The sequence below is a fragment of the Gillisia hiemivivida genome, assembly GCF_007997295.1.
Classification (GTDB): Bacteria; Bacteroidota; Bacteroidia; order Flavobacteriales; family Flavobacteriaceae; genus Gillisia; species Gillisia hiemivivida.
Genome location: NZ_VORY01000010.1, coordinates 1 through 106,017, shown reverse-complemented (window position 1 = coordinate 106,017; position 106,017 = coordinate 1). Strand labels below are relative to the sequence as shown.

The following is a 106,017-nucleotide window of genomic DNA, read 5'->3' as shown; positions in this document are numbered from 1 at the left end:
TAAAAAGTCTGGAAGGTAAAACAGAGAAACAAAAAAACCACTATAAGAAAAAAGAGCTAAAAAGATATGTTTGGGCGATAGCTAGACTTGGTGGTTGGAAAGGGTATGAAAGCAAAAGACATCCAGGGATAACAACCCTATGGATAGGATTGAAATATTTTAAAGCCGCAATGGAAGGGTGGACCATTCATAAAGATATGTCCACACGATAGGACGCTTCGGGAGATTCAGGATCTATTCTTTTATAAAGCTGAAATATGTTTAGGTTGAAGATTTTAGCGTTTCAAATCTTTGCTCATAAAAATAAGTTCCGAAAAATGCCAGAGTTGCAGGAATCACCCAACCCAATCCATATTCAGATAAAGGAATATAAAGCTGAATGTTTGAGAACAAATCTTCAGAAACCACATATTTCAACGCATCTGGAAGGCTAAAAAGTGCTGTTGCGATTACGGTCACCATCATAACCGATCTAGTTCTAAAATCCGCAGGCATTACATTCAGCAAGATTAAAACTATAGTTAGTGGATAAACCAACAACAATACTGGGAGCGCAATTTCAATGATTGCATTTACAGATAATGCCCCAATTACAATACCTAAAAAGCAGGCCAAAAATACAGTGATCGAATAAACGTGTGGTTTCTTAATTCGCTCTGTCATAAAATCGGCTGTTCCAGTTACAATTCCCACAGCAGTAGTAAAACAAGCCAAGGCAACCAATATTGCGAGACAAATTTGGGCAAAGCTACCCAAGTTAAGAAGACTGATACCCGATAATAGTTCCGTACGTGTTACATCCTGAGGGAATTCTGAATTCACCATTGCTCCGTTAAAAATAAGTCCGCCGTACACCAAAAATAAACCCAATCCAGACAAAATTGCTGCAGTGGTAATTAGTTGATGGATCTCTACAGGAGAATCATAACCCTTCAGTTTTACTGAAATAATTATCACACCACCCACTACTAAAGATGCAATTGCATCGAAGGTTTGATAGCCTTCAAAAAAGCCTAAAAGGATTGGGAGCTCAGTTAAATTAGTTGCCATAGGCTTATATTCAGTAAAGAATCCCGAAAATATAATAGCCAATAACAACATTAAAATAGCAGGCGTTAAGAATTTTCCAATGTTATTTATAACGGTGGATCGTTTTATTACAAACACAAAAACCAGCAAGAAATAGATGATGCTTGTAGTAAGCGGGGAAATATCAAAAAATGGTGCGATAGCAATTTCATGAGTAACCGCTGCAGTTCTAGGGCCAGGCAAAGCCACACTAATTATATAGATAAACATACAGAAGATCAAACTAAAAATGGGAGAGATCTTTTCAGCAAAACTGAACATACTTCCTTGTAGTCTGGCATGGGCAAATATTCCCATTAAAGGCAATCCTACCGCTGAGATCACAAATCCTAAGGCAACTAAATACCATTGAGAACCTGCTAAAAAACCTAAAAAAGGAGGTAAAATTAAATTTCCGGCTCCAAAGAATAATGCAAATAGGGCAAAGCCAACTATTAAACCTTCTTTATTGAATTTCATCTATTTAGACTATTTGTATTTGGCTCGTCGATTGCGATTCACCTGCATTCTTTCCAATTGAAAGTTATAATTAGTTACGGCTCATTTAATATTGCCAATTAAATTATTATAATATATTGTGGAAATGATACAAATGTATAAAAATACCCCACTCTTTTACAGTTCTAAGGGAACAGGAAATCCCTTAGTTCTTTTACATGGCTTTTTAGAGAGCAGCTCTATTTGGGATCCCTTTATTGACAAGCTCTCAGAAAAAAGACAAGTGATCACCATAGACCTTCCCGGACATGGAAAATCAGGGAATTTTGGAGAGACACACAGCATGGATTTGATGGCAGAGGCGGTATTAAATATATTACAAAAACTTGAAGTTAAGGAAGTTACCTTAGTTGGACATTCTATGGGTGGTTATGTGAGTTTGGCTTTCTGTAAAAAATTCCTTATAATGACCAAAGGACTTGTGCTTCTGAATTCTACACCAGAATCAGATAATGAAGAACGCAGAAAGAATAGAGATCGTGCTATTAAGATTTTGAGAAAGAGCAAAAACTCTTATATAAATATGGCAATCTCCAATTTAGTAAGTGTAAAAAACAGGGAATTATTCCCAGAAGAGTTGGAAAAATTAAAGAAAGAGGCTTTAAGCTTTTCAGAAGAAGGAATTATAGCAGCTTTGAAAGGTATGAAAATTCGTACAGACGAAACTTCAACATTAACTCTCTATAACGGCCCAAAATACATCGTTGCCGGAGTTAATGATTCTATACTTAACTTTTCTGATGTTGAAATAGTTGCAGATAAAACAAACTGTATCTTCCTACCCCTTTCTGGTGGGCACTTATCCTTTATAGAAAACAAAAGTGAATTAGAAAAATTTATGTATTTCATCGATTAAAAGACACTTTGTATCGATTAATTAACTTTTTTTTAATACTTTTAAATTTGCAAACAAGAAAAATAGCTTATATGAAATCAAAATCCCCGAAATTATTTTCGTTCGCAGAAGCATATTGCAGCATCTTCGGACATAAATTAAAAGTGTCTAAAAATGTTACAGATCATATTCACGAATATCAATGCGCTAAGTGTAGAGTGGAAATGACAGATACCGCAAATGGCTTACTGGCAAAATTAACCCCGAAATTTAAAGAGACCAATAAGTTTTTAGCTAATTTTTATAAAAGAAGAAGTAGGAGAAGACAGCGTCAGTTTGCAAAAGCCTCTTAATCTTCCGCATCCTTTTCCATCGCATTCCAACCTTTAGCTATTAAAGGAATCTTGGTATTGTCTCTGGTTATTAAATGCATTCCTTCATTTTCTTCTGTCATATGACCTATTATTGAAAAATTAGGATTCGCCTTGATCTTTTCAAAATCGGTTTGAGAGACTGTGAAAAGCAATTCATAATCTTCACCACCGCTTAATGCAATTGTGGTGCTATCTATTTCAAATTCCTCACAAACTGAAATTACAGTTGGATCCAATGGAATTTTATCTTCAAACAGGTTAACTCCCGTTTTAGAATTTTTACATAAATGCATGATTTCAGAAGATAAGCCATCACTTATATCGATCATAGAAGTAGGTTTTACTTCTAAAGATTTAAGTAAGCCTGAAATATCTTTACGAGCCTCCGGCTTCAATTGTCTTTCAATTAAATAGGTGTAGGCATCAAGATCTGGTTGTGAATTTGGATTCACCTTGAAAACCTCTTTCTCACGTTCTAAGATCTGCAAGCCCATATAGGCCGCCCCTAGATCTCCAGTTACTACTAAAAGATCATTTGGTTTTGCGCCGTTTCTATAAACTACATCCTCTTTATCTGCAACCCCTATTGCGGTAATACTAATTAAAAGCCCTTTTGTAGATGATGTGGTATCACCCCCAACAACATCTATATCATATAATTTAGCAGCTAGTTCTATTCCAGAATACAACTCTTCTAAAGCTTCTACAGGGAAACGATTTGAGCAAGCAATTCCAACAGTAATTTGAGTTGCCACGCCGTTCATGGCATAAACATCAGACAAATTTACCATCACTGCTTTATATCCTAAATGTCTCAAAGGCATATAAGCTAGATCAAAATGCACACCTTCTACCAACAAATCTGTAGTAAGGATAGTTTGCTTTCCTTCAAAATTTAAAACAGCAGCGTCGTCTCCAATTCCCTTGATAGTTGATGGTAATTTACTATCAAGATTTTTTGTTAAAAGGTCTATCAAACCAAATTCCCCTAATTCTGAAAGTTTTGTTCTACTTTGTTGACTATCTTCTATCATGATCGTTTAAATTTTAGAATGTGCAAAATAACTGAATATTCTCTCAAAAATCGTTGTTTTAATAGCATTTGTGATTTTAAGATAGTGTAAAGAAAGCTAGTTCCTCATGGATTTACTGAGCTAAAAATAACGAAAAAGCTCATTAGACTTGCCTATATCTCTATTCTTAAAACATATCCCGCAGCTATGGTAAACCGCTTGTTTTGTAGTATATTTGCAGTCAAATTATGACTAATCTTTTAAGTATGATAAAGGTAAGCGAAGACGCAAAAAAAAGGATATCAATGCTTATGACCGATGAAGGTTATAATGCTACAATTGACTTTGTACGCGTAGGTGTGAAAAGTGGAGGTTGTTCAGGTTTATCTTATGAATTGAAGTTTGATAAATCTCAACTAGACGACGATAAACTTTTTACAGATAATGATGTGAAAATTGTTGTCGACAAAAAAAGTGTTTTATATCTGGCAGGAACAATTCTTGAATATTCTGGCGGACTAAATGGCAAGGGTTTTGTATTTAACAATCCGAACGCAGAAAGAACTTGTGGATGTGGTGAAAGTTTTTCACTGTAAAAGAGTTAAGAGGCAAAGAGAAAAGAAGTGAATGGAGCGGTTTAAAACTTTTGAGGACTTGGAGGTATATAAGAAATCCATTTCGTTTACTGTGCAGATTTATGAATTATTAAAAACCAGCAAATTAAGCAAAGAGTTTGCTCTAAACGATCAGCTAAAAAGAGCCACTCTTTCTATAACAAATAATATTGCTGAAGGATTTGAAAGAGATTTTGATAAAGAATATATCAGATTTCTATATTTTTCCAAAGCTTCAGCTGGAGAAGTAAGGAATATATTAAATGTGATGATGGAGGTTAAACTAATTGATGAAAAGAGCTATTTCGAATTGAAAAGTTTAATAATTGAAATTTCAAAACAATTATCCAATTACATTAATTTTATTAGAAAGAGAGCTAGTTTAATTTAACTTTTTCGCTTTTTAACTTATTAACTGAAAATAAAAATATGGCATATACTGAAGATGATTTAAAGAAGGAGCTTGAAACCAAAGAGTATGAGTATGGCTTTTATACCGATCTAAAATCGGAAACTTTTCCTATTGGTTTAAATGAAGATATTGTTCGAGCTATTTCAAAGAAAAAAGACGAGCCAGAATGGATGACCAATTGGAGATTGGAAGCATTTAGAATTTGGCAAGAAATGACCGAGCCAGAATGGGCAAATGTCCATTATACGAAACCAGATTTTCAGGCTATCTCCTATTACTCGGCACCACAAACGGTAGACCCAAATAAAACATTAGACGATGTAGATCCAGATCTATTGGCGATGTACAAAAAATTAGGGATTTCTGTAGATGAGCAAAAGAAAATGAATAATGTTGCAATGGATATTGTAGTAGATTCAGTTTCGGTTGCTACAACTTTCAAAAAAACCTTGGGAGAAAAGGGAATTATTTTTATGAGTATTTCTGATGCGATTAAAGAACATCCAGAACTCGTTAGAAAATACCTTGGGACTGTGGTTCCACAGAAAGATAATTTTTATGCAGCTTTAAATTCAGCTGTATTTAGTGATGGTTCTTTCTGTTATATTCCAAAAGGTGTAAAATGCCCAATGGAACTTTCTACTTATTTCAGAATAAATCAAGCTAATACCGGGCAATTTGAAAGAACTCTTTTAGTTGCAGATGAAGGTAGTTATGTAAGTTACCTAGAAGGCTGTACTGCTCCTTCCAGAGATGAAAATCAATTACACGCTGCGGTTGTGGAGCTTATTGCTTTGGACGATGCAGAGATAAAATATTCTACAGTTCAAAACTGGTTTCCTGGTAATAAAGAAGGAAAAGGTGGAGTTTATAATTTTGTAACCAAACGTGGAATTTGCGAGAAAAACGCAAAGATCTCATGGACACAGGTTGAAACTGGATCTGCGGTTACTTGGAAATACCCATCATGTATTCTAAAAGGAGATAATTCTATAGGTGAGTTTTATTCTATTGCTGTAACCAACAATTATCAGCAAGCAGATACTGGAACTAAAATGATCCATTTAGGGAAGAATACTAAAAGCACCATTATCTCGAAAGGTATTTCTGCTGGGAAATCCCAAAATTCTTATCGAGGATTAGTTCAGATAAATAGTAGGGCAGACAATGCTCGAAATTTCTCCCAATGTGATTCCCTGTTAATGGGGAATGATTGTGGAGCGCATACCTTCCCATATATTGAAGTGAAAAACAAAACTGCTCAAGTAGAGCATGAAGCAACTACCAGTAAAATTGGAGAAGATCAAATTTTCTATTGCAATCAAAGAGGTATAGATACAGAGAAAGCAATCGCACTTATCGTGAATGGTTTCAGTAAAGAAGTATTGAACAACTTACCAATGGAATTTGCAGTAGAGGCACAAAAATTATTGGAAATATCCCTTGAGGGATCTGTTGGATAAATCGAAGAATGAAGAAGTTTCTACTTTTAATAAGCGTTATTTTAATTGCTGTTGCATGTGATAATGAGCCTGAAAAGCAGCCTGAAATGGAGATTACTGAAAAAGTAATGGACAGTATTCAGGTATATCAAGGTGATTTTATCTCTGTTGGAAAAATGGCAGTCTTAAAAGGCGATAAATTCGTTTTTCAAGTGAAAATGGATTCTGTTGCTTTCAAACTAACAGACAGCCTAAATGCTTTCAAAAAAGGTGAAAACAGCATTATTCCAATAAAAGTTAAAGGGCAAGTTAAAGATAATGTACAAGCTACCGGTTATTCAAAATTAATTGAGATAACCGAAGTGGTGGATATAATGGCGAAACCCATTATAGAAAATGAATAAATAATTTATCCGATTTTTTCGGTAAAATATAATAAACACATGCTTAAAATAAAGAATTTAAAGGCCAGCATAGAGGATAAAGAAATCCTTAAAGGAATTAATCTAGAAATTAATCCAGGAGAAGTACATGCTATCATGGGACCTAATGGCTCTGGGAAGAGTACGCTAGCTTCTGTAATTGCTGGAAAAGAAGAATATACAATGACAGGTGGTGAGATCTTGTTTGAAGGAGAAGATCTTGCAGAATTAGATCCTGAAGAAAGAGCTCATAAAGGTGTTTTCTTGTCTTTTCAGTATCCAGTAGAGATCCCAGGAGTTTCAGTAACAAATTTCATGAAAGCATCTCTCAATGCACATAGAAAAGCTCAAGGATTGGGAGATATGCCTGCTAAAGATCTTTTGAAGATGATTCGGGATAAATCTGAAGCATTAGAAATAGATCGTAAATTCTTATCTCGCTCTCTAAATCAAGGATTTTCTGGTGGGGAGAAAAAGAGAAATGAGATCTTCCAGATGGCAATGTTAAATCCTAAGTTAGCGATCTTGGATGAAACAGATTCTGGATTGGATATCGATGCTCTTAAAGTTGTTGCTAATGGTGTAAATAATTTGAGAAGCGAGAATAATGCAGTTTTATTGATCACGCATTACCAACGATTATTAGATTATATAGTTCCAGATTTTGTTCATGTAATAGTAGATGGAAAAATAGTGAAATCTGGTAATAAAGAGTTGGCTTACGAATTGGAAGAAAGAGGTTACGACTGGGTGAAACCAGAGAAAACAGTTTAATAGAGTTTCATTTTGCAGGTTTGAGGTTTGAGGTTATTGAAGCTTAAATCGGCATAAATTTATTAAATCATGGCTTCCATTAAAAATTTTGAATTTGTAGAGATTTGGAATGAGATAATTATAATTTCCAAGTCAACCGATTTAAAATTAGATTTAATAGATCAAATAAAAGTGCTTCGGGTTCTGTAATGGACAATATTGCTGAAGGTTTTGAAAGAGATGGAAACTTGGAGTTTAGACAATTTCTATCTATAGCAAAGTTCCGCTGGAGAAGTTAGATCACAGCTATACAGAGTCTATGATTCTGAATATATTGATGAAGAACATTTAATGAGATTAAAAAATGATTATGAAAGGCTGAGTAAAAAAATTGCCAATTTCATATCATATTTAAATAAAAAAGATTTTCAAGGTGTAAAGTTTAAAACTTGAAACTTGAAACCTGCCTTTGGGCAGAAAACTAGATACGCGCACAATGGAATTAAAAGATAAATTAATATCCTCCTTTATGGCTTTTGAAGAAGCTTTTGATGTGGATACAGATATACATCAATTAAGAAGCGATGCCATTAAGGAATTTGAAACTTTGGGTTTTCCATCTAAAAAGGATGAAGCCTGGAAATACACTTCTCTAAATTCGGTATTGAAATATGATTATAGCGTATTCCCTAAAAAGGAAGATGCTATAGACTATAAGGATATTAAAAAATATCTTATTCACGATATCGATTCTTACAAATTGATCTTTATAGACGGGATTTACTCATCTCATTTATCGCAAACTACACACGATAAAATAGATGTTTGCTTAATGTCTTCGGCTTTAAGCAAGTCTAAGTATAAACCGGTCATAGAGAACTATTTCAATAAAATAGTTCCGAAAAATAGTGGGTTAAACGCATTGAACACTGCTTTTTCTAAAGAGGGTGCATTTATCCATATTCACGATAATAAGTCGGCAGACAAACCAATTCAAATAATCAATTTTTCTACAGGTAATGAATCGGCATTATTGGTTCAACCTAGAAATCTTATTGTAGTTGGAGAAAATTCTCAGGTTCAAATTATAGAAAGACACCAGAGTTTAACAGATCATCCTGTTTTTACCAATTCTGTTACCGAAGTTTTTGCTGAAAAGAGAGCTATTGTAGATTACTATAAAATTCAAAATGACAGAGATTTTGCTTCGTTAATTGATAATACTTTTATTGAACAAAAAGAAGAAAGTTATTGCTATATGCATACATTTTCTTTCGGTGGAAAATTAACCAGAAACAATTTGAATTTTTATCAAAAAGGAGAACGTTCTGAATCTACTTTAAAGGGTATTACGATAATTGAAGGTAAGCAACATGTAGATCATAATACTCTTGTGCACCATACTGCACCTAATTGTGAAAGCCACCAAGACTACAAAGGCATCTTCGCAAATAATTCTGTAGGTGTTTTCAATGGTAGGGTTTTAGTAGATAAAGACGCACAAAAGATCAACGCATTCCAGTCCAACAATAATATTTTATTGGATGATAAAGCTACCATCAACTCGAAGCCTCAATTAGAGATCTTTGCAGATGATGTTAAATGTAGTCATGGTTGTACAATTGGACAATTGGATGATGATTCTTTATTCTATATGCGTTCCAGAGGAATTCCGTTAAAAGAAGCTCGTGCCCTTTTAATGTACGCTTTTGCTAATAATGTATTGGAAAGCGTGAAAATTCCAGAGATTAAAAAGAGAATTACGCATCAAATTGCGCTTAAATTAGGAGTTAAATTAGGTTACGATCTTTAATCCCTCAATGAGGGTTTAATCCCACGTCCAGATAGGTACCGGGATGCCTCGAATTTTTTAAAGTGTTTTCCTCCCGAACCATCGGGAAATACCTTGAAGGCTTGTCCTGAACTTATTGATTTAGGAATGGACTTTATATTATTATTTCTTAAGACTAAAATTTAATCCTTATGAAAGCTGTTGCCAATAAATTGCCCTTAGATATCGAAACTATCCGTTTAGATTTTCCAATCTTGAAAAGGAAAGTAAATGGGTATCCTTTGGTATATTTAGATAATGCAGCGACTTCACAAACACCCCAGCAAGTTATAGATGTAATTGTAGATTATTATTCCAATTACAATGCTAATATTCACAGAGGGGTACACAGTCTTTCTCAGGAAGCGACAGATAAATATGAATCTGCAAGAAAAAAGATTCAGCAGCATTTTAATGTGGCCAATTCTCATGAGATCATCTTTACTTCTGGAACCACGCATAGTATTAACTTAGTGGCGAATGGATTTGCTCAAGAATTAGAAAAAGGGGACGAAGTAATAGTTTCTGCATTAGAACATCATTCTAATATTGTGCCTTGGCAAATGCTATGTGAAAAAACAGGCGCCATTTTAAAAGTAATTCCAATGACCCAAGAAGGGGAACTGGATATGGAGGCTTTTCACAAATTGCTTTCAGCCAAAACTAAAATGGTTTTTGTAAACCATGTCTCCAATGCTTTGGGAACCGTTAACCCTATTGAAGAGATCATTGAAGCTACCCATAAAGTCGGAGCTGCTATTCTAGTAGATGGCGCACAAGCTGCACCACATATTAAAGCAGATCTGCAAGCTTTAGATGTTGACTTTTATGTGGTTTCTGCTCATAAAATATGTGGCCCAACAGGAGTTGGAATGTTATACGGAAAAGAAAAATGGCTAAATAAATTACCTCCTTATCAAGGTGGTGGTGAAATGATTGCTACAGTAAGTTTCGAAAAAACTACCTATGCAGAGCTTCCTCACAAATTTGAAGCCGGAACTCCCAATATCTGTGGAGGAATTGCTTTTGGCGCAGCGATAGATTACATGAATGCTATAGGTTTTAAAAACATTGCTGCATACGAGCATCAATTACTAGAATACGCGACCAAAGAACTTCTTGAAATTGAAGGAGTAAAGATCTATGGCACTTCAAAAGAGAAGACTGCCGTAATTTCTTTTAATATTGAAGGGCTTCATCCTTATGACATTGGTACCATAGTAGATAAATTAGGTATCGCCCTTCGTACAGGTCATCATTGTGCTCAACCGATTATGGATTTCTATAAAATTCCAGGTACTGTGCGCGCTAGTTTCTCTTTCTACAACACTTTTGAAGAAGTAGATCTTTTTATTGGCGCTATTAAAAAAGCGAAAATGATGCTTCAGTAGCGTAGCTATAAATCATAAAAAAAACATTGCATTTAAACATCTTTTTTTATTAGGTGCTTGAAAGGCCCTTTCAAAATGTTCAATGGAGTTCTCTAATTAGCTGATAGTTTTTGTATTTTAACTCTTCAATTAAAATAATTTCATTTAAAACCTCCCATTATGAAACTTATACTCCTACTTCTATTCCCCATACTAATGGCTGAAACCTGTTCTCAAAATAATGAACAGAACAATGAAATAAGCTTTATATATGAAACGATGACTCGTGGTTCTCGAGCTAATTACACTTTGACGCAAGAAGATATTAAAGTAGTTAGAAACATGGGTGGCGAAACTAAGGCTTCAGAAAAAATGACGTCTAAAGACTGGGATAACTTAATAGAGAAAATGAAAGAAATAGATGTCCCTAATATCAGTAAGTTAAAGCCGCCAAGTGATAAAAGAACTTTTGATGGTGCCGCGCATGCCGTTCTAACTATTAAGAAGGGGGACCAGGTTTATAGGTCAAATTCTTTCGATCATGGCAATCCGCCTTCAGAGTTAAAATCATTGGTTAAAGCTATACTAAGATTGGGAGAAACAGTTGAATAGCAAATCTCGTTATTGTACTTTTGCATAAAATATCAGGTATGACAATACAAGAAATACAGGAAGAAATTGTTGATGAGTTTTCTATGTTCGACGACTGGATGCAACGATATGAATATATGATCGAGTTAGGGAAATCCTTGCCTTTGATCGAAGAGAAATATAAAGTTGAAGAGAATTTAATTAAAGGCTGCCAAAGTAAAGTTTGGGTACATGCCGATTTAAATGGTGATAAACTGGCTTTTAGTGCAGATAGCGATGCTATAATTACTAAAGGAATTGTAGCTATTCTTATTCGTGCCTATTCCAATCAGCATCCCACAGCTATTTTAGAAGCAGATAATAAGTTTATAGATGAAATAGGTTTAAAAGAGCACCTTTCTCCTACCAGAGCTAATGGCTTAGTTAGTATGATCAAGCAATTAAAAATGTATGCAATCGCATATCAAACGCAATTAGATTAAAATGGAAACAGAAATAAACACTCAGGAATTGGGCGAAAAAATAGTAAGAGTTCTAAAATCTATTTACGATCCAGAGATACCTGTAGATATTTACGAACTTGGGCTTATCTACGACGTAATGGTAAATACAGATTACGATGTAAAGATCTTGATGACCCTAACTACGCCTAATTGTCCCGTTGCCGAAAGCTTACCGAAAGAAGTAGAAGATAAAGTGAAGACTTTAGATGATGTAAAGGACTGTGAGGTAGAGATCACTTTCGATCCACCTTGGACTCAGGACCTAATGAGTGAAGAAGCAAAACTGGAACTTGGAATGCTTTAATAATTTTCAGCGATAATTGAAATTTTTAAAATAACCTATGTCTACAGAAATAATTAATAGAGTTGCCAATAGTAAACTAGTCACTTTTGATCTGGAAGATTTCTATCCTAAAGGGGAGCGGGTGCTTTTCGATATTAAAGACTGGCTTCTTGAAGGATTAGTGCTGCGCGAAACTGTATTTAGAGAAAAAGCATTGGCCCATGATTGGAGCAAATACCAAGACAGCTATGTTGCTTTGCTATGTTCTACAGATGCGATAATACCAGCTTGGGCATATATGCTACTAGCTACACATTTACATCCTTTCGCTAAAAAGGTGGTTACAGGTGATCTTGAATTACTAGAAACCGTAATCTATACCGAAATCATCAAGGATTTGGATGTTTTTGCTTTAGAAGGAAAACCGATCATAGTAAAAGGTTGTTCCCACAAACCAGTACCAAAAAATGCATATTTATTATTAATAGAAAAATTACAACCTGTTGCTAAAAGCATATTGTACGGGGAGGCATGTTCTTCTGTTCCATTATTTAAACAAAAAAAAGCTTAGATAAAATGAAGAAATTATTACTTGCCTTAGCGGTATTTGTTACTGCTTCGTCTGTAAATGCACAAGACAAAAAAACACAAGATGTACCACCTAATGGATGGTCTACAAATGGAAATGTGCAATTGTTATTTAATCAGTCTGCTTTCAATAAAGAATGGACAGGGGGAGGAACCTCTAGCATCGCAGGAAACCTTACCCTAAATTACGATTTCAACTATAGAATGAATGATTTTACTTGGGATAACCGAATTCTTGCAAATTATGGTTTAACCAAATTGAAGGATGATGAGTTTGTACGAAAGACTAGTGACAGAATAGAATTTAATTCTATTGCGGGGAAACAGATCCAAGAAACAAAATGGTATTATTCTTATTTCTTGAATTTTAGATCGCAAATTGCTAAGGGCTATGAATTTAGTGAAGACACAGAAACAGAAGAAACCATTAGAACAGAAACCACCCATTTCCTATCTCCGGGATACCTCCAAACAGGCCCAGGACTCTTATGGAAATATAATGAGAATTTAAGTGTAAATATAGCACCAGCTACTGCCAGACTAATTTTTGTAGATGACGAATTTACAAGTGTTCCTGGATATGTAGATGGAGATTACTTTGGAGTTGACCAAGGAAAGGCTACCAGATTTGAATTTGGTGCTTCTATTGGTGTTTATGCTGAAATGTTCTTGTTAGAAAATGTAACTGCAGAGCATACCTTAAATCTATATTCTAATTATTTAGACAAACCGGGGAATATAGATATAGATTATTTATTGAATGTGAATTTGAGCATTAACAAAAACCTATCTGCTAACGTAATATTCCAAGCAATTTATGATGATAATACCGTGGGTGCATTTCAAATTAGAGAAGTGTTCGGACTTGGGATTAATCACAAATTCTAATAAGCCGCATTCAAATTAAATTTTTCACATTGAGCCTGTCGAGATGTGAAGTTATATTATAAAGATCCGGAGCATTAAATGTTCCGGATCTTTTAGTTTAATATGGTTTTAGAATCCAATTAAATTATATAATCAATGTCTTCACGACACTAGAAGGGATCTCTAGTTAATTGATTCTGCTTTATTGAGATTCTTCAATCCACTACATTACCTTCAGAATGAACTCTGTTTAAAGGCGCTAGACTTGTCACATTTCCCGAGGGATCGGGATGTCGAAATGTGGTTTTCATTAAAAAAGCGTTTCTCGACTTCGACCAAAACATTAAACAAATGTCATCCCGAATGCAATGAGGGATCTCACAAAATTAAACTCCACTTCATTTAGATCCTAAAGCAGGCTCAGGATGAAATCGATTTCAAAATAAATTTTCATATAGTTAAATTTTTGTTGAATAATCTACTCTAAGATTCCGGTTACAATCTATTGTGTAACTTTGTGATTATGATAGAAAAGAATGATTTAACATACGAGAAAACTGTGCTTATTGGAGTTGTTACCCAGCAGCAGAGTGAAGAAAAACTAAATGAATATTTAGATGAACTTGAATTTCTAACATATACTGCTGGTGGCGAGGTTTTAAAGCGTTTTACCCAGAAAATGGAAAAGCCGAATCCAAAGACATTTATTGGAACTGGAAAGATTGAAGATGTTAGAGTTTTTATTGAAGCTAACAATGTGGGAACTGCCATTTTTGATGATGAACTATCACCTGCACAACAAAAAAACATAGAAAAGATCCTTGATTGTAAGATTCTGGATAGAACGAATCTAATATTAGACATCTTTGCACAAAGAGCTCAAACCAGTAATTCACGAACTCAGGTAGAATTAGCACAATATCAATATCTATTGCCAAGACTTGCCGGAATGTGGACTCACTTGGAACGTCAGCGTGGGGGTATTGGAATGCGCGGTCCTGGGGAAAGAGAGATCGAGACAGATAGACGGATTGTAAGAGATAAAATCACCTTGCTTAAAAAGAAATTGGAAACGATAGATAAGCAAATGGGCGTGCAGCGTGGAAACCGTGGAGCAATGGTTCGCGTAGCGCTTGTAGGTTATACGAATGTGGGGAAATCTACCTTGATGAATGTGATAAGCAAGAGCGAGGTCTTTGCTGAAAACAAATTATTTGCAACCTTAGATACCACTGTAAGAAAAGTAGTAATCAGAAATTTGCCTTTTCTTCTAACCGATACGGTAGGTTTTATTAGAAAATTGCCTACACAGTTAGTAGAATCCTTCAAATCTACTCTGGATGAAGTTCGGGAAGCCGATCTTTTATTGCACGTGGTGGATATTTCACATCCAAATTTTGAAGATCATATTGAATCTGTGAACCAAACCTTGGCGGATATAAAGATTACCAACAAGCCGACTATTATGGTTTTCAATAAGATCGATGCTTTTGTGGAAGAAAAAATAGAAGAAGATGATCTTGTTACAGAACATACTCAAGACCACTATTCTTTAGAAGATTGGAAACGCACCTGGATGAATAGGATGGGTGATAACGTATTGTTCATTTCAGCACTGAACAAAGACAATATGGAAGAATTCAGGAAGAAAGTTTACGATACTGTAAGAGAGATTCATATTACCAGATTTCCATATAACAACTTGCTTTATCCAGAATACGAATCCATTACTGAGGACCAAGAAGAGGAATAAGTTTTCCCAGAAATTATATTTATAAACCTGCTATCTATAGTGTAGCAGGTTTTTTTAGTTTCTTACGCCACTCACCGGGTGGGTACAAGGTTGTATTTTGGCTTGGGGTTAAGGTGAGAAAATGGTGTTATAAAGGTAAAAGTTCTAAAACGGATCCTGTTTACTAGGTTTGGTCTCCAAATTACGCTATCATATACAAATTGCTGTTAGCGCTGTAAAATCGCCTCCACCGGTATAAGAAATGGTTCCTCCGGCACCGTAGTGAGGCTAAATATAATTCTATCTTCCAAGGGCAGGTACTGGATTTGGATATCGCGCATCTCCCTTTCTTTTCCTGTTCCGCTAAGAAGACTTCCCTTAAAAATGTTTTCGGTAATTTTTACTAAAGTAACCGTATATTCTTCCTCCGGTGTAAAACATTCTATAATTTTTCTTTTGAAATTCTGAATACAATGTACACCTGTTACCCTGTCTTTTGAAATATGGTTTAGAGTAAGAGAATAAACCACCTGCCCATTATTTGAATTCCACCGCCATTTTCCGGAAAGATCCTGAGCCTGAGTGGAAGTAATAAATACAAATAACAGTACCGCTATCAATAGTAATTTTTTTACCATATAGTATAAAATAAATAATTAAAAAAGAGGGGATATTTGCCTGTCTTAAATATAGTCAAAAACAATTAAAACAAATCTTAATTTCCTGTTACTCTTATGTTATCAATATCGTAAGTCGTCGTTTTGTCTGGCGCCGCACCAAGATATTTGAAGGCCATATTTATGGTTCCTTCTAAACAAGAAATATCGATCTTGGAGTTTTTAAAGTTTGTTCCAAATTGGCTGGTGGGTCCAATGGGAATAGTAGCATCTAATAATTGCCACTCTGTGGTAAGTGGATTCCCTGTAAAACTGTTTGTTATTAATACGGAAAGAAAGATTCCATTATCATAGGAAGCTTTAATATCAAAACTTAAAACTTCATTAATTGAATTGTTTAGATAAATTCCCGGGGTTATTAGCCACGCTTCCAATGGGTTTTCATTAGTTTTAAAAGCAGATATTCTAATATATCTATCGCTATTTAAGATCCCATCTTCAAATCGTTCGTTTCCTCCGTTTACATTAATATTTGTCCACCCTCTGCCGTCAAGCATGTTTTCATTGCTTATTCCAACAAAATTCTCTTCAAACAAAACTTTTGAGCCTACGCTTAAGTTCTCTCCACATTTCAAATAATTTGGATCACATCTGGAGTCTTCTTCAAATTGTAAATTTTCTGGAGAATTAAGGATCACAACAAAATGATCATCATAAAAGTTACGAGTTAAAACTCCTTCAATAGTTCCAGAAAACTGAGGCAACAACAACGACTTAAAATCTGAAAAGGTGCTAGTGCTTAAGAAACTTGAGCTGCCCGTCTCACAGCTCTCTATTTGGCGTTCTCCGTCAAATCTATCAGTCACCTCAGCCGCAAATGTAAAGCGTTGGCCTTCCCTAATTAAGTTTTTGTTGAATTGAATATTTTCTAAACGAATATAAAGGTTCGTATAAGCTTCAGAAAAATCTAAAATATCAAGACTTGCAGGTTCAATTTCTGAAGTGATAGAAGATCTAATAAGATGTTCATCTATCAATGATTGAGGAATCGCAACTACATCTCCTCTATTTTGGATCCCTAGTTGAAAAACCCCATTATTAAACCACAAACTAAGGCCTTCTAATTTTATATAGATTTTCCTACCAAATTCATAAGATTCAAATAAAGAAGTCTCATCTAATAAAATTTGAATCCCAGATGTAGGATTTGAAGACTTGTCCTGGAGTACTAGTTTTTTATAAAAATTCCCGGCTTCATCACTAGAGATAACAAAACCTTCGATAAAAGTTTCCGTATTTTGAAAGTTATAAATTTGAGCTGTAGTAGGATTATAGTTCCCTTTAATTGCAGAAATGCTTGTTAGATTTCCATTAAATGCATCTACAGCTTCGTTAGTCTGCGGTATCTCAAAATCATCTGTTTTCACACAAGATGCCAATGCTAGAATTGTAATAAATAATACAGTCCGCTTTAAATATTTAAATCTCTTCATCTTCTTATTTTTTAAAATCTCACATATATATTAGCATAATAGCTAGACCCCGTTCCATACCAATATTTGGAGCCAAAAACAGGTTGCTCCCTATCTCTATCTTCTTTTAGAGTTCTAAAATTCGCATTTCGAGATTGCTCGAAGCCTCCTGTCTTGTAAACTACATCCAAGATATTATTGATACTTATAAAAAATCCGATGTAATTATTCTTAATTCTCCAGGATTTTCCTCCAACGGCATTCAATAATAGATAATCATCAAATTGCTCCTGCTTTAAGAGGTCTTGAGCAATATTTTCGTCATAGTTTAGAAGTGGAAGTCCGTCTGAATCGGTTGCAAAATTGCTGGTTCTAGCTAGCGGACTAACATCTGCAAAAGCATGAGAAAAATAATTGAGCGTTGTGCCAAACCACCAGAAATCAGGATCGCGATATTCAAAACCTAATTGTGCAGCTCTTTGCGGTCCACCTGCAATTCTATAGTTTTTTAATTTAGACTCTCCATAATTCTGAGCTTCAGTAAAATCATCGGAAGTGAGCGTTAAATTTGGATTGCTATTATAAACAAACTGACCTAGAGCAAGGGCACTTTTTAGTTTTAAAGTAGAAGTAACTTGGGCTTCAAAACCCATTTCTAGTCCTATATGTTGTTTATCTATTCCAAAAAGTATTTCCTGAACAAATGCCGTAGTACTATTTCTTCCCAATCCAGAAAGCCCATCGGCATAGTAAAATGAGATTTCTGTAGCATCATTAATTTGAGTAAAATAACCAGTAATTCTAATCTTTATCATCGAACTTCTAAAAATATAACTAGCATCTGCAGAATAAATTTGTTCGCTTTTTAGGCCGGGAATAGTGTTATTGTTTTGTCTGGAATTAGAGAATGAATTTCTTAAAGTTGGAGGTTTTGTGAAATACCCTGTGTTAACTTCAAATAAATGTTTCCCAGATAGTTTAAACACAGAACCAGCTTTGATGCCATAATCTGTAAAATTCAATTTCTCGCTTTTTCCTAAAGAATTATCCGGAAAGTTCCCATTTTGAAACAGACCTTCCCTTTGATAAAAGGTTTGAGATACTTGGGCCGCTAAATAAGAATCTAGTTTTTTAGATTTGAATCCTGCATTTACAAAGGCCTCAGCAGAACTTGCTTGCCATTCAAAATTATATTTAAATCTTTCTCCTTCTTCGGCAATCCTGTTTAGGTTCAATAAATCACTTTGCGCCCTATTTCCTTCAGAAAAGAAATCTACATCCAAATATCCGGTTCCTCCTAGAAGATCTTTTACCTCCGAGTAGTTTTCACTGATTAAGTAAGAAAATTTCAGTTTTCCATTAATTAATATCGATGGGTTTATAGATGAAGTTAAAATAGTGTTTACATTTATCAACTTATCCTTTGTAACATCTTCTGCAACAACATAAACAGAATTTCCACCACTATCAAATGCCGTTTCATTGGCATTGTATAGTGAATTCCAATCTATTTGTCCATCCTTTTGAAATTCCTGTTGCGCCAAATAGGCCGCTTCATAATTCTGATTATCTTCAAACCTTAGAAAGTAGCTTGGTAGTTTTTGATAATATGATGGGTCTGGATTACTTCCACCTCCCACAAAACTTTCTTGCCCATCTGGCTGAATTACCAGTCTAGTGCCTCCAAAATCTAAACGAGAATTTCTTGTAGTCCCGAATTGGTATCCAATATTTGTATTGAGTCGAGTTCTTTCTGAAACTTTCCAGAAATGATTCAGCATCAAAATTGGCTCTTGGATCTCTTTTAATCTGCTATTTCTTATTTCACCATTCTGAAAACCCCAAAAGGAATTGTACTTTCTTCCCTTTAGATCGAATACTTCCTGAGTATTAGCTGAAGATTTTCCGCGAGTATTTGGAGTATAAAATGCAGTGAAATTTAAAAAATGGTTCGAATTCAACCTTTTTTCAACTGAAGCAAAAAATGAATTGGCATCGTATAGGGTGCCGTCAATGTAGGCTTCATTTGCAAACCTCCTTGCCAAACCAACAGAATACCACCAGCCACCTTGTTTTTCTCCAGAGTTATAATTGCCCATAATTCGCCCGGTATAGCTTCTGTTCGCTCCGGCATAAGAAACTTTCGCGCCTTTAGCATATTTTGAGGCTCGCATATTAATATTAGTGTTCCCCGCCACTTGTCCAAAAGTGGTTTCTCCGGGAACTAAGCCATTAGCAAAAACCTGATTTCGTTGCAAATCATTTAGCCCTCCCCAATTACTCCATTGTGGTCTTCCATCAAAAAATTTATTCATCTCGATGCCATTAATAGAGACCGTACTATATTCGCTTCCAAGTCCTCGTGGTTTAAAGAAAGTTTGACTAAAATCGAATGCTGCGGCATTTAAAAACACATCTCTGCTAGCATGCAGCAAACCGGCAATATTATCGGCTCCACTCTGGTCTTCGCTTAACTCAGATTCACTTAAACTTATGGTGGCTAACTGAATTTGTTCTTTCATAAGATCTGGTTGAAGCGGGATGAAATCTAGCTGTTTATTCCCGTTAGTATTTAAATTAACCGGGAAGCGAAGCGTGTTGTATCCAGATCTTGAAATTTCAAGAATATAATTGCCCGTATCTAAAGTGATCTCAGAAAAAATAAAAATTCCTTCAGTATTTGTTTTTGAAACATAGGCAGTCCCTTCCAGTTTCAGAATTACTCCTGAGATTGGATTATCGGACAAGGCGTCCACTACGGAACCTGTAAGGGAGGTGTTTTGAGCAGAAATCTTGAGAATGCCCAGAAGCATCATAAATAATAAAAGCTTTCTGCTTTTCATTATAAATCACTCAATTTCAGCAATTAAGGTAACCTTTTTATTAAATTAATTTGAAATTAAATGTACTTTCACTAATAATTTAACTTTTAATAGAACATGAGGAACATTTCTTCTATTATTATAAATTTGAGAAGACTTGTAATTACAATGATTACAGTTCTTATAGTTACATCTAGTTCCTTGGGTCAAGAGAGAAAGAATTATAATATTTACACCGTAGCTTTTTACAATGTTGAAAATCTTTTTGATACCGAAGATGATCCCTTAATTTTCGATGATGATAGAACTCCGCTAGGGAAAGATGTTTGGACTCCTGAAAAATATCTGGATAAAATAAAAAATATTGCCCGTGTGATCTCTGAAATTGGAGTGGAAACTTCTAAAACTGCGCCTGCTATTATAGGTTTATGTGAGGTCGAAAATTTGCAAGTGCTAGAAGATCTGGTAAGTCATCCCCTCTTAGAAAAATTTAATTATCAAATAGTACATTATGATTCTCCAGATATGCGTGGCATAGATGTGGCTCTTTTATATCAAAAATCTTTATTTACGTCCGATGATTCCCAGTCCAGAAGGTTAATGCTTTATGATCTGGATGACCCTACAAAGAGAATCTTTACCAGAGATCAGTTAGTGGTTTCTGGAAAGTTAAATGGAGAAGCAATAAATATAATTGTGAACCATTGGCCATCCCGAAGCGGTGGGGAAGCAAAATCCAATTATAAAAGGGAAAAAGCAGCTTATTTAAACAAGCAGATCATAGATTCTATTTATCAAAAAGATCCTTATTCTAAGATCATCACAATGGGTGATTTTAATGACGATCCTACTAATAAAAGCTTTAAAAAGGTTTTAAAAACAAGCAATAATCGTAAAACCATCGCGGCTCAAGAGATGTTCAATCCTATGGAAAATTTAGCCAAGCAAGGAAAAGGTTCTTTAGCCTATAGGGATAGTTGGAATTTATTCGACCAGATCTTGATTTCTGAATCTTTATTAGGCAGCCGCAGCGGACTTCAATTTTACCAGGCCGGAATTTTTAACTCACAATATCTGATTACCCTAAACGGGCAATTCCGTGGATATCCTTTTAGAAGTTATGATTATAGCGGTTATACCGGAGGATTTTCAGATCATTTCCCTGTCTTTATATATCTGGTAAGCGAAGAATAAATTCAACATTATTTCCTTCATTCCAATTTAAATAATTAATTGCGAGTCTACCTTGCCTGTGCATCGCTTATTAAACCCTCAATGAGGGATTAAAACAACTTCATCTGTCCATCTTTGTATTGTTCATGAAGTTCACAATTGAGCTTTGGCATTTCTCTTCCCGATAAATACTTCTTTCGGGCGATCTTAAATTGTTGAGAAACCTGTTCTGCTAAGTTTCCTGAGCCTTTCATCCGCCTTCCAAATTCACTATCGTTCAAATTTCCACCATGACATTCTGCAATTTGATGCAATACCTTATCTGCTCTATCTGGCATTGCTTTCTGGATCCAATCAGTAAATATCCCACCGATAGCTCCATTCAGCCTTACCATGGTATAACCAACTCCTAAAGCGCCATTATCAGCAACGGATTTTACAAGTGACAGGATCTCATGACTATTGATTCCCGGAATAATGGTCATCATAACACTTACCGAGATATTATTTGAAGCTAAATGGTTTAGAGTTTCCAATCTCTTTTTAATTGTGGCGGTTCTTGGCTCCAGGAGCCTAAGAGTTTCTTCATTTAAAGAGGTGATAGAAAGATGTACTTGCACCAATAGATGTAGACACTCCAGTGGCGTGGAATTTTGGATGAAGGTTTTTTAGCTTAACGATTTTTTTTATAGGAACAAATTTAATTTTTTTCTGTTAAATCCGCTATTTCCATTTTACGTTGTTATTTGCCGTATTTTTATTCGATTTCACTTTATGAAATATTCGATAAAACTTTGATTCCGCTATTTTTCATTAGCTCACTTGCATTAAAATCATTACATATACCCGGATCAAGTTCATAGCTAAAAATCATTGAATTATCTTTAATCTCACTATTAAAACTATAATTTGTAACCAACATTTTATTCCCAGCTAATTTTGCAAGTTCAATATCGTGTGTTGCAATAATTCCCGAGGTATTTAGCTCACTAATTTGATTAATTAATGAAAACCCTCCTCTATGTCTATCTTCCGAGTTGGTACCTTTAAACATCTCATCCAAAAGAAAAAATACATTGTGATTACTTTCTATCAGTTTCAGCATCTTTTCAATTCTATTTAATTCTGCATAAAAAGATGAAATTCCTTTCAGTAAATTATCTTGGGTTCGCATACTGGTATATAATTTCAGATTGGTAATCTGCCCACATTTTGCACAACAAGGTGCACCAGCTAATGCCAATACAAGGTTTACGCCAACGGTTCTTAAAAATGTGCTTTTTCCTCCCATATTAGATCCGGTAATCATAACAACATTACCTTGTCCTTCGGAATGAAAATTATTGCAAACACGATTATTTGAATTTATTAAAGGATGTCCCAACGACTCAAAATGTACGTAGTTGTTCTTTTCTGTTATCTCTGGAAATGTAAATGATGGATTTGAATAGCAAAAACCTGCAAGACTATTAATTACCTCAAACTCGCTCACTATATCCGCCCACGATTTTAAAACCTCTCTATTTTTTAATTTCCAATTTTCTGTATCAATAATCAGGTGAATATCCAAGAGCAGAAAAAAGTTTAATATAGAATACACGTAATTCCCACTTATTGGTATCTTCGCTATAGGTCTTTGTTGTGAGTAATCCAATATTCTGCATAGCCTGCTAATTTCATAGTATGCCGAATATTTGCCATGTTTTAATATTGATTGTAAATCGTATAATTTTTTTGAATGAAAACTTTCACTTTCAATTTTATTTATAAGGGTCTGGTAACCCCTTAACGTTTGAAGATTCTTAGTTGAGGTTTCAACGATCTCCTCCGCCATGGGTTTTATCTTTCTTAAAATCATATAGTTGATTAGCAGAACTAAGATTATAAGAGAAAAATAAATAATCACCTTTTGTGAACCCAGGTTGGCATAAAAAAAGTATGAGACAAGCAATAATAGAACAGGAAGGATTATTGCAACTGCCATATATATTCTTCGATATTTTAATAAAACAACAGGTTCATTCACCCAATCTAACAGTTTAAAATAATCACTTTTTTTATTTTGGAAGTGCATGCCTGACGCCTGAAAGTCTTGCCTCCAATCCAATTTCTGAGATAATTCTTTTATGGCATCTTGTCTTTTATCTATTTCATTATTAGATGCAGGTTCCGAAAGCCATTTTGATAAAAGGATCATTCCTGATTCTGTAGTTGCCCTGTTAACCAACTGAAAAATAGAATGTTGCCCGAAAATATCTAAATCAGATGTGTACGGATGATTTTGATCAATAAACTTATGTCCAGTATCAAATTCTTCCAGGTCACATTTTTCTCTTAGAATCTCGGATTCATTTATGTTTATCAGGAATAATATATGGTTCTTTAAGTAAGATATTTTTGTGTGGTGCTTTAAAACTAAAGCAAAACATATTATTGAAACAGGAAACACGATATAGAAAGGAGTAAATAATTTGGCACTAAACAAGTATATAATAATGATACTTGAAATGACAAATATAAGTAGCCTGAGTAATGACATTCTACTTAGTATTTTATTTAAACTTAATATTTTGGAATTATACTTTTTTATATTTTCTTGATAGATTCTCATTAATTATTATTCAATTATCTATTATTTGATAGCGATTTTCAATAACCCCGAATATATAAATAATTCCCAGTAGTTACTCTTAGTTAAAACAGCTTCATCTGTCCATCTTTGTATTCTTCATGAAGTTCACAATTGAGCTTTGGCATTTCTCTTCCCGATAAATACTTCTTTCGGGCGATCTTAAATTGTTGAGAAACCTGTTCTGCTATGTTTCCTGAGCCTTTCATCCGCCTTTCAAATACACTATCGTTCAAATTTCCACCATGACATTCTGCAATTTGATGCAGTACTTTATCTGCTCTATCTGGCATTGCTTTCTGGATCCAATCAGAAAATATCCCACCGATTGCTCCATTCAGCCTTACCATAGTATAACCAACTCCTAAAGCGCCATTATCAGCAATGGATTTTACAAGCGGTAGGATCTCATGACTATTGATTCCCGGAATAATGGGAGCCATCATAACACTTACCGGGATATTATTTGAGGCTAATTGGCTTAGAGTTTCCAATCTTTTTTTGACCGTTGCTGTTCTTGGCTCTAGGAGCCTACGAGTTTCTTCATTTAAAGAGGTGATAGAAAGATGTACTTGCACCAAATTATCCTTTGCCAATTCTTTTAAAATATCAAGATCTCGAAGCACCAAGGAATTTTTAGTGATTATTCCCACTGGGTGTTTAAACTTCAAGAATGTTTTAAGTAGTTGCCGTGTGATTTCCAGTTTTTTCTCTGTTGGCTGATAGCAGTCTGTATTTCCTGAGAGAATAATAGGAACTGCTTTCCATCTTGAACTTTGCAGTTTCTTTTCCAGAAGTTCTACTGAATTCCGCTTAACTAAGATTTTCTGTTCAAAATCTAATCCTGCACTAAAACCCCAATATTCGTGAGAATTTCGTGCATAACAATAGATACAACCATGCTCACATCCTTGGTATGGATTTAAGGAATATCCCATTCCAACATCTGGACTTACCACTTTATTTACAATGGTTTTTGGGAACGTATCTATAAGAACCGTTTTAGAATTGGTAACCTCATCACCTTCTATCGCGCAATAATTCAAAAAATCTGATCGCAACTCATTACTATGGGTATCAAATTTATTGGATACATTCAATTGAGCTCCTCTTCCTTTTATATATTCTCTCTCTACAGGCATTAAATAAAAATATGGAATATTTCCATTAAAAAGGAAATATTCCATATTTTTGTTTTTTAAAAGTAACTTCTGCCTTCATTTAAAAACTTAGAGCTACTTGACGTATTTTCTAAGTTGCTCCGAATTAGAGACCCTGAAACTCCCGAAGTATCGGGACAGGGTGACGATACCAATTTTAACTTCCGTCAATGTTGGACCCGTGACAAAAAAAATATCTAGCGTAGGTTTTTGACGTATGATTGTTTCTAGCTGATTTATCTTCTTAAGAACTTCTTTTTTGCAAGTGTAGTGCTTCCACGGCGTAAAATTTTCGAAGCCTTGGAGAAAATTTAGTCGTGGAAGTACGGTTCTTATTATGCGGTAGCATAATAAGAAACACCTACAAAAAAGTGTCCTTTTTTTGGTTCGTTTTTTTGGACACGCAAAAAAATGAACAATCTTAAAAATTGAACAAATCTTTATCGACTAAAGGGAGCGTTTTACAAATTCTTGAAATCACCTCAATATAACAAAAAGCGTATTAAAAAACTTGCATAGAATTAGGCGTGTCAATTATCTATAAATCAGCAATTTATACAACACGTCAATGGTAACTAGTTTCAGCATCTAGAGATTCTTTACCCCATTGCATTTCGTTCAGAATAACAATTTTGTCGTTGGAAATAAAAGTTTATTAAAACCTCAACGAGTAATTAATTCCCAGGGAAATCTGCTTTACGCTTGTTTAAAAATGCTGAAGTTCCCTCTTCAAAATCGGCGGTACCAAAGCAGCTTCCAAATTCGTTAATTTCAGTTTCAAAACCATTAACTCCTGTTTCATAATTTGCATTTACTGCTTTAATAGCAGAGCTAATTGCCACCAAAGAATTACGCATGATCTTGCCAGCTAGTTTTTCCGCAAAATCAAGTAATTCTTCCTGAGAAACAACGTGATTTACCAGATTATACTGCAACGCTTGGTTGGCATCTATCATTCCGGCGGTCATAATCATTTCCATGGCACGTCCTTTTCCAACTAATTGCGGTAATCTTTGTGTTCCTCCATATCCAGGTATTACCCCAAGAGAAACTTCAGGAAGTCCCATTTTTGCATTATCACTGGCAATTCTAAAGTGTGCTGCCATTGCTAGTTCAAGTCCGCCACCTAAAGCAAATCCGTTTACTGCTGCAATTACTGGTTTTGAAAAATTAGCTACAAAATCGAATAATTTTGCCTGACCTTGAGCTGCCAAAACCTTTCCTTCTTCCGGAGAAAAATCTGAAAATTCACTGATGTCTGCTCCTGCAACGAAAGCCTTTTCTCCGCTTCCTGTTAGAATAATCACTTTTACATCTTCATCTTCTTTTGCATCATCAAAAGCAACATGTAATTCTTCTATAGTAGCCTTGTTTAATGCATTTAATTTAGTGGGTCTGTCTATTGTAATTTGAAGGATTCCTTCATTATTTTCAACTAAAATATTTTCAAAATTCATTTTATATATGTTTTTTAGATTTTTAAATACTCTTATCAGAAAAAGGATCCAAGATCGCTTCGCTTTAAGAAACTAGAGACAAGACTCAATTATAACTAACCGAAACCTTGCGTTCAATAAGATACTCCATTCGGGTATAACCTATCTTCTGAATGTTGTAAAACCTCTGAATAATAAAGTTATAACTATTTGAATATTTTTACCGGAAACCGATGATTTTATAATATTAATGATTTTAAATGTCACATCGATCGCAAACGGAATGTTCCTTAAATCTTTTAACTTCGTTAACTTTGAATTCTTTTCCAGAATGCTCGGTATAAGAGACCCTGAAACTCCCGAAGTATCGGGACAGGGTGAAGATACTGGTTATAACTTCCGTCATGCTTAACTTGTTTCAGCATCTTTCATACGTCAATTTCCCACGCTAGATAAATCTTTTTATTAATGACCCAGGGGACAAAAAAATTGTATCCTCAGAACTTTAAATAAAAACGAAACTTGAACATTTTAAGAAGCCTGCTTTGGAAACTTTACGGTAAAGATAGTGCCTTTATCTTTCTCTGAAATAAAGGTGATCTCACCTTGATAAGTTTCTACTATATTTTTAACCATTGCCAGTCCTAGACCCATTCCGCTAGATTTAGTGGTGAATTTTGGCTCAAAGACTTTTTCTTTATCTTCTTTTGAAACCCCAATCCCATTATCTGATACCCGAATAATAACCATTGTATCATCTTCAGAAACCTCCACCAAAACTTTTGGGTTTTCTTCTTCCTGTAAGGCCTGAGTGGCATTTTTAACCAGATTAGTTACCACCCTAATCAACTGAGTCCGATCAAATTTCGCTAGAATCTCTTCTTTTTCTGAATGAAAAACGATGTAATTTTCATTGAAAATATCCAGCGCCAATTTAACGATTTTTGATACATTCAGGATCTCGTTTTGTTGTGCGGGCATCTTTGCGAAATTGGAAAAAGCAGAAGCTATCGCGCTCATGGTGTCTATTTGATGGATAAGGGTATTGGTATATTCATCTACTTTTTGATGCACATTTGGATCTTCAGGATCAAATTTTCTTTGAAAACTTTGCACGGTTAAGCGCATTGGTGTTAAGGGGTTTTTAATTTCATGTGCCACCTGTTTTGCCATTTCCCGCCAAGCTTGTTCCCTCTCTCCTGTAGCAAGTTTAACGGCACTCTCCTCCAACTCATCTATCATACTATTATAAGCCGAGACCAGCGCATAAATCTCTTCAGAAGCATTTTCTATTTGTATTTTCTGAAGGCGTTTGTCTAAACGTGTCTCAATGATCTTTTGTGACACTATTTTAAGTGATTTAGTGATGTATTTAGATAGAAAATAAGACATCAAGATAGCAATAAGGAACATAAAGAGGTAAACCTCACCTAATTTCATTAAAAAATCGTTCAGATCTTTCTGAAGAAGATCGTCATCTTGTAAATATGGAAGAAATAAGATTGCCAACGGCTTAAATTTATTGTCTGTGATATACGTATAAGAAGACTGAAATTTCTGCTCATTCACCTGAGACCGATTTAGATATCTTTTATTTTGGGAATTTTCCAATTCCTTAATAATATGCTTCGGGATTTGCACATTGGTAGTATCCCTAAAGAATGATTCGTTAGATTTTATAAGTAGTTTCCCGTTAAGATCATACACATTAAGCTGCATATCGTGCACTTGTGAGATCTCATAAATTTTGTTGTTCTGCTGAAGGATCACAGGCATATTCTCTGTATTTACCAGATGAGTAGTTCCTTCTAATACAAATTTTATATTCTCCCGAATTGCCTGTTCTTTTCGCTCAAGACGTTCCCGGTGATAAGCTTCAGATTCCTGTTTATATTGAAAAACAGTTACCCCGGCAATAAGTATGGAAGCTCCTAAAACCAATAACATCATAGAGATGAAAATTCGGTTTCTTAAAGATAATTTTAAAAGCTTCATAAAGTATTTTGCGTAGTTATTCTCAAATAATCAATTATCACACCATGTTAAGCATCTGGGCTCTTAGAACGAATTCGCTTGTATATTTTTATACCAAGCATCAACATAGCTGCCAACAGAAATATACCAAGAACTCCATAGATCCAATTAATCGCATCTCGAACGATCACCAAAAAGATCACCGAAAATAAGATCAAAGTAGCCCCCTCATTCCATAAGCGCATCTGGTTGGAAGTCCATTTTATAACATCGTGCTGCATCTCTTTAAATATTAGATGAGATTTGAAGTGATAGGCATATAACAGCACGACAAATCCCAGTTTTACTTGCATCCAATCCTGCTCTACCCAGGCTGGCATCAAATAAAGCATCCAAAAAGCGAAGATACTAGCTAAAATTGCTGAAGGCCAAGTAATAATATACCAAAGCCGTTTGGTCATAAGTTTTAACTGGGTTGTTAAGATGGAACGTTCGGGTTCCTGCCTGGCTGCGGCCTCAATATGATACACAAAAAGTCGCGGAATATAGAACAAACCCGCAAACCAGGTAATTATAAATATTAAATGAAGAGATTTAATGTAATTGTAATATTCCATTGATCTTATTGAGCGTCCAAAAATAAATAATTAAGATTCTTCGTATTGAATTGCCTGTTGAAATCTTCCATTTCTTTGTCTATCAACGAATTGAAAGCACTTAACTCGTTTTTTATTTCTGAAGTTAATTCGTTTTTAACGGCGATATCTTGATCTGTTGGTGGAAAATCTCCCATTCCAACTAACGAATTTAAATGTGCCAATTTGTTAGTTAACTTAATCGGGAAATTTAAAGGGTCTTGACCACTTTTATTTTGAGTCTGATATAAAGCTTTCTCGATCTCACTAAAGCGATCTTCCATTTCTTTAGCTTTTCCAACCAAATCCTTTACCTCAGCCTTGCCCTTGTATTGTGTTTGAAATGAATTTAATTGCGCATTTATCTTTCTTATCTTTTTGATAGATTTATGTGCTTCATCTACAGTAGCATTTACATCACTAATGAAATCGTATTGATCCTGAAGTCCTGCAGCATCTGTTTCAGAATTTGGGTTTGCCAGTACAGTAAAAGTCTTGCGTTGTTTCTCGCCGTTCACATTCAATTCTACCGAATATTCTCCAGGAAGAATTCTTGGCCCTTCAAGATCTGCCCACCAAAGGATCATTCCTTCTAGTTTTTCTGCTCCTTTTTGATACATGTCCCAAACAAACATATTTCCACCTTTATCTACTTTTAATTTATCCTCTTTAGATTGGTTTCCGAAGGATTTTAAAGTGTCATTAGCCTGATTGAAATAGGTAAGATAAATAGTGTCCTTCTTTTCATCCAGTTCTTCAATATTGAAATAAGTTACTACACCATTTGAATGATTGGTTCCCTCGGTCTTAGAATTGCTTCCGCTCCCCCCACCAATTCTATAGGTTGGCTTAGGCTGATATAAAAACTGTCCTTTTTTATTAGTTGAAGCGTCTTTATATTGGTGCAATACACTAAGATCATCCAAGATCCAAATACTTCTACCCTGAGTTGCTACAATTAGATTGTCCTCTTTTATTGCTAGATCTGTAATAGGAACGATCGGCAAATTCAACTGAAACGCTTTCCAGTTAGTACCTTGATCAAAAGATATATATATTCCCTCTTCAGTTCCTGCATATAATATATTCTTGTTGGTTGGATCCTCACGAATCACTCTTGTAAAATGTTCGACATTAATACCATTAGTTATTTTGGTCCAACTTTTACCAAAATCAGTAGTTTTATAAAGGTAAGGTGCAAAATCTCCAGATTTATAACTGGTTGCTGCTATATAAGCTGTTCCCACTTCATGATCACTGGTTTCTAAAGAATTTACTTGTGCCCACTTAGGAAGATCTTTAGGAGTTACATTGTCCCAGTTTTTACCGCCATCTCTTGTTACATGAACCAATCCATCATCACTTCCTACCCAGATCAAACCTTCTTGTATGGAAGATTCTTCTGCAGCAAAAATAGTAGCATAATATTCTACTCCAGTATTATCTTGTGTAATTGGACCACCACTAGAACCAAGTTTAGATAGATCATTTCTAGTTAGATCTTCACTTATGGTTTCCCAGGATTGACCTTCATTTGTAGTTACATGAACATGATTAGAGAAGGTATATAATTTATTAGGATCATGCTTAGAGAAGATAATTGGAAAATTCCACTGAAATCTATATTTCATATCCTCGGCTCCATGTCCCATCGGGTTATCAGGCCAAACATTAATTGCACGTTGTGTATTCTTTTCGTGATTTACTCGAGTTAAAAATCCACCATAGCTTCCTCCATAAACAATTTCATCGTTCTCTGGATCTACCGCAATATGTGCAGATTCTCCTCCCGCTGTAGATTCCCAATTCTCTTCAGAAATAGAATATTCGGTACTTCTATGATCTATTCTAATAGTTGAATTATCCTGTTGTGCCGCGTAAATCCTATAAGGAAAATGATTGTCTGTAGTAAGTCTGTAGAATTGTCCTGTTGGCTGATTGTGATAGGTACTCCAGGTCTCTCCACCATCGTAGGTTACCTGCGCACCTCCATCGTCACCCATAATTATTCTATCTGGATTTTCTGGCGCTATCCACATATCATGATGATCTCCATGTGGCGCTCTTGCTGAAGTGAAATTCTCTCCACCATCTTTAGATTTATGATAAGATACATTTACAACATACACCACATCCTCATCTTTCGGGTCAGCATAAATTCTCGTATAGTACCAGGCACGTTGTCTTAATTCGCGATTGCTATTTATATTTTTCCAGGTTTCACCAGCATCTTCACTTCTATAAACTCCTCCTTTATCTTTATTTTCTACAATTGCCCAGACTCTGTTAGAATTTACTGGAGAAACTGTAATTCCCATAATTCCCAAAGTGTCCTGAGGGAAGCCCTTATTTTTAGAAATTTCTTTCCACGTCTCTCCGCTATCGGTACTTTTCCAGAGGGCTGACCCTTCACCTCCACTACTCAAACTATAAGGAGTTCGTTGCACTCTCCAGGTTGAAGCATATAAAATTCTGGGGTTATTAGGATCCATAATAAGATCTACTGCTCCCGCCTGATCATTTACGAAAAGTGTCTTTTTCCAAGTGGCTCCGCCATCTATACTCTTATAAACTCCTCGTTCTTCAGTTGGTTTATATATATTCCCCAATACCGCTGCGTAAACGATCTCTGGATTGGTAGGATGAATAGAGATCCTTGGGATATGTCTGCTTTTTTCTAAACCTTTAGATTCCCAGGTTTTTCCTGCATCTACAGATTTCCAAACTCCCGAACCAGAGGATACGTTTCCTCTCAAAGTTTTTTCACCACCTCCTGCAAAGATTATATTATGATCACTATTTGCAACACTTATTGCTCCTATACTTCCTCCAAAAAAACCATCTGAAATATTCTCCCATGTTCTTCCGCCATCTTTAGAACGCCAAATTCCACCTCCGGTAGATCCAAAATAGAATAAATTCGGTTCCCCGGGAACTCCCGTAACTGCTGCAGATCTTCCACCTCTGAACGGGCCGATCAATCTATATTTTAAAGCAGCATAGGCTTCTTGATCTATTTCTGTGTCAGCCGATTTTTTATTTCGCTGGGCATTGGTTTCAGTATAAATTCCGAAGAAAAAAAAGAGAAGAAAAAGTTTAAGTATCGTTGCTTTCATTTAAAAAATTTTTGAATAAGATGGCTGATGTATTAGAAAAATCAAGAACCTCGGGGCAAGCCCACGAGTTTGTCCCGATGGTTCGGGAGGATCATACTTTTAAAAATTCGAGGCAAGCCCGCCTGAATGAAATTCTTTTCGGGCAGGCCTCGGGAAATTAAACCCTCAATGAGGGATTAAATATACCAATTTCTAGGTAACCTTTTCAGAAAGCGAGGGCTTTAAACGCAACCTGATCTCTCTGTTCAAAAAATAGGCGGTAACAATTGTGGAAAGGACATCGGCCAATGGAAATGAGATCCAAACTCCGATTTCTCCATAATATATTGGCAAGATCAAAACCAACGGAATAAAGAAAAAGCCTTGTCTAGAAAGAGTGAGTAATAAGGCCGGAATAGCTTTTCCTATAGCCTGAAAATATGCCGAGCCAATAAGCTGTAAAGCAATAATTGGAGTAGCCGCAAATACCCAACGCATGGCATTCGGAGTATCCCGAACCACATTTGGATTGTCTGTAAATATGCGAACAATATCTTCTGAAAAGGTCATGATCCCTGCAAACACCAATAAACCTAATACTGAAGAATATAGAATAGCGGTATTGATGCTTTCTCTAACTCGACCCCAATTTCCCGCTCCAAAGTTGTAACCCGCAATTGGCAGAAATCCCTGAGTGACTCCTAAAACTGGGAAAAGTGCGAACATGAGCATTCTTCCAATAATTGCATAAACGGTAACCGAATCTTCTCCTCCTAATTCGAAGAGGATATTGTTCATTAAAAGATAGGTAATGCTCACTACGGCTTGTCTTGCTAAGGTTACAAATCCTAAAGAGGAGATTTCTGAAAGTACAGGTAGATCAAAACCAAAATGTGACCAGTTTATTTTTAATTCTGAATTCTTAGATAGAAAGAACCAGACCACATAAGAAAAGCAGAAAAAATAAGAAACACTGGTAGCAACGGCTGCTCCCAACATACCCATATCTAATAGGTTTATTAGAATATAATCTAGTATAAGGTTTGTAACGGAAGGAATGATCATAGCGATCATTGCAAATTTTGGTTTCCCTTCAGCTCTTATCACGTTGTTCCCCATCATACAAAGCGCTAAAAAAGGCACTCCATAAAGAACAACGGTATAATAGATCTTGGCAGGTTCAAAAATATCTCCTTTCCCCCCAAAAGCTGGGATAATAGAATCTATAAAAGTTAGCCCAACTAGGACTAAAGCAACACTCAAAATTAAAGTAAGGCTTATCTGATTCCCAAAGGTCTTCAAAGCTTTAGAACTGTTGCCTGCTCCCAAAGCTCGGGAGATAATAGAAGAACCTCCAATCCCGATTGCCATCCCTAGCGCGGCAATAAAGAAAGAAACGGGTAAAACAACATTTATGGCAGCAATAGCTATAGACCCGATCCAGTTTCCAACAAAAATGGTATCGACTAGAATATTCAAAGACATTACCAAGATCCCGATGGATGCAGGTAATGCCTGTTTTATTAGAAGTCTCCAAATAGGATCCTTACCTAAAGCCGCTGAATTTATATGGGCCATTATGCTTCCACAGGATTGGAAAATGCCCATTCATCTACCCATCTGGAAAGTACTTTTACCCAATCTTCTCGAGTATTCAAACAAGGAACAACGGTAAATTTTTCGCCTCCAACTTCGTGAAAGATCTCCTCTCCTTCCATAGCAATCTCTTCCAATGTTTCTAAACAGTCACTTACAAAAGCTGGCGTAACAATGGCTAAATTTTTCATGCCTTGTTTTCCAAATCTTTCTATAGTTCTATCCGTATACGGTTGCAACCATGGATCGAAACCTAATCTAGATTGGAAAGAAACACTATAAGTATTTTCTTTTAGCTGAAGATATTCTGCAACCAATCTTGTGGTTTCAAAACATTGATGTCTATAACAAAATTGGTGTGCCGGAGAGGCTGTTTTGCAACAGCTACCATCTATCTGGCAATGAGATTTTGTGATATCGCTTTTACGGATATGTCTTTCTGGAACTCCGTGGTAAGAAAATAAGATATGTTGATATTTTACATCTTTCAATTTTTCTTGAACGCTATTTGCAAGTACTCGTATGTAATCTGGATGATTGTAAAATGATGGAACAGATGTAAACTGCATATTCGGGAAAAACTCTTTCCTTAATTCTTCAGCCAACACCAAAATTGTTTCGGTGGTAGCCATTGCGAATTGAGGATATAATGGGAAAATCAAAACCTCATCTACGCCTTGATCATGTAATTCCTGAAGTCCGGATTTAATGTTTGGCGTACCGTAACGCATTGCCAGAACAATAGGAACAGAGGTGTTTTCATCTATCTTATCTTTTAATCTTTCAGATAGTACAATTAGCGGTGAACCTTCGTCCCACCAGATTTTTTGATACGCAGCAGCAGATTGTTTAGGACGGGTGTTTAAAACAATTCCTTTTACAAGCAAGGTTCTTGCCCATAAAGGAACGTCTATTACACGTTCGTCCATCAAAAATTCCCCTAAATATTTTTTTACGTCTTTTGGATCGGTGCTATCTGGAGATCCCAAATTTACTAGAAGTACGCCTTTACTCATGTTTCTTCGTTTTCAGCAATTTTTTGAAAAAAATAAAATTACGATTATATAATATTATGCAACCAATTGTTTGGTTGTTTTGACAAATGTGATCATTAGAAAAATCAATACATTAAGAATTGTTTGGGAGCACTAAAGACATCACATACTTTTTAGGAGTGGTTCCAAATTTCTTTTTAAAGGCCGCAATAAAATGACTTGATGTGCTATAGCCAACTTTTAAACCAACTTCATTCACATTGAATTCTCCAGAATCCAATAATTTTCTGGCATATTCCATCTTATAATCGAATAGGAAACTATAAACAGAATCTCCATAGATTTGTTTGAAGCCTTCTTTCAGTTTTTTTAAACTTAATCCGATCTCTGTAGAAAGCTCCTGAAGCGAAGGTGGTTCTGCCATATGAGCTATTACAATATCCTTTGCTCTTCTAATCTTCATCACATTCTCCTCGTCTACCAAGAAAGGACATTGCTCTACGCTTTTATCCCCTGTTCTATTAAAATAAAGACTTAACAACTCATAGGCCTTGGCTTTAAAATATAGCGATTTTATAGATGGCATTAAATTGAAGTTCATCAACTGATTGAGAACAATAGCCATAGAGGGAGTAATATCACCATCTTTATAGTATTTCTTGTCGCTGTTCTCTTCACTCAAAAAAGGAATATAACTGGCTTCCTGAGAAAACATAGAGTGAAATTTCTTAATAGAGATCACCAAAGAGATTACCCAAGACTTTGGATGTAGATCTAAATTTAAAGGCAAGTCCCGTTGCGGATTATATAATAGCAGCGAATATTCTTCTTTTAATGGCAGCTCGTAGCTGCTATTATTGAAAAGAAATTTACCATCTCCCTTTACACAAAAATGAAATTGAATGTAGGTACTGTCTATTTCTCTACTAATTCTTTGTGGCTGATTTTCTTCATTTTGGAACTTTAAAATATAGAAACCATCTTCAATTTTGGTTTCATCTACGAACCCTTCAGCGATATTTTTTTCTTCTGAAATCATAAGAAATTTCGGTTTTTATTTAGAATCAGTCTAAACTAAATATTCTATAGTATTTGAAATCACTACAAATTTAGCGTATTTGTGTCAATTAGCTATACATCTAACTATAAATCCCATCAAGCGACATATTTAGTACTTTGAGCGTTACTTTTTAAATAAGCTATCATTTACCTTTGCCATCGAATACCTAATTAGGTTCATGGAAAATTATCATATCTCTCGCGGGAAACACTTTTATACAATTGGATTAAGCTATAAAAAAGCCGATGCCGATATTAGAGGACATTTCAGCCTTACGGAAGAAGGAAAATCAAACTTACTGCAACAAGCCAAGATAGAAGGAATAGATGGTCTCATCGTTACTTCTACCTGTAACCGTACTGAATTGTATGGATTTGCACAGCACCCATATCAATTAATCAAATTGCTTTGCCAACATACTCACGGCACTGTGGAGGAGTTCGAAAAAGTGGCTTTTGTTTATAAAAACAGAGACGCCATTTCTCATATGTTTAAAGTGGGAACCGGTTTAGATAGCCAGATACTAGGGGATTTCGAAATTATAAGTCAGTTAAAACTCGCTTTTATAGCTTCAAAAAAGATTGGTGTTGCTAATCCTTTTATGGAGCGTCTAATAAATTCTGTTATTCAAGCAAGCAAGCGAATAAAGAACGAAACACAATTGTCTAGCGGTGCTACTTCAGTGAGTTTTGCTTCGGTTCAATATATTTTAAATGAAGTTGAAAATGTTACCAATAAAAATATTCTTTTATTCGGAACAGGAAAAATAGGTAGGGATACCTGTGAAAATTTGGTAAAACATTCCAAAAACAGTCACATCACCTTAATCAACAGAACCAAGAATAAGGCCGAAAAAATTGCCGGAAAGTTTAATTTACAAGTAAAAGATTACGCCGATCTTCAATCTGAGATTCGCCAAACAGATATTTTAATTGTGGCTACCGGAGCTCAAAACCCTACCATCTCTAAGGAATTGATCTACGCGAAAAAGAAATTATTGATCTTAGATCTTTCAATTCCTAAAAATGTAGCAGAAGATGTTATTGGGATGGAAAATGTAAGCGTGGTTCATTTAGATCAACTTTCACAGATGACGGATGCTACTCTGGAAAGAAGAAAAGAATTTATTCCGCAGGCACAAGAGATCATTAAGGAAGTTGAAGGGGACTTCAATAAATGGTTAGAAATGCGAAAATTCGCACCTACCATTAAAGCCTTAAAGAAGAAGTTGAAAACGATGAAAGATGCAGAACTGGATTTCCAGAGCAAGAAATTAGTAGACTTCAATAGTGAGCAAGCAGAAATAGTAAGCAATAGAATTATTCAAAAAATAATGAATCATTTTGCCAATCACCTTAAAGATGATACTAACACCTCAGATGAAAGTTTGGAACTTATCCAAAAAGTCTTTCAGCTAGAAGATTCCATATAATGAGTAAAGTTATTAGAATTGGCACCCGCGATAGTGAATTAGCACTTTGGCAGGCAAAGAACGTACAGGCCGCACTTGAGAAACTAGGACACAAAACAGAATTACTTCCTGTAAAATCTACCGGCGATCTAAACCTTGATCAGCCTTTATATGAAATGGGCATTTCAGGTATTTTCACAAAAACTCTGGACGTTGCCATGTTAACCGGGAAAATTGATATTGCTGTTCACTCTATGAAAGATGTGCCGACTGCATTACCAAAAGGAATTGTGGAAGCCGCTGTTTTAATAAGAGCAAATTCAAAAGACATACTTATCCATAAAGGCCTAGATTTTTTGAATTCTGAAGGAACTATTGCCACCGGAAGTTTGAGAAGGAAAGCACAATGGTTAAACAAATATCCAAGCCATAGCTCTGTAGATCTTCGCGGAAATGTAAATACCAGATTAAAAAAATTGGAAGACAACAACTGGGACGGCGCCATATTTGCCGCTGCCGGACTAGAACGCATCAATTTAACTCCAGAAAACTCTTTAGATCTGGACTGGATGATTCCAGCGCCAGCTCAAGGCGCCATGCTTGTAGTTGCTATGGAAAACGACACAGAAACACGTGATATACTAAAATCCCTGAATCATAGAGAATCTGAAATTTGTGTTCATATGGAACGTGAATTCTTGAAAATTTTGGAAGGTGGCTGTACGGCTCCAATTGGCGCTTTAGCAACTATTGAAGGAAATGAGATCTCATTTAAAGCAGCCTTATTCAGTTTAGATGGAAAAAAACAAGTTTCTATAGAAAGAAGGATCGCTATTGAAGACGCACCTAATTTCGGAAAAGAATGCGCCTTAAAAGTGCTGAATAATGGAGGAAGAGTGTTGATGGAAGGAATTAAAGAAGCCTTAAACTAACGAATATGGCTACCTTACTTTCCACAAAGATCCTTGCTGAAAATCAGAAACAATTGATTCTGAATTCCGGAATTGGCCTTGTGGAATATGATGCGATTAACATTGGTTTTGATAACTCTTCATTAGATGCACCAATTCCCAGAAACCTCATTTTTACGAGTCAAAATGGAGTAAAAGGTTTCTTTACTCAATATCCAGAGTTTCAAACCCGGGAACTTAATATTTATTGTGTTGGTGATAAGACCAAGCTTGAGATAGAAAAAAATGGATATTCTGTAGTCGCTTCAGCAAATTCTGCTGAAGAATTAGCTCATATGATAGTGAATGAATTCAATGAAAAACAATTTCTTTATCTCTGCGGATCTAAGCGGAGAGAGGAATTACCCGACCTTCTAAAAAAACAGAATATCTCTATTCAGGAATTAGAAGTATATACCACTACTTTGAATCCTAAAAAATTCAATAGAAATTTTGAAGGCATACTGTTTTTCAGCCCAAGTGGCGTTCAAAGCTACTGCAAGAAAAATGACTTAAATTTGAGTGTTGCTTTTTGCATTGGCCCTACCACTGCAGCCGAAGCTAAAAAACATACTCAAAATATAATTATAGCAAATAAGCCTAGTATTGAAAATGTGATCGTACAGGCGGTTAAAAAATATAAGAAATGATCAAGAACGATTTATTTTTAAGAGCACTAAAAGGAGAGACCGTAGATAGGCCACCAGTTTGGATGATGCGCCAGGCAGGAAGATATTTACCAGATTTCATGAAATTAAAAGAAAAATATGATTTCTTCACCCGTTGTAGAACTCCGGAGTTAGCAACAGAGATCACTGTAATGCCTATAAATCAAGTAGGTCCAGATGCAGCTATTTTATTTAGTGATATTCTTGTGATTCCTCAAGCTATGAATATTGAGGTAGAAATGAAGCCCGGCGTTGGGCCTTGGTTGCCAAACCCCGTGCGTACCAGCAAAGATGTTGAGAAAGTAATTGTCCCAAATGTACATGAAGAGTTAGGTTATGTGATGGATGCCATTAAAATGACCAAGCAAGCGCTGAATGATGAGGTGCCGTTGATAGGTTTTGCGGGTTCTCCGTGGACTATTTTATGCTACACTGTACAAGGCCAAGGTTCCAAGAATTTTGATATCGCAAAGAAATTTTGTTTCACAAATCCTGTTGCTGCACATATTTTGCTTCAAAAAATAACCGACACTACCATCGCTTATCTAAAAGCGAAAGTTGCTGCTGGGGTAGATGCGGTGCAGATCTTTGATTCTTGGGGAGGAATGTTGTCACCAACAGATTATCAAATCTTTTCATGGCAATATATGCAACAAATTATAGATGCTTTAAAAGATGAAGTGCCTGTGATCGCATTTGGAAAAGGATGTTGGTTTGCATTAGATGAAATGTCTAAATCTGGAGCTTCGGCATTAGGAATAGATTGGACTTGTTCTGCAAGAAATGCACGTTATTTAACTGGAGGAAAGATCACACTTCAAGGGAATCTTGATCCTACAAGATTATATTCGCCACCTGCAGAGATCAGAAAAATGGTTCATCAAATGATCGATGAATTCGGAAAAGACAGGTATATTGTAAATCTAGGTCACGGAATTTTACCAGATATTCCAGTAGAGAATGCCCGTGCTTTTGTAGATGCGGTTAAAGAATATTCGAAATAATTCATAATGCTTAACAAAGGTCTAAAAGACGAAGAGAACCAAAAGATCAATGAGCTTATTGGCAAATTGATCGCCTTGGAATTTGTTCCTGAATTTTATGATAGTGAACAACGATCAAAGGTTAATGGACTCTTATTTGAAGAGCTAGGTTTTAGAATTTCAGATCTTCAAGCTTGGTCTTCTGAAGAATTGTTGATCAAATTGAAACAATTGAACTTTGACTTTTCAAATTACGAACAATTTGGAGATCTTCTTTTAAAGTTAATTCCTTTAGAAGATGTAGATCATGAATCGCACTTGGCGAAAAGCACGATAGCCGTTTACGAAACAGCACAAATAGAGAGTAAAACATTTTCGTTTAGTTTAATTCAGAAATTAAATCAAGCAAAAGCATTAGTATAGATTCGCATGAAAAATAGATTCCTCCAATATATAGAGCAACTACAAGACTCCATTACTTCCAAATTGGAAGAAGTAGATGGTGGTACAAAGTTTAAAGAAGATCTTTGGAATCGCCCAGAAGGTGGTGGCGGAAGAACACGAGTTATAGAAAATGGCGGGGTTTTCGAGAAAGGCGGAGTGAATATCTCTCAGGTGCATGGCCCACTTCCTCCTGCAATGCAACAATATTTTAAGGTGGGAGAAGTAGATTTTTTCGCCTGTGGATTAAGTTTAGTCCTTCATCCAAAAAGCCCGATGGTGCCTACAGTTCATGCAAACTGGCGTTATTTTGAAATGTACGATAAGAGCGGAACCCTTATAGACAGTTGGTTTGGTGGCGGGCAAGATCTTACACCTTATTATTTATTTGATGAAGATGCAAAACATTTCCATGAGATCTGCAAAAAGGCCTGCGATGCACATCATCCAGATTTTTATACTGAATACAAGCAGAAATGTGATGAGTATTTCTGGAATGCACATAGGGATGAAGCCCGAGGAATTGGAGGTTTATTCTTCGATTATTGTAAAGCTTCAGAAAAGATGAGCATGGAAGATTGGTTCAATTTTGTTACCGAAGTGGGAAATAGCTTTTTAGCATCTTATATTCCAATTGTTGAAAAAAGAAAAAAACTCCCATATTCTAAAGAACAAAGTGATTGGCAGGAGATAAGACGTGGCCGCTATGTAGAATTCAATTTAGTACATGATAAGGGTACTTTGTTTGGCTTAAAGACCAACGGCAGGATAGAAAGCATTTTAATGAGTTTACCGCCACATGTGCAATGGGTATACGATCATCATCCAGAATCTGGAAGTGAAGAAGAGCGACTTTTAGAGGTGCTAGCACATCCTAAAGATTGGGTATAGGCTAACAACCCATCCCCAGCCCTTCCCTGGGGGAAGGGAGCAAATATTTTATCAAGATCAGGGCAAATCTAAATATAGCCTTCATTATTTAAATCAAAAAAGCCTTCCAATTTCACTTTAAAAAGTGAAACTTGAAAGGCTTTAAAGAATTATTCTAATTTAAGTTTTAAAGGCCAGATAGTTTCATATTCAATTATGTATTATTTATGAGAATGTCAGGTTGAGCGAAGTCGAAACCTAATTTTTACATGCAATGATTCTTCACTTCGCAAATGACATTAGAGTCTCCACTTGTCATCCTGACGAAGGAAGGATCTCTTTTATAATACGATGATAGTACTCCTATGAGATTCTTCACTGCGTTCAAAATAACAATCGTGCTGCTATCTTGAACGTGTTTCAGAATCACATAAAATTTATTTTTTCTCCCTATTCTTCAATAGATTTCAAATTATCATCTGAGTTTCTATCTATCAATTTATTATATGGATCTATTCCTGCTTTTAAAGGTTTTTTATCGGTGATAATCGTGAATTTATTATCTCCAGGTTCTAACCATTTCAATTCAAAATAGAATGGATCTTTAATTGTCACTTGTTCCTCATTTACCACGTCTTCACCGAATAAGCCAATATCCACAAGATTCTTTTTCTTATCTATTTCACGTTCTCTTCCTGCATCATCATAATAGATCTTTTTAGAATTCACGGTAAAAGTAGTTTCCCACTTGCCAGTCTTCAGTTCTTTGGTGTTGGCATTAATTACTCGGTTCTCATAAAGCACAATTTCCTTAAAACCATCATCCACTTTATATTTTAGGGAGTCTGGAGTTACTTTGTATAAAGCTCTATATAAATCTTCTGAAGTAGCATAATATCCTTTTTCCATATACTTGAACTCTTCTAGAAAGCTACGAAGTCCTGCATTTACTTTATCTTCTCCTATAACATCTTGAAGGTCGTACATGATCATGGAACCTTTCTCATACCAGATATACTGCCCGGTTTCAACATTTATTAAAGAGCGTTCCGGTTTGAAACTGAATTGTCTACTAGATAAGTATCTATCCAGAGAATTCTTTAAAAATGATTTAATACCATTTTCGCCATATTCTTGTTTCATGGTCATAAGTGAAACATACTCCGCTAAAGTTTCAGAAATAATATTAGCCCCAGAGGTTTTACTCGGAGTTACAATATGCCCCCACCACTGGTGAGCTACTTCATGAGAAGTAACCCTAAACGCATAGTTATAATCTTCGGCCTTAGAGAAATCTGCTACAAAACCAAAGTCTTCAGAATAAGGGATGGTGGTTGCAAATGATTGTGCAAAATTAGAATGCGCTGGAAATTCGATAATCCTGATCACAGAATATGGATATTCAAAAAAGTTTTTCGAGTTATAATCCAACGAGATTTTAATTCCCTTAATAAAGTAATCTAAATTTCTCTTATGTTTTGGAGAATGATAGATCTCAATATCTACTTTTTTCCCACTAGGAGCGATCCAAAAATCATTCTTAACCTCATATTCTGCAGAAACAAAACTGAAAAAATAATCTGTTTTTCCTTCTAATTTATAATTGAAATAACTGCGGTCATTTTCTTCCCATTTTTTAGTGAGCACTCCGGGTGCAATTGCCGTTTGACCTTTCGAAGTACTAAGGGTGGCTTCAAAAGTCATATAATTTGCGTCCTCATTAAAAAGGTTCTTTTTAAGCGCAATACTATCTGTTCTTGGGGGATATAAATAATCCAGTTTTTTCAAACCATTCTTTATCCGAACTCCATTATCGCTTAAAGCACGATCATAATGAAAGGTTGGGAAGATTGCATCTCTAAAGAACGTTCCATTCCCTAAAACTGCCGTTTCTGTATCTGAAGAAAATCCTTTGGTGGTCGCTTTTGTTTCAATTACTAGCGATGCCGAATCTTTTGGCTGTAAAGGTTCTGGTAATTTGTACATAAAAAGGCGGTACACTGTATCCTTCAAAAATGGTTTCAGCTCTACATCATTGTAAACTACTTTTGTAATTCTGGTATCTGCTATAGGGAATTTCACTTCCATTAAAAGCGTGTCTAGGGCCACATCAAAGTTATTAACCACTTTGAATTCGCCTTTAGCCTCTATCCTTCTGTCTTCAGGGAAAATGTCTATAAATGCTTTGAGATCAGTCACTTGAATATGAGGTTTCCCTATGTATTTACCATATTTCTTTTCAGCATCTGCATTTACTTTTTCGCCATAATTCCCGTCTTCTATCTGATTTAAAACTTTCAGGTTGTAGTAGCTATAAGCCCCAACTGAAGCAAAAGCAAATAAAAACACTAAGGTGTACGCGATGGTCCTTCCTGTAAATCGCTGTTTTGCTAATAGTAAACGCTCCTTCCCTGACGAGAAAAAGCCTCGGTTCCAAAAGAGCTTTCCAATAACTGCTAATATGCAAGTAAGTAAGATCCAATAGGCATTCAACCAGAACTCTCCAACTAAGTAATGTCCAAATCCATTAAGGTCGCTTAAGAATCCTCCTGGAGTTCCCCCAAAGATCACTAATGGGTTCGAGGTTTTAAAGGCAAGAGTTAACAGTAATGGTAAGCCAATATAAATAACTATCACTATAAAATGTCCTAAAAACTTATTGTTCACCAATACATGAATGAAAAATGCCAATAACAATGTCATGATAAAAGATGGGAATATCTTGACAAAATTATATGTGAAATACATCCCCAGTTCGTAATCGAAATAACCATTAAAGGTTTGATATATAATTCCAACCACTATACTAATTACAGTTAGTACTACTGCAACTCCAATGAGTGAAATTATTTTAGAAAGGTATAAGGTGTTATTGCTAACTGGAAGGGCATCGTAAAACTCAAAAGTTTTATTTTGTCTGGTTCTATGAACTGCTTCTCCTGCATAAATGATAAGAATTATCACAGAGAACAATGAAATTCCACCAGCGATCTGAGCGACCATATATCTGGTTAGCGGCATCGAGGGTGTTCCATATATTTGATTGGATTGATAGGCTACAAAACCAGCGATCACAATACCGATTACCATTAAAATAATGAAAACCGTTTCCTTTACTATGGAAAGAAATTCTATTTTACTTAGAGACCATAAATTTTCTCTTCTTGCTTTGCTGTTAAATACCTGAACCACTTTTGCAATTGCATGACCCGCTTTATATTCTTCTTTATCTTCTTTTGTGTTTTGCTTCTTTTTTGAAGACAAAAAGCCTTTGTAAGAAAAGCGAAATAAGGTGAATACAAAAATACCAATAGCTAATCCTAACCAAATCATCCTGTTGATTAAAAACTTACCAGAAAGAGAGAGTTGTGTAGTATTAAGTTCGTGTACAGACCAATATTTATCTATAAAATTTTGTGCTTCAGCTCCAAAAGGATCTACATAAACACTTAACCATTCGGTATCTAAGTTTGCCAAAAGTCTTGAGGAAACTATGGTAAGAATAAAGATCACGATCCCACCCAGATACAAAATAGGCATACGTTTAAAAAACGTCATTAATCCAAAGAATAAACTTCCAATAAAGAATGCATTAAAGGTTAACAAGTAGACAAATGGATAAAAATAGGAGGCAAAGTTGAAAGATGTATAGATTCCATAATCTGGCCTATCTAAAAATATTCCAATCGCAAATCCGCACATTGCACCTAAAACTGCTGCAATATTCATAAATGTAACTATTGTAAAACTTCCCCAGAATCTACCCAGAATATAATTCTTTTCTGAAACAGGAAATGTAAAATAGGTTTGGGCTGTTCTATGCTCTTCGTCTCTATAAACAGCAACTCCCATTATTGCCGCGTAAAAGAAAAGATATAGCACACTCATACCTCCCAAAACACCCATAATGGCATTCGGACTGTTTGTGAATTGTGCCGTGTTCGATTTTTCAAATACCGCGATTAATAGTGGAATAAGAAAAGCTATAAATATGTAGATATAGGTTGCGGGTCTGCGCATTCTATATTTTAGCTCAAATAAGTAAATCTCTTTCATAATTATACAGTTTGAGGTTGGTTGATGCTATAGAAATAAAAATCTTCTAAAGTATTATTCACTACTTCAAAACCATCCCCAGGCTGTGATTCACTATAAACATTCACATTTAACTGCCCGCTTCTTAAATAAGCAGATAACACACTGTATTCTTCCTGATATTTTTCTAATTCTTCTTTATCTATTTTCTTTCTGAAAATCCGCCCATTCAGCGAATTTGTCAATTCCAGAGGATGTCCTTGAACCACTACAGAACCTTCATTGAAAACTGCCATATTGGTACATAAATTAACAACATCGTCTACAATATGGGTAGATAAAATAACTACTGCATCTTCCCCTAACTCACTCAATAAATTATGGAAACGATTACGCTCCATAGGATCTAATCCTGCTGTAGGCTCATCTACAATTATCAATTTCGGATTTCCAATCAAGGCTTGGGCAATTCCGAACCTTTGACGCATTCCTCCCGAATAATCACCTAAATTTCTTTTTCTGAATTTATATAGATTCACCTTATTCAATAGATCTGCTACATAAGCAGTTCTATCAGACTTATTATGAATTCCTTTGATTTTTGCGATATGATTCAACATCATTTCTGCTGAAACTTTTGGGTACACTCCGAAATCTTGAGGTAAGTACCCCAATACTTTCCGAAGTTCTTCTGGCTCACTAAAAACGTCTATCCCATCAAATTCAATACTGCCAGTATCACTGAGTTGCAATGTGGCAATTGTTCGCATTAAAGTAGATTTACCGGCGCCATTTGGGCCTAATAAGCCAAACATTCCCTTATCTATTTCTAAATTAACATTGTTAAGTGCCTTTGTTCCGTTGGGATACGTTTTATTCAAGTTTTTAATGGAAAGCATAGTTGGTAGATTAGCTGAGTTTTATCTTTAAACCTATTAGTAACTAATAAGCAGTTACGTTACAATTTTAACCAAATATTCGAAAATATAATCCCGATAGCTATATACCAAGAAATTCTTAAGCATGCTTTATATTTGCAAATGCGAACTAACGTGCCGTAGATTTTGAAAGTAACTAGTTGCCATAAATTCGTTACTACCTTGAGTTGATTAATAAAAAGTTAATTCCTATGTATCCATTAAGAAGAAATAGAAGACTTAGAACCAACGAAACTATTAGATCATTGGTTAGAGAAAATATAATCTCTCCAAACGATTTTTTAGTGCCATTATTTGTAGTTGAAGGGAAGGGCGTGAAGGAAGAGATCGCATCTATGCCTAACTATTATAGATTCAGTTTGGATTTGTTGGAAAAGGAAGTGAAAGAGCTTTGGAAACTGGGACTTAAATCGGTGTTGCTATTTGTAAAGGTGCCGGACAGTTTAAAAGATAATGCAGGAACCGAAGCTTTAAATGCTGAGGGTTTAATGCAACGAGCGATTAAAACTGTGAAAAATGCCGTTCCTGAAATGTTGGTAATGACAGATATCGCTTTAGATCCTTATTCTTCTTTTGGTCATGATGGAGTAGTTGCCGATGGAAAAATATTGAATGATGACACCACCGCAATTTTAGCTGAAATGTCACTTTCGCACGCCATAGCAGGTGCCGATTTTGTTGCGCCCAGCGATATGATGGATGGAAGGATCTTCGAAATTAGAACATTATTGGAAGATGAAGGTTTTCATGACACGGGAATTATAAGCTACTCTGCAAAATATGCTTCTGCATTTTACGGGCCTTTTCGCGATGCACTAGATTCTGCTCCAGGATTTGGAGACAAAAAAACCTATCAGATGGATCCGGCAAACAGGGAAGAAGCTATTCGTGAAACCTTGATGGATATTGAAGAGGGTGCAGATATAGTAATGGTGAAACCAGGACTGTGTTATTTGGATATTGTTCGTGAAATTAAAAACGCAGTGACAGTTCCAGTAGCAGTGTATCAGGTTAGTGGAGAGTATGCAATGATAAAAGCTGCTTCAGAAAAAGGCTGGTTAGATCATGATGCTGTGATGATGGAGCAATTAACTGCAATTAAACGTGCAGGAGCCAATATGATAGCAAGCTATTTTGCAAAAGATGCCGTAAAATTAATTTCTTAAGCTGTTGAAATTTAGCTTGATTTTTTTATTGCGAATTCACTTTTAATGTACATTTGTTAGGTGAAAATCAAGAAGCTACCATTTAGTATTTCATTATTGCTAATTACGTTATTTAATGTAGTTAGCAGTTCGGCATTTTCATTCCCTTCAGAAACTCTGGATCTAAATTCCAGACACTCTTATACCTTTAAATTAGAACAAAACACCAAGGCTATCTATACAGAAGAAGCCTCGGTTTCCGTAGTTATAGAAATAGCCTCAAACCCAGACTATTTCAATTCAGGCGGGATTGGTATAAATTCCTTTGATTCTTCTGAATCTCTTAGCCGCACTTATACTTATAATCTGTGGTTACATAACCCAGATCTTAAGCATCTACTCTCACAACAAATATTTCCATTTCAGTTTTTTTGGTAAGGTTTTTTCTAGTTGAATTCTCGAAAATTTGGTCTTTATAATTACTTGAGATCTATCTGTTCTTGTTTTCAACTCTTCAGAAAAATATTAAACAAAACAATTAATGAAAACCCTTTTTTTAGTGCAAGCTTTATAGCCACTTACAAGAAAGATGTTTTCTAGAACACTACTTAAAATTAAATTAAAATGGAAAATTCATCAGCTATCATGGGTATCGCCCTATTGGCTTTATTTGTTGGACCTATCATCTTTATGATCGTACGCCACTCATCAAAAGAAAAAAGAGTAAAGAAAAGATTACACAGCCTTGCAACTGAACATAACATGAAGTTGGATCAGATTGAAATAACCAATTCCTTATTACTTGGCTTGGACAGTACCACTAAAAAATTCTTGGTAATAGATCCAAAAGACCATACTAAATATGAAGTGATAGATCTTAAAAGTGTAGGACAAAGTGTTGTTGCCAAATCCGGTCATCAACAAAAAATAGGAAATAAGAATAAACTTGCCTTAACACATATCGGATTAGAACTATTGAAGAACAATTCTAAGGAGAAAGTAAAGGAGGTGATTTTTTATGATGAAGATGACAACGATAGTTTAGATGCCGATGCACAATTATTCATGGCAAATAAATGGGATAAACTCATAAAATCCAATCTTTCCGCTTAATCTCAGTGGGTTTAATTCCCGATGCTCGTACCTACCGGATAAGCGGGATTGTATAAAAATAAACTAATTTATAAGCTGTTATCGGTAGTTTTTACCGGTAACAGCTTTTTTAAATCAAGAACTCAGAGTAAGCCCATGAAGTATGTCCCATTCGCTATAGGAAGGAATACAGTTTTAAAATTCAGAAGTATCCCGATGCTTATCTGGACGGGGATTAAACCTTCAATGACGAACTAAACGGCTTTACCAATACTTTAGGAAAAATGTAGTAAAGAATCCTTATTTTAGTGTCCTAAAACTAAATGCAACAATGGGCTTACTTATTCTTTATGCTACTCTTGCCATTTTTTTTTCATTTTTATGCTCTATTCTGGAAGCGGTTTTACTTAGTATAACTCCTACTTTTATCCGTATTAAAAAAAAGGAAGGAAAGGCTTATGCAACCACTTTAACACATTTCAAAAACGATATAGATAAACCTCTCATCGCCATTTTAACTTTAAACACGGTTGCCCACACTGTGGGAGCAATTCTTGTAGGAGTGCAGGCGGAGAAGGTTTTTGGAGGCGGAGGAAATTCAGTAGGAATCGTATCAGCTGTAATGACCTTGGCAATATTAATTCTTTCTGAAATAGTTCCAAAAACAATTGGAGCAACGTACTGGCAATCGCTTGGAAAATTTACTGTTATATGTTTAAAAATCTTATTATTTCCATTGAAATACACAGGGATTCTTTGGTTGATGATGCTTACCACCAAACTAATTGGAAAATCGGCACACGTAAGTACCATGAGTAGGGAGGAATTTATGGCAATTACCGATGCAGCGGAGGAAGAAGGTTTTTTTGAAGAAAAAGAAACTACTGTTATCAAAAATCTGCTTGTGTTCAAATCGGTCGAGGCAAAAGATGTAATGACCCCATTTTCTGTCGCCACCATAGAAGATGAGTCTACCAGCATTGAAGATTTTCACCGCGCGAATAAAAATTTAAAATTTTCCAGAATCCCAGTTTATAAAGGCAAGCCCAATAATATTACGGGTTTCGTGCTTAAAGATGATATTCTTGAGGAAATGATAGACGAAAGAGGCCCGGAACCTTTAAGCATTTTAACAAGGGATGTTTTCATCACCAATCCCAACACTCCAATACCAGAGCTTTTCGAGATTTTTATCAAACGAAAAGCCCATATTTCAATAGTAGCCGATCAATATGGAAACACCATCGGATTGGTAACAATGGAAGACATTATTGAAACCCTCTTAGGACTTGAGATCATGGATGAAAACGATAATATTGAAGATATGCAACTTATGGCTCGACAAAACTGGGAAAAGCGAGCTAAAAAACTCGGACTTATTCAGCAAAATGATTCGGAAATAAAATCTGCTAATAATGACGGTCAGTCTTAAAACTCCCTTGGGGATCTGTTATATAACTGGTGATAAAGATGGGATTTCAGAAATTAGGATCGTAGATGAAGAGAGAGAAATAAGCGTTGATATTCCTGGATTTATAATTCCTGCCGTTGATCAACTTAAGGCTTATTTTAATGGGCAGCTTCAGCATTTTGACTTTAAATTAAACCCAAAAGGAACACCGTTTCAAAAAAAAGTCTGGGAAGCATTAAACAAAATTCCATTTGGAGAAACTCGCTCGTATTTAAAACTTTCTAAAGAGTTAGGGGATGTAAAGGCCATTCGTGCTGTGGCTTCGGCAAATGGGAAAAACCCCTTGTGGATAGTTAGTCCTTGACACCGGGTGATTGGAAGTGATAGTTCTTTAACCGGTTATGCGGGTGGACTTTGGAGAAAAAAATGGTTATTGGACTTTGAAAATCCTCCTTTACAACAAGAGCTATTTTAAAATTCTCTCTTAAGATAAAAAGCCCTATTTTTAGTGACTATGAGGTTATTCTTGAAAATTATCGGTGCGTTTTTAGCTACTATTCTCTTAGTAGTGATTCTATTATATCTGTTCAATTATGATTATATCCTAAAAGGAATTCAAGTGATCTATTTACAAGGTCATAATACCGCTTATATAGATGACTATCCCGAATTTGAAAATCGTGTAATTGAAGCAGATTCTTCTTTGACCTCTTCATGGCCAACTCATAAGAACTACAATGAAACTAAACCAACTGATAAACTAACAGATCTCAACAATGAGTTAGGGACTGTCGCTTTTCTTATAATTAAAAACGACAGTATTTGGTATGAAGATTATGCAGAAGATTACGAGTTGCTTTCAAAAACCAACTCATTTTCTATGGCAAAATCTATAACTGTTGCTCTACTCGGGAAGGCTATCAAGGATGGATATATCAAGAATCTAAACCAACCGGTAGGGGATTTCTTTCCAGAATTCAATAAAGGATTGCAGGCAAAATTAACTGTGGGCGATCTGGCATCTATGTCCTCTGGATTAGACTGGGATGAAGATTATTTTAATCCCTTTTCTCAAACTGCCAGAGCTTATTTTGGCGATGATATTAGAAAAGAAGCCTTGAATCTAAAAGTAGTGGAAGAACCTGGAATTTCCTTTGAATATTTAAGCGGGAACACCATTTTATTGGGGATTGTAATAGAAAAGGCCACTGGAAAGAATCTCTCCAATTACCTGAGCGAGAGTTTTTGGAAACCAATGGGAATGGAGTATGATGCCCTTTGGCAATTGGACAGCGAAGAAAATGGAATGGAAAAAGCTTATTGCTGTATTGCTTCCAATGCCCGGGATTTCGCCCATTTTGGCAAACTATTTAAAGACAACGGAAAGTGGAATGGACAACAATTACTGGATCCAGATTTTGTGAAAAAGGCAACCAATGCAAGATTTAAAGATTCTCAGCAATATGGATATGGCTTTTGGTTAAATGATTACAAAGGCAAAGATATTTTTTACATGCGCGGAATATTAGGTCAATATGTAATTGTGATCCCTGAGGATGACCTTATTATAGTGAGGTTAGGACATGATCTTATCCGAAGAGAAGAAGGTGAAAATCACTCGAAAGATTTCTTTATTTATATAGATGAAACCTATAAAATGTTGAAAAATGCTTCATAAAATATCAATAGAACACATCCTTTTTCTGGATATAGAAACAGTCCCCGAGACCCGTACTTTCCAAGAGCTCTCTCCTATAAAACAGCAGCTATGGGAAGAGAAATCCAAGTACCAGCGAAAAGAAGAATTTACGGCAGAAGAATATTATGTTCGTGCAGGAATCTGGGCCGAGTTTGGTAAAATAGCATGTATCTCGGTAGGGTTTTTCAAAAGCAGAGAAGATTCCAGAACTTTTAGATTAACAACATTTAAAGGAGAGGAAGAAAAAATTCTGAAAGATTTTTCCAACTTATTAAGTACACACTTTTATAAAGATCATCATCTTTTATGTGCCCATAATGGCAAGGAATTCGATTTTCCTTTCATTGCCAGAAGAATGCTTGTACATGGCCTTTCCCTTCCACCTAAACTGAATCTCTTCGGAAAGAAACCTTGGGAAGTGCCGCATTTAGACACCTTGGAATTATGGAAGTTTGGAGACTATAAACATTATACTTCTCTTAAACTACTTACCAATGTGCTTGGTATTCCATCACCTAAAGACGACATAGATGGCTCTGAAGTTAGAGATGTGTTTTATGAAGAGCGAAATATTAACAGGATCGCAGTTTATTGCGAGAAGGATGTAATAGCAATTGCACAGATTATTTTAAAATTTAGGCAAGAGAAACTTTTAGAAGAATCTGAAATCATTTCAGTTTAAATAAGACTTCAACAGGCTACCATTGACGTATTTTCAAAGTTACTCTGAATAAGAGACCCTGAAACTCCCGAAGTATCGGGACAGCGTGACGATACTGGTTTTAACTTCCGTCATGCTGAACTCGTTTCAGCATCTTACATACGTCAATTTCCTACGCTAGATAATTTTTTATCACAGGGCTCAGCCTGACATTGTCTTCCTATTATCATCTGAAAGAAATGAAATGAAATGAAAAATCTCAATTTGGTAAAGAGATTCCTCCTCTGTCGGAATGACATCAAGAGTTGTCTAAAAGTGTCTGCAGAAGTCCTTTTTGAGAATGATTTATTTACCAATATCAAACAAAAAAACCACCTTTTTCAAGGTGGTTTTTTCTAATATCTAAAATCTTAGATCTCTATTCTAAATTACTATAAATCGAACTTGATTCCTTGCGATAATGGCAATTCTGTTGTATAATTAATAGTATTTGTTTGTCTTCTCATATACACTTTCCAAGCATCAGATCCAGACTCACGTCCACCACCAGTATCTTTTTCACCTCCAAAGGCGCCACCAATTTCGGCTCCACTGGTTCCAATATTCACATTGGCAATTCCACAGTCCGATCCGTTTACAGATAAGAAATATTCTGCCTCTCTTAAATTATTGGTCATAATCGCAGAAGAAAGACCCTGCTTCACTCCATTCTGTAATTCCATTGCATCTTCAATATTTCCAGAATATTTCATCATGTACAATACAGGAGCAAAAGTTTCATGCTGAACGATCTCGTAAGAGTTCTTAGCTTCAGCAATTGCTGGTTTCACATAACAACCGCTTTCAAAACCTTCACCTTCTAAAACACCACCTTCAACAATGATGTTTCCACCTTCTTCAACAACTTTAGTCAAAGCATTTTGGTAATTTTTCACCGCATCTTTATCTATAAGTGGTCCCATGTGGTTATTTTCATCTAAAGGGTTTCCAATGCTTAATTGCTTGTAAGCGGCAACAATAGCATCTTTTACTTTATCGTAAATAGATTCGTGAATTATAAGTCTTCTTGTAGAAGTACAACGTTGACCTGCAGTTCCCACAGCTCCAAATACAGCACCAATAACGGTCATTTTAATATCGGCATCTGGAGTTACAATAATTGCATTGTTACCACCTAATTCCAATAAAGAATTTCCAAGACGTTCCGCTACTTTAGAAGCAACGATCCTACCCATTCTGGTAGATCCAGTTGCAGAAATAAGCGGAATACGATTATCTGTAGTCATCATTTCTCCTACTTTATAATCTCCAGTCACGAGACAAGAAATTCCAGCAGGCACATTGTTTTCTTCAAATACTCTTGCAGCTATTTTTTGACAAGCTACAGAAGTAATTGGTGTTTTTTCAGATCCTTTCCAAACACAAGCATCTCCACAAACCCAAGCCAAAGCTGTATTCCAAGACCAAACAGCCACGGGGAAATTAAAAGCAGAAATAATTCCTACTACTCCAAGTGGGTGGTATTGTTCGTACATTCTATGTCCAGGACGCTCAGAGTGCATGGTAAGTCCGTGCAATTGTCTAGATAATCCAACTGCGAAATCGCAGATATCTATCATTTCTTGAACCTCGCCTAAACCTTCTTGATAAGATTTACCCATTTCATAAGAAACCAATTTTCCAAGTGGTTCTTTCAAACGGCGTAACTCTTCATTGAATTTTCTAACTATTTCTCCACGTAATGGTGCAGGCATTGTTTTCCAGCTTTTGAAACCTTCGGTAGCAGCAGTCATCACTTTCTCATAATCTTCTTTAGAGGTAGTCTTCACTTTCCCTATCAACGAACCATCTACAGGCGAATATGATTCAATAATTTCACCACTTCCAAAAAATTCTGCTCCGGTAGAAGTCCCTTCATTTATATCTTTAATCCCAAGGTCTTTTAAGGCCTGTTTAATGCCAAACTTTTCTGCTATATCACTCATTTAATCGTGTTTTTATCTTTAATTATAACTAGTAGTTGCGAAAATAATAAATATAATAGGAAACCCGTCCCTAATCTACTTTCATTCTCTAAGAATTAATAAACCGCTCGTCTACAGGCATCACAGTCACACAATTATCACAAGTTCGCAATTCCTTACTGCCATAAAAATGCTTAAAATGTCCTAGGAAATCGGTTTCTATATCATGCAATGGGAAATAAACTTCATAAAGTTTATGGTTGCAATTATCGCAAAACCAAAGCAAGCCATCATCTCCTTCTTCACCCAGACGCTTCCGCTCTACAACCAGACCGATAGATCCTGCTTCCCGAACAGGGGAATGAGGTATTTTCCCGGGATGTAAATACATATCTCCAGGTCCCAGCGTCATCACTTGTTTTTCCCCATTTTCCTGAACACAAATTTCTATATTCCCTTCTAACTGAAAGAACAATTCTTCTGTTTCATTATAATGATAATCCTTTCTAGCATTTGGCCCTGCCACTATCATTACTATATAATCGTCACTTTCTTTATATAAATTTTTATTTCCCACCGGCGGCTTTAACAAATCTCTATTTTGTTCCACCCATTTCGTAAGATTAAAAGGCTTATTTATTGGCATAGTCTCTCATTTTATAAAAGTTGTTTAAAATTAATCATTCTCACACAGATAGTTGTGAAGCTTATCTAAATGTTTTGGGCATGTTCGCTACCGCGAACCGCGCTATTTGTTACAAGTCCTCGCCCCGATCACGATCGGTGCTCCGGGCTTTTCACTACTATCGCTCATGCAAAAGACACAATCATATGAATCAAGAACCTCGGGGCAAACATAAGAGGTATTAATTGAAAAATACTTTTAAAAATTCGAGGCAAGCCCGCATGAATGAAATTCTTTTCGGGCACGCCTCGGGGGAATTAAACCCTCAATGAGGAATTAAAATAAATCAACTTCAAAACTGTTTATAATTTTAGTACTTTTATTTCAAACATCTCAACACCCAAAATTTATGAAAAAAATACTACTTCTTCTTTCTATTACGCTTTGTTTAGCGTGTAACAATGCTTCCGAAGAAAGAAAACCAATAGATAAACCTCAGAAAAAAACCACTTCAGACAAAGTAGAAGCCGATAATTTTGGAATCGCGATTCACGGAGGCGCAGGAACTATTTTAAAAGAAAACATGTCCGATTCTTTGGAAACTGCCTATAAAGCTGTTTTAGAAGAGGCGGTAAGAGCAGGTCACGAAATTCTTGCAAATGGAGGGACTTCTATAGATGCCATTCAACGCACAATTAATATCATGGAAGATTCCCCGCTTTTTAACGCAGGGAAAGGAGCCGTTTTCACCAATCAGGAAACCAATGAAATGGACGCTGCTATTATGGATGGGGAAACCCTGAATGCTGGAGCTGTAGCAGGTGTAACCACTGTGAAAAACCCTATTAATCTTGCTTTTCAGGTAATGGAGAATTCACCACATGTGCTTCTTTCCGGAAAAGGAGCCGAGCAATTTGCAAAGGAACGCGAGTTAGAAATTGTAGATCCTTCTTATTTCTATACAGAAAACAGATTTCAATCGCTTCAAAGAGTAAAAGAAGCTGAAAAAATGAAAGCAGACAGCACAGATAACAGAACTGCATTTTACGATCCATATATTAAAGAATCCAAGTTTGGAACGGTGGGTTGTGTCGCTTTAGACAAGAACGGTAATATCGCCGCAGGAACTTCCACCGGTGGGATGACCAACAAAAAATGGAATCGTATAGGAGATGTGCCAATTATTGGTGCGGGTACCTATGCAAATAACGCTACTTGTGCTGTTTCTGGAACTGGTTGGGGAGAATATTTTATGAGAGGAGTTGTAGCCTACGATATCTCAGCCATGATGGAATACAAAAAAATGAGCTTAGAAGAAGCAGCCAGAAAGGTGATCCAAGGAAAATTAACTGAGCTAGGAGGCGAAGGTGGAATTATTGCCATAGATAATAAAGGGAATATTGCTATGGAATTTAATTCTGCGGGAATGTATCGAGCTGCAATGAATAAAAAAGGAGATTTAACGATAGGGATCTACAAAGAAAATGAAAATCTCGAAGAAGTAAATAAGTAAGCACAAATCGATATAACAATTTAAGCTCCAATTATTTGGAGCTTTTTTTATGCTTTAATTAACTAAGAAGAATTGGGAGTCTATAGCTTACTTAGAAAGTTAAAAGTATCTTTGCCGACTGAAAATTTCGCGCATTTATTGCATCAATATCCTTATTATGAAAAGTATACTTTTTACTTGCTTTATCCTTACAGCATTTCTTAACCAAACCTCAACATTTGGTCAGCGTTTAACGAGAGAACAAGTTAATGATACCATTCATGCATTGCCTTCATTTTCTAGTCATCAGGATAATTTTTTTATAAGCGGAGTGCCAACAAACAATACGATCACAAAAGACAATTCCGATATCAAGTATCAAATTAGCTTCAAACAAATGGTAAGCAGGGCTACTTTACCGCTAAATAGTTACTTATTTGTTACTTATACCCAAAAAGCATTTTGGAATGTGTATCGAGACTCTAGTCCTTTTGAGGAGATTAATTTTAATCCAGGTGTTGGTGTGGGAAAGCCAGTTTTTAATAGAGAAGGATATATATTCGGTCTAGCAGAATTGAAATTTGAGCATGAGTCCAATGGAAGAGATAGTTTAGATAGTAGAAGTTGGAATAGAATTACAGGGGTGTTCCATACTCCATTAGGGAGACGCACTATTTTGAGCGCCAAAGCTTGGCTACCTTTTGCCTACACCGAAAATCACCCAGATTTACTAGATTATGTAGGCTTAGGAGAAGTTAAGGTTGAACAAACAATTCTTGCAAACCGCTTGATTGCGAGTGTTACTGTGAGAAAGGGCTTAAAAGATTGGAAAGGATCTGTAAGCTCAAGAATCTACTACAAACTATTCAATAATTCCGGGAACCAATACCTTATGTTGGAATGGTTTGCCGGGTATGCAGAAAGTCTTATAGATTATAATAAATATACCAGTATGGTGAGACTTGGGTATGTAATTAAATCTTCAGATTTAGATATTTTAAAGACCAGATAATATTCCCCTAAAGTATTTAACAAAATCTTAGTTTTGATTGGTTCGTATTTTACCGAACTAATACTAATTTTGCATTTCAAATTTTAGAAATGCAAAAGGAATTAATAGAAAGGAAAAATAAGCTGGTAGAAAGATTAGGCGTTTTTATTGAGAATGAAGACAATATGGCTCCGCTGGAAGCTAGAATTTTCTCAACTCTAATCATTACCGGAAAAGGTGGTATTACTTTCGAAAACTTAGTAAAAGACCTTAATGCCAGCAAAAGCACTATCTGTACACATTTAAATACGCTGCAAGCATCTGGCAGAGTAAGCTATTTTACCAAACCGGGAGATAGAAAACGCTATTTCAATGTTGCTCCAAATAGACTTCTTCAAGTTATGAATGAAATGCTGGCGAAGTGGAATATGCAGCATGATATCCACTCAGATATTATTGAATATAAAAAAGAAGCCAATAGCCAAAACACTGTAGACGCTGAGGAGTTTGATCTTCATTTTCATGAAAACTATCTTTTATTTCTGGAAGAAGTAAGCAATGCTGTTAACAAGTTGAAGAAAAATATCGCAGAATTATAATCTAATCATCCTATTACGCCTATCAAATAAAGACATCATGAAGAATATTCTAAAATTATTAATTGTATCCATAGGATTAATATCTCTTGCCTCCTGCGGAGAAGGAAAAGATCAGAATGCTGCTCAGGCTGCACAACCAAAGCCCTATCCTGTTTATGAAGTGCCCACAAAAACAGTTACTGGATTTACTACTTACCCTGCAAGTATAGAAGGAATTGTGAATAGTGAGGTAAGAGCAAAAGTTTCAGGTTATATCACTAAAGTCTTGGTAGATGAAGGTGAACAAGTAAAAGCAGGACAGATATTATTTAAACTAGAAACTCAATCTTTATCTCAAGATGCTGCTGCTGCTAAGGCAAATGTAAATGCCGCACAAGTTGAGGTGGATAAACTGAAGCCTCTGGTAGAAAAGAACATTATAAGTTCTGTTCAATTAGAAACTGCTAAAGCAAAACTTCAACAAGCACAAAGTGGTTATAATAGCATCCTGGCAAATATTGGATATGCAAATATAAAAAGCCCAGTAGACGGTTATGTAGGTGCAATACGTAAAAGGGAAGGAGCTTTAATTAGCGCTTCAGATCAAGAACCACTAACCACCGTTTCAGACATTAGTAAAGTATACGCCTATTTCTCTATGAATGAATCAGATTATTTAGATTTTATTCAAGATGCAGAGGGAACTACTATTCAAGATAAAATAGATAATATTCCGGCAGTACGATTGAAACTTGCTAATGGAAGTCTTTATGATCAAGAAGGAAAGATACAAACCATCAACTCTGTGATCAATCCCAATACAGGGTCTATTTCCTTTAGAGCTATTTTCGATAATCCTTCAAGATTATTAACCAACGGCAATAGTGCTATACTAGAAATCCCTAAAACATATAAAGATGTTTTAGTTATTTCACAAGAATCCACTTACGAGCAACAAGGAAATACACTGGTGTTTAAATTACAGAATAATGATTCTGTAGTTTCTTCTATTGTTAAGGTAAAGGCTAAAGTTGACAATCTTTATGTTATTGAATCTGGAGTAGAACAAGGAGATAGTGTGGTTGCAAAAGGAACAGATAAATTAAGAAGTGGTACAAGAATAAGTCCGCAACCGGTTGCATTTGATTCTGTTGCAAAACCCCTGGAGAAAGTATTTAACTAACCAGAGAAGAAAGAAAATATCATGATTAAAAAATTTATTGAACGTCCGGTTCTCTCAACGGTAGTTTCCATTATTATTGTAATACTAGGAATCCTAGGGTTAACAAATCTGCCTATTACTCAATACCCAGATATTGCACCCCCAACTATTACGGTAAGTACTGCTTACCCGGGCGCCAGTGCAGAAACTATTCTGGAAAGTGTAATTGTACCTATAGAAGAGCAAATTAATGGGGTGGAGGGAATGACCTATATAACCTCTACTGCCACCAATAATGGTACTGCTTCTATCACTGTATATTTTGACCAAAATGTAGATCCAGATATTGCCGCGGTAAACGTACAGAACCGTGTAGCAAGAGCCAATCCATTATTACCGGCAGAGGTAAAACAAACCGGGGTAACCACACAGAAGCAGCAAACCAGTGCGTTGATGTATCTTTCATTTTTTAGCACCAATCCAGATTACGATGACACTTTTATTCAGAATTACCTTAAAATAAATGTGATTCCAGAGATCCAGAGGGTGAATGGAGTTGGTAATGTCTCCGTATTTGGAGGGAAAGATTACGCGATGAGAATTTGGTTACAGCCAGAAAAATTGAAAGCTTATAATCTTATTCCCTCAGATATAACCGCAGCGCTAAGAGAACAAAGTTTAGAAGCTGCAGCGGGTTCTTTAGGTGAAAATAACGGAGAAACCTTTTCTTACACTATTACATATAGCGGAAGATTTAAGACAGAAGATCAATATAGTAACATTGTAATTAAAGCATTAGGAGACGGGCAGTTTTTAAGGCTGAAAGATGTTGCTGAAATTGAACTAGATGCACAGTCTTATGATGGTGGTTCTACCACTAATGGATATCCGGCAGTAAACATGGGGATCTTCCAAACAAAAGGATCTAATGCACAAGAAATTATTATTACGATTAAAGTACAACTGGAACTTATAGAAAAAGATCTTCCAGATGGAATAGAAATTTTTATTCCTTACGATACCAATAACTTTTTGAATGCCTCTATTGAAAAAGTAGTAACTACATTAATGGAAGCGTTTCTACTTGTATTTCTTGTAGTGTTCATATTCCTTCAGGATTTTAGATCTACGCTTATTCCTGCTATTGCAGTTCCTGTATCTATTATTGGAACATTCTTTTTCTTGAACCTCTTTGGATACTCCATTAACCTTCTTACGCTTTTCGCATTAGTATTAGCCATTGGTATTGTGGTAGATGATGCCATTGTGGTGGTGGAGGCCGTTCACGCTAAAATTGATGAAGGTGCCAATGATGTTAAAAAGGCTACCGTAAATGCTATGGATGATATATCTGGAGCTATTATTTCTATTACCTTAGTAATGGCAGCTGTATTTATTCCGGTTACTTTTATTAAAGGACCAACTGGAGTTTTCTATGAGCAATTTGGAGTAACTCTCATTATAGCCATTATAATTTCTGCAATAAACGCTTTAACCTTAAGTCCTGCGCTTTGTGCTTTGTTATTAAAACCACACGAAAAGAAGCAAAAAGGAAAAGAGAAAAAGAATTTTCTTCAACGTTTTTATACTGGATTTAACCGCGGATTTAATGCTACCATCCACAGATATGGACAATCATTAGGCTTCTTATTCAAACATAAATGGATCACTCCCGTAATTCTCCTAATTGCTGTTGGAGGGATCTGGTGGGCTTCTTCTACAACACCAACAGGATTTGTACCAGACGAAGATCGGGGAATTATATTTATGAACGTAGAGCTTCCTGCGGGTGCTTCTCTTGATAGAACCGATGAGGTGAATCAAAAACTTTACGAAAAGATCTCTCAACTTCCAGAAGTTAAAGGAGCATCTGTTATTAACGGTAGAAGTTTAATTAGTGGAGCTGGAAGTAATTATGGTCTTGGGTTTATAAAGTTGAATGATTGGGATGAGCGTGAAGATGATAGCCAGTCTATCGAAGCCGTAACCGGAAAATTATTCGGGATTGCAGCTACTATACCTGAAGCGAACGTTATATTCTTCTCGCCTCCAAGTATTCCCGGGTTTGGTAACTCCTCTGGTTTTACGGTGAACTTGTTAGATAGATCTGGATCTAGTTTTGAAGAATTAGATAAAGTGAATCAGGAATTCAAGCAAAAATTAACTGCAAGACCGGAAATACAATATGCGCAATCTTCCTTCAACACCAGCTATCCTCAATACGAGATAGAACTAAATGTTCCGGTGGCGAAGAAGTTTGGAGTTCCAATTAGCAGTATTTTCTCTACGTTACAAGGATATATTGGTGGAGTTTATGCTTCAGACTTTTCGAGGTTTGGTAAACAATACCGCGTATACATTCAATCTTTACCAGAAGATAGAGCTACCAAAGATGCACTTAATGAGCTATATGTTAGAACTGAAAGCGGTGAAATGGCACCAATCACCGAGTTTATGACTCTAAAACGAGTATATGGTCCGCAATCTGTTACAAGGTTCAACTTGTTCAACTCTACAACCCTTACTGGAGCTGTAAATCCAGGATATAGCTCTGGAGATGCAATTGCTGCAATAGAGGAAGTGGCTAAAACATTACCTAGCAATTATAGTACTGCATACTCTGGATTAACGCGTGAAGAAGTTAGTGCGGGAAATCAAACCACAACGATCTTTATTCTCTCAATCATATTTGTATATTTCTTACTAGCTGCACAATATGAAAGTTATTTATTGCCACTTTCGGTTCTTTTCTCATTACCACTAGGGGTTTTTGGAGCATATCTCACTACAAAGCTTACTGGTTTGGAGAACAATATATATTTCCAGATCGCTTTGATAATGCTGATAGGACTACTTGCCAAAAATGCCATTCTAATCGTGGAGTTTGCTATACAGCGAAGAAAGAATGGAGAATCTATTGTAGATGCTGCTATAGATGGTGCAAAAGCACGTTTGAGACCTATTTTAATGACCTCTTTCGCCTTTATTCTTGGTTTGACGCCATTGGTTTTAGCCAACGGTGTTGGAGCGCAAGGTAACCGTTCTATTGGTACAGGTGCTGTTGGTGGACTATTGATAGGAACTATAACCGGGGTGTTTGTTATTCCAATTTTATTTATGTTTTTCCAATGGTTACAGGAAAAAGTTGGTAAAAAACCGGAGCCAGATACAATAGAGAGTGAATAATCTGAACAAGAAATTTAATACAATGAAAATCTTATATAAATCAAAATTCTTAATTCTTGGGATGCTTGCCCTAAGCTTACAATCTTGTTTTGTAGCTAAAGATTACAAGCGGCCAGAGAGCGTTGTTCCGCAGGAAAATCTATATAGAACAGATGAGTTACCTCAAGATAGCCTGAATATGGCTGAGGTTTCTTGGAGAGAAATGTTTAAAGATCCTGTCTTGGATTCTTACATAGAGAAAGGACTTCAGAATAACTTGGATGTGCGTATTGCGATTCAGCAAATATTAGCCGCAGAGGCTTATGTAAAGCAGGGAAAAGCCGGATACCTTCCAACTTTAGGATTGGGGACAAGTGTAAATCATCAAATCCTGTCTAAAAACAGTCAGTTTGGCTCTTTTTTCGATGGAAGTATTACCCAATATGAAGCAACCGGAAACCTTTCCTGGGAGGCAGATATCTGGGGAAAAATAAGAAGTAATAAACGAGCATTTGAGGCTTCCTATCTTCAAAGTGTTGCGGCACATCAAGCAATAAAGACCAGGTTAATTGCCAATATTGCCACTAGTTATTATCAATTATTGGCTTTAGATGAACAAAAGAGGATCACAGAAACTACAATAGAGACAAGGAAAAAAGGTTTAGAAACCACTCAGGCTTTAAAAGAAGCTGGTAATTTGACTGAAGTTGGAGTGAAACAAACAGAAGCTCAAGTTTACACTGCAAAAGCTATTTTGATAGATATCAAAAACGAAATTAGATTGTTGGAGAATTCACTTTCTATTCTTCTAGGTGAAGCGCCTCAAAATATTCAAAGAGGAGTTCTTAATGATCAGGAGATCACCACAGATCTTGAAGTTGGTGTTCCAATGCAATTATTGAAAAATAGACCAGATCTTGTTGCTGCAGAGTATAATTTGGTAAATGCCTTTGAGCTTACCAATGTGGCGAGAAGTAATTTCTATCCTTCTTTAAGCTTAACTGCTAATGGTGGATTTCAAAGTTTAGATATAGATAAACTTTTTAGTGTGAATTCTCTTTTTGCAACTCTTATTGGTTCTTTAACCCAGCCAATTCTTAACGGAAGAAAGATCAGAACCCAATTTGAAGTAGCACAATCTCAAAAAGAACAGGCGGCTCTTAATTTTGAAAAATCACTGTTAATTGCGGGAAAAGAGGTTTCTGATGCCTTGTATAATTACAAAGCAAGTACAGATAAGATAGAAGTGAAATCTATGGAATTCCAGGCATATTCTGATGCTACCGTATATTCTGAAGAATTACTCAAAAATGGTTATGCTAATTATCTGGAAGTATTAACGGCTAGAGAGAATGCCTTGAGCTCTCAGCTAGATCTTGTTAATGCCAGATTCAATCAGTTAAAATCTGTGGTTGATCTTTATAGAGCCCTAGGTGGTGGATGGAGATAAAAATTAATTAGTTGTTAGTTGAAAAGCATCCCGAAAGTTTTAAAGCCTTCGGGATGTTTTAATCAAGAGCCTTGGGGGAATTAAACCCTCAATGAAGGAATTTTCCGCCTTTGGCAGTCCACCAAGGCTGCATTTCTATTTTTTCCAGTTCTTGTAGGGATTGATGCAAAGTTGAGAGTTATAATAGTTGTTATTCCCTGTTACTTCCTCGCCTAACCAATTAGGTTTTTCAAAAATGTCCTCTTCAGAAAGCAATTCAATTTCCGCTATAACTAGCCCTTGATTACTTCCAAAAAATTCATCTATTTCGAAAGTGAATTCTTTAGATTTCACTAAATAGCGCACTTTTTCAATAGCGCCCGGCTCACAAAGTTTTAAAAGCTCCAAAGCTTCCTCTACCGGAATCTCCTTTTCCCATTCAAACCTTGATAAACCACTTTCAGAAGACTTCCCCTTAATAGTGATAAATGCTTTTTTATCCTGAATCCGGATTCTGGTGGTTCTTTCCGGGTGCGAGTTTAAGTAACCTTGTTTTATTTCTGAACTTTTAAATGCTTCAGTTTTATATTTATCTGAAGTCACTAAAAATTTTCGTTCTATTTCTATCATAAATTTTGAGAGTTATTCTGAAGCTAATTTCTGAATTTCATCAGATTCGATCAATATCTTAGGATAGCCAGAATTTGCGCAAATATGCATTGCTTTTGCGATAGTTTTAGGTTGAATAGATCTATATTTTTTTAGGGAACCAACAAGTAGATTATTAATTGCCTTCATTCCTTTAATAGCTAGTTTTTCGAAAAATCTTTCTTCTTCTCTATCTCCAGCAATTAGTGAGGGCTGAAAAATATAGGTGTTCGTAATTCCTTGTTCCAGTACTTCATGCTGCATCTCCCCTTTCACTTTATTGTAAAAAACACCGCTATTAGCATCGGCTCCAAGTGCAGAGATCACCAAGAAAGTGTCTATTTTATTCTCTCTACAAAGTTTAGCAGCGGTAACCGGAATTCCCATGTCAATTTTTTTATAGGTTTTCTTGTCTGGGGTTTGACTTTTAGTTGTACCAATACAGCAGTAGACTTCGTCTGCATTGAAACTGTCTTTATAATCCTCTACCTTGAGTAGATCTACTAAATGTTCTTCCATTTTTTCATGCTCAAACCCAACACTAGATCTGGAAAAAACCTTCACTTTTTTGTAATTAGGATCATTCAGTAAAATTTTTAATAAGTAACCTCCTGTTAATCCCGTTGCCCCTAATAGTATCGCTGTTTTCATAATATCAATTTCTTTGATTTGGTCACAATTGCAATAATTCGTCATGCTGCACTTGTTTCAGCATCTAATAACAAACTTAAGTAAGCATAAGCCTTTTGGTTTTATATTAAATTTTTTGACTATCCAAAGATAGCGGATTATAACCTAGTCAAAAACATTAGTTAATAAGGTTACTTAGTATTAGGCTCATTCAAGTTTCACTAAATTTACGATGTGAAAACCCAATTCCCAATAAGAAAGATAATTCATATAGATATGGATGCATTTTACGCATCTGTAGAGCAATTGGACGATCCCGATCTACGGAATAAACCAGTTGCTGTTGGTGGGAGTTCAGAAAGAGGTGTGGTTTCTGCCGCGAGTTACGAAGCTAGGAAATTTGGTGTAAAAAGCGCCATGAGCAGTGTGATCGCAAAGCGAAATTGCCCAGAGTTAATCTTTGTAAAACCCAGATTTGAACGATACAAAGAAGTCTCAAGTCAAATAAGAGAGATCTTTTTAGAATATACAGATCTTGTTGAACCACTGTCTTTAGATGAAGCTTATTTAGATGTTACTGAGAACAAAAAAGGGATTCCTAGTGCATCTATGATCGCCAAAGAAATCAGGGAGAAAATAAAGGAAAAGACTGGTTTAAATGCTTCGGCAGGAATTTCCATAAATAAGTTTATTGCGAAGGTTGCAAGTGACATTAACAAGCCAAACGGACAAAAAACAGTAAACCCAGAAGAGGTAGAAGCCTTTTTGGAGCAATTGCAGATCAGGAAATTCTATGGTGTTGGAAAAGTAACTGCCGAAAAAATGTACCTTTTAGGGATCTTCAAGGGGATTCAATTAAAAGAAAAATCTGAAGAGTTCCTCACAGAGAATTTTGGAAAGAGCGGAAGATATTATTACAATGTAGTTCGAGGGATTCATACCAGTGAGGTAAAAACAGATAGAATTAGGAAATCCCTTGGTGCCGAAAGGACTTTTAATGAAAATATCGCTTCAGAGATCTTTATGATGGAGCGTTTAGAGAATATAGCGGAAGAAATTGAACGCCGACTTAAGAAGAGTAAAGTTGCCGGTAAGACCGTCACTTTAAAGATAAAATATAGCGATTTTACTTTACAAACTAGAAGCAAGACCCTGCCTTATTATATAGGTTCAAAAGCTGTTATTTTAGACACAGCAAAGGAATTATTGTTTCAGGAAAAAATGAAAAATTCTGTTCGACTCTTGGGAATTACACTTTCCAATTTAAACACAGGAAAAAAGGAAACTCACGTAAAAGAGAAAGAAATAGCGGTACAACTAAAGTTTGATTTCTAATTAAGTGTTTTTCACTAAAAAGCCACGAATACACTAATAAAACATTAGTGTATTCGTGGCTTTTTTATTTTAATCTAGGTGTTATTTTATTTCAGAAACACGTAGGGTATTTACCATTCCTTTATCGGCAATTGGCATAGCGGCCAGATTTATTATAAAATCTCCAACTTCTGCATAACCATTGTCACTTGCTATTTTATTAATATCCTCGATGGTCTCATCTGTGCTTGAAAACTTATCATAGAAGAAAGCTTTTACTCCCCACAGTAAACTTAACTGAGATAATATTCTATGGTTAGAAGTAAACACCAAAATCGTTGATTCAGGACGCCAAGCCGAAATTTGAAATGCAGTATATCCACTATTTGTTAAGGTACATATTGCTTTTGCTTTTATTTCGTTAGCCATTATCGCTGCATGAAAACACACAGATTTTGTGATATACCTGTTAGTTCTAACATGTGGAGGATCGTGTGGCACCTTTATAAGCGGTGAGTTTTCTACACTCTTAATGATCTGTGTCATTTTCTCAATCACCTGTACCGGATATTTTCCAACAGAGGTTTCCCCACTTAACATTACCGCATCTGCACCATCCATCACAGAATTTGCCACATCATTTACCTCTGCTCTTGTTGGAGTAAGGCTTGTGATCATGGTTTCCATCATTTGAGTAGCAATGATAACGGGAATTCTTGCTTTTTTGGCAATTAGCACCAATTGTTTCTGGATAAGCGGAACTTCTTGAGCAGGGATCTCTACACCAAGATCTCCACGTGCTACCATTAGCCCGTCGCAGTATGCAACTATTTTATCTATGTTCTCTACGCCCTCAGGCTTTTCGATCTTAGCAATAATTGGAATTTTATGATCACTGTGCTTTTTGATCAATTCCTGTAATTCCATTAGGTCTTCTGCATGTCTCACAAAAGAAAGCGCGATCCAATCTACTTCTAGTTCACAGGCAAAAATCGCATCTTTTATATCCTTAGTTGTAAGTGCCGGTAAAGAGATCTTTGTATTAGGAAGATTCACCCCTTTTCTGGATTTTAAAGGACCTCCCTGAATTACTTTTGCAACCACTTCATCGGTTTTGTTAGTGCTTATAATTTCAAACATCAACTTCCCATCATCCAATAAAACTCGTTCCCCAGGTTGCACATCTCTTGGAAACTGTGCGTAGTTCATATAAACTCGAGATGCAGTTCCTTTAAATTCTTTTCCTGTAGCAAAAATGATTTGGTCTCCTGGGTTAACAACCACTTCTTCCTTCATTTTTCCCACCCTTAATTTAGGGCCTTGAAGGTCGGCAAGTATTGCTGCCGTATATCCAAATTCTTCATTAAGCTCCCGAATCATTTTAATTCGCTCCTTCACATCTTCATAATCTGCGTGCGAAAAATTAACTCTAAACACATTTACCCCTGCTTCTAGCATATCTTTCAACACAGATTTTTCGCTAGTTGCTGGTCCTAATGTGGCTACAATTTTTGTTCTTTTATTTGCTGGCATTAATCTACAATTAAATTATTTCTTGATTTTAGCTGATTTACATCAACTATATATGTTGTAATAACTCTTGGAATCCTGCTAATGGCATTCAAGAGATCCTGAATAAGCTCTTCCCCTAGATCATCTTCTATTTTTAAAAAATAATCTACCTTTTTATACTCTGGAATTAAATGCGTGAGTTGAGTAGAATTTTCTTCTTCTACAAATAACGACCCCGAACTAACCACTTTTTTCACAGATCCTTTATACTTGTTCTTGAACAAATAATACGTACGGTATTTTGTAGGTTCTCTAAAAAAATAGAGCGGATACAATGCCTGCACCTCCCCGTGATTAAAATCCACGTCGAAAGGAGTACGTTTAAGGCTTAATTGCAGGTTCATATTCAATAAAAAAGCCATTTTAAATTCCTCTAAAGAACTATGGATGGCCAATAAATGATAATCATCCTCTACATCATCCAAAAGTAATTTGTGGGATAACATACTCTTAATCTTTAATGTTAAAGATAGAATAAGAATACAGAATTCTAAGGAAATTAGAACATTTTTTGCGAAATACTTACGAAAACGTTATAGTTGGAAAGGGTTGATTTCTAGTTGTCTATCTTAGCTTGAAGCGCGTAATATGCCCTTTTAGATGCCTTTTCTTCTGCTTTCTTTTTGGAAGTAGCCCTTGCTTTTGCCACCACTTTATCTTCGATTCTAAGTTTTACAGCGAAGTGTTTCATTTCTTCATTACCAGAATCATCATAAACCTCGTAATTGAAGTTTTTCTTGGTTTTTTGGCACCATTCTATAAGTAAGCTCTTATAACTAATCACTTTTCCTTCGAGCTGCTCGATATCTACATATGGAATGATAACCCTATCAAATATAAATTTCTTGCAATATTTATATCCACGATCCCAATAAATTGCTCCTATCAGGGCTTCAAAAAGGTTTCCGTGAATATTTGCTCCAAACTGTTCCTTTGGAATATTAGTTTGCACGTGACCGATAAGATTCAGGTCTTTACCCAATTCATTCAAATGCTTTCGGCTTACAACCTTAGAGCGCATCTTGGTAAGATACCCTTCATTGCCACCTGGAACTGTCTTAAACAAATAGGCTGCTATTACTGCACTAAGCATAGCATCTCCCAAAAATTCCAAACGTTCAAAATTTATAGCATTCCCTTCTTCATCTCTTTGATTTAAAGATCTGTGAGTAAATGCTTTTCTATAGAAATTGATATTCTTAGGTCTAAATCCCAAGATCTTTTGCATTTCTATAAAAAAATTCCCGCCTTTAGAAGAACGGGAATTTAATATGTTTCGAATAACACTCATTGCGATAGGTTATTCATCTAATTTTTTAAACAGTACACATGCGTTATGACCTCCAAATCCAAAAGTATTACTCATTACTAGGTTAACTTCGCGTTTTTGCGCTTTGTTCAAAGTAAGATTTAATTCCGGATCTATGTTTTCATCTTGATGTTCGTGATTGATCGTTGGAGGGATAATTCCATGCTTCATAGAAAGTATTGAAGAAATAGCTTCAATAGCTCCCGCAGCTCCTAACAGGTGACCTGTCATGGATTTTGTTGAATTGATATTAATATTCTTAGCGTGTTCTCCAAAAACTTTAGAGATTGCTTTCAGTTCAGCTACGTCCCCTAGAGGTGTAGATGTTCCATGAGTATTTATTGCGTCTACATCTTCAGGTTTTAAACCTGCATTTTGCAAACAATTCTCCATTACTGCAATGACACCAATTCCGTCTGGATGTGGCGCCGTCATGTGGTAGGCGTCAGAAGAAAGTCCTCCGCCAACAAATTCGGCGTAGATCTTTGCTCCACGTGCTTTTGCATGTTCATATTCTTCTAAAACCAAAGCACCTGCTCCTTCTCCTAATACAAATCCATCTCTGGTTGCATCAAAAGGTCTAGAAGCCGTTTCGGGACTTTCATTTCTTGTAGAAAGAGCATGCATGGCATTAAATCCTCCCATTCCCGCTTTTGTTACTGCAGCTTCAGATCCGCCAGAAATAATCACATCGCTATATCCCAAGCGAATATTATTTAAAGCATCAAACATAGCATTAGCAGCAGAAGCACAAGCTGAAACTGTTGTGTAGTTTGCTCCCATAAAACCATGACGAATCGAGATATTACCAGGGGCAATATCTGCAATCATCTTAGGGATGAAAAATGGATTAAAACGCGGTGTTCCATCTCCTTCAGAGAAATTGATCACCTCATCCTGGAATGTTTCCAATCCTCCAATTCCTGCTCCCCAAATCACTCCAACCCTATGTTTGTTAACAACATTCAGGTCTATTCCGGAGTCTTTAATGGCTTCATCTGACGCGACAATTGCGTATTGCGCAAATCTATCCAGCTTTCTAGCTTCTTTCCGATCGAAAAAATCAAGAGCATTAAAATTTTTGAGTTCACAAGCGAATTTTGTCTTAAACTTTTCAGCATCGAAATAGGTTATAGGTGCACATCCACTTTTACCAGCCACCAATGCATCCCAATATTCTTCAACATTGTTTCCAATAGGCGTGAGGGCTCCTAAGCCTGTAACTACTACTCGCTTTAACTCCATATAGTACTATTCTTTTTTATTTAGCTTTTTCGATATAAGAAATTGCTTGACCAACTGTAGCAATGTTTTCTGCTTGGTCATCTGGAATCTGGATATCGAATTCTTTTTCAAATTCCATGATCAATTCCACAGTGTCTAATGAATCAGCGCCTAGGTCGTTCGTGAAACTTGCTTCTGTAACAACTTCGTTCTCGTCTACGCCTAATTTGTCAACGATAATCGCTTTTACTCTTGATGCAATGTCTGACATAATATTCTATTTTAATTTTGATTAAGTGGCAAAAATAAAAAACTTTACTTTAAAACTCGTTTTTAGTTTAAAAATGTGACGGGAATTTACGTAATTTTCATTTAAACCCTTTATTTTTACACTTAATAATTGTTAACAGCGAAGATTTGTCCCCATCAAAAAGAATATTTTCCAAGAAAATTGTTGTCTTCGCATCTGGCTCAGGCTCTAACGCTGAGAATATTATACGATATTTTAAAGATTCTGGCACTGCCGAAGTGGTTTCTGTACTATCCAATAAGCCTTCAGCAAGAGTTTTAGACAGAGCACAGAAATTAAATGTGAAAGCACTTTATTTTGATAGAGATGCATTTTATAACACGAATGATGTTTTACATATTTTAGAAGACACCAATCCAGATCTTATAGTATTGGCTGGCTTTCTTTGGCTATTCCCCTCTTCTATCCTAGAAAAGTTTCCAAATAAGGTTATAAATCTTCATCCTGCATTACTGCCTAAATATGGCGGAAAAGGAATGTTTGGAAATAATGTGCATCAAGCTGTGTTAGATAATAAAGAAAAAGAAACCGGAATTACTATACATTACGTGAATGAGAAATATGATGATGGCCAGATCATCTTTCAAAAAGCATTTTCCATTTCTTCTACAGAAACACTTACAAGTCTTACTGAAAAAATTCACGAACTAGAACATCGGCATTTCCCGAAAGTGATCGAGAATCTATTAGAATCTTCAACAATTGATTAATCCTGAAGTTCATATTTATACGGACGGTGCCGCACGTGGCAATCCCGGTCCTGGTGGTTACGGAATTGTAATGGAATGGGTAGGCAAACCTTATAAAAAAGAATTTTCTAAAGGTTTTAAGCACACTACCAATAATAGAATGGAATTGCTGGCTGTTATCGACGCCTTAAAAAAGCTCAAAAAACCCGGAGTACCTATTCTGGTATTTACAGATTCTAAATATGTGGTAGATTCTGTAAAAAAAGGCTGGGTATTTGGTTGGGAGAAGAAAAAATTTAAAGACAGGAAGAATACAGATCTCTGGAAAGATTTTCTTGTAGAATACAGAAAGCACAAAGTAGATTTTCAGTGGATTAGAGGCCACAATAACCATGTTCAAAATGAACGCTGCGATACGCTCGCGGTGGCAGCATCTAAAGAAAAACGTCTTCTTATAGACGAGGGTTTTGCTGAATAGATCCTCCTGTAAAAATTGATCCCATAATTTTCAAAATTGCTAAGTGTCTTGAAAAACAAACCGTATATTTGCAGCACATTTTTGAAACGTAATTATGAGTAAATTATTGATAGTAGGCACAGTAGCCTTCGATGCAATTGAAACCCCATTTGGAAAAACCGATAAAATATTAGGTGGTGCTGCCACATATATTGGTTTATCTGCTTCCCAATTCAACGTTAAAAGCGCTATAGTTTCTGTAGTAGGAGAAGATTTCCCACAGGAACATATGGATCTTCTAACCAGTAAAGAAATAGACATCCAAGGAATTGAGGTAGTAAAGGGAGGAAAAACTTTCTTTTGGAGAGGAAAATACCACAATGATTTAAATACCAGAGACACTTTAGATACGCAATTAAATGTGTTAGCCGATTTTAAACCTGTTGTTCCTAAAGATTTTAAAGATTCAGAAATTGTGATGTTGGGGAACCTTCATCCTTTAGTTCAATTGAGTGTTTTAGAACAAGTTAACAACCCAAAGCTAGTTGTATTAGATACAATGAACTTTTGGATGGATAACGCACTAGAAGATCTCAAAAAAGTGATCGCTAAAGTAGATGTAATAACTATTAACGATGAAGAAGCTCGCCAATTGACTGAAGAGCACTCTTTGGTTAGAGCAGCTAGAAAGATCGAAAAAATGGGCCCTAAATATGTAGTGATCAAGAAAGGAGAGCATGGAGCATTATTGTTTCATAAAGACCAGATCTTTTTCGCACCCGCATTACCATTAGAAGAAGTTTTTGATCCAACTGGAGCAGGAGATACCTTTGCTGGTGGCTTTACAGGTTATTTAGCACAATCTGAAGATATTTCTTTTGAAAACATGAAGAATGCTGTGATCTATGGATCAAGTTTAGCTTCCTTTTGTGTAGAGAAATTTGGAACTGAAAGAATGGAGAATCTAAAACATTCTGATTTAGAATCACGCCTTCAAGAGTTTCAGAGCTTAACACAATTCGATATAGAATTAACGCCTACAAAAACCCTGTAATTTCAGGGTTTTTTTTGTGACTAAAATTATTTTTCAACCCTATTGAGGAAAGGTATTTATTATGAGTGACGCATTAAAACATGAGTGTGGGATTGCACAGATCCGACTATTGAAACCCTTAGAATTCTACAAAGAAAAATATGGGAGTGCATTTTACGGAGTAAACAAAATGTATTTAATGATGGAGAAGCAGCATAACCGTGGACAAGACGGAGCGGGCTTTGCTAGTATTAAATTGAATACAGATCCTGGAGATAGGTACATTAGTAGATTACGATCTAATGCTTCTCAACCTATTCAGGATATATTTGCACAGATAAACGAACGTATTAATACAGAATTAATTGAGCACCCTGAATATGTTAATGATGTAGCCCTTCAGAAAAAAAATATTCCATACATAGGAGAACTTTATCTAGGACACGTACGCTACGGAACTTTTGGTAAGAACAGTATTGAGAGCGTTCATCCTTTTCTTCGCCAGAACAACTGGATGCACCGTAACCTTATTGTCGCCGGGAATTTCAATATGACCAATGTCTCCAAGCTTTTTGATAAGCTGGTAGAACTTGGCCAACACCCTAAAGAACGTGCAGATACTGTAACGGTGTTGGAGAAGATTGGGCACTTTTTAGATGATGAAGTTCGTAAATTATATAAGAAATTAAAGAAAGAAGGCTATACAAAAGTAGAGGCATCTCCATTAATTGCAGATAGGCTTAATGTTGCAAAGATCTTACGGAAGTCTGCAAAAGACTGGGATGGTGGCTATGCAATGGCCGGATTATTAGGCCATGGAGATTCATTTGTGCTAAGAGATCCTTCAGGAATTAGACCAGCATATTATTATCAAGATGATGAAATTGTAGTAGTTGCTTCAGAAAGACCTGTAATTCAAACAGTTTTCAATGTGAAGTTTGAAGATGTAAAAGAATTAGAACCCGGGCATGCAATTATCACTAAGCTGGATGGAGAAGTATCCATTAAACAAATTTTAGAGCCATTAGAGAGAAAAGCATGCTCCTTCGAGCGAATCTATTTTTCTAGAGGTAGTGATGCAGAAATTTATAAGGAGCGTAAAATGCTTGGTCGTCTTTTAATGCCAGAGGTATTAAACTCTATAGATCACGACACTATTAACACCGTTTTCTCTTTTATTCCAAACACGGCAGAAACCTCTTTCTTAGGAATGGTGGAAGCAGCGCAGGATGAATTGAACAAGCAAAAAAATGAAGCCATTCTTTCTGAAAAAGATACTCTTACAGATGAAAGGCTTAAAGAAATCTTGGCACACAAGCTAAGAACTGAAAAGGTTGCTATTAAAGATGTGAAACTTCGAACGTTTATTACTGAAGACAGTAGTAGGGACGATCTGGTAGCACATGTTTACGATGTTACTTATGGAGTGGTAAAACCCGAAGACAATTTGGTGATCATAGATGATAGTATTGTTAGGGGAACAACCCTCAAGAAGAGTATCATTAAAATGATGGATAGATTAAATCCGAAGCAATTAGTTGTGGTTTCATCTGCTCCACAAATAAGATATCCAGATTGTTATGGGATAGATATGGCGAGGCTTGAAGGTTTAGTGGCTTTTAGAGCAGCACTTGAACTTTTAAAAGATGCCGGTAAATATGATCTTATAGAAGAGGTTTATAATAAGTGCAAATTACAGGAGCATCTGGAAGACAAGGATGTGAAGAATTTTGTAAAAGAAATTTACGAACCGTTTACAGACCAAGAGATCTCTGATAAGATTGCAGAATTGCTAAGCGAACCAGAAGTAAAAACTAAAGTAAAGATCATTTATCAAACTGTAGAGAATCTTCATAAAGCCTGTCCTGACCATTTAGGAGACTGGTATTTTACTGGAAACTATCCTACTTTTGGAGGAAATCGTGTAGTAAATAGAGCATTTATAAACTTTTATGAAGGAAATGAAGGAAGAGCTTACTAAGTTCTTATGTTTTAGCGAATAATTTACCGTTTAACTAATATCTGGGTTGTTCATCTAAAAGTGTTTGTGTGGCTGTATTAATTACATATATTAGCAAAGCCATAGCATAAGTAGGTTAAGTTCATGGTAGATTTGGGGCAAAAAAAGGTGGATCTCATCCACCTTTTTTTATGCGCAATAGTGAACAAAAAAAAGCCGAGTTTCCTCGGCCCTTTTAATTCTTATATATTAAGATCTATTTCTCTTTTTCCTGAGCATATCTTGCAGAAACTTCTTTCCAGTTAATCACATTGAAAAATGCGTTAATATAGTCTGGACGTTTGTTCTGATATTTTAAATAATAAGCATGTTCCCAAACATCCATCCCTAAGATTGGCATCCCACCACATCCTATTTCTGGCATTAAAGGGTTATCTTGGTTTGGAGTAGAACAAACTTCTACCTTTCCTCCTTTGTGAACACATAACCATGCCCATCCAGATCCAAATTGTGTAGCTCCGGCTTTAGAAAACTCATCTTTAAAAGCATCAAAAGAACCAAATGCAGCGTCTATAGCTTTTGCAAGTTCTCCTTCGGGTTTACCGCCTCCGTCTGGTGACATAACTTCCCAGAATAATCTATGGTTATAAAAACCACCACCGTTATTTCTAACAGCTTTATTCTTCATGTCTAGGTTCTCAAGGATATTCTCTATCGTTTTGCCTTCATTATCTGTTCCCTTAATAGCGTCATTTAGCTTGCTTGTATATCCCGCATGATGCTTATCATGATGAATCTCCATTGTTTTGGCATCTATATGTGGTTCTAATGCATCAAAGGCATAGTTCAACTTTGGTAATTCAAAAGCCATAATTATATGTTTTTTAGTTAATATTTATTCAATTGTTTCAAATTTAAGCATTAAGGAATTTAATCTAAATGTTTTTGTGTTATAAAATACTTAAAGATTGTGTTTTAATTAGAAGGATTTATTACCATATTCCTTTAAATTTAGACTCGCTAACTATCATAAAACTTCATTTAGTTGATCAATCCAAACACCTTTACTATTTATAACGCTTCTGCCGGCTCTGGCAAAACTTTTACGCTTGTAAAAGATTATCTAGTATTACTTTTAAATAGCAGTAGAGATGATGCTTATAAAAATATTCTCGCAATCACTTTTACCAACAAAGCTGTTGGTGAAATGAAATCTAGGCTTATTGTTGGATTAAGTTCTTTAGCAAAGCAGGAAACTCCCGCTAATAGCGAATCTCTTTTGACACTTCTAATGAAAGAGACCAATTTGACTAAGGAAGAAATCCAGCAACGATCAAAAAGGATCCTGAAGAATATTCTTCATAATTACGCTGCTTTCGATATTTCCACGATAGATAGGTTCACGCATAAAATAATAAGGACTTTTGCCAAGGATCTTGGAATTCCAGTGAATTTTGAAGTGGAACTTAATTTAGATCTAATTCTGCAAGAGGCAGTAGACCGAGTTATAAATAGGGCCGGAGAAGAAAAAGAACTCACTAAAGTTCTCTTGAAGTTTACATTAGATAAAACCGATGATGACAAGAGTTGGGATATTAGTAGGGATCTATTCTCTTTCTCAAAATTACTCATCCGTGAAAGTCAGCAGCATTACGTGCAACAACTAAAAGGGAAGAGTCTTCAAGATTTCGCCGATTTTTCTGAAAAAATGAAATTGGGAATCATTTTAATTGAAGAAGATATCACAGGATATGCTAAATCTTTTTTTGAGCTTGTAACGAATTTTGATCTCAGCGAAAAAGATTTTAATGGAGGTTATTTGTTTAAGTATTTTACAAAAATAAAAAAGCAGAATTTTATAAAATTATTTGGAGCTAAATGGCAAGACAAACTTGAAGATTCTCCTCTTTACCCTCAAAGATTAAGTGATGATAAGAAAGCTGTTTTAGATCAACATCAATCTGAAATTGCAGAACTTTTTAATAGATCTAAAAGAGCTATTCTTAAACGGGACTATTTAAAAGCTATTGATAAAAGTATCATTCCGCTTTCTCTGTTAAGTGAAATTTCCAATGAGATCGATAAGATCAAGAAAGAACGCTCCCTTGTTTTGATCTCCGATTTTAATCCTACCATCGCCAAAGAGATAAACAATCAACCTGTGCCTTTTATATATGAGCGACTTGGAGAACGCTACAAGAATTACTTTATAGACGAGTTTCAGGACACTTCAGAAATGCAGTGGACCAATATAATCCCTTTAGCAGATCACAATCTTAATACCATCCAATCTGAGACTGAGCCAGCTGCAAATATAACCTTGGTTGGAGATGCAAAACAGTCAATTTATAGATTTAGAGGAGGGAAAGCAGAACAGTTCATTGATCTCTGTATGGCTGAAAATCCATTCCAAGTAGAAAAACAAGTAATAGATCTTCCTTCTAATTATAGAAGCGCTAAAGAAGTAGTAGAATTTAATAATTCCTTCTTCCAGTATATTTCTAATAAGTTTGAAAGCAACACCTATAAAACTCTTTTTATGGGAAGTGCTCAAGAACCCATCAGGCAAGTAGGTGGCTATGTGAATGTTTCTTTTTTGGAAGCTAAGAAGAAGGAGGAAGAATTAGAATTGCACCCTATAAAGTCTTTAGAAATAATTAAAGATCTAGATAAGCAAGGTGTCTCCAGAAGTGATATTTGTATTTTAACAAGGACGAGAAAGGAAAGTTTTGCCATCGCCAACTATTTAAATGAGCAAGGTGTATCTATAGTTTCGTCAGAATCTCTGTTGGTGTCTAATTCTCCAGAAGTTCGTTTTATAAATAATCTATTTACTTCTTCATTAAATCCTCACGATAAAAATATAAAATGGGAGTTGCTTAATTATCTGGTTCAGAAATTAGAGATTAAAGATGCGCATAGATTGATCCTTGAAAATTTAGAAAAGGAACATCAGGAATTTTTTGATTGGTTAACAGATTATGATATTTATTTTGACATTAAAAAAATTCAGATATTATCTATATATGAAGCTGCCGAATATATTATAAGAGCATTTTTTTTAATTAAAGATTCCGACGCCTATCTCCAGTTCTATTTAGATTTTGTTTTTGATTCCTTAAATAATAAAAACATTGGTGTATCAGAATTTTTAGAACTCTGGAATCAAAAAAGAGAAAAACTAAGCATCCTCGCCCCAAAGTCTAATGACGCGGTCCAGATAATGACCATTCATAAATCTAAAGGCCTAGAATTCCCAATAGTGATCTACCCTTTTGCCAATTCTGCATTACAGGATATCTCGCGAGAATCTATCTGGTTGCCTTTACCTGAAGGTTTAAACGATATCCCTATTGGATATTTAAAAGCTTCAAAAGGAATGTTGGATTGGGGAGAAACAGAAGCGAACGCTTATCAAGAGCTTTTGGATAAAACAGAGTTTGACAGCATCAATATTCTATATGTGGCATTTACCAGAGCATCCCAACAACTTTATATAATTTCTAATTTAGACATTAGCTCTAAAGGAGAGATAAATGAAAATAAAGTATCTGGTTTGCTCATTGGATATTTAAAAGACAAGGGTGTATGGAATGATGACCAGGAAACTTTCGAGTTTGGATTGAAAAGGATAGAAAACTATAAAATTTCAGAAACTCCTACTAACCTTAAAAACAATCATTTTTTCTCATCATCAACGCAAAATAATGCCGTACAAATAATGACTAAATCTGGTTTGCTATGGGATTCCCTTCAGGAAAAAGCGATTATAAAAGGGGATTTGTATCATGATATCTTTTCAGAAATAGATACTTTAGAGGATATGTCTTCAGCGATCAAAAAATTTACTCAGGATGAAAATTTATCTGAAAGCGAACTTCAGGAATTGGAGAAATTAATTTCAGAAGTTATTCTTCATCCAGAACTATCAGAATATTATACTTCGGATGCTTTAGTAGTTAAAGAAAAGAATATTTTAAGCCCTAATGGGGAGGTTTTGCGTCCTGATAGATTGAACATAAATGACAACTTTGTTACTATTATAGATTACAAAACAGGAGCTTTCCAAAAGTCGCATCAGCTTCAAATGGAACAATATGAAAACATCTTATCCGAAATGGGATATACTTGCCTTAAAAAAATACTGATATATATTAATACAGAAGTGAAGCTCACATTTGTTTAAAAGATGTTTATTTTTGAATAAAATTAAAATTATGTACGGATCAATAAAAGAGCATTTAGAAGCTGAAATAAAAGAGATAAAAGAAAACGGGCTTTATAAAAAAGAACGCATAATTAATTCTCCCCAGGGAGCTGCTATAAAAATAAGTACAGGCCAAGAGGTTCTTAACTTTTGTTCTAACAACTATTTAGGACTGTCTTCTCATCCAGATGTAATCCAAGCAGCTAAAGACACTATGGATTCTCATGGATTTGGAATGTCAAGCGTTCGTTTTATTTGTGGAACTCAAGATATCCATAAAGAGCTGGAACAGAAAGTAGCCGATTTCTACGGGACGGAAGACACTATTTTGTATGCTGCGTGTTTTGATGCCAATGGTGGGATCTTTGAGCCTTTATTATCTGCAGAAGATGCAATTATATCAGATTCTTTAAATCATGCTTCTATTATTGATGGAGTTCGTCTTTGTAAAGCTGCAAGATATCGTTATGCGAATGGCAATATGGAAGATCTGGAGAAACAACTCCAAGCCGCTAATGAAAAAGGTACTAGATTTAAATTGATCGTGACCGATGGTGTTTTCTCCATGGATGGTTTAGTTGCTCCTTTAGATAAAATATGTGATCTAGCCGATAAATATGATGCCATGGTGATGGTAGATGAGTGTCATGCAACAGGATTTATTGGGAAGACAGGTATTGGAACCATGGAAGAAAAAGGTGTTTTAGGTAGAATAGATATTATTACGGGAACCTTTGGTAAGGCCCTTGGAGGTGCAATGGGAGGTTATACAACTGGTAAAAAAGAGATTATAGACCTTTTGAGACAACGTTCCAGACCATATCTGTTTTCGAATTCCTTAGCACCTTCTATAGTTGGTGCCTCTATAAAGGTTTTCGATATGCTTAAAAACGATACAAGTTTAAGAGATAAATTAGAGGATAATACTAAGTACTTCAAAGAAAAAATGAAGGCTGCAGGTTTTGATGTTATAGATGGGGATTCTGCAATTGTACCAGTAATGTTATACGATGCAAAATTATCTCAGGATATGGCAGATAAATTACTAGAAGAAGGAATTTATGTAATTGGCTTCTTTTTCCCAGTAGTCCCTAAAGATAAAGCAAGAATTCGAGTTCAACTTTCTGCTGCGCATGAAAGAGAACATTTAGACAAAGCCATTGCTGCTTTCACAAAAGTGGGAAAAGAATTAAAAGTAATATAAAGGACTAACCCAATCACTTAATTGTTAAAAACATTGATTTAATCTAATTTTTTAAGCCTTATATTGTTAATTTTATAGCCTAAAAATTAGATGATATACGCTGATTTTATAGTTTAAAACAGAGAAAAACCCTATAAATACAGTATATATAGAGGTCAATTAAGAAAACTTTATTATTTTTGTCTTTGTTAATATCGAATTAGCACATACTTTTGCTTCAATTAACACTTAAAACTAAATCAACAAATATGAAACATCTTAGCAGATTTTTATTAGCTTCAATGTTCGTTTTGGGCTTCTCTTCAATGCAAGCACAAGACGCAAACAACCCATGGGCCATTGGTATTGGCGTAAATGCGGTTAATTATGGTGGTACTGGTGACGACACCCCAGGTATGGTCGGTAACGGCGTAGCTGGAGGAGAATTTGGAGACAAATTCTTCGAAACTGAAAAATGGAATATCCTTCCTTCTGTTTCTAGACTTTCTGTTTCCAGATACGTAGGTGGTGGATTCGTAGTTGAGGTTGCAGGTTCTGTTAACCAAATAGATACTTTCGGAGATCAAAGTGTGGACGATTTATCTTACTACGCTGTTGATGGTATGGCTAACTATAGTCTTAGAGCTTTATTGAACGACGGATGGTTTGACCCACAACTTGGAGTTGGTGGTGGTTACAACTGGTTAGATTCTGAAGGTGCCGGAACTTTAAATGGTAAGGCTGGTTTTAATATCTGGTTCTCAGATAATATCGCTTTAAACGTACAATCTACTTACAAACATGCTTTTAAAGATGAAGCAGATTCACATTTCCAACATGCTGCTGGTATTAAAGTAATCTTCGGAGGAAAAGATACTGATGGTGATGGAATTTATGACAAAGATGATGAATGTCCTGAGACTGCTGGTTTAGCAGAATTCAACGGATGTCCTGATACTGACGGTGATGGAATCGAAGATCGTAAAGATGCTTGTCCTAACGAAGCTGGTTTAGCTGAGTTTGACGGATGTCCTGATACTGACGGTGACGGAATCGCTGATCCTAAAGATGAATGTCCTACTGTTGCAGGAATTGCTGCAATGAATGGATGTCCTGATGCTGATGGTGATGGTGTAAAAGATAGTGAAGACGAATGTCCTAACGAAGCTGGTCCTAAAGAAAACAACGGTTGTCCTTTCGAAGATAAAGATGGCGATGGTGTTTTAGATAAGGATGATGAGTGTCCAGAAGTTGCAGGAACTGTAGCTAATAATGGATGTCCAGAACCAACTGTAGTTGTTATTGCAGAATTGAACGAATATTCTAAAACTGTATTGTTTGATTTGGCTAAAGCTTCTATACGTCCAGATTCTGGTGCTGCTTTAAAATCTATTGCAGATATCATGGAAGAATATCCAAACACTGTTTTCCACATTGGAGGTCATACAGATTCTCAAGGTGGTGACGAGTATAACTTGAAACTATCTAAAGAACGTGCTTCTTCTGTAAGAGAATTTTTAATCTCTGCTGGAATCCCAGCTAACAGATTAACTTCTGAAGGTTACGGTGAAGCAAGACCAATTGCAACTAACAATACTGCAGCTGGAAGACAAGATAACAGACGTGTTGAAATTTCTTTAGATAAAGACAAAGAAATGAGAAACAAAGAAATGTAAGTTTCTATTGATAAAATGTAGTAGAAAACTTTAAAGTTTTTTAAAAAATGCCCCGATTCTTCGGGGCATTTTCTATTTTTACCTATGACATCTTTTATCTCCCAAATCCTTAAACAACTCCTTTCACAGGAACAGGATATTTCTGAATTAATCTTTGTGCTTCCCAGTAAACGTGCTGGTGCCTTTCTTAGAAAAGAACTTGCAAACTTGGTAGATAAACCTATCTTTTCTCCAGAAGTAATTAGTATTGAAGAGTTTTCAGAAAAAGTATCTGAACTAAAAACTATAGATACTGTACACTCCCTTTTCGAATTATATGCGGTCTATAAAGAGCTTACTCCAAAAGAGAAGTTAGAAGATTTCGAAAGTTTTGGCAATTGGGCTCAAACCCTAATTCATGACTTCAACGAAATAGATAGATATTTGATAGACCCAAAGCAAATTTTTAATTATCTCTTTGAAATTCAGGATACCAATCACTGGTCTTTAGGTGAAGATCAAACAGACATAGTTAAGAACTATCTGGTCTTCTGGAAAAAACTGCCTGAATATTACAATTTACTCAAAGAGAATTTATTAAGTAAATCTGAAGGATATCAAGGTTTAATTTATAGAAATGCGGCAGAGAAGATTGACGTATTCGCTAAGTTAAATGCCGCGAATTATGTGTTTTTGGGGTTTAATGCCTTAAACAATGCAGAGCAGCACATTATTCAATCTATGTTAGCAAATGAAGCAAGGATCTTTTGGGACATAGATGAAGTTTTTTTGAAAGACGATAATCACGATGCTTCTTTGTTTATAAGACAATACCTAGAGAACTGGCCTTATTATAAAACCAACAAATTTGAGTTTGCTTCGGACACCTATAATTCTGAAAAGGAGATTGAAATTATTGGAGTTCCAAAAAACATTGGACAGGTTAAGTTCGTAGCAGAAACTCTTTCAGAATTAACTAAGGATCAACTTAATTCAACCGCATTGGTATTAGGCGACGAATCGCTTTTGTTACCAATGCTAAATTCTATTCCTAATAATATTGAAGCACTGAACATTACAATGGGATATCCCTTAAAATACAGTGTGTTCTCAAGTTTCTTTGAAAAATTATTCGAAATATATCAAATAGAAAATAATCAGATCTATTATAAAGATGTGGTTGCCGTTTTGAGTTCTCCGCTTATTATCAAGGCGACTAATTTTAGATCGGAGGAGGTAATAAACAAAATTAAAACTGAAAATTTGCTTTATCTAAGCAAGCAGCAAATAGAAAGCTTTTTTTCAGAAGAACAACAGGAATTAATTTCGGCCTGTTTCACAGATATAAAGCTTACCCCAGAACAAGTTTTACGAAGCTTCGGAGTTATTATTAGGCATTTTAAAAAGCTATTAAACAAAGATGAAGACAGCTTATCTCTTGAGTTTTTATATCATTACCATCTAGTAGTTGAAAGACTAGCTGAGTTAATAAATGAATTTCCACATTTCACATCTTTGGTTTCGCTGCTTCAGTACTTCCGGGAACTTAGTAGTCAGCAATCATTAGATTTTCAAGGAAAGCCTTTTCAGGGTTTACAACTTATGGGAATGTTAGAAACACGTGGGCTAGATTTTGAAACAGTTATTCTTACCTCTGTAAACGAAGGAATTCTACCCGCAGGAAAGAGCAATAATTCTTTTATTCCTTACGACCTTAAAAAAACCTTCAATCTTCCTACCTACAAAGAGAAAGATGCCATTTACACCTATCACTTTTATCATTTACTTCATAGAGCCAAGAAAATTTATTTGCTCCATGATACAGATACAGAAAGCCAGATGGGAAGTGAAAAAAGCAGATTCTTATTGCAGTTGCTCCATGAAAAGCAACCTGCCCATATAATAACCTCTTCCATAATTTCTCCCGAAGTTCCAGTAATTAAAAATGAGCTTCAGCAGATTGGTAAGACGCCTGAAGTTCTGGAGAAATTAAAGCTATTAGCAGGTCGCGGATTTTCACCTTCAGCACTCACAACTTATATAAGAAATCCTTTAGACTTTTATAAGCAATACATCCTAGGCATTAGAGATATAGAGGAGGTTGAAGAAACCGTTGCTTACAACACATTAGGTACGGTAGTGCATGATACTTTAGAAGTGTTTTATAAACCTTTTATAGGGAAACCGCTTACTATAGAAAAACTGAAAGAACTCAAAAAAGGAACTGCAAAAGAAGTTAAGATTCAATTTGAAAAGACCTACAGTAAAGCACCTTTAAGCTTAGGAAAAAACCTCTTGATCTTTGAGGTTGCAAAGCGATATGTTATAAATTTCCTGAATATGGAAATCAAGGAATTGGAAGCAGGAAGAAATATCATTATTAAAGAAGTGGAATCTAATCTCACCTCAGTACTTTCCATTCCAGAACTTGATTTTCCTGTTAGTATTAGAGGAAAAGTGGATCGTGTAGATCTTTTAGATGGAGTTTTAAGAATAGTAGATTATAAAACGGGCAAGGTGATGCAAAATCAGTTAGAAATAACAGATTGGGATTTACTCACCTCAGATTATGATAAGTATTCCAAACCCTTTCAGGTTTTAACCTATGCTACTATGCTCCTAAACAATACACATAATAATGGAGAAGTAGAAGCCGGAGTAATTTCCTTTAAAAATTTGAAAGAAGGATTTTTAAAATTCAGTTTAAAAGAAAAACAAGGTGGAAAATCAATAAAAAATGCGAACATTACAGAAGAAATTCTAAATGATTTTCAGGTGCAATTGTCAAGTTTGATTTTGGAGATTTGCAACCCGGAAATCCCATTTATAGAAAAAGAAATAAAACCCGCTTATGGAGCTTATTAAAAAGAACAATATTCAAATTACAGGAAAACATGATAAACCTATTTTAACAGATCTGGTTTATTCTGAAAACAACAAACCGAAACCAATAGTGATCTTTTGTCATGGATATAAAGGTTTCAAAGATTGGGGCGCATGGGACTTGATGGCTGAAGAATTTGCCGAAAAAGGTAATTTTTTCCTGAAATTCAATTTCTCTCATAATGGCACAACTCCAGAAAATCTGACAGAATTTTTAGATATTGAAGCATTTGGAGACAATAACTACATAAAGGAATTAGACGATCTACAATCGGTTATAGATTGGTTATTTTTATCTAACAATAAGTATCACAAGGATTTAAACACTTCTGATATTACAGTAATAGGTCACTCCAGAGGTGGAGGAATAAGCATTATAAAAGCGGCAGAAGAAAAAAGGATCACAAGATTGGTTACTTTTTCTTCGGTATCTGACTTTGCTTCTAGGTTTCCTTCCGGAGATGTTTTAAAAAAATGGGAAAAGAAAGGTGTAAACTATATTGTGAATACCAGAACCAAACAGCAGTTACCTCATCATTTTCAATTTTATACCAATTTCAAAGAAAACAAAGAGCGGTTAACAATTTCTAGAGCTGCAAAAGCATTAAAGATTCCGCATTTGGTGGTTCATGGAAGTAAAGACACTTCTGTGCCTTTGAGTGATTCTGGAAAATTATTCGATTGGAGTCCAGATTCAGAGCTTCTCTTGGTAGAAGGAGCAGATCACGTATATGCTGTATCACATCCTTGGGAAAGCAATGAACTTCCTTCAGATTTTCGTTATGTACTGGATGCAACCTTAAAATTTATTGCCAAAAGAGTATAGCCAAACTGGGGAAAATAATCGTCTCTTGGAACTCAAAATAAATTTCGCTCCTATAAATAAATGTTTAACTTTGAAATCGAAATTTGGGGGATTAGCTCAGTTGGCTAGAGCGTTTGGCTGGCAGCCAAAAGGTCATCGGTTCGACTCCGATATTCTCCACACAAAACCATCCATTTTTGGATGGTTTTTTATTTTAGCCCTTTAGTAGAGAAAATATGAAAATTCGTCAAGCTTATCAAGAAGATCTTTTGAAAGCAAAAAAGCTTACTGAGGCCTGTGCTGTTGGAATGCAACAATTAGGTATCTTTCAGTGGAATGAACATTACCCTTCTTTAGAAAAGCTTCAGCAAGATATAGATCAAAAGGAATTATATGTCTTAGAAGAAAATGACCAGATCATAGGAATCATTGTGCTTTCAGAAATTATGGATGAAGAATATATTAATGTTTCATGGTTAACGCCTTCACAAAAAAATCTTTACATCCACAGGCTTGCAATACATCCAGATAGCTGGGGAAAAGGTTTCGGGCAAAAATTGATGGATTTTGCTGAAGAATTTGCGAGAAACTTGGGTTATAAATCAATTAGATTGGACACCTTCAGTCTCAATAAAAGAAATCAAAATTTCTATGAAGCCAGAGGTTATCAAAAATTGGAAGATATTTACTTTCCTAAACAAAGTGCTGCGCCATTTCATTGTTATGAATTAATTCTGTGAAATATCTTTAGAATCCTAAAGATAAGACTGAATCGACCTTAACACGAAGCTATTAAATTCCAACAGATCAAGTTGAATTTAACTCCCAGATAATTCATCGAAAATCTGAATAATTCGTCCTTAGACATACTTCATAAAAAAGCCAACTTCCTCTAAAGTGAAAGTTGGCTTTGTACTCAATGATCAAGAACCGCTGCAAGCCCGCCCCAAAAGTTACGGGCAGGCCCGCCCGAACTGTACGAGCAGGTCCACGAAACACGATTTCTAAAAATAATTTTTCAAGGTAAGTCTCGCGGAATTAGACCTCAATGAAGGATTGAAAACCGATTTTTAAAATTTGAGGCATCCCGAATGATCGCTAAAGGAACGCAAAATCAGAGCCTGAAACAGGCTTATTTCGTCCATTCAGCAACTCCACCCTTGGCAGAATCTACGGTAATTTTATAATTTCCTCCTCCTGAAACGATCCAGCGAACTTTTACCGAACTCATTCCCGGAATGTTTTCTACCAACATTTTCTCAGGATTTACTTTTTGCTCTTCAACTTTATTGAAATCGGCATCTTTCACAAGCATTCCGGTTACAACATTAGCGCCAGAAATTGTAACATAATCCGGCCGTTCAATCTTATATTTAAGATCCTGACTACTGTGAGTGGGCATCAAACGTTCATTATAAATTGTGGCGGTTATTTGCTTTAGACCACCACCCAGGTTTTCCTCTTCAACTTCGGTAATACTTATTTTGGGCGTGTGAAACGCATGATATATTGTAAATGCCATATTTCTATGTGCATCCTGCTCCAGTAAAAATCCCGGATGTGCACGACCAAAATTCTTTTTAAATCCGCCAACTTCAATTTTTCCGTATTGTGGATGATCATATTCTCCCCAATCTACAAAGGCATCCCCAAAGGTTAAATAACGGTCTACTTTCATTTCCTCGTCTTGATTTCCCCGACCTTCGTTTTGATGGAAATAAAGGTAAGAGACCATCAATTCATTGGTGTAAGTATAAACACCACGGCTTCCATAAAACCAGTCCAATTCTCCTCCAAAAACAGAATAAAGATCTTTGTAAACCACCAGATATTTATATCCAGGGATCATTTCCTCCCCTTTTTTTGCAATAGCATCATAGATTTCTATGTCTTCCTGGTTATAGGTATCCTTATCTTCCTCGGCTCCAGGTCCTCTTAAGATCATTCCTCCATAATTATGATAACTCTGCGCGCCTGCGATGTTGGGGTGTTTCATTACGAATTCCATTACCGCACGGTTTTCTGGCAAACTAAAAGGATATTTATAGGCTCCTCGCTGTACATAATCCGGCTGCCATTTCCATCCCCAGTCGCGGTTTGGATCGTAGTAGCCAATTCCGTCCTCATTTACTTCCCCGTCCCCATCGGTATCTAACCCTTCATACCCTAACATTTCATATTCACCCTTTTCTTCAGCAGCAACCCTAATGAGTTTTCTATCATCCATTTGATCTTTAATATACCTACCGGTAGGTGATTTCCGAATCATCATCGTTATGTGATTATCTTCATTTAAATCATTAAACCCATCTTCCCCGGCTTCTCCGTCGCCATCATTATCAAGAACGATCATTCCTGATCTTGGAGAATGTGGAGTGTTGGGGTTGTTCATATATTCATTCCTCGCATCTGGATTAATGGTAGGGTTGATATAAAAAGTCTTATCCTGAAGCAGTTCTTTGATAAAATCAAGATCATCAAACATTTCGGTAAGATACCAGGCAGTATAAAGGGAAAATTCAGCTCCTTGTATTTCGTTGGAATGTATGTTCCCGTCAATATACATAGCCGGTTTTTTTGAAGGATCTCCTGTCTTAAAATCAGAGATCGTCAATAGGTAGATATCTTTGCCCTGGAAAGATTTACCGATACTTTCAAGTTTTGCAAGTTCGGGATGTGCTTTTGCAATTTTTTGCATAATATCCACTATCCCTTCATAGGTATAATACCTGTTCCAGCTTACCTGTACTTCCGGCTCATGTGGAGTACCAATAGCCCGAAAAAATTTCTCCTGTGCCTGTGCCGTAGGAATATTCAGCAACAGACTGAAAAGCCCTAAAATCGCAGTATTTTTTATGTTTTTTAAATTCATTTTTGCCAAAAGTTAAAGTTTTACATTAATAGTTACATACCCCGTATGCGGCGCTCCTACTTTTATATTTGCTGTTCCCCCACCTTTAACGATCCAGGAAAGGGTCTCTTTTTCATAAGCTCCAAGTTTATCCAGTAGCTTGATAGTATTCCCTGCAAGTAGGTCCTTTTTCTCTTTATTCACGGTAACCTGTAATTTTTGAAGCCACCTGGAACGTACTCCAAGTTCTGAATGTGTTGGAAGCGGGGAATTGTTAAATAGATCCACTGTGATTCTGGTTAAACCTCCACTCAGTTTTTCTGTTTTTAAATTATGAAATTCCAGTTTAGGCTGAATTTCAGCGAGTTTCACTATAAAATTCGTATGATTTTCAGCAATGCTATCCACCATGCGGTAGGGAGGATTTATCATTACAAAGGGTTTAATTCCACCAACCTCAACTTTTTGATTTGGGAAATCGGGGTGATTAACTTCTTGCCATGGGATAAATATATCTTTTAAATCTTCCTTTTGTGCCCAGGACAAAAAGTTGGTTTCCGGAGTATCTTTTACTTCTTTGATATCTTTATTTTCTTCGACCATTGTGGAATCTTTGATTTCCGCTTTAACCTCTGGCACCCACCATCCCGGTGTGCTAAAACTCAATCTTCCAAAATGGAAATAGGCCCATTGAAAATAATCTCCGCCCGTACCCTGATTTTCCTGATTGTAGGCTTTGTGTGGGATAGTTTCATTATAAATTTCTGAAACCATTTTATTGATTTCTACATCCTTTTCCAACATAGAACTCACAATCCTTTTTTCTGCATCACTTTTATTAAAACTCAAAGGAGCTGAAAGGTTATTGGCAGGACTAAAAGTTACAAATGCAAAAATATTCCATCGCTCGAAGAGGTAATCCAGCAAAGCCCTGCTTTCTTTTTGCGAAACCGGATAATCTCCGGCATAAGGCTCAAATGCCGGGAATTTGTAAGTCAGGCTCTTATTAAACGCGATCCCCTCTTCTGGATCTTCATTATATTTTTCATCTTTATCATTATCTATTCCTTCAGAAAACATTCTATATCGGTTAGTACTTTTACCTTCATTTTCTGCTTTCACTAAAACCCGGGAATCCTTTTCGTGAGGAACATAGTCCCCTAAAGGACTTTCTACCCGAAACTTTGATATAAATCCATCCTTATTTAAATCCTCATATCCATCTTCGCTCAATCGCCCATCCCTATCGTGATCGATTTTTACTGTATTCCCTCTGCGCTCATATTTGATGTTGCTAAAATATTGCGAATAAGCATCCGGAGACATATTTGGAAAAACATAAAAGGTGGTGGTTTCCAGCAGTTCAGAATGATCTTTCAACAATCGGTTTGCAACATGTAGCGCTAGTTCGACACTTAGAACGTGATAGCCTTCCACGCCACCTGTAATAGCGATAGCTGGTTTATTATCAAGATCACCTTTCCCTATTCGAAGAGCCCAAATATCCTGTCCGCCTTCTGTTTTAGTGAGTGAAATTAATTTTGCATTTCCCGAAGAGGCCATTTGCTGCAGTCGTTGTGCTACCTCCGCGTTTGTTGGATAATCCTGCTGTGCGGTGGCTGAAAATATTCCAAAAAAAGCTACTGCAAACAGGCATATTAAATTTTGATTCATAGGGGTCGAATATAATTATTGATACTATTCCTTCAAAAATAAGATTATAATTAAGCAATTCTAATTAATCTCGCCGGATTTCTCCCGAAAGCATCACTCTGAAAGCAATTACTTATTTTATATTTACCGTTCAAACTTAAAGATTGTCTGCAATAAGTTTTAAGAACATCAACAAACTCGCTATCCCGGCAATTATCGCGGGGATTGCAGAACCGCTTATTTCCCTAACCGATATCGCAATTATCGGGAATGTAGACACAAACCCCATTGAAGCCTTGGCGGCTGCTGGAATCGTTGGCTCTTTTCTCTCTGCTATTATATGGATCGTGGCACAAACAAAAACTGCCATCTCCTCGATTGTTTCTCAACATTTAGGATCGAATAGAATACACGCCGTAAAAACGTTGATTCCGCAAGCCATATTTTTTAACCTATTATTAAGCATTCTAATCTATGCCATAACTGCTTTTTTTGCCAAAGCCATTTTCAGCAGTTATAATGCAGAAGGGCTTATTTTGAATTATGCTGAAGAATACTATCAAATTAGAGCTATTGGCTATCCACTAACCTTAGTGACCTTTGCCATTTTCGGGGTGTTTAGGGGGCTTCAAAACACCTTATGGGCAATGAAATGCAGTCTCACGGGAGCTCTGGTCAACGTGGTGCTAGACTATGCACTTGTTTACGGCGTAGAAGACTTTATTCCTGCCATGCATCTTAAAGGCGCTGCTTATGCAAGTTTAGCAGCACAGGGAGTTATGTTAGTGATGGCGCTATGGTTTTATTTTAAGAAAACACCTTTCAATTTAAAATTGAGCTTTAATATTAATCCAAGGCTTAGAGGCCTGCTTTTAATGGCCGGGAACTTATTTATAAGAACGGCTGCGCTTAATTTTGCCATTTATCTGGCCAACGCTTATGCAACAGATTATGGCAGAAATTATATCGCAGCTCAAAGTATTCTTATGAATATCTGGTTGTTCTTTGCTTTTTTTATAGATGGCTATGCAAATGCAGGAAATGCGATTGGAGGAAGACTATTGGGTGCGAAAGACTATGTAAGTCTTTGGGAGCTGAGTAAAAAGATAAGTAAGTATTCTGTGATAATCGCTCTTATGTTAATGGGAATTTGTGCTCTTTTTTATAATGAGATCGGACTTATATTTAACAAAGAAGCCAGCGTATTGGTTTTGTTTTCATCTGTATTTTGGTTAGTGTTGCTAATGCAACCAATCAATGCAATCGCTTTTATGTTCGACGGGATCTTTAAAGGATTAGGCGAAGCAAAATATTTGCGAAATCTTCTGTTGGTTGCCACTTTTTTAGTGTTCACCCCTATTTTATTGATAGGTGATTATTTCGGGCTAAAATTATATGCCATTTGGATCGCGTTCTTTGCCTGGATGCTTATTAGAAGTAGCGCCTTAGTATTTAAATTCCGTAGAAAATATTTAAAGAAGGATATTTAAATTATTGATTATGTTACTCTGAGCATTATAAGATAAATTTTATGCAACCAAGTATGATAGCAGCGGAAATAAAATATTAAACTTTAATAATATATACTCAAATATTAGAGATTCTTCAATCCGTTTCACTCCTTTCAGAAAGACACCAAGAGAGGCTTGTCATTCCGACGAAGGAGGAATCTGCTTTGAAAAATTATATTTCTAAATTTATTATGTTCTTTCCAAAATATTAATATCTCTCAAAGGGTTACTCAACTTAATCAACTTGCTACATTAAAATCTTTTAAAGCATTCTCTTTATCTTTACATTTGATAAAATTATTTCTTATGAGCACTACCCGCGAGAACGGAAGTTTATATACAAGCATTCAAAATAAAATTGCCACTATAGAATTTGGGCATCCTGCCAGTAATTCCTTTCCTTCAGAATTATTAGAAAGACTTCAAAAAGAATTTCAGAAATTATCTGATAATGAAGAGGTAAATGTGATAATTCTTAAATCTGAAGGCGAAAAGGCTTTCTGTGCGGGAGCATCTTTTGATGAATTGGTGGCGATAGAGAATTTGGAACAAGGGAAACAGTTCTTCTCAGGCTTTGCCAACGTGATAAATGCCATGAGAATGTGCAAGAAACTAATTATTGGACGAATTCAGGGGAAAACCGTTGGTGGTGGAGTTGGCTTAGCCGCAGCTTGCGATTATACTATGGCTACAGAAGCAGCTGCAATTAAACTATCTGAACTTACTATAGGAATTGGCCCTTTTGTTATTGCTCCTGCAGTAGAACGTAAAATGGGATTAGCCGCTTTATCTGAGTTAAGTCTTTCTGCTCATGAATGGAAGAATGCCTATTGGGCACAAGACAAAGGCCTTTTTGCAAAGGTCTTCGAATCAATTTCAGACCTAGACAAGGAAGTAGAATTATTGTCTGAAAAATTAGCTTCATACAATCCTCAGGCTACTCAAGAAATGAAAAAAGTGCTTTGGGAGAATACTGCGCATTGGGATAAATTATTGATCGCTCGGGCTGCAGTCTCAGGCGAATTGGTGCTATCGGAATTCACTAAAAATGCCTTATCAAAATTCAAAAAATAAAATAAATAACTACTAATAACATGATTGCAATTTTACAAGACACTTCTCAAGAAGGAGGAAAAGCTTACGATTTAGGATATGAAATTGGTTATTTCGTAGGAGATAATTTTTATCTTTTACTGGCTATAGTTTTAATTAGCTTAGCAATATTTTTGATAATGTTATTCAAAAAAAATAAAAAAAGAAATCCCGTGTCCTAAAATTTAATTTTTATCTTTCTATAAAATTCAAACTATGTCATTTCAAGACGGAATACCAAAAGAGCAACAAGCAACCCCAGAGCAGGAGTGGGGATTTACCATTTGGGAATTCCTCCTAGAGAATAAATGGTATATCTTTGCCATCTTTTTAATTGTGGCCATCTTTCTGTATTCTAGAAATTACATGAAAAAACACTAGGAAATGACACAAAATGAGGTGCCTGTAAGTGAAACCACTTATGATATTTTCTCGTTTTTGAGTGGAATGGGGTTTTGGATACTTATTGCCATAGCCCTCATAGGGGTTGTGCTTTATAAGAAATTCAAAAAATAACTAGCGTGTTTTTAACCATCCGGTAATACTTAATCGCATGGTATTTACAGGCTTTACTTCATGTTCCAAGATCTGACTTTCAAACACCACTACTCTTCCAGGGAAAGGATAAATAGTAATTGGATTATCTATACCAGCTTCATTTTTATAAATAACTAATTCCCCACCATTTTCTGGTTTCCAATCTTCATTATTCAAATAACAAACCAAAGAAAGCTTACGCCTGTCGTCATTTTGAAAGGTGTCCAAATGCCTTTTATAAAAAGTTCCTGTTGGATATAAAGCATAATGGAATTCCTTAAAAAGAATCCCTAAGAAACAGGTCTTGTTCAAATAAGAAATAAATGGATTTATTTTATTAAAAAAGATCTTTTCATTCTCACCTGCATCAGCCTCATTTAGCCAAAGAATAAAATCTCCACGCACAGATTTTTCAATGACTTCATTTACTCTATTCCCTATTGCAGCCTTCTTAAAATTGTCCTCTTCATATTCCTGTAATAAGGTTGCGCGTAGTTTTCCAACCTCTTCTAAATTAAAGAAATCATCAATTATGCTGTATTGTTTTGTAACCAGATCTGTAATAATGCGTTCGTAAAGAGGATTCTCTTGGAACTCTAATTGGTCATACAATTCTAACATTTCACTCATCCCCTTCCTATATTAAGTATTTGGAACATTAAGTTGTAATTTCTCCCCAAATCAAGAACCTCGGGGCAAGCCCATGATGTATGTCCCGATGGTTCGGGAGGAAAATACTTTTAAAAATTCGAGGCAAGTCCGCCTGAATGAATTTTTTTTCGGGCAGGCCTCGGGGAATTAAACCCTCAATGAGGGATTAAAGCTTACAAATGTAGGGATAGAAAGCTTTGATTGTATCTAAAACTTTTAGAAGGAAAATCTAGTACCTTTGCATCAAATTGCAGTTATGAGTAAGATTAGGATCACCAAACAATTTTCTTTTGAAACCGGACATGCGCTTTACGGCTATGACGGGAAGTGCAAGAATGTGCACGGCCATAGTTATAAGCTAAGCGTTACGGTAATTGGAACGCCAATTACAGATACCAACAATGTAAAATATGGAATGGTGATAGATTTTACCGATCTTAAAAAGATCGTGAAATCGGAGATCGTAGATAAATTCGATCATGCTACTGTTTTCAACAAAAACACTCCACACATAGAGCTTGCGAGAGAATTGGAAAGCAGAGATCATAATGTGATCTTGGTAGAGTACCAACCAACAAGCGAGAATATGGTGATAGATTTTGCCGATAAGATCAAGAGACAGTTGCCTTCCCAAATCAAGTTGTTCTCTTTAAAGCTACAGGAAACAGATACCTCTTTTGCAGAGTGGTATGCCAGTGATAATTTCTAGGGCGCAACCTTGCAGAAAAGCAAGGTCGGGCTGTACGCTCTATCCCCGATAAAGATCGGGGGATGCCGCTGCCATCCCTTGCGCAAAACTGCTTACAAATAAAGGAAGAACTGAAATTCAATAGTTCTGCTACTTTCCTAAAATACTTATATTTACACGTCCAAACTCGAAACATGAATATTCCGAAAGGCAAAAAACTATACTTTTCAAGCGATAATCATTTAGGCGCACCTACTCAAGAGGAAAGCAAACCCAGAGAAGCAAAGTTTGTAAAATGGCTGGACGAAATAAAGGAAGATGCTGCTGCAATATTCTTGCTAGGTGATCTTTTCGATTTTTGGTTCGAGTATAAACATGTAGTTCCAAAAGGATTTGTACGCACCTTAGGCAAACTTGCCGAAATTAGGGATAGCGGAATCCCAATCTATTTCTTTGTGGGGAATCATGATCTCTGGATGAAGGATTATTTTGAAAAAGAACTCAACATTCCCGTTTTTCATGAACCAAAGGAATTCCAATTCAATTCCAAAACATTCCTGATTGGTCATGGTGACGGTTTAGGCCCTGGCGATAAAGGATACAAGAGGATGAAAAAAGTGTTTACAAATCCATTGTTTAAATTCTTATATAAATGGTTACATCCAGATATCGGTGTGCCTATAGCGCAGCATTTATCTGTAAAAAATAAATTGATCTCTGGAGTAGAAGATGAAAAATTTTTAGGGGAAGAAGGGGAATGGTTAATTCAATACTGCCGTAAAAAATTAGAAACTCAACACTTCGATTATTTCCTTTTCGGACACAGACATCTGCCTTTGGAAATTGAACTTTCCAAGACCTCAACCTATATAAACACAGGAGATTGGATCGATTATTACACTTTTGCTGTTTTTGATGGGGAAGAATTGAAACTTGAAAAATTAAGTTGATATGATAAAATTATTATCTAATTTAAAGAAGGCTCAAAAAATTGGAATTGCAATTTTAGTTCCAACGATTATTTTGTTAATATTCTTTGAAGAAGAATATGGAACGATATTGGGTTTACTTGCTGGCACTGGCACGGGTTTACTGCTTTGGAGTAAAGATCCTAAAGAAAATAAAAAATAATTTGTATATCCATTGAATGTCTAAGTTTGTTGCATAAAACCATATTTCGACAAGCTCAATATGACGAATCCCTCTTGTCACTTCAAGCGTTCCTAGAACTATTTATAAATTTAAGTTTTCTATAGAATGAAAACTCCATTTGTTGTCATCCCGACGACAGGAGGGATCTCCAGTAAAGATGATTCTGGTTCATAGAGATTCCTCAATCCGTTTCACTGCTTTCAGAACGACATCAAAATCCCTTCGAGCAATCTGATAAGCATCGGGATCGAGTAAATCATTTAAGCCTTAATATCCTTAAGCTTTAACTGCAAACTCACATTCCCATTCCATTCATTCTCATCTATGGAATAAACGGCATCAAAAGATTGTGAATTAATTATCAGTTCTTTTTTAGCACCCAAATTAAAACCAATAGCTCCAATTTGACTTTTAGTTTTTCCTTGTTTCACTGCACATTTTAAATGAAGATCATCTCCACCCACACATTTGCCATAGCCTGTGTCTTTCAGATTTGTACTTAAGAAAATAGGAGACATATTTCCCGGGCCGTGGGGTTCAAATTGCTTCAATATTCTATGGAATTTCGGATTGATATCTGCTAGTTTTATTTCAGCATCTATAGAAATTTCAGGAGTTAGCATATAATTCTCGATACTTCCCGAAACTACCTCTTCGAATTTTAGTTTAAATGCATCATACTGAGATTCAGCTAAAGTTAGTCCAGCAGCATACATATGTCCGCCAAATTGTTCAATATGTTCTGTACAAGCTTCTAGCGCATTGTACACATCGAATCCTTTTACAGACCTAGCCGAGGCCGCTAGTTTGTCACCGCTTTTAGTAAACACCAAAGTTGGACGATAATAAGTTTCAATCAATCGACTGGCTACAATCCCAATTACTCCTTTATGCCAGTCCTCCTGATAGACTACGGTTGTAAAGCGCTCCTTTTCATCCAGATCTTCCACTTGTTGTAGAGCCTCAACGGTAATACCTTTATCCGCTTCTCGACGCTCGGAATTATATGCTTCAATTTCTGATGCATATTGCTTGGCAACCTCCATATCATCTTCTACCAACAAATTAACAGCATGCAAACCATGCTTCATTCTTCCGGCGGCATTAATTCTTGGTGCCAGAATAAATACAACATCGGTAATAGTGAGAGTTTGTTTTTTTATTTGTGCTATAATTGCTTTAAAGCCAGGTCTTGGAGCTACATTTATAACATGAAGTCCGTGATAGGCCAAGATCCTATTCTCTCCGGTTATAGGAACAATGTCTGCTCCTATTGCCGTAGCGACAAGATCTAAATAGGGAAATAAAATATCTATGGGAATGTTCTTTTTAATGGTCCAGGCTTGCAAAAGCTTAAAACCAACTCCGCAGCCACAAAGCTCTTTATATGGATAGTCGCAATCTTCTCTTTTTGGATCGAGAACCGCCACAGCTTTTGGAATTTCTGTGCCCGGCCTGTGATGATCACAAATAATAAAATCTATATTCTTTTCAGCTGCATAAGCGACTTTTTCAATTGCCTTTATTCCGCAGTCTAACGCAATTATAAGAGAGATATCATTATCTGCCGCAAAATTGATTCCCATATAGGAAACTCCATAGCCTTCCGCATATCTGTCTGGGATATAGGAAACCACATTTGGATAAAAGGTCTTTAAATAAGAAGAAACCAAGGCAACGCTAGTGGTTCCATCTACATCATAATCTCCAAAGACCATAATATTCTCCTCTTGCTCTATGGCTTGTTCTATTCGCTCTATAGCCTTATCCATATCCTTCATTAAAAATGGATCATGTAGATCTTCCAAAGAAGGCCTGAAGAATTTTTTAGCTTCTTCAAAGGTTTCTATTCCCCGTTGCACTAACAACGAGGCAATAGGAATTTCTATTCCAAGTTGTGAAGCTAGTTTACTAACAATTTCACTATTGGGTTTTGGCTTTAGCGTCCAGCGCATATTTTATTAAGATTGAAAACTGATTACAAATGTAATGTGACTCATTTTAAATATAGCTTAATTAGGAGTCAACACTTGCGTTTTGCTGTTAAAAAACGATCAAGATAGAATTGAGGCAATCTTTTGTTGAAGTTTTGGCACCACCGTTTCTTCAAACCAGGGGTTTTTCATTCTCCAAAATCTATTTACAGGAGATGGATGTGGTAAGCACCAGAATTTAGGGAGATGTTTCTCATAATCTGCTACTTTTTCTGTAAGCTTGGTTTTTTCATCTGGGAGATAATAGGTGGAGGCATAAGCACCTATCAAAAGAATTAGTTTTACGTTATTCAGTTCTAAAAAAACCTGATCATGCCAAAGGGGAGCACATTCTTTTCTAGGCGGCATATCACCTGTTTTGGCTTTACCAGGATAACAAAATCCCATGGGTAAAATGGCGAAATTGGAGGTGTTATAAAAAGTATCTTCATCTACACCAAGCCATTCTCTTAATTTCTTCCCGCTTTGATCTTTCCAAGCAATTCCCGACTCATGCACTACTCTGCCCGGTGCCTGACTGATCAACAAAATCTTAGAGTCTTTAGATGCTTCAATAATTGGTCTAGCGCCTTGAGGCAAATGTTTTATACAAACCTCACACTGCCTTATGGTGTCTAATAAATTTTGCATTTATGCCTTCCCTTGAACCACAATAACAATTTCGCCTTTTGGGGGTTTATTAGTGTAGTATTCTAAAACTTCTTTTGCTGTTCCGCGGATGGTTTCTTCGTGCATTTTCGTTATTTCTCGGGATACAGAAACCAATCTTTCTTCTCCAAAATATTCCATGAAATTGGCAAGAGTCTTCAGCAATTTATGAGGAGATTCATAAAATATGATTGTTCTGGTTTCTTCTGCCAAGGTCTTAAATCTGGTTTGCCTCCCTTTCTTCGGAGGTAAAAATCCTTCAAAAACAAATTTATCGTTAGGGAAACCGCTATTCACCAATGCAGGTACAAAGGCTGTGGCACCTGGCAAACAGTCTACCTCTACACCTTCTTGAACACAAGCTCGGGTTAGCAAAAAACCAGGATCACTTATAGCAGGAGTTCCGGCATCACTTATCAACGCAAAAGTTTCCCCATTCTTAATTCGTCTTACAATGTTTTCGACCGTCCTATGCTCATTGTGCATATGATGGCTTTGCATTGGAGTGTTTATTTCGAAGTGCTTCAGCAATTTTCCACTAGTGCGTGTATCTTCAGCAAGAATAAAATCTACCTCTTTTAAAACACGGATTGCCCTAAGAGTGATATCTTCCAAATTACCAATAGGTGTTGGCACCAAATATAATTTCGACATAATTAAGTGAACTTAATCTTTGGAAGATCTATTGGTTAAATTTGTTTTCTACAAGCGCCATAAAACGCTCTTCGTACTCTTCTTTTCCTTCCCAGTTCTTATAGTCTGGCTTTACGACTTGCTGAATAAATTTATGTGCATCGTCTAGTTTATCAAAGGTGTTTAATTGAGAGATCACTCTATTATAATCATTCGTGTGTCCATCAAACAAATGCTTTATAAAAGATAAACGTTCATTGAGCCCTATATTAATTCCTTTTTTTAGTCGGTCGTTTAGAGATCTAGGCTTTTCTTTTTCCTGTCTTTTAACAGGTTCAAAACTTGGAAGATTATCATAATCTACTCCTATATCTCTAAAGTCGCTTTTCATGAAATCATCTGAATTTTCCGGTAACTTTCCGTTATTGCTTTTAGCAATGATGTTGTCTACCATACTATCCACATGCGCTGTTTCCGGAGGCATCTGGGCAACGATATCCTTGATCATTTCGGTATTAAGCTCTGTGATCGCTTCTGTATCATTATATTCAGTTCCATCTGGCAAATATTCATCTTTAGTAGATTCTGTCGCCTTTTCTGGTGTAATTTCCTCTTGCTTTACAGCAGTAGAAACATTTGGTGTTTCTTTCAATCCGGATAAATTTTCTTCAGTAAAAGCCACTATGGTCAATTTCTCATAAAGCTCTTTTGCTAGTTGCTTTAATTGCGCAGTAGAAGATCCGGAGGCATTGTTAAGTATAGTGTTTGCTAAATTTTTTAATTCAGATTCCAATTTCTTTTTCATCACAAGTATTATTTTTATTTAGAAGATAGATACTATAAAGTGCAATAATGCTACCAAGTTTAATTTATCTTAGCTTCCGTAAGTATTAATTGGTTTACAAATTTACTTTAACGAACATCCACCTCGGTTGTATTTTTAATAAATTTGTTTCAACTTTATGCCGATTAGGTATAAATCCTAAACTGCAGTGAAAAATACAAAATGTTTCTCGAAAATACAGTAAATCATAAGGAGCAATTTGGCTGGATAGAAGTTATATGTGGATCTATGTTTTCCGGTAAAACCGAAGAATTGATCCGCCGACTTAAACGAGCCACTTTTGCAAAACAAAAGGTTGAGATCTTTAAACCTGCCATAGATAAACGTTACCATGAAGAAATGGTAGTGTCTCACGATGCTAATGAAATTAGGTCTACTCCCGTTCCATCTGCTGCACATATCCGCATTTTAGCCGATGGTTGCGATGTGGTAGGAATAGATGAGGCCCAATTTTTTGATGATGAAATAGTGACCGTTTGCAATGATCTTGCTAATAGCGGAATTAGAGTGATCGTTGCCGGACTGGATATGGATTTTAAAGGAAATCCTTTTGGACCGATGCCAAATCTTATGGCAACTGCAGAATATGTTACCAAGGTACATGCGGTATGCACAAGAACTGGCAACCTCGCTCAATTTAGTTATAGAAAAGCGGTTAATGACGATTTGGTGTTTTTGGGAGAAAATGAAGAATATGAACCTTTAAGTAGGGCTGCTTATTTTAAGGCAATGCTTAAAGAACGGGTTAAACATTTTTCTGTAAAAGACGCAGAAACTGTAGATCCTGGAAAAACACCTACCTAATGCCTAGCGTTCACGAAACTACTCTAGAGATCGATCTAGGAGCTCTAACTCATAATTACAAATACCTGAGTTCTAAACTGGCCAAAGGTGTAAAATTAATGGGCGTTGTAAAGGCTTTTGGATACGGCAGTGAATCTGCTGAAATAGCTAAAAAATTAAGCGAATTAGGGGTTAGTTATTTCGCGGTAGCATACACAAAAGAAGGGGTTGCACTTAGAGATGCAGGCATCACAGAACCTATTTTGGTGCTTCACCCGCAATCTATTAATTTTGAAGAAATAATAGAAAGCTGTTTAGAACCTAGTATCTATAGTGAATTCGTTCTTAGGGAATTTATAAAAACAGCTGAAAAACTTGGTTTAAAAAATTATCCCATTCATTTAAAATTAAATACCGGTTTAAATAGACTTGGATTTATTGATCCTGAATTAAATACCGTTTTTGACTATCTAGGAAAATCTGATGCTGTTAAAGTGAGATCTATCTTTTCCCATCTTGCCGCAAGTGAAGATTGGAGGGAACGCGAATTTACATTGCAACAACTGGGAAAATTCAGGAAAATGGTTTTTAGATTATTCGAAAATTTGAATTATAAACCCTTTCTTCATATAAGTAATACTTCAGCAGTAATCAATTATCCCGAAGCGGCTTTTGATATGGTGAGATGCGGAATTGGACTTTACGGATTCGGTAATGACGAAAAGATCAATGAGAAGCTAAAACCAATTGGCACCTTAAAAACGATTATTTCTCAGATCCATGAAATTGCGATAGGAGAAAGCGTAGGTTATAACAGAGCATTTACTGCAACCAAAAAAACTATGACCGCTACTTTACCAATTGGTCATGCAGATGGTATTAACAGGCAATATGGTAATGGCCGGGCAGGAGTTTTTATAAAAGATCAATACGCCCCCATTATTGGAAACGTATGTATGGATATGCTCATGATAGACATTACTGGCATAGATTGTAAGGAAGGGGATGAAGTTATTATTTTTGGAGGCCCTCAACATGCCACAGTTTTTGCTGCAAAAGGAAATACTATTTCTTATGAGTTGATTACGGGGATTTCACAACGCGTGAAACGTGTGATTATTGAGGAATAGGCTCTACAATTAATATTTTTCTGTAAATTGTGGGGTACTATCATAAAACTTGAACATTTATGGCGTTTTTTTCTGATTTTAAAGCCTTTTTAATGAAAAAGGATATCGTTGCCTTAGCAACTGCTGTAGTTATTGGAGCTGCGTTTAACAAAGTAATTTCTTCTGTAGTTGCAGATATATTTATGCCTGTAATAAGTGTGTTAACTGGAGGAACAGATTTTACTCAGAAATTCATCTCGTTGGATGGTCAAAAATACGCCACTTTAGAAGCAGCACAGGAAGCAGAAGCTGCGGTCTTAACTTACGGAAATCTTCTTCAGGCAATTATTTATTTCATATTAGTTGGACTTTTTGTGTTCTTATTCCTAAAAGTTTACGAAAAAACTAAAAAGAAAGAGGAAGAAGCTGCTCCTGCTCCAAAAGGACCTACACAAGAAGAGTTACTTATAGAAATTAGAGACGAATTGAAAAAGCAAAATCCCTAAGATGAGGAATATCTACCTATATTATATTGCAATCTTAGCCCCATTGGCTTTTCTTCTTTATTTTATGAGAACAGACCAATTAAACTCATGGGTTTTAATTCTTGGTATAATTGTATATTCCATAGTTTATAGAACTTATATAGATGGCTTAAGACTAGTAAGTAAAGGGTTCATTGAAAGATCTGATATTTGGAAGATGGCATATAACGGGAGACGATTTCAATATTTCAAGGAATTATATTTTAAATAAAAAACCTATCTAAATCACCGCTACATTATATATTCTAAACCTAAACCCTTCACTCTGTGGAGGGTTCTTTTTTTACTAAAATTAAAAATGTGTTTAATTCCGAATAATCGTCATAAATTATTGGTCCTAAACTATCCAGATATTTTTTTTGTGCAATACATTTGCAAAGATTTCAAAAACAGCATTTAGAGAAGCTAAATCCTTCTCTAATTCATTTATATAAACAAACAGCATGAGAGTAGCAGTAGTTGGTGCAACCGGAATGGTTGGACAAGTAATATTAAAAGTTTTAGCAGAAAGAAATTTCCCGATTACAGAATTATACCCGGTAGCTTCAGAAAAATCGATTGGAAACAGCATTCAATTCAATAATAGATCATTTAAAGTAATTGGCCTAGAAGAGGCGGTAAGTCTAAAACCAGATCTTGCACTTTTTTCTGCAGGAGGAGATACTTCTTTAGAATGGGCCCCAAAATTTGCTGAAGTCGGTACAAAAGTGATCGATAATTCCTCAGCCTGGAGAATGGATCCTTCAAAAAAATTGGTTATTCCAGAGATCAATGCAACAGAACTTTCTTCTGAAGATCTAATTGTTGCAAATCCAAATTGCTCTACAATTCAAATGTTAATGGCCTTAAAGCCGCTACATGATGCTTATAAAATAAAACGAGTGGTTGTTTCTACCTATCAGTCCATCACAGGAACTGGTGTAAAAGCAGTGCAGCAGCTGGAGAATGAATACAACAAGGAACAAGGAGAAATGGCATATCCTTATCCAATTCACAGAAATGCTATCCCTCACTGCGATGTTTTTATGGACAATGGCTACACTAAAGAAGAAATGAAGCTTTCTAATGAAACCAAAAAGATCTTGGGAGATGATTCTGTGCAGGTTTCAGCTACTGCAATTAGAATTCCAGTTGTTGGAGGACATAGTGAATCGGTAAACATAGAATTCGAAAATGAGTTCGAAGAAAATGATGTGAGAAAATTATTAAGCGATTTTCCTGGAGTTACAGTACAGGATAATACTTCAGTAAATACCTATCCCATGCCTATTTATGCCGAAGGAAAAGACGATGTTTTTGTGGGTAGAATAAGACGTGATTATTCCCAACCAAACACTATAAATATGTGGATAGTTGCAGATAACTTAAGGAAAGGAGCTGCTACCAATGCCGTACAAATCGCCGAATATATGCTTAACAATGGGTTGTTGCCTGCATAAATTGGGTAAATACCTTTTAAAATGTAACTTACAGGTTATAATTGTCACCTATATCAAATAAACATCTTTAAGTTATTATGAAAAAACTATTAATCGGAATTATTGCAATAGGAAGCATTTTTTCCTGCAAAGAAGATTCTAACCAAGAACAAGCAGAAGTATTGAAATATCCTGACACTAAAAAAGTTGATACCGTTACCACTTATTTTGGAACCGAAGTCAAAGATCCTTACCGCTGGCTGGAAGACGATAGAAGTAAAGAAACAGAGGAATGGGTAAAGGCAGAGAATAAAGTTACTTATGACTATCTGGCTAAGATCCCTTACAGGAAGGAACTTAATAATAGGTTAACAGAACTTTGGAATTACGAGAAATTAGGCGCGCCTTTTACTGAAGGGGATTACGATTATTTCTTTAAAAATGATGGACTACAAGATCAATATGTGGTCTATCGTAAAAAAGGGGGGTCTGAAGAAGCAGAATTATTTTTAGATCCAAATAAATTTAGCAAAGACGGCACTACCTCTCTTGGTGGCTTAAGTTTTTCTGACGACGGAAAAATGGCAGCCTACAGTATTTCTGAAGGCGGAAGTGACTGGAGAAAAGTGATCCTTTTTGATACTGAAGCTAAAGAAGTAATTGAAGATACGCTGATAGATGTGAAATTTAGTGGAGTTTCCTGGAAAGGAAATGAAGGTTTCTATTATTCTAGTTATGAAAAGCCAGAAGGTAGTGAGCTTTCAGCAAAAACAGATCAGCACAAACTTTTCTATCATAAACTGGGAACCAAACAAAGCGAGGATAAACTTGTTTTTGGAGGTACAGAAGCACAAAAACATAGATATGTTGGTGGGTCTGTAACAGAAGACAATAATTACTTATTTATTTCGGCAAGAAATTCTACTTCCGGCGGAAAGTTATTTATGATGGATCTTACCAAACCAAATCCAGAGTTGGTTACATTAATTGGTAATGAGGATACAGATAGCTATGTGATAGAAAATGATGCAAGCAAACTCTTTATTGTAACCAATCTTAATGCGCCAAACCAAAAGATAGTTACTGTAGATGCAGCAAACCCAGGTTCAGAGAATTGGAAAGATTTTATTCCTGAAACCGAAAACGTATTAACGCCTTCTACAGGTGGTGGGTATTTCTTTACAGAGTATATGGTAGATGCTGTTTCTAAAGTAAAGCAATACGATTATGACGGAAAATTAGTGAGAGATGTGGAATTACCTGGAGTTGGATCTGTGGGTGGTTTCGGTACTAAAAAGGATAAGGATTATTTATACTATTCCTTCACTAACTATGTAACCCCTGGAAGTATCTATAAATATGATATTGAGAGTGGCTCTTCAGAATTATATAACAAACCAAACATAGATTTTAATCCAGAAGATTATGAAAGCAAGCAAGTTTTCTTTAATTCAAAGGATGGAACTAAGATTCCAATGATCATTACTCATAAAAAAGGAATTGAGCTTAACGGAAAGAACCCAACCATCCTTTATGGTTATGGAGGATTCAATATTAGTTTAACTCCTTCATTTAGCATTGCAAATGCAGTTTGGATGGAGCAAGGCGGTATTTATGCAGTTCCAAACTTACGGGGTGGTGGTGAATACGGGAAAGAATGGCACGATGCGGGCATTAAGCTTAAAAAACAAAATGTTTTTGACGACTTTATTGCCGCTGCAGAATACCTTATCAAAGAGAAATATACTTCTAGTGACTACTTAGCAATTCGCGGTGGTTCTAACGGAGGATTATTAGTTGGCGCAACTATGACTCAGCGTCCAGAATTAATGAAAGTAGCATTACCAGCAGTTGGAGTTATGGATATGTTACGTTATCACACATTTACTGCCGGAGCAGGATGGGCTTATGATTATGGTACTTCTGAAGATAGTAAGGAAATGTTTGATTACCTATATGCATATTCCCCTGTTCAAAATGTAAAAGAAGGGGTGAAATATCCGGCAACTATGATTACTACCGGAGATCATGACGATCGTGTAGTACCGGCACATTCCTTTAAATTTGCTGCCGAATTACAAGAAAAGCAGACTGGGAATAATCCAGTGCTTATTAGAATAGAAACTAAGGCCGGTCATGGTGCAGGGAAACCAACTGCAATGATCATAGATGAATATGCAGATATCTTTGCCTTTACCCTTTTTAATATGGGATTTGAGGTTTTACCTGAAAAACTTAGCGATAAAGTGAAAGGATAATCAATAAAATTTATAATTTTTATCCCTCATTGAGGGTTTAATTCCCCGTCCCGATAGATTCTGTGTTAACTAACAAAAGGTTTTCTCTTTTATTTTATTATTTTTGTTACTCAAGACGGCTATAAGCTAGTCTGTAAAAGGATACTTTCTGCATTTGCATCTAGTGTCCTTTTTTGTTGA

The 106,017-nt window shown here is 35.9% G+C and carries 94 protein-coding genes, 1 tRNA gene and 2 pseudogenes; 63 read left to right on the top strand and 34 right to left on the bottom strand.

Translation table 11 applies throughout. The features are described 5' to 3' along the window. Nucleotides 1-212: pseudogene (locus ES724_RS16505) on the top strand (hypothetical protein); the annotation flags it as partial. A 49-nt stretch (nt 213-261) separates the two neighbouring features. Here the strand turns inward: ES724_RS16505 and brnQ are convergent. After that, nucleotides 262-1,548 (bottom strand): branched-chain amino acid transport system II carrier protein, encoded by a 1,287-nt coding sequence (gene brnQ / locus ES724_RS10130; RefSeq protein WP_146932637.1) that lies wholly within the window; start codon nt 1,546-1,548, stop codon nt 262-264. A 133-nt stretch (nt 1,549-1,681) separates the two neighbouring features. Here brnQ and ES724_RS10125 point away from each other — a divergent pair, with 133 nt between their 5' ends. Next, on the top strand, nt 1,682-2,443 hold the full coding sequence (locus ES724_RS10125; protein ID WP_146932635.1) for an alpha/beta hydrolase: 762 nt from the start codon (nt 1,682-1,684) through the stop codon (nt 2,441-2,443). A gap of 71 nt (nt 2,444-2,514) precedes the next feature. Next, nucleotides 2,515-2,775: a hypothetical protein gene (locus tag ES724_RS10120; protein ID WP_146932633.1), complete on the top strand. Its 261-nt coding sequence runs from the start codon at nt 2,515-2,517 to the stop codon at nt 2,773-2,775. Here the strand turns inward: ES724_RS10120 and thiL are convergent. Beyond that, a complete protein-coding gene (gene thiL, locus ES724_RS10115) occupies nt 2,772-3,830 on the bottom strand; it encodes a thiamine-phosphate kinase (RefSeq protein WP_146932631.1) in 1,059 nt (352 codons plus the stop codon). The two genes, ES724_RS10120 and thiL, sit on opposite strands and share 4 nt — an antisense overlap. Before the next feature lie 245 nt (nt 3,831-4,075). On the opposite strand from thiL, the gene ES724_RS10110 reads away from it, so the two are divergent. The 14 genes and pseudogenes from ES724_RS10110 to hflX all read left to right on the top strand — a co-directional run bounded on the left by ES724_RS10110 (nt 4,076) and on the right by hflX (nt 15,238). Continuing rightward, complete coding sequence (locus ES724_RS10110; protein WP_146932629.1) at nt 4,076-4,405, top strand: HesB/IscA family protein; 330 nt, start codon at nt 4,076-4,078, stop codon at nt 4,403-4,405. Between the two features lie 31 nt (nt 4,406-4,436). Continuing rightward, nucleotides 4,437-4,814 (top strand): four helix bundle protein, encoded by a 378-nt coding sequence (locus ES724_RS10105; protein ID WP_146932627.1) that lies wholly within the window; start codon nt 4,437-4,439, stop codon nt 4,812-4,814. A gap of 38 nt (nt 4,815-4,852) precedes the next feature. Next, nucleotides 4,853-6,298, top strand: a complete 1,446-nt coding sequence (gene sufB / locus ES724_RS10100) for a Fe-S cluster assembly protein SufB (protein ID WP_146932625.1) — start codon at nt 4,853-4,855, stop codon at nt 6,296-6,298. Between the two features lie 8 nt (nt 6,299-6,306). After that, the gene (locus ES724_RS10095; protein WP_146932623.1) at nt 6,307-6,681 is read left to right on the top strand and encodes a hypothetical protein; all 375 of its coding nucleotides are present in this window, start codon (nt 6,307-6,309) and stop codon (nt 6,679-6,681) included. Between the two features lie 39 nt (nt 6,682-6,720). Beyond that, nucleotides 6,721-7,473 carry a Fe-S cluster assembly ATPase SufC gene (gene sufC, locus ES724_RS10090; RefSeq protein ID WP_146932621.1) on the top strand — a complete coding sequence of 251 codons (753 nt, stop codon included), beginning with the start codon at nt 6,721-6,723 and terminating at the stop codon, nt 7,471-7,473. Between the two features lie 188 nt (nt 7,474-7,661). After that, nucleotides 7,662-7,905: pseudogene (locus ES724_RS10085) on the top strand (four helix bundle protein). A 43-nt stretch (nt 7,906-7,948) separates the two neighbouring features. Further along, nucleotides 7,949-9,265, top strand: coding sequence for a Fe-S cluster assembly protein SufD (gene sufD / locus ES724_RS10080; protein WP_146932619.1), 1,317 nt, complete (start codon nt 7,949-7,951; stop codon nt 9,263-9,265). Between the two features lie 170 nt (nt 9,266-9,435). Continuing rightward, complete coding sequence (locus ES724_RS10075) at nt 9,436-10,674, top strand: aminotransferase class V-fold PLP-dependent enzyme (RefSeq protein WP_146932617.1); 1,239 nt, start codon at nt 9,436-9,438, stop codon at nt 10,672-10,674. Between the two features lie 159 nt (nt 10,675-10,833). Continuing rightward, the gene (locus ES724_RS10070) at nt 10,834-11,265 is read left to right on the top strand and encodes a hypothetical protein (protein ID WP_146932615.1); all 432 of its coding nucleotides are present in this window, start codon (nt 10,834-10,836) and stop codon (nt 11,263-11,265) included. A gap of 38 nt (nt 11,266-11,303) precedes the next feature. Beyond that, nucleotides 11,304-11,726 (top strand): SufE family protein, encoded by a 423-nt coding sequence (locus tag ES724_RS10065; RefSeq protein ID WP_026836720.1) that lies wholly within the window; start codon nt 11,304-11,306, stop codon nt 11,724-11,726. Between the two features lies 1 nt (nt 11,727). After that, on the top strand, nt 11,728-12,051 hold the full coding sequence (locus tag ES724_RS10060; protein ID WP_146932613.1) for an SUF system Fe-S cluster assembly protein: 324 nt from the start codon (nt 11,728-11,730) through the stop codon (nt 12,049-12,051). Nucleotides 12,052-12,088: 37 nt separating this feature from the next. Continuing rightward, nucleotides 12,089-12,601, top strand: coding sequence for a DUF2480 family protein (locus ES724_RS10055; protein ID WP_146932611.1), 513 nt, complete (start codon nt 12,089-12,091; stop codon nt 12,599-12,601). Between the two features lie 5 nt (nt 12,602-12,606). After that, nucleotides 12,607-13,506, top strand: coding sequence for a DUF3078 domain-containing protein (locus tag ES724_RS10050; RefSeq protein ID WP_146932609.1), 900 nt, complete (start codon nt 12,607-12,609; stop codon nt 13,504-13,506). A gap of 502 nt (nt 13,507-14,008) precedes the next feature. Continuing rightward, nucleotides 14,009-15,238 (top strand): GTPase HflX, encoded by a 1,230-nt coding sequence (gene hflX / locus ES724_RS10045; RefSeq protein WP_146932607.1) that lies wholly within the window; start codon nt 14,009-14,011, stop codon nt 15,236-15,238. A 206-nt stretch (nt 15,239-15,444) separates the two neighbouring features. Here hflX and ES724_RS10040 read toward each other — a convergent pair whose 3' ends face one another. From ES724_RS10040 to ES724_RS10030, 3 genes are all read right to left on the bottom strand, one after another. Beyond that, on the bottom strand, nt 15,445-15,855 hold the full coding sequence (locus ES724_RS10040) for a hypothetical protein (RefSeq protein ID WP_146932605.1): 411 nt from the start codon (nt 15,853-15,855) through the stop codon (nt 15,445-15,447). A 77-nt stretch (nt 15,856-15,932) separates the two neighbouring features. Beyond that, a complete protein-coding gene (locus ES724_RS10035; protein ID WP_146932603.1) occupies nt 15,933-17,327 on the bottom strand; it encodes a DUF5689 domain-containing protein in 1,395 nt (464 codons plus the stop codon). 11 nt (nt 17,328-17,338) lie between these two features. Beyond that, nucleotides 17,339-20,149, bottom strand: a complete 2,811-nt coding sequence (locus tag ES724_RS10030; protein WP_146932601.1) for a carboxypeptidase-like regulatory domain-containing protein — start codon at nt 20,147-20,149, stop codon at nt 17,339-17,341. Nucleotides 20,150-20,245: 96 nt separating this feature from the next. Between ES724_RS10030 and ES724_RS10025 the strand changes: the two genes are divergently transcribed. Continuing rightward, complete coding sequence (locus tag ES724_RS10025) at nt 20,246-21,322, top strand: endonuclease/exonuclease/phosphatase family protein (protein ID WP_246136857.1); 1,077 nt, start codon at nt 20,246-20,248, stop codon at nt 21,320-21,322. An 89-nt stretch (nt 21,323-21,411) separates the two neighbouring features. Here the strand turns inward: ES724_RS10025 and ES724_RS10020 are convergent, their stop codons facing one another. From ES724_RS10020 to ES724_RS09975, 10 genes are all read right to left on the bottom strand, one after another. Further along, nucleotides 21,412-21,921: an SPL family radical SAM protein gene (locus ES724_RS10020; RefSeq protein WP_211362759.1), complete on the bottom strand. Its 510-nt coding sequence runs from the start codon at nt 21,919-21,921 to the stop codon at nt 21,412-21,414. Nucleotides 21,922-22,073: 152 nt separating this feature from the next. Then, entirely contained in the window at nt 22,074-23,912 is a 1,839-nt protein-coding gene (locus ES724_RS10015) for a MutS-related protein (protein WP_146932599.1), read from the bottom strand. A gap of 83 nt (nt 23,913-23,995) precedes the next feature. Further along, nucleotides 23,996-25,072 (bottom strand): PA0069 family radical SAM protein, encoded by a 1,077-nt coding sequence (locus ES724_RS10010; protein WP_146932645.1) that lies wholly within the window; start codon nt 25,070-25,072, stop codon nt 23,996-23,998. A 692-nt stretch (nt 25,073-25,764) separates the two neighbouring features. Next, complete coding sequence (locus ES724_RS10005) at nt 25,765-26,547, bottom strand: enoyl-CoA hydratase/isomerase family protein (RefSeq protein ID WP_146932597.1); 783 nt, start codon at nt 26,545-26,547, stop codon at nt 25,765-25,767. Nucleotides 26,548-27,057: 510 nt separating this feature from the next. Next, the gene (locus tag ES724_RS10000) at nt 27,058-28,521 is read right to left on the bottom strand and encodes a sensor histidine kinase (RefSeq protein ID WP_146932595.1); all 1,464 of its coding nucleotides are present in this window, start codon (nt 28,519-28,521) and stop codon (nt 27,058-27,060) included. A gap of 47 nt (nt 28,522-28,568) precedes the next feature. Next, on the bottom strand, nt 28,569-29,117 hold the full coding sequence (locus ES724_RS09995; RefSeq protein ID WP_026836733.1) for a CopD family protein: 549 nt from the start codon (nt 29,115-29,117) through the stop codon (nt 28,569-28,571). Nucleotides 29,118-29,122: 5 nt separating this feature from the next. Next, entirely contained in the window at nt 29,123-32,251 is a 3,129-nt protein-coding gene (locus tag ES724_RS09990; RefSeq protein ID WP_146932593.1) for a WD40/YVTN/BNR-like repeat-containing protein, read from the bottom strand. A 192-nt stretch (nt 32,252-32,443) separates the two neighbouring features. Then, a complete protein-coding gene (locus ES724_RS09985; protein WP_146932643.1) occupies nt 32,444-33,808 on the bottom strand; it encodes an MATE family efflux transporter in 1,365 nt (454 codons plus the stop codon). Further along, entirely contained in the window at nt 33,808-34,842 is a 1,035-nt protein-coding gene (gene hemH, locus ES724_RS09980; protein WP_146932591.1) for a ferrochelatase, read from the bottom strand. Before hemH ends, ES724_RS09985 begins: the two co-directional genes overlap by 1 nt. Before the next feature lie 112 nt (nt 34,843-34,954). Beyond that, nucleotides 34,955-35,860: an AraC family transcriptional regulator gene (locus ES724_RS09975; protein WP_146932589.1), complete on the bottom strand. Its 906-nt coding sequence runs from the start codon at nt 35,858-35,860 to the stop codon at nt 34,955-34,957. A gap of 199 nt (nt 35,861-36,059) precedes the next feature. Between ES724_RS09975 and hemA the strand changes: the two genes are divergently transcribed. The 6 genes from hemA to hemF are packed head-to-tail and all read left to right on the top strand — an operon-like array spanning nt 36,060 to nt 41,225. Then, the gene (hemA, locus tag ES724_RS09970; protein ID WP_146932587.1) at nt 36,060-37,313 is read left to right on the top strand and encodes a glutamyl-tRNA reductase; all 1,254 of its coding nucleotides are present in this window, start codon (nt 36,060-36,062) and stop codon (nt 37,311-37,313) included. Continuing rightward, complete coding sequence (hemC, locus tag ES724_RS09965) at nt 37,313-38,224, top strand: hydroxymethylbilane synthase (protein ID WP_146932585.1); 912 nt, start codon at nt 37,313-37,315, stop codon at nt 38,222-38,224. Before hemA ends, hemC begins: the two co-directional genes overlap by 1 nt. Before the next feature lie 5 nt (nt 38,225-38,229). Next, nucleotides 38,230-38,892 (top strand): uroporphyrinogen-III synthase, encoded by a 663-nt coding sequence (locus tag ES724_RS09960; protein ID WP_170249878.1) that lies wholly within the window; start codon nt 38,230-38,232, stop codon nt 38,890-38,892. Continuing rightward, on the top strand, nt 38,889-39,914 hold the full coding sequence (gene hemE, locus ES724_RS09955; RefSeq protein ID WP_146932583.1) for a uroporphyrinogen decarboxylase: 1,026 nt from the start codon (nt 38,889-38,891) through the stop codon (nt 39,912-39,914). The genes ES724_RS09960 and hemE overlap by 4 nt, the downstream gene beginning before the upstream one ends. A 6-nt stretch (nt 39,915-39,920) precedes the next feature. Next, entirely contained in the window at nt 39,921-40,316 is a 396-nt protein-coding gene (locus ES724_RS09950; protein ID WP_146932581.1) for a hypothetical protein, read from the top strand. Nucleotides 40,317-40,322: 6 nt separating this feature from the next. Then, nucleotides 40,323-41,225, top strand: a complete 903-nt coding sequence (hemF, locus tag ES724_RS09945; protein ID WP_146932579.1) for an oxygen-dependent coproporphyrinogen oxidase — start codon at nt 40,323-40,325, stop codon at nt 41,223-41,225. A 429-nt stretch (nt 41,226-41,654) separates the two neighbouring features. Here the strand turns inward: hemF and ES724_RS09940 are convergent, their stop codons facing one another. Further along, nucleotides 41,655-45,260: an ABC transporter permease/M1 family aminopeptidase gene (locus ES724_RS09940; RefSeq protein ID WP_146932577.1), complete on the bottom strand. Its 3,606-nt coding sequence runs from the start codon at nt 45,258-45,260 to the stop codon at nt 41,655-41,657. A gap of 2 nt (nt 45,261-45,262) precedes the next feature. Beyond that, nucleotides 45,263-46,138 (bottom strand): ABC transporter ATP-binding protein, encoded by an 876-nt coding sequence (locus tag ES724_RS09935; RefSeq protein WP_026836745.1) that lies wholly within the window; start codon nt 46,136-46,138, stop codon nt 45,263-45,265. A 230-nt stretch (nt 46,139-46,368) separates the two neighbouring features. On the opposite strand from ES724_RS09935, the gene hemB reads away from it, so the two are divergent. The 7 genes from hemB to ES724_RS09900 all read left to right on the top strand — a co-directional run bounded on the left by hemB (nt 46,369) and on the right by ES724_RS09900 (nt 52,206). Then, nucleotides 46,369-47,343 carry a porphobilinogen synthase gene (gene hemB, locus ES724_RS09930; protein ID WP_146932575.1) on the top strand — a complete coding sequence of 325 codons (975 nt, stop codon included), beginning with the start codon at nt 46,369-46,371 and terminating at the stop codon, nt 47,341-47,343. Nucleotides 47,344-47,403: 60 nt separating this feature from the next. Further along, nucleotides 47,404-47,760: a hypothetical protein gene (locus ES724_RS09925; RefSeq protein WP_146932573.1), complete on the top strand. Its 357-nt coding sequence runs from the start codon at nt 47,404-47,406 to the stop codon at nt 47,758-47,760. 186 nt (nt 47,761-47,946) lie between these two features. Further along, a complete protein-coding gene (locus ES724_RS09920) occupies nt 47,947-48,435 on the top strand; it encodes a hypothetical protein (RefSeq protein ID WP_246136856.1) in 489 nt (162 codons plus the stop codon). A gap of 310 nt (nt 48,436-48,745) precedes the next feature. After that, on the top strand, nt 48,746-49,846 hold the full coding sequence (locus ES724_RS09915) for a CNNM domain-containing protein (protein WP_146932571.1): 1,101 nt from the start codon (nt 48,746-48,748) through the stop codon (nt 49,844-49,846). Continuing rightward, nucleotides 49,830-50,300, top strand: a complete 471-nt coding sequence (locus ES724_RS09910) for a methylated-DNA--[protein]-cysteine S-methyltransferase (RefSeq protein ID WP_146932569.1) — start codon at nt 49,830-49,832, stop codon at nt 50,298-50,300. The genes ES724_RS09915 and ES724_RS09910 overlap by 17 nt, the downstream gene beginning before the upstream one ends. Nucleotides 50,301-50,339: 39 nt before the next feature. Beyond that, on the top strand, nt 50,340-51,503 hold the full coding sequence (locus ES724_RS09905; protein WP_146932567.1) for a serine hydrolase domain-containing protein: 1,164 nt from the start codon (nt 50,340-50,342) through the stop codon (nt 51,501-51,503). Next, complete coding sequence (locus ES724_RS09900) at nt 51,493-52,206, top strand: 3'-5' exonuclease (protein ID WP_146932565.1); 714 nt, start codon at nt 51,493-51,495, stop codon at nt 52,204-52,206. The genes ES724_RS09905 and ES724_RS09900 overlap by 11 nt, the downstream gene beginning before the upstream one ends. Nucleotides 52,207-52,616: 410 nt before the next feature. On the opposite strand, the gene amaB is transcribed toward ES724_RS09900, so the two are convergent. Both amaB and ES724_RS09890 read right to left on the bottom strand, forming a co-directional pair. Further along, complete coding sequence (gene amaB / locus ES724_RS09895) at nt 52,617-54,170, bottom strand: L-piperidine-6-carboxylate dehydrogenase (protein ID WP_146932563.1); 1,554 nt, start codon at nt 54,168-54,170, stop codon at nt 52,617-52,619. Between the two features lie 88 nt (nt 54,171-54,258). Beyond that, a complete protein-coding gene (locus ES724_RS09890) occupies nt 54,259-54,795 on the bottom strand; it encodes a 3-hydroxyanthranilate 3,4-dioxygenase (RefSeq protein WP_146932561.1) in 537 nt (178 codons plus the stop codon). 388 nt (nt 54,796-55,183) lie between these two features. Here ES724_RS09890 and ES724_RS09885 point away from each other — a divergent pair, with 388 nt between their 5' ends. The 6 genes from ES724_RS09885 to ES724_RS09860 all read left to right on the top strand — a co-directional run bounded on the left by ES724_RS09885 (nt 55,184) and on the right by ES724_RS09860 (nt 63,612). Beyond that, nucleotides 55,184-56,287: an isoaspartyl peptidase/L-asparaginase family protein gene (locus tag ES724_RS09885; protein WP_146932559.1), complete on the top strand. Its 1,104-nt coding sequence runs from the start codon at nt 55,184-55,186 to the stop codon at nt 56,285-56,287. A 157-nt stretch (nt 56,288-56,444) separates the two neighbouring features. Then, nucleotides 56,445-57,278 (top strand): phospholipase A, encoded by an 834-nt coding sequence (locus ES724_RS09880; protein WP_146932557.1) that lies wholly within the window; start codon nt 56,445-56,447, stop codon nt 57,276-57,278. An 89-nt stretch (nt 57,279-57,367) separates the two neighbouring features. Then, a complete protein-coding gene (locus ES724_RS09875; RefSeq protein WP_146932555.1) occupies nt 57,368-57,856 on the top strand; it encodes a GbsR/MarR family transcriptional regulator in 489 nt (162 codons plus the stop codon). A gap of 37 nt (nt 57,857-57,893) precedes the next feature. After that, complete coding sequence (locus tag ES724_RS09870) at nt 57,894-59,018, top strand: efflux RND transporter periplasmic adaptor subunit (RefSeq protein WP_146932553.1); 1,125 nt, start codon at nt 57,894-57,896, stop codon at nt 59,016-59,018. 21 nt (nt 59,019-59,039) lie between these two features. Beyond that, nucleotides 59,040-62,183, top strand: coding sequence for an efflux RND transporter permease subunit (locus ES724_RS09865; protein WP_146932551.1), 3,144 nt, complete (start codon nt 59,040-59,042; stop codon nt 62,181-62,183). Between the two features lie 22 nt (nt 62,184-62,205). Then, entirely contained in the window at nt 62,206-63,612 is a 1,407-nt protein-coding gene (locus tag ES724_RS09860; RefSeq protein ID WP_146932549.1) for an efflux transporter outer membrane subunit, read from the top strand. A gap of 135 nt (nt 63,613-63,747) precedes the next feature. Here the strand turns inward: ES724_RS09860 and ES724_RS09855 are convergent, their stop codons facing one another. Both ES724_RS09855 and ES724_RS09850 read right to left on the bottom strand, forming a co-directional pair. Continuing rightward, the gene (locus tag ES724_RS09855; RefSeq protein WP_146932547.1) at nt 63,748-64,221 is read right to left on the bottom strand and encodes a CYTH domain-containing protein; all 474 of its coding nucleotides are present in this window, start codon (nt 64,219-64,221) and stop codon (nt 63,748-63,750) included. Nucleotides 64,222-64,233: 12 nt separating this feature from the next. Further along, nucleotides 64,234-64,890, bottom strand: coding sequence for an NAD(P)H-binding protein (locus ES724_RS09850; protein WP_146932545.1), 657 nt, complete (start codon nt 64,888-64,890; stop codon nt 64,234-64,236). Between the two features lie 213 nt (nt 64,891-65,103). Here ES724_RS09850 and dinB point away from each other — a divergent pair, with 213 nt between their 5' ends. Then, on the top strand, nt 65,104-66,204 hold the full coding sequence (dinB, locus tag ES724_RS09845; protein ID WP_034885999.1) for a DNA polymerase IV: 1,101 nt from the start codon (nt 65,104-65,106) through the stop codon (nt 66,202-66,204). 81 nt (nt 66,205-66,285) lie between these two features. Here the strand turns inward: dinB and pyk are convergent, their stop codons facing one another. The 5 genes from pyk to ES724_RS09820 all read right to left on the bottom strand — a co-directional run bounded on the left by pyk (nt 66,286) and on the right by ES724_RS09820 (nt 70,559). Continuing rightward, nucleotides 66,286-67,716, bottom strand: coding sequence for a pyruvate kinase (gene pyk / locus ES724_RS09840; RefSeq protein ID WP_146932543.1), 1,431 nt, complete (start codon nt 67,714-67,716; stop codon nt 66,286-66,288). After that, nucleotides 67,716-68,201: an IPExxxVDY family protein gene (locus ES724_RS09835; RefSeq protein ID WP_026836765.1), complete on the bottom strand. Its 486-nt coding sequence runs from the start codon at nt 68,199-68,201 to the stop codon at nt 67,716-67,718. Before ES724_RS09835 ends, pyk begins: the two co-directional genes overlap by 1 nt. 110 nt (nt 68,202-68,311) lie before the next feature. Beyond that, on the bottom strand, nt 68,312-69,046 hold the full coding sequence (gene rnc / locus ES724_RS09830; RefSeq protein ID WP_146932541.1) for a ribonuclease III: 735 nt from the start codon (nt 69,044-69,046) through the stop codon (nt 68,312-68,314). 9 nt (nt 69,047-69,055) lie between these two features. Next, complete coding sequence (fabF, locus tag ES724_RS09825) at nt 69,056-70,309, bottom strand: beta-ketoacyl-ACP synthase II (protein ID WP_146932539.1); 1,254 nt, start codon at nt 70,307-70,309, stop codon at nt 69,056-69,058. Between the two features lie 16 nt (nt 70,310-70,325). Next, nucleotides 70,326-70,559: an acyl carrier protein gene (locus tag ES724_RS09820; protein WP_010227409.1), complete on the bottom strand. Its 234-nt coding sequence runs from the start codon at nt 70,557-70,559 to the stop codon at nt 70,326-70,328. Nucleotides 70,560-70,705: 146 nt separating this feature from the next. Between ES724_RS09820 and purN the strand changes: the two genes are divergently transcribed. The 4 genes from purN to ES724_RS09800 all read left to right on the top strand — a co-directional run bounded on the left by purN (nt 70,706) and on the right by ES724_RS09800 (nt 74,758). Next, on the top strand, nt 70,706-71,308 hold the full coding sequence (gene purN / locus ES724_RS09815; RefSeq protein ID WP_146932537.1) for a phosphoribosylglycinamide formyltransferase: 603 nt from the start codon (nt 70,706-70,708) through the stop codon (nt 71,306-71,308). Then, nucleotides 71,301-71,765 carry a ribonuclease HI gene (gene rnhA / locus ES724_RS09810; protein WP_146932535.1) on the top strand — a complete coding sequence of 155 codons (465 nt, stop codon included), beginning with the start codon at nt 71,301-71,303 and terminating at the stop codon, nt 71,763-71,765. The genes purN and rnhA overlap by 8 nt, the downstream gene beginning before the upstream one ends. A 94-nt stretch (nt 71,766-71,859) precedes the next feature. Further along, nucleotides 71,860-72,798 carry a PfkB family carbohydrate kinase gene (locus ES724_RS09805; RefSeq protein ID WP_146932533.1) on the top strand — a complete coding sequence of 313 codons (939 nt, stop codon included), beginning with the start codon at nt 71,860-71,862 and terminating at the stop codon, nt 72,796-72,798. A 61-nt stretch (nt 72,799-72,859) separates the two neighbouring features. Continuing rightward, nucleotides 72,860-74,758, top strand: a complete 1,899-nt coding sequence (locus ES724_RS09800; RefSeq protein ID WP_146932531.1) for an amidophosphoribosyltransferase — start codon at nt 72,860-72,862, stop codon at nt 74,756-74,758. Nucleotides 74,759-74,993: 235 nt separating this feature from the next. Here ES724_RS09800 and ES724_RS09795 read toward each other — a convergent pair whose 3' ends face one another. After that, entirely contained in the window at nt 74,994-75,608 is a 615-nt protein-coding gene (locus ES724_RS09795; RefSeq protein WP_146932529.1) for a superoxide dismutase, read from the bottom strand. 174 nt (nt 75,609-75,782) lie between these two features. On the opposite strand from ES724_RS09795, the gene ES724_RS09790 reads away from it, so the two are divergent. From ES724_RS09790 to ES724_RS09760, 7 genes are all read left to right on the top strand, one after another. Next, the gene (locus ES724_RS09790; RefSeq protein ID WP_146932527.1) at nt 75,783-78,923 is read left to right on the top strand and encodes a UvrD-helicase domain-containing protein; all 3,141 of its coding nucleotides are present in this window, start codon (nt 75,783-75,785) and stop codon (nt 78,921-78,923) included. A gap of 31 nt (nt 78,924-78,954) precedes the next feature. Beyond that, nucleotides 78,955-80,148 (top strand): glycine C-acetyltransferase, encoded by a 1,194-nt coding sequence (gene kbl, locus ES724_RS09785; RefSeq protein ID WP_146932525.1) that lies wholly within the window; start codon nt 78,955-78,957, stop codon nt 80,146-80,148. A 248-nt stretch (nt 80,149-80,396) separates the two neighbouring features. Then, nucleotides 80,397-81,803, top strand: coding sequence for an OmpA family protein (locus tag ES724_RS09780; protein ID WP_146932524.1), 1,407 nt, complete (start codon nt 80,397-80,399; stop codon nt 81,801-81,803). Nucleotides 81,804-81,887: 84 nt separating this feature from the next. Next, complete coding sequence (locus ES724_RS09775; protein WP_146932523.1) at nt 81,888-84,647, top strand: PD-(D/E)XK nuclease family protein; 2,760 nt, start codon at nt 81,888-81,890, stop codon at nt 84,645-84,647. Beyond that, complete coding sequence (locus ES724_RS09770; protein ID WP_146932522.1) at nt 84,634-85,491, top strand: alpha/beta hydrolase family protein; 858 nt, start codon at nt 84,634-84,636, stop codon at nt 85,489-85,491. Before ES724_RS09775 ends, ES724_RS09770 begins: the two co-directional genes overlap by 14 nt. Nucleotides 85,492-85,576: 85 nt before the next feature. After that, a tRNA-Ala gene (locus tag ES724_RS09765) sits at nt 85,577-85,650 on the top strand. Between the two features lie 56 nt (nt 85,651-85,706). Further along, complete coding sequence (locus ES724_RS09760) at nt 85,707-86,210, top strand: GNAT family N-acetyltransferase (protein WP_146932521.1); 504 nt, start codon at nt 85,707-85,709, stop codon at nt 86,208-86,210. Between the two features lie 392 nt (nt 86,211-86,602). Here ES724_RS09760 and ES724_RS09755 read toward each other — a convergent pair whose 3' ends face one another. Further along, nucleotides 86,603-88,342 (bottom strand): M14 family metallopeptidase, encoded by a 1,740-nt coding sequence (locus tag ES724_RS09755; RefSeq protein WP_146932519.1) that lies wholly within the window; start codon nt 88,340-88,342, stop codon nt 86,603-86,605. A 12-nt stretch (nt 88,343-88,354) separates the two neighbouring features. Beyond that, nucleotides 88,355-89,995 (bottom strand): M14 family metallopeptidase, encoded by a 1,641-nt coding sequence (locus ES724_RS09750; RefSeq protein ID WP_146932517.1) that lies wholly within the window; start codon nt 89,993-89,995, stop codon nt 88,355-88,357. A 143-nt stretch (nt 89,996-90,138) separates the two neighbouring features. On the opposite strand from ES724_RS09750, the gene ES724_RS09745 reads away from it, so the two are divergent. The 5 genes from ES724_RS09745 to ES724_RS16910 all read left to right on the top strand — a co-directional run bounded on the left by ES724_RS09745 (nt 90,139) and on the right by ES724_RS16910 (nt 93,093). After that, nucleotides 90,139-91,464, top strand: coding sequence for an MATE family efflux transporter (locus tag ES724_RS09745; RefSeq protein ID WP_146932515.1), 1,326 nt, complete (start codon nt 90,139-90,141; stop codon nt 91,462-91,464). A gap of 327 nt (nt 91,465-91,791) precedes the next feature. Continuing rightward, nucleotides 91,792-92,559: an enoyl-CoA hydratase/isomerase family protein gene (locus ES724_RS09740; protein ID WP_146932513.1), complete on the top strand. Its 768-nt coding sequence runs from the start codon at nt 91,792-91,794 to the stop codon at nt 92,557-92,559. A gap of 20 nt (nt 92,560-92,579) precedes the next feature. After that, entirely contained in the window at nt 92,580-92,759 is a 180-nt protein-coding gene (locus tag ES724_RS09735) for a hypothetical protein (protein WP_146932511.1), read from the top strand. A gap of 34 nt (nt 92,760-92,793) precedes the next feature. Then, nucleotides 92,794-92,958: a hypothetical protein gene (locus ES724_RS16500; RefSeq protein ID WP_170249877.1), complete on the top strand. Its 165-nt coding sequence runs from the start codon at nt 92,794-92,796 to the stop codon at nt 92,956-92,958. Nucleotides 92,959-92,961: 3 nt separating this feature from the next. After that, nucleotides 92,962-93,093: a hypothetical protein gene (locus ES724_RS16910; RefSeq protein WP_262712808.1), complete on the top strand. Its 132-nt coding sequence runs from the start codon at nt 92,962-92,964 to the stop codon at nt 93,091-93,093. Here the strand turns inward: ES724_RS16910 and ES724_RS09730 are convergent, their stop codons facing one another. After that, entirely contained in the window at nt 93,094-93,744 is a 651-nt protein-coding gene (locus tag ES724_RS09730; RefSeq protein WP_146932509.1) for a 2OG-Fe(II) oxygenase, read from the bottom strand. Nucleotides 93,745-94,021: 277 nt separating this feature from the next. Between ES724_RS09730 and ES724_RS09725 the strand changes: the two genes are divergently transcribed. The 3 genes from ES724_RS09725 (at nt 94,022) to ES724_RS09715 (ending at nt 95,584) form a co-directional block, all read left to right on the top strand. Continuing rightward, on the top strand, nt 94,022-94,474 hold the full coding sequence (locus tag ES724_RS09725; RefSeq protein ID WP_146932507.1) for a 6-pyruvoyl trahydropterin synthase family protein: 453 nt from the start codon (nt 94,022-94,024) through the stop codon (nt 94,472-94,474). Nucleotides 94,475-94,647: 173 nt separating this feature from the next. Beyond that, on the top strand, nt 94,648-95,403 hold the full coding sequence (locus ES724_RS09720) for a UDP-2,3-diacylglucosamine diphosphatase (protein WP_146932505.1): 756 nt from the start codon (nt 94,648-94,650) through the stop codon (nt 95,401-95,403). Between the two features lies 1 nt (nt 95,404). Then, a complete protein-coding gene (locus ES724_RS09715; protein ID WP_146932503.1) occupies nt 95,405-95,584 on the top strand; it encodes a hypothetical protein in 180 nt (59 codons plus the stop codon). 281 nt (nt 95,585-95,865) lie between these two features. On the opposite strand, the gene recJ is transcribed toward ES724_RS09715, so the two are convergent. From recJ to ES724_RS09695, 4 genes are all read right to left on the bottom strand, one after another. Further along, nucleotides 95,866-97,560 (bottom strand): single-stranded-DNA-specific exonuclease RecJ, encoded by a 1,695-nt coding sequence (recJ, locus tag ES724_RS09710; RefSeq protein WP_146932501.1) that lies wholly within the window; start codon nt 97,558-97,560, stop codon nt 95,866-95,868. Between the two features lie 99 nt (nt 97,561-97,659). Beyond that, nucleotides 97,660-98,229: a uracil-DNA glycosylase family protein gene (locus ES724_RS09705; RefSeq protein ID WP_146932499.1), complete on the bottom strand. Its 570-nt coding sequence runs from the start codon at nt 98,227-98,229 to the stop codon at nt 97,660-97,662. Next, on the bottom strand, nt 98,230-98,901 hold the full coding sequence (gene rsmI / locus ES724_RS09700; protein WP_026836791.1) for a 16S rRNA (cytidine(1402)-2'-O)-methyltransferase: 672 nt from the start codon (nt 98,899-98,901) through the stop codon (nt 98,230-98,232). It abuts the gene before it with no gap. A gap of 28 nt (nt 98,902-98,929) precedes the next feature. Next, nucleotides 98,930-99,685: a hypothetical protein gene (locus tag ES724_RS09695; protein ID WP_146932497.1), complete on the bottom strand. Its 756-nt coding sequence runs from the start codon at nt 99,683-99,685 to the stop codon at nt 98,930-98,932. Nucleotides 99,686-99,886: 201 nt separating this feature from the next. Between ES724_RS09695 and ES724_RS09690 the strand changes: the two genes are divergently transcribed. The 6 genes from ES724_RS09690 to ES724_RS09665 all read left to right on the top strand — a co-directional run bounded on the left by ES724_RS09690 (nt 99,887) and on the right by ES724_RS09665 (nt 105,837). Continuing rightward, nucleotides 99,887-100,528: a thymidine kinase gene (locus ES724_RS09690; RefSeq protein ID WP_026836793.1), complete on the top strand. Its 642-nt coding sequence runs from the start codon at nt 99,887-99,889 to the stop codon at nt 100,526-100,528. Further along, on the top strand, nt 100,528-101,637 hold the full coding sequence (gene alr / locus ES724_RS09685) for an alanine racemase (protein ID WP_146932495.1): 1,110 nt from the start codon (nt 100,528-100,530) through the stop codon (nt 101,635-101,637). Before ES724_RS09690 ends, alr begins: the two co-directional genes overlap by 1 nt. Before the next feature lie 59 nt (nt 101,638-101,696). Continuing rightward, nucleotides 101,697-102,122 (top strand): large conductance mechanosensitive channel protein MscL, encoded by a 426-nt coding sequence (mscL, locus tag ES724_RS09680; RefSeq protein ID WP_146932493.1) that lies wholly within the window; start codon nt 101,697-101,699, stop codon nt 102,120-102,122. A gap of 1 nt (nt 102,123) precedes the next feature. Then, a complete protein-coding gene (locus ES724_RS09675; RefSeq protein ID WP_146932491.1) occupies nt 102,124-102,372 on the top strand; it encodes a hypothetical protein in 249 nt (82 codons plus the stop codon). 232 nt (nt 102,373-102,604) lie between these two features. After that, a complete protein-coding gene (locus tag ES724_RS09670) occupies nt 102,605-103,600 on the top strand; it encodes an aspartate-semialdehyde dehydrogenase (protein WP_146932489.1) in 996 nt (331 codons plus the stop codon). 77 nt (nt 103,601-103,677) lie between these two features. Next, nucleotides 103,678-105,837, top strand: coding sequence for a prolyl oligopeptidase family serine peptidase (locus tag ES724_RS09665; RefSeq protein WP_146932487.1), 2,160 nt, complete (start codon nt 103,678-103,680; stop codon nt 105,835-105,837). Nucleotides 105,838-106,017: the final 180 nt, after the last annotated feature.

Bases quoted from the DNA above. Each gene is read 5' to 3' on its own strand.
- brnQ (WP_146932637.1), bottom strand. From the start codon at position 1,548: ATGAAATTCAATAAAGAAGGTTTAATAGTTGGCTTTGCCCTATTTGCA.
- ES724_RS10125 (WP_146932635.1), top strand. From the start codon at position 1,682: ATGTATAAAAATACCCCACTCTTTTACAGTTCTAAGGGAACAGGAAAT.
- ES724_RS10120 (WP_146932633.1), top strand. From the start codon at position 2,515: ATGAAATCAAAATCCCCGAAATTATTTTCGTTCGCAGAAGCATATTGC.
- thiL (WP_146932631.1), bottom strand. From the start codon at position 3,830: ATGATAGAAGATAGTCAACAAAGTAGAACAAAACTTTCAGAATTAGGG.
- ES724_RS10110 (WP_146932629.1), top strand. From the start codon at position 4,076: ATGATAAAGGTAAGCGAAGACGCAAAAAAAAGGATATCAATGCTTATG.
- ES724_RS10105 (WP_146932627.1), top strand. From the start codon at position 4,437: ATGGAGCGGTTTAAAACTTTTGAGGACTTGGAGGTATATAAGAAATCC.
- sufB (WP_146932625.1), top strand. From the start codon at position 4,853: ATGGCATATACTGAAGATGATTTAAAGAAGGAGCTTGAAACCAAAGAG.
- ES724_RS10095 (WP_146932623.1), top strand. From the start codon at position 6,307: ATGAAGAAGTTTCTACTTTTAATAAGCGTTATTTTAATTGCTGTTGCA.
- sufC (WP_146932621.1), top strand. From the start codon at position 6,721: ATGCTTAAAATAAAGAATTTAAAGGCCAGCATAGAGGATAAAGAAATC.
- sufD (WP_146932619.1), top strand. From the start codon at position 7,949: ATGGAATTAAAAGATAAATTAATATCCTCCTTTATGGCTTTTGAAGAA.
- ES724_RS10075 (WP_146932617.1), top strand. From the start codon at position 9,436: ATGAAAGCTGTTGCCAATAAATTGCCCTTAGATATCGAAACTATCCGT.
- ES724_RS10070 (WP_146932615.1), top strand. From the start codon at position 10,834: ATGAAACTTATACTCCTACTTCTATTCCCCATACTAATGGCTGAAACC.
- ES724_RS10065 (WP_026836720.1), top strand. From the start codon at position 11,304: ATGACAATACAAGAAATACAGGAAGAAATTGTTGATGAGTTTTCTATG.
- ES724_RS10060 (WP_146932613.1), top strand. From the start codon at position 11,728: ATGGAAACAGAAATAAACACTCAGGAATTGGGCGAAAAAATAGTAAGA.
- ES724_RS10055 (WP_146932611.1), top strand. From the start codon at position 12,089: ATGTCTACAGAAATAATTAATAGAGTTGCCAATAGTAAACTAGTCACT.
- ES724_RS10050 (WP_146932609.1), top strand. From the start codon at position 12,607: ATGAAGAAATTATTACTTGCCTTAGCGGTATTTGTTACTGCTTCGTCT.
- hflX (WP_146932607.1), top strand. From the start codon at position 14,009: ATGATAGAAAAGAATGATTTAACATACGAGAAAACTGTGCTTATTGGA.
- ES724_RS10040 (WP_146932605.1), bottom strand. From the start codon at position 15,855: ATGGTAAAAAAATTACTATTGATAGCGGTACTGTTATTTGTATTTATT.
- ES724_RS10035 (WP_146932603.1), bottom strand. From the start codon at position 17,327: ATGAAGAGATTTAAATATTTAAAGCGGACTGTATTATTTATTACAATT.
- ES724_RS10030 (WP_146932601.1), bottom strand. From the start codon at position 20,149: ATGAAAAGCAGAAAGCTTTTATTATTTATGATGCTTCTGGGCATTCTC.
- ES724_RS10025 (WP_246136857.1), top strand. From the start codon at position 20,246: ATGAGGAACATTTCTTCTATTATTATAAATTTGAGAAGACTTGTAATT.
- ES724_RS10015 (WP_146932599.1), bottom strand. From the start codon at position 23,912: ATGAGAATCTATCAAGAAAATATAAAAAAGTATAATTCCAAAATATTA.
- ES724_RS10010 (WP_146932645.1), bottom strand. From the start codon at position 25,072: ATGCCTGTAGAGAGAGAATATATAAAAGGAAGAGGAGCTCAATTGAAT.
- ES724_RS10005 (WP_146932597.1), bottom strand. From the start codon at position 26,547: ATGAATTTTGAAAATATTTTAGTTGAAAATAATGAAGGAATCCTTCAA.
- ES724_RS10000 (WP_146932595.1), bottom strand. From the start codon at position 28,521: ATGAAGCTTTTAAAATTATCTTTAAGAAACCGAATTTTCATCTCTATG.
- ES724_RS09995 (WP_026836733.1), bottom strand. From the start codon at position 29,117: ATGGAATATTACAATTACATTAAATCTCTTCATTTAATATTTATAATT.
- ES724_RS09990 (WP_146932593.1), bottom strand. From the start codon at position 32,251: ATGAAAGCAACGATACTTAAACTTTTTCTTCTCTTTTTTTTCTTCGGA.
- ES724_RS09985 (WP_146932643.1), bottom strand. From the start codon at position 33,808: ATGGCCCATATAAATTCAGCGGCTTTAGGTAAGGATCCTATTTGGAGA.
- hemH (WP_146932591.1), bottom strand. From the start codon at position 34,842: ATGAGTAAAGGCGTACTTCTAGTAAATTTGGGATCTCCAGATAGCACC.
- ES724_RS09975 (WP_146932589.1), bottom strand. From the start codon at position 35,860: ATGATTTCAGAAGAAAAAAATATCGCTGAAGGGTTCGTAGATGAAACC.
- hemA (WP_146932587.1), top strand. From the start codon at position 36,060: ATGGAAAATTATCATATCTCTCGCGGGAAACACTTTTATACAATTGGA.
- hemC (WP_146932585.1), top strand. From the start codon at position 37,313: ATGAGTAAAGTTATTAGAATTGGCACCCGCGATAGTGAATTAGCACTT.
- ES724_RS09960 (WP_170249878.1), top strand. From the start codon at position 38,230: ATGGCTACCTTACTTTCCACAAAGATCCTTGCTGAAAATCAGAAACAA.
- hemE (WP_146932583.1), top strand. From the start codon at position 38,889: ATGATCAAGAACGATTTATTTTTAAGAGCACTAAAAGGAGAGACCGTA.
- ES724_RS09950 (WP_146932581.1), top strand. From the start codon at position 39,921: ATGCTTAACAAAGGTCTAAAAGACGAAGAGAACCAAAAGATCAATGAG.
- hemF (WP_146932579.1), top strand. From the start codon at position 40,323: ATGAAAAATAGATTCCTCCAATATATAGAGCAACTACAAGACTCCATT.
- ES724_RS09940 (WP_146932577.1), bottom strand. From the start codon at position 45,260: ATGAAAGAGATTTACTTATTTGAGCTAAAATATAGAATGCGCAGACCC.
- ES724_RS09935 (WP_026836745.1), bottom strand. From the start codon at position 46,138: ATGCTTTCCATTAAAAACTTGAATAAAACGTATCCCAACGGAACAAAG.
- hemB (WP_146932575.1), top strand. From the start codon at position 46,369: ATGTATCCATTAAGAAGAAATAGAAGACTTAGAACCAACGAAACTATT.
- ES724_RS09920 (WP_246136856.1), top strand. From the start codon at position 47,947: ATGGAAAATTCATCAGCTATCATGGGTATCGCCCTATTGGCTTTATTT.
- ES724_RS09915 (WP_146932571.1), top strand. From the start codon at position 48,746: ATGGGCTTACTTATTCTTTATGCTACTCTTGCCATTTTTTTTTCATTT.
- ES724_RS09905 (WP_146932567.1), top strand. From the start codon at position 50,340: ATGAGGTTATTCTTGAAAATTATCGGTGCGTTTTTAGCTACTATTCTC.
- ES724_RS09900 (WP_146932565.1), top strand. From the start codon at position 51,493: ATGCTTCATAAAATATCAATAGAACACATCCTTTTTCTGGATATAGAA.
- amaB (WP_146932563.1), bottom strand. From the start codon at position 54,170: ATGAGTGATATAGCAGAAAAGTTTGGCATTAAACAGGCCTTAAAAGAC.
- ES724_RS09890 (WP_146932561.1), bottom strand. From the start codon at position 54,795: ATGCCAATAAATAAGCCTTTTAATCTTACGAAATGGGTGGAACAAAAT.
- ES724_RS09885 (WP_146932559.1), top strand. From the start codon at position 55,184: ATGAAAAAAATACTACTTCTTCTTTCTATTACGCTTTGTTTAGCGTGT.
- ES724_RS09880 (WP_146932557.1), top strand. From the start codon at position 56,445: ATGAAAAGTATACTTTTTACTTGCTTTATCCTTACAGCATTTCTTAAC.
- ES724_RS09875 (WP_146932555.1), top strand. From the start codon at position 57,368: ATGCAAAAGGAATTAATAGAAAGGAAAAATAAGCTGGTAGAAAGATTA.
- ES724_RS09870 (WP_146932553.1), top strand. From the start codon at position 57,894: ATGAAGAATATTCTAAAATTATTAATTGTATCCATAGGATTAATATCT.
- ES724_RS09865 (WP_146932551.1), top strand. From the start codon at position 59,040: ATGATTAAAAAATTTATTGAACGTCCGGTTCTCTCAACGGTAGTTTCC.
- ES724_RS09860 (WP_146932549.1), top strand. From the start codon at position 62,206: ATGAAAATCTTATATAAATCAAAATTCTTAATTCTTGGGATGCTTGCC.
- ES724_RS09855 (WP_146932547.1), bottom strand. From the start codon at position 64,221: ATGATAGAAATAGAACGAAAATTTTTAGTGACTTCAGATAAATATAAA.
- ES724_RS09850 (WP_146932545.1), bottom strand. From the start codon at position 64,890: ATGAAAACAGCGATACTATTAGGGGCAACGGGATTAACAGGAGGTTAC.
- pyk (WP_146932543.1), bottom strand. From the start codon at position 67,716: ATGCCAGCAAATAAAAGAACAAAAATTGTAGCCACATTAGGACCAGCA.
- ES724_RS09835 (WP_026836765.1), bottom strand. From the start codon at position 68,201: ATGTTATCCCACAAATTACTTTTGGATGATGTAGAGGATGATTATCAT.
- rnc (WP_146932541.1), bottom strand. From the start codon at position 69,046: ATGAGTGTTATTCGAAACATATTAAATTCCCGTTCTTCTAAAGGCGGG.
- fabF (WP_146932539.1), bottom strand. From the start codon at position 70,309: ATGGAGTTAAAGCGAGTAGTAGTTACAGGCTTAGGAGCCCTCACGCCT.
- ES724_RS09820 (WP_010227409.1), bottom strand. From the start codon at position 70,559: ATGTCAGACATTGCATCAAGAGTAAAAGCGATTATCGTTGACAAATTA.
- ES724_RS09805 (WP_146932533.1), top strand. From the start codon at position 71,860: ATGAGTAAATTATTGATAGTAGGCACAGTAGCCTTCGATGCAATTGAA.
- ES724_RS09800 (WP_146932531.1), top strand. From the start codon at position 72,860: ATGAGTGACGCATTAAAACATGAGTGTGGGATTGCACAGATCCGACTA.
- ES724_RS09795 (WP_146932529.1), bottom strand. From the start codon at position 75,608: ATGGCTTTTGAATTACCAAAGTTGAACTATGCCTTTGATGCATTAGAA.
- kbl (WP_146932525.1), top strand. From the start codon at position 78,955: ATGTACGGATCAATAAAAGAGCATTTAGAAGCTGAAATAAAAGAGATA.
- ES724_RS09780 (WP_146932524.1), top strand. From the start codon at position 80,397: ATGAAACATCTTAGCAGATTTTTATTAGCTTCAATGTTCGTTTTGGGC.
- ES724_RS09775 (WP_146932523.1), top strand. From the start codon at position 81,888: ATGACATCTTTTATCTCCCAAATCCTTAAACAACTCCTTTCACAGGAA.
- ES724_RS09770 (WP_146932522.1), top strand. From the start codon at position 84,634: ATGGAGCTTATTAAAAAGAACAATATTCAAATTACAGGAAAACATGAT.
- ES724_RS09760 (WP_146932521.1), top strand. From the start codon at position 85,707: ATGAAAATTCGTCAAGCTTATCAAGAAGATCTTTTGAAAGCAAAAAAG.
- ES724_RS09755 (WP_146932519.1), bottom strand. From the start codon at position 88,342: ATGAATTTAAAAAACATAAAAAATACTGCGATTTTAGGGCTTTTCAGT.
- ES724_RS09750 (WP_146932517.1), bottom strand. From the start codon at position 89,995: ATGAATCAAAATTTAATATGCCTGTTTGCAGTAGCTTTTTTTGGAATA.
- ES724_RS09740 (WP_146932513.1), top strand. From the start codon at position 91,792: ATGAGCACTACCCGCGAGAACGGAAGTTTATATACAAGCATTCAAAAT.
- ES724_RS09735 (WP_146932511.1), top strand. From the start codon at position 92,580: ATGATTGCAATTTTACAAGACACTTCTCAAGAAGGAGGAAAAGCTTAC.
- ES724_RS16500 (WP_170249877.1), top strand. From the start codon at position 92,794: ATGTCATTTCAAGACGGAATACCAAAAGAGCAACAAGCAACCCCAGAG.
- ES724_RS16910 (WP_262712808.1), top strand. From the start codon at position 92,962: ATGACACAAAATGAGGTGCCTGTAAGTGAAACCACTTATGATATTTTC.
- ES724_RS09730 (WP_146932509.1), bottom strand. From the start codon at position 93,744: ATGAGTGAAATGTTAGAATTGTATGACCAATTAGAGTTCCAAGAGAAT.
- ES724_RS09725 (WP_146932507.1), top strand. From the start codon at position 94,022: ATGAGTAAGATTAGGATCACCAAACAATTTTCTTTTGAAACCGGACAT.
- ES724_RS09720 (WP_146932505.1), top strand. From the start codon at position 94,648: ATGAATATTCCGAAAGGCAAAAAACTATACTTTTCAAGCGATAATCAT.
- ES724_RS09715 (WP_146932503.1), top strand. From the start codon at position 95,405: ATGATAAAATTATTATCTAATTTAAAGAAGGCTCAAAAAATTGGAATT.
- recJ (WP_146932501.1), bottom strand. From the start codon at position 97,560: ATGCGCTGGACGCTAAAGCCAAAACCCAATAGTGAAATTGTTAGTAAA.
- ES724_RS09705 (WP_146932499.1), bottom strand. From the start codon at position 98,229: ATGCAAAATTTATTAGACACCATAAGGCAGTGTGAGGTTTGTATAAAA.
- rsmI (WP_026836791.1), bottom strand. From the start codon at position 98,901: ATGTCGAAATTATATTTGGTGCCAACACCTATTGGTAATTTGGAAGAT.
- ES724_RS09695 (WP_146932497.1), bottom strand. From the start codon at position 99,685: ATGAAAAAGAAATTGGAATCTGAATTAAAAAATTTAGCAAACACTATA.
- ES724_RS09690 (WP_026836793.1), top strand. From the start codon at position 99,887: ATGTTTCTCGAAAATACAGTAAATCATAAGGAGCAATTTGGCTGGATA.
- alr (WP_146932495.1), top strand. From the start codon at position 100,528: ATGCCTAGCGTTCACGAAACTACTCTAGAGATCGATCTAGGAGCTCTA.
- mscL (WP_146932493.1), top strand. From the start codon at position 101,697: ATGGCGTTTTTTTCTGATTTTAAAGCCTTTTTAATGAAAAAGGATATC.
- ES724_RS09675 (WP_146932491.1), top strand. From the start codon at position 102,124: ATGAGGAATATCTACCTATATTATATTGCAATCTTAGCCCCATTGGCT.
- ES724_RS09670 (WP_146932489.1), top strand. From the start codon at position 102,605: ATGAGAGTAGCAGTAGTTGGTGCAACCGGAATGGTTGGACAAGTAATA.
- ES724_RS09665 (WP_146932487.1), top strand. From the start codon at position 103,678: ATGAAAAAACTATTAATCGGAATTATTGCAATAGGAAGCATTTTTTCC.